The following is a 105,641-nucleotide window of genomic DNA, read 5'->3' on the forward strand; positions in this document are numbered from 1 at the left end:
CTCCGGGGGTTCCTCTCGACAGAGGGGCGCCACGCGCGGGATAGGCGAACGGGAAACAACGCAGGTCGGGAACACCGGCTCCGCGAGGATATAGCTATGTGATCAATAAGGGAGATAGCGAGAAAGGAAGAAAGATGACTACTATCTTCAAGAAAGCGCTGGTGCTGTTCGCGCTGGTAGCCGTGGCGCTCGTGGGCGCTGTGGCGGTAGCCCCGGCGGAGGCTCAGGCCGCGACGGGCTCGTTCACGATCCAGAGCAAGAATGCCGAGTTCGCGGGCAAGACAGTGACGGCGTACCAGATGTTCACGGTCGAGAACCCAGTCGTTGAGAACGGCAAGGTCACGAGTGCGACCTACACGCTGAACACCGTGTGGGAGGGTTTCTTCCAGGTTAAGCTCAGCACCTCTGATACGGGCGCTGCGCTGTCTGAAAAGGCGTACAGCTATGTAAAGGACCTTGTCGATGGCAACAAGGGCGCCACGCTCGTGACGTTCGCCAAGGAAGCGGCTGATTACGCGAAGACCTCCAGCGGCATCACGGCTGCCGGTACCGCCAATGCCTCGACGACGGCTGACAACGGCTACTATAAGGCCACCTTCACCGGCCTTGAGTACGGCTACTACATCTTCGCCCCGCAGGGCGGCTCCACGTCCGCTATGCGCGGCAACGACGCCATGCTCTACAACGTGGTCTCGGCTACGTCCGACCCGGTCGAGCTCAAGAGCGTGTACCCCGGTGTTACCAAGACCGTTGAGAACGGCGACAAGAACGACAACCACTCGAGCGCCCAGGTGGGCGACAAGGTGAGCTTCACCCTCAGGTCCGCGGTGCCCGATACCTCCGAGTACAACACCTACACGTTCGTCATCCACGATACCCTGTCCACCGGCCTCACCTTCAATAACGACGTTAAGGTGACTGTTGGCGGCAAGGATTACACCATCTTCGTGAAGAAGTACGATGAGGCAACGCGCTCTCTCTCGCTTGATTTCTCGAACGACATCAAGAACCTCACCGCCGGCGATGCCATCGTCGTGACCTACTCCGCCACCCTCAACGAGAACGCGGTCGTGGGCAAGGACAACCTCAACACCGCCCACGTCGAGTACAGCAACAATCCCGGTGGCACTGGCACCGGTACCTCCGAGCCGAGCAAGACCCACACTTATGACTTCGGCTTCGACCTCAAGAAGATCGGCGACAACGACGCCGTCCTCTCCGGCGCCGAGTTCCAGCTTCTTGGCACCGACGGCACCGCCATCACCCTCATCTCCGACGGCAACGACGGCTACCGCCCGATCAAGACCGGCGAAACCGGTGGCAACACGAACGTGACCACCCCCGAGAACGGCATCATCAAGTTCACCGGCCTGAAGGAGGGCGTCTACAAGCTCTCTGAGGTGAAGGCCCCGAGTGGCTACAACAAGCTCGCCGCCCCGGTCAAGGTCACCATCGCCGCGACCTACAACGCCGACGGCACGCTCATCAACCACACCGTGACGGCCGACGGCGCGACGGGCACGACCGTCACCGTCAAGAACAACAAAGGCACCCTCCTGCCCTCCACTGGCGGCATGGGCACCGTGATCTTCACCGTCGCGGGTGCTGCGATCGTCATCGCCGGCGTGGCGTGGACCATCGCCCGTCGTCGCGCGCAGAACTAGCGCACGCTATCTGAGCTGGGCTGACACACTTTGAAGCGCCTGCGCGACATATTTCCGCTGCTTGTGGTTCTGGTGGGGCTCGCCATCATGGCGTACCCCACCATCTCGAACTTCCTCGTCGAGCGCAACGCGTCGCGCGTAGTCTCCGCTTACCAGGAGGCCGTCGACGCGCTGTCCGACGAGGACGCCCAGGCGATGCTCGATGCCGCGTGGGCCTACAACGCCCGGCTCGCGGGGCTTGCCGGCATCTCCGCTGCCGATGGTGGCGCGGATGCCGGCACCGTCTCGTCCACGCAGCTGCGCGAGCAATACAACCAGCTGCTCAACCTCAACGGCGACGGCGTGATGGGCTACATTACCATCCCGCGTCTGGATGAGACGCTGCCCATCTACCACGGCACCGACGAGGCCACGCTCCAGGTGGGCGTGGGCCACATCGACACGTCGTCGCTGCCCGTGGGCGGGGCCAGCACGCACGCGGCGCTGTCCGGCCATCGCGGGCTGCCGTCCGCCAAGCTGTTCACGGACCTGGACCGGATGAAAAAGGGCGACATCTTCTTCGTCCGCGTGCTAAAGAGCACGTTCGCCTACCAGGTCGACCAGATCGAGACCGTCCTGCCCGACCAGACGGAATCGCTCAACATCACCGCCGGGGACGACTGCCTGACCCTCGTCACCTGTACACCGTACGGCATAAATTCTCATCGTCTGCTGGTGAGAGGGCATGCCATACCGTATACGGCTGACATGGATTCGCAGGTGGGCGTGTCCGGCAATCCAATCAACATTCCCTTGCCGTACCTTGCGCTGATGATCGCGTTGGCGGTGCTTGCTGTACTGCTCGCGTCGTTGCTAATCGGGCGTGCGATCGGGGCGCGGCGCGACGCCGCCCATGCAGCGGCGGGTTCGCGCGTGGCCGGTGCACGGCAGGCGGGGAGCTCGTGCGACGCGGCTGGTACAGGGGAGACGCGCATGGTGGCACTGCCTGGCGACTCGGGCCGCGGGCACGGCGCTGGCTCGGCCGGGACGCACGATTCGACAAGGAAGGGCGGTTATGATGGCAAGCATATGCGATAACGATACGTGGGCTTCGCGCCGTTTTGGTGGCGGCGCCTTTGCGGTCACCTGGTTTCGAGCGGTTCGGCGCACGTGCCTCGCCTTGGTGCTCGCCGTTTTCGCGTGTGCCGGGATGCTTACCGCCGCCGTGGTCGCGCCTCAGGTGGCGGCTGCCGCTCCGAGGGGGTCTGTTTCCCTGTCCGTTGTCGCTGAGGACGCCCGCGGCTCTCATCGGCTCGTGGGGGATACGTTCACCCTGGTACGGGTCGCAACGGCGCAGGTATACGACGGCGGCAACGGGCAGTCTGCGGGCGTGGCGTACACCATGGCAGCGGGTTTCGCGCGTTACGACCGCGATTGGGCGTCGCTGGCCGCGTCTGACGTCGCTGCCGCGGCGCGTGAACTGGCGCAGGCCGCGCGCGATGCGGGGTCGCTTGATGCCGGCGTGTCGCAGAGGGTGTCGGAGGGTGCGCGAAGGCTGACGTTTTCCGGTCTCGATAGCGGCCTGTACCTAGTGGTACGAACCGGTGTGGCCGATGCCAACAAGGGCCTGACCTGCGATCCCGTACTGGTCTCCGTGCCGCAGTTAGAGGACGGCGCGTTTGCCTATGACGTGGACGTCGATCCTAAGTTCGAGTGGGCGGATGTCGACCATCCCGGTGGCAACGGTGGTGGCGCTGAGCCCGATCGCGGCACGCCTGGCTGGTTGCCCACGACCGGCGACTACGTTATCGGCGTGGTGTGCCTGCTGGTGGCAGGCGGTTCCATCGCCGTCCTCATCGGCCGCCGCCTGCGCGAAAAGCGCGCCTGAGTGGGGCAAAGGCGCCCCGTCCCATCCACAACAAAAGCCCGCCAGCAGCTTGTGATGAACTGCCGGCGGGCTTTCTTGTGCGGTGGGAATGCGCAGCGTTATACGCGCGTCGCATCCTTGGGGCTCATGGTCATGCTCTGGAAGCGGTTTTCCATGTACTCGTTATCGAAGTGCTCTCCGTAGAACTGTGCGACGGGAATGTCCGGCTCCGTGCCGTTAACGCGCTGGTACCAGTAGTCGAGCGACTGCAGCGTCATGACGCCGTCGACCAGCATGATAACGGTAAAGATGACGGTGGCCGAGTAGCGGCTCTTCCAGGGGATCTTGTTGATAAGCTTAAGCAGCCTCGGCAGCAGCAGCTTGATCCAGATGAGGCCGCCCAGGCCCCACAGGCAGGCGAAGCCCGTGCAGGTGCGTCCGCCCGTGAGGACCACGAGCGGATCGGGCAAACCGAACAGCGTTATGTGCGAGTAGCTCCACGAGACCACGCCAAACGCGGTCTGCATAAACCAGCCCACGAACACCTCAAAGCTGGCGCCGAGCAGGGCGCTCACCAGGAAAATGATGATGGGGTTCTTTTTGTAGAAGCGGTTAAGCACCATGGTCATGAGCACGGCGCCAAATCCGTAGATGGGACTGAAGGGACCAAACAGCATGCCGGCGCGGTTCTGGTAGACGCCCGGGTCGTCGACCGTCATGTGCCAGATGTCCTCGGCGATCAGGCCGAGCACGCAGCAGACAAAGAACACCCAGAACAGGTTGAAGTAGTTGAGCTTGATGTAGCCTTCGCCGGTTTCATCGCGCCCGAGCATGCCCTCGGCGGCGGCGTCGCGGTCGAGCATCTCCTGCAGGCGGCGCTGCAGTTCGCGCTCCTGACGAAGCGTGGGGTCGACGGTTGCCGAAAGTGCAACGAGGATGCCGAGCTGGATCGCGGGACGCAGCAGGAAGGGCCCGATGCCCTGGAGCATCACGTCGACCAAAAGCTCGACGACGGTGAATGCAATAAGGATGTAGGACAGGCGGGCGGCGTTGCGGCGCTGGTTCTTGATAAGGTCCAGGCCAAAGATGATTAGGATGACGGCACTTGCCGCAGAGAGCATGATGCCGGCGACGATAAGGCCGACTGCGACGAGCGTGTTGTCGCCGAGCTTTTCGGTGGCGTTGCCGTTAACAAGTGCCGTGATGACCTGCCACATAAAGGCAGCGACCGACGGGAGCGTGCCCACGCCGGAAAGGATGCACAGGACAGCGTACACCTTAATGATGAGGGGGATCTTCTTGACCTCCGTGGCGCTGGGGACGCTGGGGTCGAGTTCGTTTCGATCCATACAGAACCTTTCTCGCTTTGTTGTAGGTTATAAGGATACGCCGCCGACCTGCCAAAAGACAGGACGAACGTCCCAATTGCAACAATGTAAGCCCTAACGGCGGGCGAGACGCGCCGCAACGGAAGCATGCGGGATCGTCGGTCCCGAGGCGATTGCCCAATAAAATGTTTGGCTGCAAAACGGATTATAAGCTCGGTGGGCTTTTAAAAAGCGCTGCTCATGCGCTGAGGAGCACGTCGCGCCGTGCGTATAATAAGGCGGGTAACGCCAAAAAAACGAGGCTCTGAGGGGATACCATGTCTCAAGAAACCATCCGCGCGGCCGAGCGTGCCGCGGGACAGGTGAACACCATGTCGACGTATGATCCGGACTCCGACCAGCTGCATGAGGAATGTGGCATTTTCGGCGTATGGGCGCCCGATCGCGACGTGGCTCGACTGACGTACTTTGGCCTGCGTGCACTGCAGCACCGTGGCCAGGAATCGGCGGGAATCGCCGTGGGTGACGGCGGCACGGTTATGGTCCGCAAGGATCTGGGCCTGCTCGACCGCGTGTTCTCCAATGCCGACCTGTCGACGCTCTCCGGCCAGCTGGCCGTGGGTCATGTGCGCTACGGCACCGCCGGCGCCAAGAGCTGGGAAGCCTCTCAGCCGCACCTCTCTACCATCAACAGCGTCATTATCGCGCTCGCGCACAACGGCACCCTCGTCAACACCGACGAGCTGCGCCGCCAGCTGATCGAGCTGGGCGTGCCATTCCTCTCCAATTCGGATTCCGAGGTCGCGACCAAACTCATCGGCTACTTTACCCAGCGTACGGGCCATCTGCGCGAGGGCATTCGCAAGACCATGGAGCTCGTGCGCGGCGGCTACGCCATGACGCTCATCAACGAGCAGGCGCTCTATGCATTCCGCGATCCGCACGGCATTCGCCCGCTCGTGCTGGGCAAGCTGGTGGACGAGGGTCTGGATCAGGCCGACGCCGCAGCCGTTTCGCAGCTGCCGTCGCAGGACGGCGCCGCGACGGTCGACTCCGCCGTTCGTGTCACGCGCGCCGGCGGCTGGGTCGTTGCTTCCGAGACCTGCGCACTCGACATCGTGGGTGCCGAGTACGTCCGTGACGTCCGTCCCGGCGAGATCTTGCGCATCAGCGCCGAGGGCCTGGTATCCGAGCAGGGCGTGCCTGCAGCCGAAGAGCCCGCAAACTGCATCTTTGAGCAGGTCTACTTTGCCCGCCCCGACTCCATCATGAACGGCAAGAGCGTCTATGCCTGCCGTTACGACATGGGTCGCCAGCTGGCACATGAGGAGCCCGTCGAGGCCGACCTGGTCATCGGCGTGCCCGACTCCGGCCTGCCGCCCGCGGAGGGGTATTCGCACGAGAGCGGTATTCCCTTTGGCGAGGGCCTTATCAAGAACCGCTACGTGGGCCGTACGTTTATCGAGCCTACGCAGGAGTTGCGCGCCATGGGCGTGCGTATGAAACTCAACCCGCTGCGCGACAACATCGAGGGCAAGCGCCTGGTCGTCATCGACGACTCCATCGTGCGAGGCACCACCATGGTGCAGCTTGTCAAGATGCTGCGCAACGCCGGCGCCAAGGAGATTCACATCCGCATCAACTCGCCAGAGGTCATTTGGCCGTGCTTCTACGGTATCGATACCGACGTGCAGTCGCAGCTCATCAGCGCCAACAAGACGGTCGACGAGATTTGCGAGTATATCGGCGCCGATTCGTTGGCCTTCCTTTCGGTCGAGGGCCTGCTGAAGGTCATGCCCAAGGGCGGTTACTGCGATGCGTGCTTTACCGGCCGCTACCCCGTGGCGATTCCCGAGAGCTTTGGCCGCGACAAGTTTATGGAGGGCTTTAAGCCCCGCAACCTGGACAAGCCGCTGTACTTTGACGACGACGCCGTGGTCGAGAAATACGACGACCGCAGCTGGGAAGAGGAGCACGGCGAGGCCTAAAACCTGCCATATGGGGACAGGTATATTTTGGTAGGTTTTACCTGCTGTTTTGTTGATATGACGGCGGGTGCTGTTATGGCACACGCCGAAATGAACGCAATTATGAGCACCGTTTGGCGCCCGCGCGGCGCGACGGTAGTGGGAGAGGAAGGCTCAGATGAGCGACAGCAAGCATGTGACGTACGAGGACGCCGGCGTCGATACCGCCGAGGGCGGTCGCGCCGTCGACGCGATTAAGCAGATGGTCAAGGACACCAATCGTCCCGAAGTTATCGGCGGCATCGGCGGCTTCGGTGGCCTGTTCTCGGCCGCCGCGCTTAAGGATATGGAAGACCCGATCCTGATCAGCGGTACCGACGGCGTGGGCACCAAGCTCGTGCTCGCCCAGATCATGGACCGTCACGAGACGGTGGGCCAGGATCTGGTCGCTATGTGCGTCAACGACATTTTGGCTTCGGGCGCGGAGCCGCTGTTCTTCCTGGACTACGTCGCCATCGGTCACATCGAGGCCGAGCACATGGCAAAGATCATCAAGGGTGTGGCCGACGGCTGCAAGCTCGCGGGCTGCGCGCTCGTGGGCGGCGAGATGGCCGAGCACCCGGGCGTTATGGCTCCGGCCGACTACGACCTCGCCGGCTTTACCGTGGGCGTCGTCGATCGTCCCAAGATGCTCGACCCCGCGAACGTTCGCCCGGGCGATGTGATCCTGGGCCTGCCTTCCACCGGCGTGCACTCCAACGGCTACTCGCTCGTGCGCAAGGTTATTGGCGTCGACGGCATTAAGCCGGGCACGCCCGAGGCCGCCGCTAAGGCCGAGGAGCTGAGCCGTCCGCTCGAGGAGCTCGGCGGTGCTTCGCTGGCCGACGCTCTGCTGGCTCCCACGCGCATCTACGTCAAGCCGGTTCTTGAGCTGCTCCGCGGCGGCGCTCCGGTGCATGCCATCGCCCACATCACTGGCGGCGGTATTACCGAGAACCTCAACCGCGCGCTCGCCGACGACGTCGACGCCGTGGTCACCCGCAACGGCGCCGAGATGGGTTGGGACGTTCCGCCCGTCATCACCTACGTGTCGCGCCAGGCCGAGCTTGCGCCTAACGAGGCATGCAAGACCTTCAACATGGGCATTGGCCTGTGCCTGATCGTCGCCCCCGAGGACGAGGCTGCCGTGACCGAGGCCCTGGTCGCGCTGGGCGAGAAACCGTTCCGCGTGGGCGAGTGCGTCGAGGGTTCCGGTAAGGTCGTGTACTCCGATGAGCGCTAACGATCAGATGGCTGCTAGTGAGGGCCTGGGCTTTGTGCCCTACACCCGTCCGACCGGCACCGATACGGCCGAGCCGCTCAAGATCGGTGTGCTCATCAGCGGTTCGGGTACCAACCTGCAGGCGCTGATCGATCTGATCGCCGCCGGCAAGCTCAACGCTTCGATTGAGCTTGTGGTGTCGAGCCGTCCTTCGGCCAAGGGCCTGCAGCGCGCTGAGCGCGCGGGCGTCCAGACGCTCACGCTGTCCAAGGATGTCTACGCCGATCCTATTGCCGCCGATGAGATCATCGCGCACGAGCTTCTCGAGCGCGGCTGCGAGTATGTGGTCATGGCCGGCTACATGCGCATGGTGCACACGCCTCTGTTGGCGGCGTTTCCCAACCGCGTGGTCAACTTGCATCCGGCGCTGCTGCCGAGTTTTACCGGTGCGCATGCGATTGACGATGCCTTTGCGCGCGGCGTCAAGGTAACTGGCGTGACCGTGCATTTTGCCAACGAGGTCTACGACAACGGTCCCATCATCGCCCAGCGTGCGCTGGCTGTCGAGGAGGGCTGGGATGTCGACACGCTCGAGGAGCACATCCACGCGATTGAGCACGTGCTGTATCCCGAGGTCGTGCAAATGCTCGCCGACGGCCGCGTCCACGTGGTGGAGAGCGGCAAGGTCGCAATTGATCCGGCACGCTAGTCGTGTGTAAGAGGGCTCATTGAGCGTTCTTTGGGACGTAAGCGATCTAGAAAATCTGATAGGGCCCTGTCCGTGCGCGGGCGGGGCCCTTTTGTGTGGTCTACTCTGTTTGCTATACTGCTAGCAAGTAGAGAGGGGCCGCTATGGGTACAGCAACGGTGCAGCTCAACACACGAATCGACCCTATGCTCAAGGCCGGTGGCGATGCGGTCCTGACTCGTAATGGGCTGGGGCCGAGTGACGCCATTCGTGCGCTTTGGACCTATCTTGCCGAGCATCAAACGTTGCCGGGATTTATGGTGACGGATAAGTGCGAGACGCCCCGTGCGAAGAGTCTTGCCGAACAGGGGTGTGGTCTGGCTTTTTCCTCATTGGGGTTGAGCTTCTCAGATTTTGCGCCAGGCGAATCATCGGCGGACAACTGGGATGCCGTACGCGATGATATGTATGACGCGATGATTGCCGACATAGAGGCGAATTGCCGATGATTGAGGCAAAGCGGCTCTTGGTGGACACGAATGTTTGGCTTGATTACTACCTGCAAGAGGGCGCATTCGACAACGTGAGAAGATTGGTTGAACTGGCCGAAGCGGGAAAGATCGACCTTCTGTACGCGCCAACGACGGCAAAGGACGTGTTCTATATCTTGCCTCGGCGTCTAGCTCGACGGAATGTGAATGGGATTAACGCTTCGTTCGGTCCGGCTGCATGGGCATGCGTCGAGCATATGATGCAGGTGGCAACGGCTTCCCCGCTTTCGATGGCGGAGTGCGAGATGGCGCGCATGCTTGGCAAGCGCATGCCGGACCTCGAGGACAATCTCATTATTGCCTCGGGCGATACGGCGGATGTTGACTACGTAGTCACGAGCGACCGACGCATGTTGGAGACGATGCCCGAGGTATGCTTGACGCCCGCGCGCGCACTCGAGCTCATCGGGATCCTCGGCTAACCTTGCATACCCCGTTTCGCTATCATATTGAGCATTGTGGCCCTCATGCAACTTTGGAGGACGGTATGGCGGATAACGAAGCACTGTTTACGCCTGAGCTGGTGTTTTTTGATTGGGAGTGCGCGACGCCCGCCGAGGTGTTTGCGCGACTCGAAGGCGAACTTGCCCCACGCGGCTACATCTGCACCGGTTGGCTCGACGCCGTCCGCACGCGCGAGGATGCCTATCCCACGGGCCTTGCCATGCCGGCGGCCAACATCGCCATCCCACACACCGACCCGGGGTTTGTGGCCAAGCCCTATATCGCGGTGGTAAAGCCCGCCACGTCCGTGACATTTAACGCTATGGCTGGCATGGGTGCTCCGGTGCCGGCGCAGATCGTCATCAATCTGGGCATCGCCGAGCCGGGCGGCCAGGTCGAGGCCCTGCAAGCGCTCATGAATATCTTTATGGACGCGGACGTCGCAGCCGATGTGCTCGGCCAGACCACGCCCCAAGGCATGGTCGACGCCATCCGCCGCCACTTTTAAAGCCGGCACTTGGGGACTGTCCCTAACTGCCGGCAGAAAAGGAACGTCCCCAAGTGCCAGGGTTGCCCCTTTGTCGCGGGGGCTGCGTTGTGACACAATGGCGTTTGTTCGATTCGTTATGCGAAAGGCCAACTATGGCAAATAAGAAAAAGAACCCCGCACCCGAGCCGACGCCCGAGCAGCAGGCTCGCGCCGCCTCCAGCTCTCGCAAGAAGCAGCGCAAGACCCGCGTGTCCAAGACCGTCAAGATCGTCCTGGTGGTTATTGGCGTGCTAGCAATGCTGCTTTCTGTCTCGGCCATGGCGTGCTCTGGCCTTATGTCGCAGGCCGAGGACACCTCGGGCTACAAGCTGACCGGCGGTGTTGCTGCTACTATCAACGGCACCAACCTCACCGAGGACACCGTGACCAAGCAGATCATGAGCATGCGCACGTCCTACGGCTACACCAAGGACAAGGACTGGGCGCAGTATCTGGTCGACAACGACCTCACGCCCAAGAAGTATCGCAAGCAACTCATCGACTCCTACACGCAGCAGATTCTGCTTCAACAGGCACAGAAAGAGAACGGCGTGACGGTGTCGGACGAGGAGGTCGAGAAGGCTTGGAAGGACGCGTGCAAGAGCGCGGGCGGTGCCAAGGCCTTTAAGAAGACCCTTAAGACTTACGGCTACACCGAGGACACCTATAAGAGCTCGCTCAAGGAGAGCCTGGCGCAGCAAAAGCTTAAGGATGCTGTGGCGCCCACCAGCAAGCCCAAGGACAGCGAGATTGTCGATTACATCAACGAGAACCTGTCCAACTACAACGATGCCCGTCGCTCGTCGAACATCCTGATCAAGGTTGATTCCGACGCTTCCGACGAGGACAAGGCTGCCGCCAAGGCCAAGGCGCAGGAGTGCCTGGACAAGATCAACTCCGGTGAGCTGAGCTTTGAGGACGCCGTTGAACAGTACTCCGAGGACACCGGTTCCAAGGAGAAGAAGGGCGATGTGGGCTGGGATAAGCTCACCACCTTTGTCGACAGCTACCAGACGGCGCTCGAGGGGCTCAACAAGGGCGATGTGAGCGAAGTCGTCGAGTCGACGTATGGTTACCACATCGTCAAGTGCACCGACTACTTCCATGTCGATAATCAGGTTGATGACATCAACCAGGTGCCCAAGGCCATCAAAAAGTACGTCTCCAATGTGGTGAAGACGCAAGCGGCCAGCACTGCGTACAGCGAGTGGCTGGAGCAGTACAAGAAGGATGCCGACATCACCGTCAACCCCATGCCCAAGGACGTACCCTATAACGTGAGTCTGAAGGGCGTCACCAAGAGCTCGACCGACGATTCGTCGACGACTGAGTAATCATGGGGCGGTGCTCGCGCGAGTACCGCCCACGCTATTAGAGAGGATTAGCAGATGACCAACGAAGAGCTGCAGAAAGAAATGATCGCGGCCATGAAGGCCAAGGACAAGGTTCGCCTGTCCATCATTCGCCAGGTTAAGGCCGAGGTGAAGAATATCGAGGTCAACGAGCGCCGCGATGTGACCGAGGAAGACGTCAACAGCATGATCAAGCGTCTGATCAAGCAGACGAGCGAGACGCTGGAGATGTCCATCAAGGCCGGCACCGACCAAGAGCGTACCGACAACCTGACCGAGCAGGTCAAGATTCTGGAGAGCCTGCTGCCCGCGCAGGTTTCGGGCGAGGAGCTCGAGGCTCTGATCGAGCAGGTCATCGCCGAGCTGGGCGCCACGTCCAAGAAGCAGATGGGCCAGGTCATGGGCGCTCTGGGTAAGGCCACTGGCGGCAACTTCGACAAGCCTGCCGCGGCCAAGATCGTTGGCGCGAAATTGGCGTAAGTGCCGGCCGACACATAGTTGATGTTGAGGGGGGCGTGACCATTGCGGTCGCGCCCCTTTTTTGATGGCAGCTGAAGGGCACTCATTGGGGACAGACTTAAATGAGTACCCAATGAGTAGGTGATCATTTAAGGGTACTCATTTAAGGGTACTCATTTAAGTCTGTCCCCAATGAGTGCCCGAGTGCCCAATGAGTGGGCGGAAGATTGCGGGTTCCCAATGAGTGCCCGAGTGCCCAATGAGTGGGTGGAAGGTTGCGGGTTCTTTACGGGGATGCAGCGTTGGCTGCGGAAACGTGGTTCTTTCCGTACAATAGTGCAATTCGTATTAACGCAGGGAAGGGACATTCATGGCAGACATGATCGAGATCAAGCATCTCAACAAGTACTTTGGCGACCTGCATGTGCTCAAAGATATCAACCTCACCGTCAAGCGCGGCGAGAAGCTCGTAATGATCGGGCCTTCCGGCTCGGGCAAGTCGACGCTCATCCGCTGTGTCGATTATCTGGAGGAGCCCACGTCGGGCGAGGTCATCATCGACGGCACACCGCTCACCAAAAAGAATCACCTGGAGATGGCTCGCAAGTATAGCTCCATGGTGTTTCAGCAGTTCAACCTGTACCCCAACATGACGGTGCTCGGCAACCTGACGCTCGCGCCCATCAAGCTGCAAAAGAGGAGCAAGGAGGAGGCGACCGAGATCGCCGTCGCCGCGCTCAGGCGCGTCGGTATGGCACATAAGGCTGGCGAGTATCCGCAGAACCTCTCGGGCGGTCAGCAGCAGCGTATCGCCATCGCCCGCGCCCTGTGCACCAAGCAACCCATCATCCTGTTTGACGAGCCTACCTCGGCACTCGACCCCGAGATGGTCCAGGAGGTTCTGGACGTTATGATTGAGCTCGCGCAGGAGGACATCACCATGATCTGCGTGACGCACGAGATGGGCTTTGCGCGCCAGGTGGCCGACCGCGTCATCTTTATGGAGGACGGCCGCATCCTTGAGGAGGGCACGCCCGAGCACTTCTTCGATAACCCCGAGAACCCGCGCTGCCGCGAGTTCCTGTCCAAGATTCTGCACTAGGCGCGGTGATGGACATGACGGATATGACGAGGGCGGCTGTATCGCGCCGTCACTTTTTGCAGCTGGCTGGCGCCGGCATGCTTGCGCTGACGGGGACCGCGCTCACCGGTTGCGGCAACTCCACCAGCGGCGAGGGTTCCGACAAGGGATCCAAGCTTGCGGCCATCAAGTCGCGCGGCCATCTGAATGCCGGCGTTAAGAAAGACGTTCCCGGCTACGGCTATTACGACACCGCCAAGGGTCGCTTTGAGGGCATGGAAGTCGATTTGTGCTACCAGATCGCCGCTGCCGTCTTTGGCGTGAGCTACAAAGAGGCCCGCGCCCAGGAGCTTGTCGAGTTTACCGACGTAACGCCCAAGACGCGCGGCCCGCTGATCGATAACGGCCAACTCGACGTGGTCGCGGCGACCTACACCATCACCGACGAGCGCAAGAAGAGCTGGGATTTCTCGACGCCGTACCGCACCGACTACGTTGGACTCATGGTCAAGAAGCGTTCGGGCTTTACCTCGATTGAGGACCTGGACGGCAAGGTCATCGGCGTGAGCCAGGGTGCCACCACGCAGGGCCTGATCGAGCAGATGATCAAGGACAACGGCTTTAGCTGCAAGCCCGAGTTTAGGGCCTTTAGCGGCTACCCCATCATCAAGAGCTCGCTCGACGCCGGCAATATCGACGTCTTTGCCATGGACCGCTCCACGCTGGCCGGTTACATGAACGAGACCGTTGAGCTGCTGCAGCCCGAGGTCAAGTTTGGCGAGCAGGGCTACGGCGTGGCGACCAAGAAGGGCTGCGACCTTTCGGCCGTGGTCGATCAGGTGATTTGCGATCGTCTGGCCGACGGCTGGCTCGACCAAGAGGTCAAGACCTGGGGTCTTGTATAGGCGCATCGTCCAAGGAAGGAATCAAATGCTCGAAGGATTATTTGACGCCGACCGTTGGTCGACGACATTTCAAAACATGGGGCCCTTCTGGGAGGGCTTTGGCGTGACGCTACAGGTGGTCGTTGCCGGTCTGCTGCTGTCGCTGGTGCTGGGCACGCTGCTGGGTGTGTTCTCTACCACCCGTTCGCGCGTGCTGCGCGCCATAAGCCGCGTGTACGTGGAGTTTTACCAGAACACCCCGTTGCCCGTGCAGGTGCTCTTTATGTACATGGCTGGTCCGCAGTTTCTGCAGGCCATAACCGGTGCCGACCAGCCGGTGCGCATCGCGCCGTTCGTGCTGGGCTTCTTGGGCGTGGGTCTGTATCACGCGGCCTACATTTCGGAGGTCATCCGCACTGGTATCGAGGCGGTTCCGCGCGGTCAGATGGAGGCGGCCCAGAGCCAGGGCTTCACCCGTGCGCAGGCGTACTGGTACATCGTGCTGCCCCAGACATTCAAGATCATTCTGCCGCCGCTGTGTAACCAGGCGCTCAACCTGGTCAAAAATACGTCGGTGCTGGCGCTTGTGGCCGGCGGCGACCTTATGTACCGTTCCGACAACTTTGTGAGTCTGTACGGTTACCTGCAGGGGTACATCGTCTGCTGCCTTATGTACTTCATTATCTGCTTTCCGCTCGCCATGCTGGTGCAGTGGCTCGAGCGCCGCTCCAAGGAGCGTCCGCGCGGTGTGAGCCTGGCCGAGCTGGGGCTCGACAACGTAGAGGAGGCCTAGCGCATGGAAATCTTCAACGCGACCAACCTGCTCTACATTTGGGGCGGCTTTGTTAAGACCATAGAGATCTCGGCGCTGTCGATCTTTTTCTCGCTCATCTTTGGCACGGTGCTGGCGCTCGTTAAAAGCTATGCGCCCCGCCCATTCCGTATTCTGGTGAGCGCCTATATCGAGCTGTTCCGCTGCACGCCGAACCTGCTGTGGATCCTGTTTATCTACTTTACGGTGCAGGGTTTGGACATTGTGATTTCGACCATCGCCTTTACGCTGTTTACCAGCGCCGTTATGGCCGAGATTGTGCGCGGCGGTCTCAACTCGATTCCGCGCGGCCAGTTTGAGGCAGCGCAGAGCCAGGGCTTTGGCTTCTTTGCCACCATGCGCTACATCATTCTGCCGCAGACGTTTAAGACGATCATTCCGGCGCTGTTTAGCCAGTGCACGACCGTCATCAAGGACAGCTCGTATCTTTCGGGGATTAACGTGGCCGAGCTCATGTACACGGCAAACGTCGTGATGGCCCATGCGATCGACCTGTCGCAGGTGCTTATGCTCTACGGCCTGGTGTTTGCGATGTACTTTGTGCTCAACTTTGGTATCTCGCTGCTGGTGAGGGCATATCAACGCCGCATCGTGGCCGCATAGTCCTGCTTCCCCAAGCACGGCACCTTGCCCCTCAATCGTCGCTTGCGTACATTTAGTACGCGGCGCTCCTCTTTCGGGGCAATCTGCCGCACTTGGGAAACCAGGACGGTCGTAAGTGACAAAATGGGAATCAGGAATTGCCTTTTCTCATTTGTTAGAAAGGAATCGCGATGAGCGATCTGGAGAATAAGAAGAATCCTGTGGTCATTACCATCGCGCGCGACTTTGGTGCCGAGGGCCACGAGATCGGACGCATCCTCGCCAACGAGTTGGGGATTCCTCTGTACGACAACGAGCTACTGGTGCGCGCGTCGCTGCGCGCGGGCGAGTCGCTCGACAAGATGGCCGCCTACGACGAGCGTCTGGCCGTGGAGAACATGGCGTTTCTGCCCGACCGCTACGATGCGCGTTCGTACTCGGACAAGTTGTTCCAAAAGATGAGCCAGGTGATTTTGGACCTGGGCGAGACCGAGAGCTGCATTATCGAAGGCCGTCTGTCCGATTACCTGCTGCGTAACAACCCCAACCATATTGCCGTGTTGGTGACCGCCCCCTTTGAGGACCGCGTCGAGATTGTCCGCAAGAAGCGTGGCCTTAACAAAAAGAAGGGCGCCAAGCTGGTCAAGCAGCAGCAGAAGGCACGCGAGGCGTTCTATAAGCGCTATAGCGCCGGAAAGTGGAAGATGACGAGCGGTAAGGACATCGTCGTCAACCGCGCCAAGCTGGGCCGCGAGGGCTGCAAAGACGTTATCGCCGCTGCCTACCGCTACAAAGTAGCGCAGCTCGAAGACTAACCGACCAAACCACCACAAGGGGGACACAGGCACCTTTGTGGGGGTTTTGTTTTAGGCCGAGGGAAAGGCCTTGGCGGCAGTGCCTATCCTCGGCTTTTGCAAAATCTCGATCTGTAACACCAAGCCAGCGAAAATGGCTCTAACTGTTACAGATTTAGATGAACCGTTCGGCCGTCAGCCCAACGTCTTGATCTGTAACACCAGGCGGCATATTTGGTCTCTAACTGTTACAGATTGAGATGCGGCGTGGGCGGCCGGCACAATATCTCGATCTGTAACAACTGCAGGGCTCAACGGACTCCAGCTGTTACAGATTGAGACAAAACGACCGGGCAAGTCCCCAACCACCACAAAGGTGCCTGCCCCATCGTGGTGGTTGGGGCGGCCGGCATAGAAAAAAGTCCCCGCCGGGCGTGTGCTCGACGGGGACTTTGCCGTTTGATGGCTAGTGCTGCAGGTGATTACTCGCCCAGCAGGCTCTTGGTGATCGAAGCGGCGGCCTTCTTGCCGGCGCCCATCGCCAGAATGACCGTAGCGGCACCGGTGACGATGTCGCCGCCGGCCCAGATGCGGGGATCGGTGGTCTGGCCGGTCTCCTCGTCGGCGACGATGTAGCCCCACTTGTTGAGCTCCATCTTGCCGCCGATCTTGGCAGCGAAGGGGTTGGCGTTGGTGCCGATAGCCGAGATCGCGACGTCGCAGGGGATCTCCTCGATGGCGCCCTCGATGGGCACCGGGCGACGACGGCCGGACTCGTCGGGCTCGCCGAGCTCCATCTTCTGGACCTTGACGGCGCACACGGAGCCGTCCTCGCCAGCGACAAACTCGAGCGGGGAGACGAGCGGCAGGACCTCGACGCCCTCGGCCTTAGCATGGTGCAGCTCGGCGCGACGGCAGGGCATCTCGTCCTCGGTACGACGGTAGGCGATGATGGCGTGCTCGGCGCCCAGGCGCTTGGCGGTACGGACGGCGTCCATAGCCACGTTGCCGCCACCAAAGACGACGACGTTCTTGCCGTGCTTGGTGGGGGTGTCGTACTCGGGGAACTTGTTGGCCTTCATCAGGTTCACGCGGGTGAGGTACTCGTTCGCGAAGAAGACGTTGGGCAGGTTCTCGCCGGGGACGTTGAGGAACTTGGGCAGGCCAGCGCCGGTCGCCACATAGATGGCGTCGAAGCCCTGCTCGAACAGCTCCTCGGCCGTGGCCATGTTGCCCACGACGGAGTTGTACTCAAACTTGACGCCCATGTCCTCCAGGCCGTCAATCTCGCGCTTGACGACCGCCTTGGGCAGACGGAACTCGGGGATGCCGTAGACCAGCACGCCGCCGCCGGTAAAGAAGGCCTCAAAGACGGTGACGTCAAAGCCGTTGCGGGCGAGCTCGCCGGCGCAGGTGATGCCGGACGGGCCAGAGCCGACGACGGCGACCTTCTTGCCGTTCTTGGGAGCCATCTTGGGCGTGGAAGCGAGCTCGGGGCGGTCACCCAGGAAGCGCTCGAGCTGGCCGATGGCCACGGGCTCGGACTTCTTACCACGGATGCACTTGCCCTCGCACTGGTTCTCCTGCGGGCAGACGCGGCCGCAGATAGCGGGAAGCATGGAGTCCTCGCGGATGGTATCGAGGGCGCCGCCAAAGTCCTTCTCGCGGATCTGCTCGATAAAGCGGGGAATGTTGATGTTGACGGGGCAGCCCTCGACACAGAACGGCTTCTTGCAGTTGAGGCAGCGCTCGGCCTCGGCCAGCGCCATCTCCTCGGTGAAGCCCTTGTCGACGGGGCGGAAGTCGCAGGCGCGCTCGGCAGCCGGCTCCTCGTTATCGGGGGTGCGGGGCGACTTCATATCGGCAACGAAACGACCGTTAACTAGTGGCATGCGCAGCTCTTTTCCTCATAGGCCTTGAGGGACGCGCCCTCTTCGGAACGGTAAGCGGCTTGGCGGGCACGAAGGTCATCCCAGTCGACCAAGGTGGCATCGAAGTCGGGGCCGTCGACGCAAGCGAACTTGGTCACGCCGCCCACCTCGACGCGGCAGCAGCCGCACATACCGGTGCCGTCAACCATGATGGGGTTGAGCGACGCGGTGATGGGGGTGTCGTACTTCTGGGCGGTGAGGGTCGAGAACTTCATCATCGGAACGGGGCCGACGCAGAAGACCTGGCTCACGGCCTTGTCCTGCAGCAGGCGCTCCAGCGGAGCGGTGACAACGCCCTGCTCGCCGTAGGAGCCGTCGTCAGTGGTGATGTGGATGTGGTCCTCGTCGAGGAGCTCGCGGAACTGGTCCTCCATGAGCAGGAGGTCCTTGGTGCGGGCGCCCATGATGGCGTGCACCTCGTGGCCGGTCTCGACCAGGTGCTTGGCGACCGGGAAGGCAATTGCCAGGCCGACGCCGCCGCCAATGACGGCGCAGGGGCCCTCGGCCATCTCAGTGGGAACTCCCAGCGGGCCCACGACGTCGCGCAGCGACTCGCCGGCCTCGTAGGTGGAAAGCATCTCGGTGGTCTTGCCGATCACCATGAAGATGAACTCGACCCAGCCCTCGTCACCGTTCCAGCCGGCCAGGGTAAACGGGACGCGCTCGCCCGTCTCGTTGGCGCGGACCATGAGGAACTGTCCAGCGTGCGCATGCTTGGCGATTGCGGGCGCCTCGATGCGGAACTTGAACACCTTCTCCGAGAACTGCGTCTTCTCCAGGATCTTATACATAGAACCCCTCTCTTGTTAGGGCCGCCGAACCGTGCCTCCACGGAAATGGACGGTAGCCCGAGTAAAACCGTACGCGCACAGGCGTTGTGCAGACATACGGTGCAAATTATACCCTCATGGACATGTCACTTACGTGTGTCTTCGGCGGTTGGGAGCAGGGTTTATCCACTTTGGCCTACCAAAGGGGGAGAGGTTTATTTTGGTCGGTTTTATCAGGTAAAACGGCAAAGGGGGCCGGCCTCGGGTTGTGATGAGGCCGGCCCCCTTGGGGCGCTATGTGTGTATGGCAGTACGGGGTTTATTGCGATGCAGCCACCACGGCATTTCCGTAGATAAAACCTGCCAAAATTAACATCCCTAAATAGTAGGTTTTAGTGCTTGCCGTTGGCGGAAGCGGCGCCGTTTACGTGATCGCGGGCGTAGATTACGCCGTGGACGATGGCCAGACCGGCGGCATCTGCGGCGCGGGCGCAGGTGTTCTGGAAGTCCTCGGCCTCGCGGGCGCGCAGCTGCTTGAGCACGTAATCTGCCACGGCCATCTTGCCGGGAGGGTTGCCGATACCGGTGCGGATGCGACTAAAGTCGCGGCTGCCCATTTTGTCGATGATGGAGCGCAGGCCGTTGTGGCCGGCGTGGCCGCCACCCACCTTAACACGTACGTCGCCGGCGGGAATGTCGAGCTCGTCGTGAATCACGAGTAGCTCCTCGGCCTTGATCTTGTACTCGCGGCAGAGCTTGGAGATGGGGCCACCCGAGGTATTCATATACGACTGCGGCTTGACCAGCACGATCCGGCGCTTGCCGTTCTCTTCCTCGGCATCGTTGATATTAATGAGCGCGACCTCGGCGCCTGCCTGGTTTTTCCAGTACGTGACGCCGGCCTGACGGGCCAGCTCGTCGATCGCCTTAAAGCCGGCGTTGTGGCGGGTCTCGGCATATTCCTCGCCCGGGTTGCCAAGTCCGGCAACCATGCGAATCTTAAGCGGCTGTGCAGCTGCCATGTTCATCCTTTCGTTACACATAAAAGTTCAGTCAACGACAAAGGCTACCACGCCCGCCGAAGGCGAGGAAAGGTTGCAGCAAAGTCATTTCAGAAAACAGCTGCCCCGAGACAGCAGGAAGCCCCGGACACGCCGGGAGGGGTTATCAAAGCGAACATCCCGCAGCCGCAAAGCGGCGAGGACGTTCGCTTTGATAACCCCGCAGGCGTGTCCGGGGCTTCCGGAGGGATGCGAGGGTCGAGCGACTACAGTGCGAAGTCGCCGCCGACGAGCGTGGAGACGGGCTCCTCGTGGTAAACGGCGGAGATGGCCTGAGCGAACTCCTCGGCGACCGAGATGGTCTTAATCTTGCCGCCGACCTCGACGGGAATGGCATCGGTGACGACGCACTCGACGATGGGGGCGTCGTTCAGACGCTCGATGGCCGGACCGGAGAAGATGCCGTGGGTGGCGCAGACGTAGATGTCGCCAGCGCCCATAGCCTTGAGCTCCTTGACGTTGGCGCACAGGGTGCCAGCGGTGTCGATCATGTCGTCGTTGATGATGCAGGTCTTGCCCTTGATGTCACCGATGATGCCCATGACCTCGGCGGCGTTGTGGCGCGGACGGCCCTTGTGGGCGATGGCCAGGTCGCAGCCGAGCATGTCGGACAGCTTCTTGGCGGCCTTGGCGCGGCCCACGTCGGGGGAGACGACAACCAGGTTGTCGGTGTCGAAGTGCATGTCGTTGTAGTACTGGCCAAACAGCGGCAGTGCGGACAGGTGGTTAACCGGGATATCAAAGAAGCCCTGGATCTGACCCTGGTGCAAATCGAGGGTGATGATGCGGTCGACGCCGGCGCGCTCGAGCAGGTTGGCGACGAGGCGGGCGGTGATGGGCTCGCGCGGGCCGGCCTTGCGGTCCTGGCGGGCATAGCCGTAGTGGGTGATAACGGCGGTGATGGAGCGGGCGGATGCGCGCTTGGCAGCGTCGGTGGCGATGAGCAGCTCCATGAGCATGTCGTTGACGTTGCCGCCGGCCACGGACTGAATCAGGAAGACGTCGGCGCCGCGGACGGTCTCGTCGTAGCGGGCGTAAATCTCACCATTGGCGAACTGCTTTAGCGTAAGGCCCGAAAGCTCGACCCCAAGGTACTCAGCAATCTTCTGAGCGAGGGGACGGTTGGAGGAACCGGAATACACGCGGATGGACTTGCGCATATTCTCCGACTTCTCGGGATCATTAATCGGCATTACCCTTCTCCTTTATACATCGAATGCCATATAGATGCCTTGTTGCATTGTAACCGCGCGGCGGGGTTTATCGGGTCCTGATAACGTCTTTACCGCCAACGGACACGAACCGACCACTCATCCGGTTGCGCAGGTCACGATAGAAAAAGGAGCCGCCCCCCATGGAACAGCTCCTTAGATGCTTGGTAAAACGTTATACCTCGTCGTCCTCGTGCAGACGGCGGCGATAATCGGCGGCCCAGCCCTCAATGTTTACCTGACGGGCGCGGCCCAGGCCGAGCGCGTCTGCCGGGACCGGCTCGGTGATGACGGAGCCGGCGGCCACGAGTGCACCGTCGCCGATCTGGGCGGGCGCGACCATCATGGTGTCGGAGCCAATGAAGGCATCCTTGCCGATGACGGTCTTGTGCTTGTGGACGCCGTCGTAGTTGCAGGTGATGGAGCCCGCGCCCACGTTGACGCCGGAGCCCATGGTGGTGTCGCCGATGTAGGACAGGTGCGGCACCTTGGAGCCCTCGCCGATCGTGGACTTCTTGATCTCCACGTGCGTGCCGGCCTTGGAGCCGTCGAGCATGTGGGTGCCCGGGCGCAGGTAGGCGCGCGGGCCGCAGTCGACGCCGTTCTCGATGACGGCCTCGATGGCGATGGTCTCATCGATGGTGCAGCCGCTGCCGACGGTGGTGTCGGTGAGGCGGCTGTTGGGGCCGAGCTGGCACTCCTCGCCCACGGTGACGTGGCCGATCAGGTGCGTCTGCGGCCAGACGACGGTGTCGCGGCCGATGGTGGCATCAGGGCCGATCCAGGCCTGCGTGGGGTCGATGAAGGTAACGCCCTCGGCCATCCAGTGCTCGTTGATGCGGTCGCGCGCGATGGCGGTAAGCTGTGCGAGCTGGATGCGGCTGTTGACGCCCAGGCCGTCGCGGTAGTCGTCGCAGTGGAAGATGGAGACTGCCTGGCCGTGGCCCTTGAGGATCTCGAGCATGTCGGGCAGATAGTACTCGGACTGCGCGTTGTCGTTGCCGATCTCGTTAATGTGGGCGGCGAGCTGCGCGCCGTCGAAGGCGTAGCAGCCGGCGTTGCACTCCAGCAGTGTGGCGGCCTGCTCGGGCGTGCAGTCCTTCTGCTCGATGATGCGCTCGATCTGACCATCGGCGCCCAGCTTGATGCGGCCGTATCCGAAAGGATCGGGCGGGGTCATGGTCATGACGGTGCAGGCGAGCTCGCCGGTGGCGACGGTTTGCGCGAACTTGGCGACGGTGTCGGCGGTGATGAGCGGCAGGTCGCCGTTGAGCACGACGACGGGGCCTTGCGTGATGCCACAGGCCTCGAGCGCGACCTTCACGGCATGACCGGTGCCCAGGCGCTCGGTCTGCTCAACGCACTCGACCTTGGTGGCACTGGTGGCGTAGGCGCCGTCGATGAGGGCGCGCATCTCGTCGGCGTGGCTGCCGATGACGACCACGACGCGGCTGCAGCCGGCCTTGATGGTAGCGTCGACGATCCACTGGACCATGGGCTTGCCCAGGATCTTGTGCGAAACCTTGCAGTGGTTCGACTTCATGCGGGTGCCCTCGCCGGCGGCGAGGATAATTGCGGTTGCGTCCATGTGATCTCCTGTTACGTTATAGAGACGTGTGTTTGGAAACGATACACGGCGCAATATGATACCGCAGGCATATGTTGAGCGCGTAGCGATTGGTTTGCGGCGGTTGAGGTTTGCGCCGCCGGCGTGGCGTTTGCGCTGCTTGCGTGCGGCGTTGGCGGTGCTGCGGAGCTGTCGTTTGAGCGAGGGGACGGGGGTGCCCGTGGACAACATACAAGAGGAGTTTGGCGGCGAGCCCGTCGCGGCATTCTCGATGTCGCATCCGGCTGTGCCGGCCCTCTACATGGTGCTGACGCTGGGGCTCACCATGTTCTCGATGCAACCGGTGCTGATCGCGCTGTCGCTTGCGGGCGGGCTGGCGTATGGATTTGCGACGCGTGGGGCTGCCCGCACGCTGGGCGCACTCCGCTGGCAGCTGCCGGTGGTTTTGATCGTTGCGGTGCTCAATCCGCTGTTTAGCGCCTCGGGCTCGACGGAGCTGTTCCGTATTGGCATGCGCGCGGTGTATCTGGAGAGCATGGTATACGGCCTGTGCATGGGCGGGCTGTTCGTGGCGAGCGTGTTGTGGTTTGAGGCTGCGGCATCGATGCTCGAATACGACAAGGTGCTCGCGCTGCTGGGCAATGCCGCACCGGTGATTGCGCTCATGATCTCGATGTGCATGCGGCTTATCCCGCAGTTTTTGCGCCGCGGTCGTACGGTGTTGGCGGTGCAGGATGCGATTGATGTGCCGGGCCGCGCGCCGGCCGACCCCGTGCGCTCGCGCCTGCGGGCGTCGAGCGTGTTGATGGGCTGGGGCATGGAAGATTCGCTTGAGCGCGCGGATGCCATGCGCTCGCGCGGGTGGGGTGCTGCGTCGCGCCGTACGACGTATGCGCGGTATCGGCTGGCGCGCGGCGATGCTGCCGCGCTGGTTGGACTTGCGGTGTTTGGTGCCGCCGCGGTGGCGGTGGCATGGACCGCGACGACGCAGTATTCGTTTTATCCGCAGCTCTCGGTGCCGGCGCCGTGGCTGGGCTATGTCGTGTACGCTGCATGGATGGTGCTGCCCTGCGTGTTGCATGTGATCGATGAGAAGAGGTTTGGCTGATGGCTCGGTTGGATAGGGGCCCGGTGTCGGGTGCGGCGTGCGGCCCGGATATGCCGGCGATTGAGGCGCGGAGCCTGAGCTTTGCCTACCCCGGGGCTGATGCTGCGGTGCTCGAGGGGCTCGACTGGTCTGTTCCCCAAGGTGCATTTGCGCTGCTTGTTGGCGGTACCGGATCGGGTAAGTCGACGCTGCTGTCGCTGCTCAAGCCCGAGATCGCTCCGGCGGGCGAGCGCACTGGCGATGCGCGCGTGCTGGGCGAGAACGTTGCCGACATGGACGTGCGCGCGTCTGCGGAGTGCGTGGGCTACGTGTTCCAGGATCCCGAGAACCAGATTGTGTGCGAGACCGTGTGGCACGAGATGGCGTTTGGCCTAGAGAATCTGGGGGTGTCGCGCGACGAGATGCGCCGCCGTGTTGCCGAAACCAGCTATTTCTTTGGTCTGGAGGACTGGCTTCATCGCGATACCGATACGCTTTCGGGTGGCCGCAAGCAGCTGCTGTCGCTTGCCGCCGTCCTGGCGCTGCGTCCGCGTGTGCTGCTACTCGACGAGCCCACGTCTCAGCTCGATCCCGTTGCCGAGAAGAATTTTCTGCACGCGCTGTTTCGTGTGAATCGCGAGCTGGGCTGCACGGTTGTTGTGGCTACGCATCAACCGCGCCCAATGCTCGAGTATGCGACGTGCGCGTACCGGATTGAGGACGGTCGCGTGCGCGAGGTGGCGGATATGGCTTCTTTGGGACGCCGAGAATCGCTGTTTTCCGATGACATGTTGGGGTGGGGTGCCATCCGATGTGCAAAAAACGGAGTATTCAGCAGGCGTGAGGACAATTTGGGCTCTCTGGAGCCGCCCGGGGACGTATCGAGTGCGAAAAAAAGTTCGGAATTGGACAAATCGTCCGAATTTGTGGCGCAAACGTCGCTCGAGAACGGCTCGGAAGCCTTCCCGCGCACGGATGGGAGCAGAATACTCCAAAAAATGCACGGCGGGTCGGCTACCACCCTGGCAGGGAGCTGGTTTCGCTACGATCGCGCGGGCGGTTGGGTGCTGCGCGGGCTCGACGTGGCGTTTTCGGCCGGTGCGGTGCATGCGATCGTGGGCGGCAACGGATGCGGTAAGTCGACGATGCTCTCGGTGCTGGCGAAGACCGCCAAGCTGCAGCGCGGCCGCATGGTGCGCGGGGCGGCCTCGGCAGCGCTGCTGCCCCAGAATCCCAAGGCGTTGTTGGTTGCCGAGACGGTGCGCGACGAGCTGATGGAATGGGCTTCGGCCTGCGGGTACGACGAGGCTATGGCGCGGGAGCGCGCGGCGAGTCTGGGGCTCGCGGACTTGGGGGAGCGCCACCCCTATGACCTTTCGGGCGGGCAGCGTCAACTGCTTGCATTGGCAAAACTGCTGCTAATCGGCCCCGAACTGCTATTGCTCGATGAGCCCACCAAGGGTCTAGACCTGGCAAGTCGCCGCATCATCGCCCGCGCCCTGCGTGACCATGCGAAGGTTGGTGGCACCGTCATCATGGCCACGCACGATCTGGATTTTGCCGAGCAGGTTGCCGATGACGTTGCCATGATGTTTGACGGTGAGATTGCCTGCATGGAGCCGCCGGCCGACTTCTTTGCCGACAACGTGTTTTATAGGGCGTGATGGGATGACGGATTATCGCGTCGCGCGCCTGCTCGCAAAACTGGAGATCCCGCTGCTGCTGGCGGTGCCAGCCGTGATGGCTGCGGCGTTGCTGGCGGGCGTTGAACAGGCGGCACTTGCCATGCTTGTCGTGGTGGCGCTGGTGCTCGCGCTGTTCTTTGCGGGCTACGAGGCGTCGCGCCCGGGCTTACGCCAGATTATGCCAACGCTGGTTCTGGCGGCGTTGGCTGCGGCGGGGCGCATTCTGTTTGGCCCCATTCCCGACTTTAAACCGGTGAGCGCCATCGCCATTATCGCGGGGGCGACGCTTGGCCGCCGCAATGGTTTTATGGTTGGCGCGCTGGCGGCGCTGACCAGCAATTTCTTTTTTGGACAGGGCATGTGGACGCCGTGGCAGATGTATGCCTGGGGGCTCGTGGGATACGTTGGCGGTGCGCTGGCGTATGCGGGTGCTTTTGATCGCGCCGATGGCACCGTGCGTATGCCGGCGCTGCTGACCTACGGCTTTGCTTCGGGTTTGCTGTACGGCGTTGTGATCAACGCCTACGACATTATCGGTTTTGTTCAACCGCTCACGTGGGCGGGTGCCATGGCGCGTCTTGCCACCGCCGTACCGTTCGATATCACGCACGGCCTTGCGACCTGCGTGTTTTTGGTCGCCCTGTACAAGCCTTGGTGTCGCCGCATCAACCGAGTCGTCGTGAAATACGGGCTGTAGGGTTGGTTACGCCGGGGCGGGAATCAATACTGCCGAAGCGCCATTTCAAAACTATGCCGGTTTACGGGGCCAGATTGGCACAAGCAGACCATGCCGGCTATTTTTGAAATAGGGCACACCGTCTACCTGCGGTTTTATTATCTCAGAATTGCATATGGTTGGGGGTTCGCGATTCAGCCCCGTAAACCGGCATAGTTTTGAAATAGCCGGCTGATACGACGGGCATCGTGGCCCTCGGAGAGCCAAATTGATCCGTTTTCTTTCGCCTCCAGACGTTCCCAGGGAATCAGCTGAACCCGCCCGCCACGAAATCGGTCTATCTACTACGTTTGGCCCGACACCCCCAACCACAACCGTGTTTTATGAAAAACCGTAGGCTTTCTACCTGCGGTTTTCTTTTTGCGTTGTTCGCTGTGGTTGAGGGTAGTGGCTTAAACGTAGTAGATGGGCCAGTTTCGTGACAAGCGGGCCGCGTGGATGCCCTCGCGAGGTGAAAATGATCCCTTTTCCTCCGTCCCCAGGGGATTAGTTGGGGCTAGAGCTCTAGGGTGAGGGTGACGGGGCAGTGGTCACTGCCAAAGATGTCGCCGCGGATGCCGGCGTCGCGCACATTGCCGGCGATTGCATCGCTCACCAGGAAGTAGTCGATGCGCCAGCCGGCGTTGTTCTTGCGGGCATTAAAGCGATAGCTCCACCAGCTGTAGACGCCCTCGACGTCGGGATTTGCCGCGCGCCAGGTATCGGTAAAACCGGCGTCGAGGAGCTCGGTAAACTTACCGCGCTCCTCGTCCGAAAAGCCGGCGTTGCCGCGGTTGGACTTGGGGTTCTTAAGGTCGATCTCTTCGTGCGCCACGTTAAAGTCGCCGCAGGTTACGACGGGCTTGCCGGCCTCGCGCTCAAGCGCGCTCAAAAAGCCGCGGTAGGCATCGTCCCAGGCCATGCGCACATCGATGCGCGCGAGCTCGTTTTGGGCGTTGGGCGTATAGACGTCGACAAACCAAAACTTGTCGAACTCGAGCGCGCAGACGCGGCCCTCGGTCGCGGCCTGCGCCACGAGCTCTGCCGCCTCACCCTCGCCGGCGTAGGGTAGCAGCGCGTCGGCGTGCAGCACGCGCAGCGGTTCCTGGCGGCTAAAGACCGCAGTGCCCGAATAGCCTTTACGCTCGGCGTAGCTCCAGGTTTGGTGATAGCCGGGCAGGTCAATATCGACCTGGCCTTCTTGCAACTTGGTCTCTTGCAGCGCCAGGATATCGACGTCGAGTTCTTGCGCGATCTGGATAAAGCTCGGGTCCTTTTTGAGCACGGCGCGCAGGCCGTTGACGTTCCACGAGGCGAAAGTGTAAGTCTGAGGCATGGTGTCCTTTCGACGGGGTTGGCAGGCTTAAGATTAGCGCAACAGGGGCGGGGTGGGCTCCGCGCATGCTGACTTAAAGGTCGCATGCTGGGACATCGCCCGACGCCGCCCGATCAACAAGGACGGAGGGCTCATATGACGCAGGCAATATCGGACCCCAGGCAGGCGTCCGCCGCGCTGGCGGATCTGTTTGACACCCACAAGCGCGTGGTCTTCTTTGGCGGCGCTGGTGTTTCCACGGCAAGTGGCATCCCCGATTTCCGCAGCGTGGACGGCCTGTATCACCAGCAGTTTGCCTACCCGCCCGAGACTATGCTCTCGCATAGCTTTTATGAGACACATCCGGCCGAGTTCTTCGACTTTTACCGCACCAAGATGATCGCGCTTAACGCTAAGCCCAACCGCTGTCACACCAAGCTGGCCGAGCTGGAGCGCGCCGGCAAGCTTGATGCCGTGGTGACGCAAAACATCGACGGCTTGCATCAGATGGCGGGCTCGCAGCGCGTGTTCGAGCTGCACGGATCGGTCCATCGCAACATTTGCCAGTCGTGCGGCGCGGTCTATAGCGCCGAGTGGATTTGCTCGCGCGAGCACGAGGACGCCGCGGGCGTGCCCGTGTGCCCCGCGTGCGGTGGTCGCATCAAGCCCGATGTGGTGCTCTACGAAGAGCCGCTCGACGAGCATGTGTTGACCGGTGCCGTTGCCGCCATTGCCGCGGCCGATGCCCTCATTGTGGGTGGGACCTCGCTCGTGGTGTATCCGGCGGCAGGCCTTACGCGTTACTTTACTGGCGATACGCTGGCCATTTGCAATTTGGCGCCTACCGATCAGGATGCAAATGCCGACCTGCTGATTTCTTGCGACATCGCGGCCGCGTTTGCGTTCTAGCCCGTGTGCGCGGATACAATAGAAAGACTAAGTGCAAAGCGACCCCGCCGCCAGCTCCCCAAGCTCGGCGGCGTGGGCATTTTAGGAGGATGTTCATGGCGAACGACAGCAAGACATGGCGGTGCGGAAAGTATGAGCTCAGCTTTGACCGTCCGCGCATCATGGGCGTCCTCAACGTGACGCCCGATTCGTTTAGCGATGGCGGGGAGCACTTCGACCCGGATGCCGCCATCGAGTACGGCCTGGCGATGCTTGACGCCGGCGCCGACATCATCGACGTGGGCGGTGAGTCCACGCGCCCCGGCTTTACCCCGGTTAATCCCGACGAGGAGGCTCGCCGCGTGCTGCCCGTGGTGCGCGCGCTGGCCAAAGAGGGCGCCATCGTCTCGATCGACACGCGCCACGTGGCGGTTGCCAAGGCGGCCGTGCGCTGCGGCGCCTCGATCGTCAACGACGTGACGGGCTTCACCGACCCCAAGATGGTCGAGTTTGTTAAGACGAGCACCTGCGGCGTCATCGTGATGCATGCCGGCGAGGTCGCCGCGCCTACACGCACGCACGCAACGGTGCAGCTCGATACCTCGGCTGCGGCGTTTGTTGCCGAGAAGGCGCGCGAGGCGGCTGCCGAGGCCGCGCGTGAGGCTGAGAAGCCGGCTCGCCGCCGTCGCGGCAAGTTGCTGGGCGAGCCTAAGCCGGAGGCCAAGCTTCCGGGCGGCGTGGTGCAGCCCTCGTTGCCGTTTGGCGATCCGGAGCCCGCGACCGAGCCTGCAAGCGAGCAGGAGACGCCGGCCGCCGAGCAGGCTGCTGCCGCCGAGACCGTCGCGCCCGCGCCCGAGGCCACCGAGGCCGCATCGGAGCCCAATGACCGCCTGGCCGCCATGATGCGCCGCAGCGCCCGCCGCGAGGAAGCCTACGTGCCCACCTCGCAGCTCCGCCGCTTCACCCTGCCCGATTCGGCGCCCATCATGCGCCGCGTCATGGGCTTTCTGTCCGACCAGGCCCGCGCGCTCATCCACGCCGGCGTGTCGCGCGACCGCATCTGCATTGATCCCGGTCCGGGCTTTGGCAAGACGGCCAACGAGGACATCGTCATCCAGCGCGAGACTGCCAAGATGGCGTCACTGGGTTATCCGCTCATGTGCGCCGTATCGCGCAAGCGCTTTGTGGGCGCCGTCTCGGGCGTGACCGAGGCCGCCGAGCGCGATGCCGCTACGTTTGGCGTGTGCCTGGGCGCCATCCAGGCCGGTGCCAACATTGTGCGCGTGCACGACGCCGCGGGCTTTGCGCAGTTCCTGAACGGCTACTGGGCGGTTGCCAAGCCGCAGCCGCGCCGCGCGTTTGTGGCCGTGGGCTCCAACCTGGGGCATCGCTGTGACAACATCCGCGCCGCACGCGACATGATCGCCGAGATTCCACTCACCTGCGTGTCCAACTCCTCCAAGATCTACGAGAGCGAGCCGGCCTACGAGACGCGCCAGGACGCGTTTGCCAACGCCGTCATCGAGATTAAGACCGAGCTGGCTCCGCTGGTGCTGCTTGACGAGCTCATGAAGATCGAGGCCGAGCTGGGCCGCGACCGTTCCAAGAAGGCCAAGGCCAACGGCCCGCGCACCATCGACTTGGACCTGCTGTGGATGGACGGCGAGACCCACGGCGGCAAGAAGCTGCGCCTGCCGCATCCGCTGATCGGCGAGCGTGACTTTGTGCTGGTGCCGCTCGAGGACCTGATGCACGACCCGGCTCGGTTCTTCCGCTACAACGGCGTCGAGGTCAAGGAGCCCGAGGATCGCGTGGGCCATATCGTGGGCGAATTGGGGCGTATGTAGATGATCGAGATGAATGCTGTTGCCGCTGGCACCGAGCTCGACGCGGCGCGTGACGCGGGCCGCGAGGGCGTGTCCGCGGGCTGGTGCGCGTGGAGCGTGGGCGATGCTTCGCTGACGTTTTCGCTGGTTGTGCGCCCCGATGTGAACATGCACGCCTTCCACGGCCTGCCGTTTGTGGCCGCGATGGGCATGATGGACGCGCTCGTGGGCACGGCTTCGACGCCGGGGTTGGGCCTTGCCGGCAAGGTGGGCATTGAGTGGCCGAGCAATATCGTGTGCGGTGCGCCTGCGTTTGAGACGTCGCTCGCGCGTGTTGCCGTGAACGGCGGTGCCGGTGCTGCGGCCATGTTTGCCGCGGTGACGGTTGATATTGAACGTGCGGCGCTGGGCGAGCTTGGCGTGGATATGGCCGACGAGGTGCTGGTCGAGGCATTGGCCACCGCCGTGCTGACCCGCGTGGACACCTGGGCGGTTGCCGCCAACACACCACAGGGCGCTGCCGGCCCGCTGGCTCCGGTGCTGGGTGAGTACTTCGATATGGTGCCGCTGCTGGGTCGTCAGGTTGCGGCGGTGTCGCCCAACGGTTTGCCGCTTGCGGTCGGTGTGTTTGCGGGCCTGGACATCTGGGGCCGCGCGACCATCAAGACCGATGCCGGCGAGCAGGAGTTTCCGCCCGAGGCCGTACGGATTCGCGGGCTGTAACGCGGGGCGTTCGCGCCCAAAGATAGACATGACAACAAGACCCTCCTCGGCCTGTGCCGGGGAGGGTTTCGCCTATCTGGGGAATGGGTTGCCAGCGCCCTATTCCTCAAAACTGAAAAATTTTCGTTTTTGAGGAATAGGATTAAGGTGGCTCGGTCTTTCGCGAGGTATATTCGCTATAGAGCCTATTCCTCAAAACTGAAAATTTTTCAGTTTTGAGGAATAGCGATAAAAGACCGCGAGGAGGCCCCGATGAAACTCATCAATAGAACGTCATATATGGACACGTTGACGAGTCTTATTGGCGTGCCGGACATCAAGGTCATCACGGGCATCCGTCGTAGCGGTAAATCAAAATTGCTCGAGGCCCTCCGCGATTACGTGGAGGCACATCTGTCCAATTCGAATGTCATCCATATCAACTACAACCTCGATGAGTTCGAGAACCTGCTCGAGTATCACGCGCTGCTCGCCTATGTAAAAGAGCATCGAGTGTCCGGCAAACAAAACTTTCTGCTTATCGATGAAGTTCAGATGTGCGACGGTTTTGAGCGTGCGATCAATAGCCTTCACGCATCCGAGCAGTACGACATATTCATTACCGGATCGAATGCCTTTTTGCTGTCGAGCGATCTGTCGACGCTCTTTACGGGGCGTACGTTCGAGATCGAGGTTTTCCCATTCTCGTTTGAGGAGTATCGTCTCTATGGCGACGAGGGCGAGGTCGACCGCGACTTCGATGAGTACGCGAGAACCGGCGGTATGTCCGGCTCTTACCCTTATCCACTGCAGGAGCAGCGCTATCAATATCTCTCCAACGTCTTCAAGACGCTCATTGTGAGAGATATCGTGCAGCGGCATAACGTGAGAAACGAATCGGCGCTGCTGCGCATTGCCGATTACATGATGGACAACGTTTCCAACATTACGTCGGCACGCAACATTACTGATGCATTAAATGCGGATGGGTTAAAGATTACGAACAAGACGGTCGGCACGTACATGGGGTACCTGTGCGATGCGTTTGCCTTCTATAAAGTTCGTCGGTACGACATTCGCGGCAAAAAATACCTTAAGAGCGGCGAGAAGTACTATCTGGCGGACCATGCGTTTAAATATGCGCTTCTTGGTACACGTGATATGGATTGGGGACGCGTATACGAGAACATGGTGGCAATCGAGCTGCTGCGTCGCGGATACGAGGTATACGTCGGCGTGCTCTATAAAAAGGAAATAGACTTTGTAGCAATCAAGCGGAGCGAGAAACTCTACATTCAGGTGAGCGACGACATCAGCTCGGATAAGACATTTGAACGCGAGATTTCGCCACTGCTGAGCATTGGCGATGCGTATCCCAAGATGATTCTCGCCCGCACGCATCACGAGGCCACGGATCGCGACGGAGTGCAGATCGTGGACCTGGCGAGGTGGTTGTGCGGCGAGGCGTAGCAGAAAGCCTATTCCTCAAAACTGAAAAAATTTCGTTTTTGAGGAATAGGACCGATGCATTGCTTAGTCCGCCGCTCGCGCCCGTGCTCGACTTAAGCCCCTGCCTTACCCCAGCTCCTGCATGCGGCGGTAGATTTCGCAGATGCCCTTGATGGTGAGCTGTCCGTCGACCACGTCGAAGGCATCGGTCGAATCGGCGACGATGCCGGCGAGACCGCCCGTGGCGATAACGGTGGCATCCTCGCGGCCCAGCTCGCGCTTCATGCGCTCGACCAGGCCCTCGGCCATGGCAGCAGCGCCCACCACGGCGCCGACCTTGATGCACTCCTCGGTATCGCGGCCGATGGCATGCTCGGGCGCCTCGAGCGGCACGCTGGCGAGCTTGGCGGCACGGGCGGCAAGCGCGTCCATGGAGATGCGGATGCCCGGCGCGATCGCTCCGCCAATGTAATAACCGTCCTCATCGATGACGTCGATATTGGTCGCGGTGCCAAAGTCCACCACGATTGCCGGCGCGCCGTAGAAAGTTTCGGCCGCAACGGCGTTAGCGACGCGATCGGCGCCTACGGCTTGGGGACGCGCCGCGCGCAGCTTGGTCACGGCGGCCGTCTGCGGCCCGATGACGATGGCGTCTGCGGCAATGCGGTCGGCCACGGCGTGCCACTCGCGCGAGAGCTGCGGCACCACGCCCGCAAAGGCGATCGCGTCAACCGCATCGAGCGAGAGGCCGTACATCTTAAAGAAACCCATCAGGCGCACGTGGATCTCGTCGGCGGTATAGGAGCGGTCGGTGGGCATGCGCCACGACTGCACCAGCTCGTCTCCGTCGAACAGGCCCATGGCCGTCTGCGTGTTTCCCATATCGATAGCGAGCAGCATGTCTACTCCCAGTGTTGGCATAAAAGGACGCGCACCATTGTATACGCGCCGTCGACGGCGCTCGGCCGCGATTCGTTTACGGTGATAGGGGCTGAGGGGTTTAAATATGAAGGAATTATGCTCTACGAGATTTTCCTTGCCGTTTACCGAACTCCCGCGTAATATTCTTTCTTGCGCACATGAGGCGCCCAGACATTGCGGGGTGGAGCAGTCTGGTAGCTCGCCGGGCTCATAACCCGGAGGTCGTAGGTTCAAATCCTGCCCCCGCGACCAAGAACTTGCAGCTCGTCGGCCTAGCCGGCGAGCTTTTTTGTTATTCCGGGACCGTGTTTTCGGTCCAATTCTCGGCCTCCCAAACAAAATCTCAATCTGTAACATCTAGACCCGATTTGGACGGCTAGCTGTTTCAGATCGAGATGTTTCGATAGGACGGTCTTCGTTTGTCTAAATCTGTAACACTAGGGACGGATTTTGCCGAGTTACTGTTACAGATTTAGATCTTTCGGCAGGCTAGATTGGTTTGTCTCGATCTGTAACAGTAAGGGGGCAAAAGTGGGTCCAGATGTTACAGATTGAGATGTTTGTCCGGACCGAATTTGTTTGTCTCGATCTGTACCTTCTAGGGTCGTTTTTGGCCTGTAATTGTTACAGATCGAGACAAACCCGCGGCCAGGCCCACCCCATCCACCTGCCGCCACCTGATATTCGCCGATTTCCGTTGTGCCGCTGTGCCCCCATGCCATATCCTCTAGACAACTACGCGGCATCATCGCCGCCGCGCCTACAAGAGAGGAATGTCCATGACCGCACCTGCATCCAAGCTGCTCCAGCCCATTACGGTTGGCCCCCTTGAGCTCAAGAACCGCATTATGTTCCCGCCGCTTACCACCGGCTACGAGGAGCGCGACGGTTCCATTGGCGAGCGCAGCCTGGCTTTTTACGAGCGCCTGGCCCGTGGCGGCGTGAGCTACATCGTCATCGGCGACGTCGCTCCCGTTATGACCGCAAGCCCCACGCCCAAGCTGGCGACTGACGCCCAGATCCCCACGTTTAAGGCGCTGGCTGACGCCGTCCATAAGCACGGCGCCAAGGTCGCGCTGCAGCTGTTCCACCCCGAGTACGACGTGCCCGGCGTCGGCCGCATGGTCATGGGCTCCATGGCCGCCGCCAAGGCCGCGCAGGAGGCCAAGGCCGCCGGCGACGAGGAGACCTTCGCCGCCAAGATGGCCGAGTCCAACGAGATTCGCAAGCAGGCCTACGCCAAGCTGCACCACGACATGCAGCACTTTGTGAACGAGGCCACCGTGGAGCAACTCACCCAGATCAAGGAGGCCATCGCCGCCTCGGCCGCCCGCGCACAGCAGGCTGGGATCGATGCCATCGAGGTCCACGGCGACCGCCTGGTGGGTTCGCTGTGCTCTGCCATCCTCAACCAGCGCACCGATGAGTACGGTTGCTCGTTCGAGAACCGCGTTCGCTACGCGCTGGAGGTCGTCGCTGCCATTAAGGAAGCCGCTCCGCAGCTGATGGTGGAGTACAAGCTCCCCGTGATCATGGAGAACCCCGACGGCACGCCGCGCGGCAAGGGCGGTCTGCAGCCCGACGAGGCCTGCGAGTTTGCCAAGCTGCTCGAGGGCGCCGGCATCGACATGATTCAGGTGGCGCAGGCAAACCACACCGGCAACATGGGCGACACCATTCCGCCCATGGGCGCCATGCCCTACAACTGGACGCTGCCCGTGGCAGAGCGCGTCAAGGCCCTGGTCTCCGTGCCGGTGGCAACCGTCGGCCGCGTTGTCTCGGTCGAGGCGGGCGAGAAGATCCTGGAAGACGGTTCGGCCGACATCGTCGCGTACGGCCGCTCGCTCATGTGCGACCCCGACATTGCGCTCAAGGCCGCCACGGGTGAGCCCATCCGCGAGTGCCTCAACTGCAACAAGGGCTGCGTCGACGCGATTCAAAACCGCCAGTACATCTCGTGCGTGCTCAATGCCGAGAACGGCGACGAGGCTACTATCGCCATTAAGCCGGGCGAGGGCGACAAGAAGATCGCCGTGGTGGGCGGCGGTATTGCCGGCCTGGAGGCCGCGCGCGTGGCGGCCAAGCGCGGCTACGACGTGACCGTCTACGAGGCGAGCGATCACCTGGGCGGCCAGATTGTGCTGGCGGCTGCGCCCCCGCGCAAGGACGAGATCATGCGTTCGGTCGAGTATTACGAGAAGATTCTGCCCGGCCTGGGCGTGAAGGTTGAGCTCAACCACGCCGCTAGCCCCGCAGACCTCAACGCCGCCGACGCCGCGATTGTGGCTGTGGGTGCGCACGACGTGGTCATCCCCGTTCCGGGCGCTGACTCGGAGAAGGTCGTCTCGAGCTGGGACGTGCTGGCCGGCAAGGCGGAGCTTACGGGCCGCGTCGCCGTTATCGGCGGCGGCCTGGTGGGCACCGAGACTGCCGAGTACCTGCTGCAGCACGGCTGCGAGGTGGCGATCGTGGAGATGCTCGACAAGATTGCCGCGGGCGAGTCCGAGACCATTCTGCCGCTGATCATGAGCGACTTCGCAGAGCACAACGTGGAGCAGCACGTGAAGACCCGCCTGACCGCCATTACCGACGAGGGCGTGGAGGCCATTCGCACCACCGAGGACGGCGCCGAGGAGCCGGTGAAGATCGCCTGCGATTACGTGGTGATGGCCGTGGGCTCCAAGGCCAACGCGTTTGACCTGGACGGCGTGACGGTGCCCGTGACCTGCGTGGGCGACTGCTCGGGCGAGCGTACCGCCGATATTGCGAGCGCCATTCGCACGGCGTATCACGCGGCCAACGAGCTCTAAGCAAGAAAGCTATCGCGTATTGAGTGGGCGGGGAGTGCCGTATCGGTGCTTCCCGCCTTTTTGCCAATAGAGTGTCCCTGATCAGCGGGTTCAGAAAATCCGAATCTTGAGCACCCGAAAATCCGAATCCTTAGAACATGAAAATCCGAACTATATGAACACGAAAATCCGAATCGCAACTACCCGAAAATCCGAATTTGCTACAGTGGAATAGAAGAATCAGAAAGCAGGACCTGGAAATCTGCGGGGGCGGCTCATGGCAGGCGAGAGGCTACATCGGGACGGATACATCCCACGTATCGTGGATGCGCAAATCGAGCGCTACCTTCGTGTCTTTGGCGCGGTCGAGATTGCGGGCACCAAGTGGTGCGGCAAGACGTGGGCCGCGCTTGAGCACGGGGCGTCCGCCTCGTATGTCGACGAGAATCTCGACCTCGCGCGTGCCGACCCGGCGATGATGTTGCTGGGAGACCGTCCGCATATTATCGATGAGTGGCAGCGCGTTCCCCAAATTTGGGACTACGTTAGACACGAGGTTGACCGCACCCGGGGCACGCGCGGCGCCTATATCCTCACGGGTTCCGCCACGCCTGCGTTTGGCTCAAAGGCGGAGGCGCCCGCGCATAGTGGAGCCGGCCGCATCGGTCGCGTCCGCATGCACCCCATGACACTTGCCGAGACAGGTGAGTCCAACGGCAAGGTGAGCCTGGCGGGCTTGTTTGAGCATCGTTTTGAGCCCTGCCGGTGCAATGGCGATACACCGGGGCTTGTCGAAGCCGCTTGCCGCGGCGGCTGGCCCGAGGCGATCGATATGGTTTCGGCTGACGCTCAGCTCATCGCCCGAGAATATCTCAACACCACGTTTTCGAGCAGCTTTCCGGCGGTCGGTCTCGACCCCGATATTGCTCGTCGAGTCTCCGCATCGATCGCGCGCAATCTGGGACAGGCAACCACGTATAAAACGATTCTTATGGATATGTTCGGTGCCGAGGAGGAGCCCGCAGCGTTTGCCGATGAGACCAAGGTGCGCAGGTACCTGGATGCCCTCAAAGGCATGTTCATTCTCGAGGAGGTCCCCGGTTGGGTTCCCGCCGCGCGCGACAAACGGCGCTTTACCGTCAAGCCCAAGCGCTATCTGGCAGATCCGAGCCTTGCTTGCGCCTTGCTAGGTATGTCCTTGCAGGCGCTGCTTGCCGACTGGCAGACATTTGGTCTGGTGTTTGAGAATTTGGTCATACGCGACCTTTCGGTCTACGCACGTTCGCTCGACCTGCTGGATAGCACGCCCGTGCGCTATTATCGCGACGATTCGGGCCTTGAGTGCGATGCTATCGTGCAGCTAGCCGACGGACGGTGGGCCGCCTTTGAGATTAAGGTGAGTGAAGATAAAGCGAGCGCCGGCGTCGAGAGCCTCAAGCGCGTTCGCAAGAAGGTCTGTGGAAATCCTCGTTCACGCACACGCGAACCGGAGTTTATGGCCGTGATTGTGGGGGTGGGTGAGTACGCTCGCGAGGTCGAGGACGGTATCTACGTGATACCCGTGCGCGCGTTGGGGTGTTAAGGGGCGGCACGCCGTGTGCCCGCTGCCCGGTGCTGCGGATTGGTGCAAGTGGTCAGGTTTGTTTGCACCATGTCCTTGGCATATGGAAGAAGCTGCTATTCGTAATCTTTAAGACATCATTAAGGCTTGCGCTGTGGAGCAAACCGCAGGTCAATGCTATTCTTTTACCTTATCGTATGGTGTTGTATTCTGCCTGAATTCTCTACCTGCGAACAACGGATAAACGCGACCGAGCGGAAAGGATGGCACGCCCGCTAGCAGGGCAAACGTAAACGATGAGTGGCATGGACCGACATAGCGAGCTCCAGCAGCACAAGACGGCGGCCGAGTACCGCCAAGCTGCCGACGAGCACGTGCGGACCCTCAAGGATTTCTGGAAGGATTTCCTGGTGAGCGGTCTGTTTGTGCTGGCCGCCATCGTCGCCATCTTTGCATGCCTGGCCTGGTTTGCCGCGAATAACCGAGTGAGTGCCACGGGGAGCACGATCGCGGCGAAGGGCCCGCGGTTTGTGCTCTCGGGAACGCAGGGCGGCACGGCGGGTAAGTACGACACTCAGGACAACTACGCGTCGGACAGTACAAGCCTTGCCGTGAACAATCTTTTCAACCTCAATAACATGAGCACCGATGGCGGTCTCTCTCCGGGGTCGGCCGGCCAGCTCCAGCTCAACGTCAGGCCGCTCTGCAATGACCTGCACGATATCACGGTGGAGATGACCTGGGAAATTTCTGTTCAGACGAGCGTTGCGGGCACGGGCGGCACTGCTGCGGATGCATCGAAAAACGAAGAGATCATCAACTCGCTTAAAGATTTGGTGCGCGGTCATATCCTGGTTTTTCAGGGCAAAGATGCCTCTGGCTTTTACTCGAATCCGCTGGTCCCCACGACCACCACGGTGACCCAGGACGGGGCCAGCGTCACCGTCATTACGCAGAGCTTTACCATCCCAAAGTCGAGCTTTTACGCTGCGGACTCAAATAGCACGACCGAAACCGTCACCAAAACCCTCTACTGGATTTGGCCGGAACAGTTCAAGAGCTATGTTCGCACGGGCAACGCCGGCTACGGTGGCAACCTTTTCGCTAACACAGGCGACGAGGGGGGATACACAACCCTCGTCGGCGACATCAACAATAACCACGCGCGCTATTTCCGCGCCGATAGCACGAGCGTGCCAGGTCAGGTGCCTAGCGCGGTTCCGCCTGTCGGAGCCGGCATGTCCTCTGCGGATGTGGAAACCTGCGCCAGCTACTACAACAACGCCGACGAGATTATCGGCAAGAACGTCAAGTACATTCGCGTGCGCTTCACCGCCAAGGAGGCGGATAAATAAATGGACGAGCAGCTTAATGCCCGCGAGCAGGGCGATATCAAACACAACGAAGGAGCGGCAAACCCCGGCGGCAACGGGTTCGGCTCGCACGGCGAAGCGCGTCCGGCTGGCCGCATCGAGCGCATCAAGGCTTGGGTGAGCGACCACCGTCGCGAATCCCTGGCCATCGTGGGTCTGGTGGCCGTGCTTCTCGTGTTGCTGGGATTGACGCTCGGATGGTTCGTCGATGCCAATCGCGGCTCCACCGTTGGCAAGATCAAGGAGCCGGCGGAGCTCAAAGTGCTGGGCCCCAACGCTACGGCAACAGAGCAGGTCGACCTGAGCTACAACCCCGAATACGGCGATACCAAGACCGGCAACACGGTGACGCTCAAGCGCCCGTTTTGCGTGCAGACGGGCGGCGACGGGTTTGAGCTGCAGCTTGCGAATACGACCAACATTATGGGTCTCACTATCGAGCTGTATAAAGCTGAGGATACGGGCCTAGGTGATGCTCCCGACGTGAGCGGCACTGCGGGCGGCAAGCCCTATAGCTGGAAAATGTATGAAACGGATCTGCTGAAGAGCTTCACGCCCATCGAAGACCCGGGCGAGGGCGCAAGCGACCCTACATTCAAGGACTATCAAAACGTCCAGCGCAACGCGCGCCCGCTCTACCGATACAAGAAATTCGGCAAAAGCGAACTCAACGCCAAGACGCTCGACGGCTCGACTGGCAACGACACGCTCAACTTTATCATCAAGCTTTCGTGGGACGAGAGCGCCAAAGAGACCGACGTGATCTATGTGATCGCGCGCAACACGAGCGGTATGTAGGAGAGGGGGCGCACATGGAGAAGCAAGGGAGGCAGCGGGATGCCGAGCGCGAGCAGCTGGCAAAAAGCAAAAGCCTAGTCAAGAATAAGCTGGTTGTGGCGGCAATCGCACTTGTTTGCGCCGTGGCGCTCGTGACGGGTGGTTACTTTACCTATTCCGCCTACACCGCCAACGGATTTCTAAAGTCCGTCGCCGCAACGGGCACCGCGCAGAGCCTGTTTGCGAGCGATTTGCTCACGGGCTATATGAGTGCGCCTAGCAACGACGACCTCGACCGTGCCCAGCGCTCCGTTACGGTGTATCCCAGCAGCGGACAGTGCAGCTTCACCTTTAGCATCTATAACTATTTGCTGAGCAACAGCAACTTCTGCAACGACAAAAACGTGACGTACACCTTGACGGTCGAGGGGCATGGGCTCGATGGCGCCACGTGGAGCTATGAACCCCAGCCCGGTAGCAGCGTCACGCTTCCGGAGAATCAGCCCACCAAGCACGACTACACCGTGACGTTCCCTGAGGACAAGTTGGGACATACCTACTTTGTGATTAGGGCGACGGTGGTTTCGGGCGATAGCCCCGGCACCGAGCTCACCTGTCTGGCGGCGAAAGTCGTGCCGTCAAAGAAGGCCGAGGTCAAGACCGCCGCGGTTGAGGGTGCGCTGGTTGACGAAACAGATGAAAATACTTTTGCTGATTATGCTGCCTGCAACTACCGCGTAACGGTCACGGGAGCACCGACAAGCGTCACGCTCAAGTGGGGGGAGCACGTGGAGATCGACCCGTTCTTCCCGATCAACCATAGTGCGACGGTGGATACCGCAACTCGCACGGCTACGTTCACCATGGAGCCTGGCTCGATGATCGTCAACTTCTACCGAGTGGACGGCAAAACGCCCGATGACTGGAAAAAGCTGGGTATTAGCGTAACCAAAACCCCCCAAACGCGCACGACGGAGACTCAATAACTCTGGAAACAGAGTTTTTAGGATAAGAGGTACGGAATCGATGAGAACGGCAAAGCGCATACTCGCAGAGTTCATGACGGTGATCATGGTACTCCAGGCATGCTCGCCCACGGTGGCCGCCGTGGCGGCCGGCTGGCAGAACATTTCGAGCGAGATTGCCGCCGCGTCTGCGGAGGCATCGGATGCAGCCGAGAGCGGCGAGACCAACGGCGACGCCGCGAATGGGTCTGGGGCGAGTGATGCTGGTGCAGCAGGTGGCGGTGCCCAGGATGGTGCCGCGAAGGACGACGCCGCAACGGGCGATACTTCCGATAGTGCCACGGGTTCCGATTTCGCGGGCGACCAGACGGAAAGCGATGATACTGCTGGGGATGCCGCCGCTGACGATGCCGAGCAAGACGCAGATGATGCAGCTTCGGAGGATGTCGCAGCTCAGGCGGATGCGACGATCAATACTCTGGACGAGCTTGTTAGGCTGCTCGAGGCTAACGGTGCGGAAAGCATCGAGTGCAAAGACGATAACAGCGGAATCAAAAGCCTCGATGTCAAGTTGTCGGCGGCGTTTACCATCCTGTCCAACGCCGACGCTTCGCTTTACTACGATGCGCAGATCAAGAGCATCATCACGGGCGATGCGAAGCTCACCGAGACGGCCAAGAACGGGGCAAAGAACGATATGTCTTTCCAGGGCTTTGGCAGCGATGAGCATCCGTTTGAAGGCAGAATCTATAGGTCTCTGAATGGCGTTGATAGCCCTGTTGAGCTTACGGCTAACCGGACGGTTTTTAATAACCTCAAGCTGACTGACCAAAACAAGACGGTCAAGATAAAGTGGATAGGCGCAACTACCTATAGCGCGCCGATGGTCGCTACGAAGGTCAGCGGTGCGGAAAACAGCAAAGAGAGCAAGACGCTCAACGCGTCGGTTGACATCGCGGATCCCGTTGATAAGAAGGATGATACGACTTCCGCCTTGACGGCACCCCTCCTGGGTGAGACGACGGGCAACCTTACTGCGAACGTTACCTATCGCCTCGCTGGTCCCCGAAAAAATCTCAAGGCGAATGCGACGGGCAACATTGGCTTGATTGCCAATACGGTCGAGAACGGGACCTTGACGGTTGAGTCCGTCACGTTCCCCAACGATCTGGCCTCGGACGGAACCGTCGAAACGAGCTCTGGCAACGCTGGCCTGCTCGTAGGCGAAGTTAAGGACGGTGCGACCCTGAGCATCGGCACCCTGACCAATGTTCCCACCGCCACCGTCCAGTCCACGAACGGCTCCGCCGGTGGCGTTGTGGGCCTCGTTGGCTCGAGCACGGGTGCCATGGTCAACGTCACGGAAGCTCTCGACCTACACGCGCTCACCGTCAAGGGCACCACTGCCAGCGGCGGTTTTATTGGTAAAGCGACCGTGCTCACACTGGGCGCGGATAATAAGCAGATTGGGTGTCCTCTAAATATTGGCGACGAGAACAGCGCTTGCTCTGGTGGCGTTATCGGCGACGTGAGCTTTGCGCAAGGATTTGCCGTTACGTCCAATATGTTCGACCTGGGCGACCTTGTGACTCTTGGTGCGTCGCAGCGCGCCGGCGCTCTTTTTGGCATGGCCGATATCTCTAATGGAGACATCGTGGTGCAAGGCGGGACGTATAAGAGCAAACTCGCCTTACCAGAAGATGTTAGTGTCAACGGCAGCTACGGCGGCCTTGTCGGCAAGGTGTTCGCGACGAAAACGGACGACGACGGCGCTTTGCGCGCCTTTGTTGTTGAAAAGGATGCAGATAATAAGAATACGTGCTTAATTGAGTTTGACCTTGCGAGCAAGTTGTCCGACGCGGGCGGCGTTGTTGGCTATGTTGGCGATAGCGCAAATCCTAACTCGCAGCCCGTTGCCGTTGTCTTCAACGGCGTGACGGTTGCGTGCAAGGGAGATGCTTCGGCGCGAACGGGTACCGGAAAGTTCGGTGGCGCCGTGGGCGTTGTCGATACGCGCAATGTCCTTGACGTGCGAGATTTCAAACTTACAAGCGACAATCCTATCGGTAAGGCGCAAAGCAACCGTGCCGCGGGAATTGCGGGATCCGCGTGGAATGCTGTAATCAAATTCAGCGGCATCACGGATCTGTCGGGCGCAAGTTTTGGCGAGAACGCCACGACGGGTCAGCTCGTATACGAGAACCACAACGCGCTGATCTTCGCTGCCGGCAATGGCTCTAATGGTGATCTGGGAGACAAGGGCGCTGCGGTCTGGACCTTCAAGCGTAGCAACTCAGCCTCAAAGACGGACGACATCGCGACCTACGGTGAAGTTGTTCGTCTGGGCGACTTCATTAAGCTTGATGCGGACACTCATAAGTTGACCTTGCCGGATTCGCTGACGGCAGCTAACGGTGCCTACGCCCTAACCACAGCTGAGGATTTCGCCAAGCTTGCGATTACCTGGCAAACCAACGGCTACTACTCAATGGTCGAAGGCGTTGCCGAAAACAACCTGAACGGCTTGCAGTCCTCGACCATTACGGTGAACGGCACTATTGATCTCAAAGGCACGGGCCTGACGGGTTTCACGCAGGATCGTGCAGACGGCTCGCAAGTTTTCTCGGGAACGTTGAACGGTGGCGGCACAATCAATCTTGCCGTCGGCGAGGCGTACGGCAAGCGTGGTGAAGACGTGCTCGACGGCAATAACACGAGCAACGGCAACGGCAAAATCTACCGCCACGGCCGCTTGGGCTTGTTCGCGGCCGTCAACGGTGCAACCATCTCCAACGTCACAATCGCTGGCTCCATGAAGTTCGATAACGGTTCGGCTATCGATGCCGGGTCGCTTGCGTGTGCCATCGTCGGCAACCTGTCATTGTCTGGCGTAACGTGCAAAACGAATATCGCGTGCGATGATACGTTTGCCAATGACGTGAACATTGGTGGTATTGCGGGCGGCGTGTTGGCGGCTTCTACGGTTGCGTTTAAGGATAACAGCAAGGCTCAAGCGACCATCGCTGCAACTAAAACGCTTAACGGCAATAGTCGCATTGGCGGCGCCATTGGTTATGCGGGCGATTATGGCTCGTCATTCAATGTTGCGGGCCTCGAAGTCGCCGGATCAATCGAAACTGGCGATTGCGCCGGCGGCAAGATTGCCCAAGTCGGTGGTCTTATCGGCTGCATCGCACAGAGTACCTACAATGCAGGGACAATAGCCAACTCAGCTGATAAGCACGTGAACATTTCGGGCCTTTCGTTCAATTCATTCGAAATGAAAGTCGGCAGGAACGGCGATAAGCTCAATGGCACGGGTGGTTTCTTGGGTTATAGCTGGGGCAACGCGGTCGTAACTATCGGAGATGAGAGCATTAACAAGAATGAAAACTCCTATGCTCTGAAAACGACCAACGCTTCTATAACCGCGACTGCGGATGATTCCAAGGAACTCGGTGGTCTTGTATACGCCGCGAGCGGTCACTGGATCATTAACAACTACGCCATCGATCTCTCGGGCACAACCATTAAAGCGGGCGCCGCTCAGACGCTCGGCGTTCTAGTTTGTCGTGGCTGCAAGGTGGATAATAAGACGACATATGGCGTCGAGAACTACATAGGTCTGTACTTGGAAGACAAGGCTTGTTGGGAGACCGCCTATAGGGTGCCTAGCGGCGAGGGGGCCATCGTTGCACCGGGCGTAACGTCTTTCGATGAATGGGTTGGCAGCGGTGTAAAACCAAGCAAAGGCAGCAAACTCATGGACGCCGGCTGCAACGCGGTCGTTTCGCTGCACACACGGAATGACAAGCTGGACATGGACGGCGATGCCACAAATGGCAACAGCTACCAGAACCGCTCGACTTTCGGCCAAAGTCACAAAACGAACGGCAATACCCGCTACTTCTACAACCTCGACGGAGCCTATGATAGGTGTGAAGGCGGCTTTAGCGGCGGCCAAATCAATACGGCGGACAAGCTGCTCTTATGGTCTGCTTTCTGCTATGCTCCCGCCGGTATTCGTTCGACAATCGTTCCCGATGGTACGACAGGGCTTGATGGTTCCATAACCATAACCGGCACAATCGATTTGGCCGGCTACAGCTACTATCCCACTCAACCGATCGGAGAGGTGACGGTTAATAATGCGGCCATCACCTTCTACTACTCCAAGATCAAGGCCGAGCAGAATGGCAACAAGCTAAATTCCGATGCTACCCAGCACGAGAACATGCACTGCGGTCTTTTTCGAACGGTGGCAAACGGCGATCTCACAGTAAGCAACGTCGCTTTGGGTGGTACCGTTGGGCCCGTTATCAATGACGGAAAGAGCTCTACTGACGCTATTGGCGCGGGCGGAAGCTCATCGGGCGCGCTCGTGTGCCGCTACGTGTGTGGGTCCAGCGACGGCAGTGGCACCAAGATTAGAAAGATCTCAATTGATGATCTTACGCTCAACAATCTGATTGTCGACGGCGCCAACAGCGCCACGGACGCTAACGCCTATATGCCTCTGCTCATCAACGAGATGCAGAAGTACGTGAGCCTGAACGCGAAGAATATCAAGACTACTGGGTACACGAGTGGCACCAAGGCGGCTACGTCGCTGTTCGGAAAGCTTGGTGTAGGCAGTGAGGCCGATCAGGTGACGGCAAAGTTTGAGCGAATCAGCTTGCCCAGCCAAAATAGCAATACGATTTTCACCCATGCAAGCCTGCTGGAGAGTTTTGGCTACAAAAGTACGGGCACGGGCTCTGCGGATTACACCTTTACTAAGGTCGAGGCCAATGCCGGAATGGTGACGTACGGAAGCGAAATCGATGCCGAGAACAAGGAGTACTCGGGCAAGCAGCTTTGGTATTACGACGAAGCGACGTATGGTGCCGTGAGCGGCTATGTGACGGTTGATGGTAAGAAGGACGGTGACGTCAGGCCTTGGTTCGGTGACTACCTTCCTTATGTTTACAAGGGAAAAGCCACCGAGGATGGCGTCCAGTATCACGAAATTAAAGTCAACCAGCGCATTCCAAAGCTGGTAGAGGGATGCGGCACATATGGCGATCCGTATGCCGTTAAGGACGCGGCGGAAATGAACGCCATCGCCAACTATATCAACAACCAAACCGCGCTCGACGGCTGGGAGGTCACCATTGTCGTCGACCAGAGTACGCTCTGCAATCGCCGTAGAAACAACTCAAATGACAATGAGATTACGTACGTCTATAAGCAGGCGAACGACGCCGGGGAGAAGTGGGAGAAGAGGACCGGCGATAACGCCACTGATCATTCGGCCACGCTTTCCGACGATATGATGCACCGCTATATCCAAAGTGCGTACTACAGTATTGAACCTACCGAGGGCAATACGATTACTCTCGACGGCGCATCGTTTGGCGGTTTTGGAAATAGGGCCAACCCGTTTAGGGGCGTCATCGTTGGCAACTTTGGTAGTGATAATAAAAACGCAACCATCAAGATAGAGAATAACAAGGGTTCGCTTCGCGGCCTTATTCCCTATAGCTACGGCAGCGTTGTGCGCAGCCTCAACATCAACTATGTGAACGCGTCGGCGACTATTACTTATTCTGCCAAGGATTCCGACGGCGTTCCGACGGCGTTTTTCGGTGGCGTTATCGGCTGTATTCTTGGCGGCGATAACATTATTGATGGCGTGGTCGTAAACAATCCAAATAACGGCTCGACGACGTACGATTTTACCGTTACCGGTAGCTCGCATCTTGTTCCCATCGGCGGTTACGTCGGCGCCATTGCGGGCGGCGGTGTGATCTTCCGCAACACGGGCGACTCGTGGCGTGGCGGCACAAAGGAAAAGTTCAAACCCGTTGCGGAGGGTGGCGCAAACTACGGCCTGTACGACAACCCCTACGTCGGTCGTGTGATTGACGGCTATGCCTTTAGCGAAGGTTGTGCCCGTACCGTTGATAACGGAGACGCTAACTACAAGATCAACGAGCTCACAAAAAAAGGAACCTCCTGTGTCACCACCACAGGCACCGACAACAAGTACCTTGGCACTAACGCCGAGGCTCCTGTGACCATGGTAGAAAACGCCCAGGGCCTTTTGGTGCTCTCGGCCATTATCAGCTCGGGTGCGGGTGCTGGCGCGGCACATACCAACTACTCCAATAATGGCGTGTTCCGCGGTTCCAAGGCTTACTGGGGCAGCGATTCGCAAGACCCGGCGATATGCGGCTACCTGTTTGGCAACAAGGAATATGGCAAGGTACGGAATGCTAGCTACGCAAATGTGGGCAAGCCTGAGAGTGCTGCCGGCGATTTCGAAATCGCCAAAAACGACGACCAGAAGGCCCCCGGCAAGCAGGGGTGGCACGGCCCGCTTGACCATGATGACGATGTAAATTCGCCCTACCTGGTGGCGTCCTATGCTGCCGACTACCAAACGGGCTATGTGTGCGCGTCGAAATCGATCGGCATGAGCTTGGAGTTCAAGCAGGGCGACACCTACGATATGACCGGCTACGGCACGGGATACGTGGGCCTCAGTGGCCGTTACTATTCCAATGCTTGCAACTCGAACGAGGCGGCCACCGACCGCGACCGCATCACGCCGCACGTGGCCACGATCGACGGCAACGGGGCCACCATTACGGTGGGTACCAAAGGCGCCGCCTACGGCGTCGTCGAATATGCCGATGACGACTATAAGGTCTCGGGCGTGGGCGGCCTTTTCAGTACTGTGATGTTCACCTCAAGCTATGTCGCCCCCAGCGTCACCGCGAACGACGGCGCGCAGGTCAAAGACCTCACCTTTAGCAACTGCAACGTAGCGCTCACCTATATCGACACCAACGGCGAAGCCAAACCAGGAGGGGCGCCGAACGACCTTACCGGTGCCGGCCTTTTGGCGGGTGCAACGGCCAACTACGACGACGGCACGTGCGGCATCTACTGCAACGTGCAGATGAAGAACTGCACCGTGTCGGGCGCAAAGAGCGTAGGAGGGCTTCTTGGCAGCTCGGGCCGCGCCAGACGAACTACGCGCGAAGACAGAACCTATATGGTCGAGTTCAGTGACGGGTGGGGCCCCGCGTATCTCTATGACTGCTCATACACTGGCCTTAACGTCACGGGCGAGAAGAATGTCGGTGGCTATGTGGGTACGGTCGCCTCGGCGTGCGGTGTGTGGACAACCGCAGGCACAGGGGTAAGCGAGAAGACTGTTGCCGCGAACTCGACCATAACCGCCACGGGGACAACGCCCTACGTGGGCGGTGTGCTCGGCTATGCCAAATCAAGCGATATCTCGGTCAACACTAACGTCGGCACCACCGAAGCGGTCTCGTCGAGCAGCACGGCAGTTATCTCTGGGGTAAATGTGCTTGCTACCGGGGAGAACACCGATACGTGCATGGGCGCCGGCGGTGTGCTCGGAAGCGCCTATAGCGGAGTTATTTCTATGAGCAACGTGCGCATTGATGGCGGAGACGGCAGCAAGAATGCCCTCATCGGCGATGAGACCGGAAAGAACACGACCATCCGCAATGCGGGCGGCTTGATTGGCGAGGTTACGACCAGCATCTATAGATCCAACGTGTACTGGTTCGAGGGCTGCAGCGTCGAGAACATCGACGTTGCCGGCACCAACCAATGCTCAGGTGGGCTGATTGGCTACTTCTACAGCAACGATGGTATAACTTGCAACAATATCGCGATTGAGGGTGCTGCGATCAAGGGCAGCTGGAGCGGTGGTCTGCTCGGTGCGATTCACAACGGTTCCGACGTCATCAACGTCACCAACACAAGGGTATCCAACACCACGTTTGGCGGAACCTCCAACGGCGGCATTGCGGGCGACGGACGTGGCCAGTTCCATCTGGTAAACGTGCTTATGGATGGCAACACCTACAAAAAGGACGCTAAGCAGGGCGTGCTCTTGGGCGAGGTTGACACAGGGGATAATCGGTACAGCCTCTCCGCAGCAGGTGTGGACGTAAAGCCTGGCGACGGCAAGACCACGAGCGACCTGCCGCCGATGGTTTACACGACCAATGCGGCTGCGGTTAACAAGAAAACCTACATCGCGTTCGGCGACTATAAGGACACGCTGCGCGCGCCCGACGAGGGCACCACGCTCTACGGTGCGGACGATACCGCTACCACGGCGGCAAGCCCGTACGTGACCACGAGCCCCGTGAGCACGCTGGCGGTGCGTGCCTCCGACAACGACACCACCGACCGCTACCTGTTTGGCGACGGCGCCGCCATCGACACCGCGGCGACCATCCAGAGCGAGGCGGCTGCTGGCGTTGATGGCCGCTACACCTACACCAATATCGGCGGCATTAATGACAACGGCGCCTATCAAAATACCTCGAGCTACGATGCCTCATCCGTGGCGAGTAAGTTCAATTCGAATAATGATACAAGCAGCAACCAGGCCACAACAGATTTCCCCGTTTTGGTGATCTCTGGCAACGACAACACGACGGTCAAGAGCTATCTAAACATCGTCACGAACGGCGGCTTCTCCGACGCTTGCAGATTGAATAACGAGAATGGCACCAATCCGCACGTGACGGCCAAAGCAGAGGTGTTCCAACTCAAGGATGGTGTGTTCGTTAAGGACGATGACGCGTCGAACAATCCCACACTTCGTGTGGTGAACAACGGTAAAAAGAACATGTCGTTTAGCCCAAGCTCCGATTGGGACAATGGCAAAGGTCGCTTTACGCTCCTGACCGTTACCTTTACCGAGGCGGGTCAGAGCTACAACGTTCAGGTGCCGATCATCGTTAAGCGCAAGCTCGAGATCGATTTCACTGCAACGTATGATTACGGCACTCAGTTTAAAGAAAGAGACTACGCTAACCTTGGAAAAGATGCACACGTGCTTACGAGCTTTGGCGAGCCGATGACGGGTCTGCTTACCTGGACATACAATTCTGCTAATGGGAAGGAAGTCGACTTTGGCTGGGACAGCTATATGGCTGCCGGCGGCTCGATGAAGGGGCTCGGCAAGAGCATCCTCTTCAATGGTGCCGACGGAAGGTTGCCCCAGGGCACCCAGCTTACGCTCATCGATGCGAACGTTGATGGCAAGGCCGGTGGCAGAGAGTACCACTATACGGTGGGCGAAGGCGGAGCAACGAGCGTTTCCCTGAGCGGAAATGCGGGCTTTGAGGATTCTGCGGGCAATCCATATCAGGAGCGATGGCTGAGCGAGATTTTGGATGTGTACGCCGAAAAGGATGGCGCCGGCACATGGGCCGAGTGTAATAACGAGGCAGAGGCGACCGCTAAGGCGAAGATCGGAGACAAGTGGACGCTGTTTAAGGTTGCGGGCGCTAACGTTCCCAGCAACAAGCGCTATACGCTAAAGGTACCTAAGGAGAAGGATACCGGCAGAGAGAAGCGTGCATCGGAGAGCGTCTACCTAGTTGTCAACGTGCCCAAGTCGGGCGACGGCGTGACGCAAGCTAGTATCAACGGTTTTACGGCTTCGTCTATTGACTCGAATTCTTCGGGTGGCCGCATATCTTGGAATCTGCATCATGTTTTACGCACCGATGGCAGCGACGATATTCAAAACAGTACGGCATCGACATACAGCATCTTGTCCAATTATGAGCAGAATGTAGTCGACAAAAAAGATGGGGCGTGCATTCCGGTTTCGAAGTCGGAGGACGGTGCCGCCTACGTTCTTTCTCTCGATGTCATGGATACGGTTACGTTTAGCCCGAGCCAATACTATACAGAGAGCGACCATCTGTTCTATCAGCTCGATACATCGCTGTGTCGCTATGGCGCCAACAACAACCTAATGGGAGTAAGCAGTTTCCCGAGCGGAACTTCGGCAATTGCGAAGTTCTATGTTGCCATCGGCAATCAGAACTACAGGTGGAGTGGCAGCGATTGGGAGCCGTATGACGCTTCGACGCCTGCGTTTACACAGATTGTGACGGATACGGGTGATGACTCACTGAGGCTCACGCTCGACCATGACCTCGCCGGAATCCGCAAGATCGCAACGGACGGATCCTTTACCGTGCATACGGTGGTGGAAGAGATTCGCCTTACGCCGGACGGCTGCAACAAGGTTATCTCCCTGTCCAAGCAGTCTGGCGAGGACGCCTGTACCAAGATGTCCTATACTGCCAAGCTTTCGACGCGTAAGGAAGGCCTTAATACCTCGAGCCTGACGCAGACGAAGCCCGGTAACGTCGGGTACTATCGCATGGACACGGGTGATACGACCATTACGCTTTCTGCGCCAGATAAGTCGCAGCTTGGTATTAACGTGGACGACCTACGTCCGATCGCGAATGGCACGATTGGTCTGGGTGCCACGTATGAACTGGGTGGACTTAGCAACGCCGCCGAGGCAATTGCAAATGCCGACTCTGTTGTGTACACGCTCGAGCTGCAGCGCCGCGGAACCGACGGCACGTATGAGAGTGTAACGGATGATATCTCCAACTACGTAACAGTGACGGAGAGTAAGCTTGCCGCGGTCGCTCCCTCCGGTAGCACGATCACCTTCACTGACTCGAAGGAGAATGGCAAGTTCAAAACGCAGAACGGTAATACGACGTTTAGCCTGCCCTTTACCGTTAAGGTCAACACGCAGGTTGAACAGCGTGAGCAGTTCTACGCGAACTATCGCTTGGTGATGACAGCGAGCCTGGTTAAGGGTGACGTGGCGAGCGCAAAGCCTCAATCGCCCGACTATGTGACCTATACGCTCACGAGGGTGAACCTCAACGGCATCGACCACTAGTTCCGAAGCCAACTGGCTTCGCAAAGGGGGCGGCAACCACCCGGTTGCCGCCCCCTTTCTAGTCTGCGCGATCCCAGTCTTGGACTCCGCTGGACAGTTAGTTCAGATACGTATAATTCCAGACCGGAGCAGGCGCATCCGGCGCTCGTTTTGGGGAAGAAAGGGGCTCAAAACTAGGGTTCGGTAGCTATCTGGGCTCGATTTGCGTGCAATGGGTCGCCAAAGAACCCTCTCCGGGGACCATAGCGCAGCTTTATCAGCATAGAAAAATACGTATCTGAACTAACTGTCCAGCCGCCGTTGGAGAAAGGAGTTTTAGCTTTCCCGACCCCTCCACCAAGCTTTCCAACTTTCCACTTAACTTAACACCTAAGGTGGAAAGCTGGGTAGAAAGCTGGAAAGTTAAGTGGAAAGCTGGAAAGTACGCGGAAGACTGGCATGCTAGCTCACAGGCTAGGAGGGGCTAATAATTACGCAAGCTATACCGAGCCAAACAAAAAGATACCAATCTGGTTGGTAAAACACCGTCAATGAGCCGCGAGCCAGCTAGCTGGGTAAATAAAACCTAAAGAACTGTTGCAAATTAATGGCAAATGCCCAGATAGCGAAATTGCGATTTTCAATTAACTGTTACGTGCAAACAGCAAAATGCTACTATCTAACATGCACGTAAGAAAGCAGATTAACGGTTAAGGCTAAGAAGTGGCAGGTATGTCAGAAGCAACTAGGACTCGCACGCATGCGCCCGAGGTCAGGCAGCGCGCCGTCGAGGTCCTCCAAGAGGGGGTCGGTCATCGTGCCCTCGCCGCGGAGCTCGGCATTCCCCAGGCCACGGCTCGTCAGTGGGCCCGCGCATACGCCGTGGGCGGTGCCGACGCCGTGCTTAACGCGGGTTCGCATCACCGCACGTATTCGTACGACGTCAAGCTCGCCGTGGTAAAGGATCGCCTGGAAAACGGCCTGACGGTTCGCGAGGCCATGATCAAGCACAAGATCCCCAGCGAGTCTTCGGTCAAGGCCTGGTGCCGCCAGTATCGCGAGAGCGGTGAGTCCGCGCTGGCCGATAAGCCGCGCGGTCGCAAGCCGCGCGTTAAAAAGGCGAAATAGCGAATGGGATGGTGCGCCCACAGGGGCGCATTTTTCTTGCCGCCCCTCTGCTCCAAAGCGGACGCGTCCTTGCCCCGTACGCTTAAAACTCCCCAGTTGACCGAAAACCTGCCGCCGCTACTCCTCAATTGAGCTATAACGTTAAACAATTGCAGCGTTTTTGCATGGGGGAGTGATGGTATGACGCTACTGTATTTCCTTACCCTGTTTCCGCTGGTACCGGCGCTGGGCATGCTGCTCGCGCACGGTGACCGCACCCGCGACGCGGTGGGGCTCATAGGCGCCGGCATCATTATGGCGGTGACAGTTGTAGTCGCCGTCATGTTTTTTGGTGCGGGTCCGCAGAGCTTTGAGGTTGCCCCCGGCACCTCGCATATGCTCTCGATCATCAGCTCCGCCATCGATGTCATCCTGTGTGCTGTCATCCTGTACAACGCGTACAAATATAGGAACGTGCTCACCACGGTGCTCGGCATAGTCCAGCTGGTGGGCTCGCTCGCCTTCGCTGCCATGACGCTGCCCGCGACCGAAGCCGTCACGGCGACACCGCTCTACCTAGACTACATGAGTGTGATCATGGTCCTCGCCATCGGCATCGTCGGCAGCCTGATCTGCGTGTACGCCTTGGGCTACATGAAGGACTTCCAGGCGCACGACGAGCACGAGGCCGCGCTGCGCGGGCAGACCGCGCCCGACCGTCGCCCGCAATTCCTGGCGCTCATGTTCCTGTTCCTCTCGGCTATGTTCGTCATCGTGATAAGCGACAACCTGGAGTGGCTGTTCTGCGGTTGGGAAATCACCACCGTGTGCTCGTTCCTTATGATTGGCTACACGCGCACGCCCGAGGCCATTAAAAACGCCTTTACCCAGATCATCCTCAACATGCTGGGCGGCATCGCGTTTTTGGCGGGGCTTATGTTCTTGCACGTTAACGGCATGCCGCTGACCATCTCGGGCATGATCGAGCTTTCCGGCACCGGAACCGCGCAGTCCGCGCTGCTGGTGATGCCGGTCATCCTGTTGTCGCTCGCCGCGCTCACCAAGGCCGCACAGATGCCGTTCCACACTTGGCTGTTGGGTGCCATGGTTGCACCCACTCCCACGAGCGCCCTGCTGCACTCGTCAACCATGGTCAAAGCCGGCGTGTTCCTGATGGTCAAGCTGAGCCCACTCTATGCCATCTACCCCGTGACCGGCTTTATGGTCACGAGTGTGGGTGCCATCACGTTTTTGCTCGCTGCACTCATGGCCATCTCGCAGAGCAACGCCAAACGCGTGCTCGCGTACTCCACCATTTCCAACTTGGGCCTCATCAGTGCCTGCTTGGGTGTCGGCGCGCCCGAGGCCGTATGGGCCGCCATCTTCCTGATCCTGTTCCACACGGTGGCCAAGTCGCTGCTGTTCCTGTGCGTGGGCACGGCCGAGCATCATATCGGCAGCCGCAATATCGAGGACATGGACGGCATGTTCAGCCGCATGCCGCACCTGACGCGTCTGATGATGCTGGGCATTATGGGCATGTTTGTGGCGCCGTTTGGCATGCTCGTGTCCAAGTGGGGCGCCCTGGTGGCGTTTGCGCAGACCGGCAACGTGCTCATGATCATGGTGCTTGCCTTTGGCTCGGCCGCGACGTTTTACTTCTGGGGCAAGTGGCTTGCCAAGCTTTCGGGCGTCGACCCCACGGCTCAAAACGTTGAGGTCAATGTCCATAAGACCGAATGGATGGCCCTCAACACCATCGCCGCGCTGCTGATTCTGTGCTGCGTGGCGTTTCCGGTTATCTCGAGCGGTCTGGTGTCGCCTTACTTGGCCATGGTGTTTGGCCGCGTGCCGTACGTTATTGGCAAGGACGCCATGTATCTGATGGTGGTTATCGTGGCTTTTATCGCCGTGGTGCTGCTGACGTCATTCCGCGTGAGCAACAAACCGCACGTCAACGTGTACCTTTCGGGCGTGGGAACCGACAAATATCGCCATTTCCGCGGCTCGATGGGACACGAGGTGAAGGCCGAAAAGCGCAATTGGTACTCGGAGGACGCCCTTGGCGAGAAGCGTATTGGCCCCGCGGGTAGCGTCGTATGCTGCAGCATTATCTTGTTTGCGCTGCTGTGTTGCGCATGGATTGGGCCCGAGCGGCTTGCCATGAGCGCGCCCTCGGTGCTGCGCGGCAAGTATTTCGAAGGTTCGGGCGTTGTGGGCATCTTTATTGGCACCGTGGCGTTTGCCTTGCTGGCGCCGCTTGCGGGCGGCTTGATCGACGGCATCGACCGCAAACTTTCGGCTCGCATGCAGGGCCGCGTGGGCCCGCGCCTGCTGCAGCCCTTCTACGACGTTGCCAAGCTGCTGCGCAAGGCCCCTGCCAGCGTAAACACCATGGACGATACCTATATGGCGTGCGCGCTCATCTTTACCGTCGTGGGCGGCGGCATCTTTGTGTCGGGCTCCAACACGCTGCTGTGCGCTTTTATGGTGACGCTCGCCGCGATCTTTGTGGTGCTGGCGTCCGCCTCGACGCAAAGCCCGTTTGCGCAGGTCGGCGCCGATCGCGAGCTGCTGCAGGTTATGAGCTACGAGCCCGCCGTTCTGCTGATGAGCGTGGGCCTGTATCTCGCCACCGATAGCTTCGATTCCATCGCCGTGACCGGGCAGTCGGCGCCCATCATCGTGTACAGTGCGCCCATTTTCCTGGCGCTGCTTGCGGTGCTCACCATCAAGCTGCGCAAGTCGCCGTTTGACCTTTCGTACTCGCATCACGCGCATCAGGAGATCGTCCAGGGCGTCGCCACCGAGATGAGCGGCGGCACACTGGCCAAGATGACCCTTATGCACTGGTGCGAGACCGTGCTGTTTTTGATGTGGGTGGGCATGTTCTTTGTCTGGGACAACCCGGTGAGCTGGGTGGTTGCCCTGGTCGTGATGGTCGCGACGTATTTTGTCGAGGTACTGATCGATAACACCTTCGCCCGTAGCACCTGGCGCAGCTGCTTTAAGCTCGGCTGGGGCGTGGCGCTGGTGTTTGGCCTGCTCAACCTTATGCCCATCCTCGTCGACGTGTTTATTTAGGAGGCGGCATCCATGGATCATAAAATGTCGCGCTCGCCGTGGGTTATTCATTACGACGGCTCGAGCTGCAACGGATGCGATATCGAGGTGCTGGCCTCGCTCACGCCGCTGTTCGATGCGGAGCGCTTTGGCGTGGTCAACACCGGCAACCCCAAGCATGCGGATATCTTTTTGGTGACGGGCTCGGTCAATGCCCAGAACCTGCCCGTCGTGCGCCAGATCTACAACCAGATGCTCGAGCCCAAGTGCGTGGTGGCCTGCGGTATCTGCGCATGCTCGGGCGGCGTATTCCGCGATGCCTATAACGTGATCGGCGGCGTGGACCGCGCAATTCCCGTGGACGTGTACGCGCCCGGATGCGCCATTCGTCCCGAGACCGTGATCGATGCCATCGTGGAGGCGTGCGGCATCCTGGACCAGAAGGAGGCCGTGATGCGCGCCGGCGGCGACCCGCTCACCGTGGGCGGTGCCGCTACCTGGGACGGTGGCGTTGAGCTGGGCGAGGACGGGTTTGTGGCTGCGGGGGCCGGGGCTGACGGTGCCGGTGACGCGCCTGCCGGGAAGTCCGCCGCGCCCGCCGCTGGCGACGCATCTGCTGAGACGCTCGCCGCTGCAAAGGAGGCCGAGTAATGCAAAAGGCTATCTATACCACCGTCGGGATCGACGAGCTCCTGTCGCATGTCCAGGCGCTCAAGGGCGTCGGCGCGCGCTTTGTGCAGATGCACGCCGAGCGCAACGTCGACGACGGCTCGTATCGCTTGGTCTATACGTTTATCAACGTCCGTGCTGCTCAGGAGCATATTGCGCAGGACGGCAGCTATGCGATCGAGAACCTGGTGGTCGAGGGCATCGACCAGTACCAGGAGATTCCGTCCATCAGCTCGTATTACCCCGCGGTGTTCCCGTTTGAAAATGAGGCCCACGACCTGTTTGGTCTTGCCATCACCGACATGCAGATCGACTTTAAGGGCTTTTTCTACCAGGTCTCGACTGCCGAACCCATGAGCGTCATCACGCCCGAGGTGAAGGCTGCGCGCGAGAAGGCCATGAAAGTCCGCGCGGCCGCCGAGGCCAAGGCGCGCAAGGCCGCGGCCGAGAAGGCCGCCGCGGCTGCGGCTGCTGCGGGGGAGGGTGCCGCGGGTGCCGGCGATGCTGCGGGCACTGCCGCTGCTCAGCCCGCTGCTGCTGCCGGCTCCGATGCCCAGCATGACGATGCCGCTGCGAAGGCCGCGCTCAAGGCCGCCGAGATGGAGGCAAAGCTCGCCGCCATGGATCCCGAGAAAGCGGCCAAGGTCCGTGCGGCGCTTGCCGCCAAGGCCGCCCGCGACAAGCAGAAAAAGGAGGCGTAAGGTCCATGGCTCATCGCTCCGTAATTCCGTTTGGCCCGCAGCACCCGGTGCTGCCCGAGCCGCTTCATCTGGACCTGGTGATCGAGGACGACCGCGTCATCGAGGCAATTCCGCAGATCGGCTTTGTGCACCGCGGACTCGAGAAGCTCACCGAAAAGCGCGACATGCACCAGTTTGGCTACATCGCCGAGCGCATCTGCGGCATTTGCGCCGTGGGCCACAGCTACGGCTATGCCAGCGCCTGCGAGCGCATGCTCGACATCGAGGTGCCCGGCCGCGTGCAGTATATCCGCACTATTTTGCACGAGCTTTCGCGCATCCACTCGCACCTGCTGTGGCTGGGCCTGCTCGCCGATGCCTTTGGCTTCGAGGCGCTGTTCTATCGGTCGTGGACCCTGCGCGAGCAGATTCTCAAGATCTTCGAGAGCACGTGCGGTGGCCGCGTGATCCTTTCGATTAACGAGATCGGCGGCCTAAAGCACGACATTGAGGACTCCGAGCTGGCTGGCATTGTCCAGACGCTCGATGCCATGCGTCCCGACTACGAGGCCCTGGTGCATACGTTTTTGGACGACGTCAGCTGTGGCGAGCGCCTGCATGGCGTGGGCGTGATCAGCAAGAAGGACGCGCTGGATCTGTCGATGGTCGGCCCGTTTGGGCGCGCCTCGGGCGTGGACTACGACGTGCGCATGTTTAGCGACGGTGCCTATGCGGACCTGGCTGCGTTTGAGCCGGTTGTCGCCACCGATGGCGATTGCTATGCCCGCTGCCAGGTGCGCTGTGCCGAGGTCACGCAGGCCATGGACATCATTAAGGAGCTTGTGGGCAAGATTCCGCACGACGGGATCGGCGGGCGCACCAAGCTTACGCCGGCCGACGGCGCACGCGGCGAGGTTGTGATTGAGCAGCCGCGCGGCGAGGCGTATTACTATGTGCGCGGTAACGGCACCAAGAACCTGGACCGCTTCCGCGTGCGCACGCCGACGTCGCAGAACCTGGCGGGTCTGACACATGCGCTGCAGGGCGTGCTCCTTGCCAACGTGCCCATGATTATCCTGACCATCGACCCCTGCATTAGCTGCACGGAAAGGTAGGCGCGGCATGAGTTTGCTGACATTTGCCAAGACGGCCTTGGGCTCTATGGTCAAGCAGCCGGTAACGGTGTGCTATCCGCAGGAGAAGCTCGCGGCACCCGAGCGCTTGCGCGGGCATATCGTCAACGACATGGACGCGTGCATCTGCTGCGGCATGTGTGCGCGTCGCTGTCCGGCGGGCGCGCTCGCAGTCGATCGCAAGGGTGGAACGTGGTCGATCGACCCGTATGCCTGTGTGGTGTGCGGCGAGTGCATCGAGAGCTGCCCCAAGCACTGCCTGACTATGGACACCGCCCGCACCCCAGTCGCAGCGGACAAGACTCCCACAGTAGAAACCAAGCCGGAGTAGCGCAGGAGTAGAACTGGAATAGGGGCCGGCGGGGCAAAAATGCCCCGCCGGCCCCGCGCTTAAACGCGCGGTTGGGCCGCCGCTAACAAAACCATGCCGGATTACGGGGCTGGATGGCGAACCTCCGACCATATAGAAAATCGCAAAAACAAAACCGCAGGTAGATAGCCTGCCGTTTTTCAAAAAATGAAGGTATGGATGAGGGCCCCGACTTTAGCTCCGTAATCCGGCATAGTTTTGAAATGGCACCATATCCGTAACAGCTCTTGATCTCCCATGGACGGAGGAAAGCGGATCATTTTTGCCTTGCGAAGGCTGCTGCGTGATCCGGCCGCCACGAAATCGGCCCATTTACTACGTTTAGGCGGCAGCCCTCGACCACGGCAAGCAATGCGAAATGAAAACCGCAGGTAGAACGCCTGCGGTTTTTCATGAAACGCGGCTATGGTCAGGGGTATCGGGTCAAACGTAGTAGATGGGCCGATTTCGTGGTGGGCGCTGTCAGCCGATCTCCGTGGGCGGAAGAAAACGGATCATTTTGGTCTCGCGAGGTTTGCGGAGGCACTCGTGCAGGGCCGTCGCGAATAAAACTATGTCGGTTTACTACGATGAATTCGGCATTCCCGACCATGACTGCATTTTTCTAAATATTGCAAGCGTTCTACCTGCGGTTTTGGAAGCGCGCAATTTGCCGTGGTCGAAGGTGGTCGATTCATCGTAGTAAACCGGCATAGTTTTGAAATGGCATTAAATCGGTAGCAGCCATTTTGCTATGCCGGGGCGATCGGTCTTCGGGTAATTACCCTCGCAGGTAGGCGATGGCGATCTGCGTGCGGTTGCGTAGGCCCATTTTGGCTAGGATTGAGCTGATGTGGTTGCGTACGGTGCCTTCGCCCATATAAGCTGTGGCGGCAATCTCCTTGTTGTCGAGACCGCGGGCGATGAGCTCGGCGACTTCGAATTCGCGGTCGGTCAGGCCGGCAAAGGCCGCGGGCCGGCGGAGCGTGCCCGACTCGACGCCCGTTCCGTCAAAATCGATGTCCTCGATTGCCTTGCCCTCGAGTACGCGCTTACCGTCCATAACCTGCGCCAACGCCGGTGGAATGGCGGCGACATCGGTTTTAATCAGGTAGCCGCGGGCGCCCAGCTTGAGCGCCGACACAATGTACTCGTCATCCGAGAACGTCGTCAGAAATACCACGCGCGCCGCAGGGTCGCGCTCAAGGATCTCGCGCGCGGCCGAAAGGCCATCGCGTCCCGGCATCTGGATGTCGAGCAGCGCGATGTCGGGCGCGTGCTCGGCGTAGAGCGCGACCGCGTCGTCGCCATTGGCGCCGGTGCCCACTACCTCGATCTGCGGCTGGGCGCCCAGGATAATCTTGAGCGAATCGACCACCAAGCGGTCGTCGTCGACAACAATGAGCCTCATCGGGCCTCATCTCCTTGCGGTTTGGGAACGGTGGCAAACACACGCCAGCCGCCGGCGCCGGCGCGCGGACCGGCGGTAAAGGTGCCGCCAAGCGCCTCGATGCGCTCGCGCATGGAGGCGAGCCCCATGCCCTCGGCGATGCCGCGAGCACCCGTCCGGGTTCCGCCAGTGCCATCGTCGGTGACGATGAGCTGGTAAAACGACGGATGCTCCATGCACCGTACGGCGACGGTCTGGGCGCAAGCGTGGCGCATGGTGTTGGAGAGCGCCTCGCGCAGGACCGCCGCAAAGCAGTTGGCGACGTTGGCGGGCGCATGCTCGGCCATAACTTCAAGCTCAATCTGCGGGCCGCCGTCCGAGCGCGCGCCTGCAACAATGCGTTCGAGCTGCACGGAAAGGTCGACGGCGTTGTCGTTGAGCGCATGGACGCTGGCGCGTACGAGCTGGAGCGCCTCGTCAACGGTGTATTTGACGTCGGCGAAATCGGCGGCAACGCCGGGCTCGTTGGCATGGACCACGCGCAGGGCTTCGGTTTGAAGCGAAGCGCGCGTGAGCTGGTGCCCGACGTTATCATGGATCTCGCGCGCGATGCGGGCGCGCTCGGCGAGTGTCGCAAGCTCGACTTCGTAGTCCTGGCGGTCGGCAAGATCGCGGTTGCGCGCTTCGAGCGCCAGAGCACGTTCTTGCAGCTCGTCGCGGGTGCGGCGCATGCGCTGCTGCTCGCGCTCCAACTGGGCGGTACGTAGCGATAGCAAGGCGGCGGCAACCGAAAGGATGGCGGTCAGCAGGAGCGTTCGGGCGGTGAGCGCATCGACGCGAAGGTCCGCGACGAGCGCAAAGGCAAAGGCGACGCCAATGCCCAGCGCGACCCAAACGTGTTCACGGCGCACGCGCCGCGCGATGTCATAGAGGGCGAGGGGCGCAAACGGCACAAACGGCGGCACGAAGACAGCCGCGATGATGTAAACGTAACTCGCGGCCTCGCTTGTGCGGCGCGTGCGTTCCTCCTGTGCGACCTCGGCCAGCGAGGTGGCGATAACTCCAAGGCAAAACGCCGCAACCAGGCGAGCGTCCACAGCAAGGCCCATGGCGGCCGCAATGCAGCACGCCAGCACGATCGATTTGTCGAAAAGCCTGTTCATACGGGTATTGTACGCGAAGCCGCGCGTGGTGGAGGGGCCGCCTGGCGCAACCGTGACATTCCTCCCGCGCGGCAAAGCGTCGTCGATCGCTCGCGCAAGCGGGGGTTTCGCCTCCGCCCCCTCGCACTCGTGACAAAGCTCACTGGTGCGCGCCGTCCGCTCCTGCGATGATGCAATCGTACCGGGCCGCAAGCAACAGAAGGGCCGCCTCATGACAGACATCGTCCGCGTCGAAAACCTCGTCAAGCGCTATGACGACCTTATTGCGCTCGACCACTTTAACCTGAGCATCGCCCCCGGCGAGATCTTTGGCCTGCTGGGCCCCAACGGCTCGGGCAAGACCACGTCCATCAACTGCATTTTGCAGCTACTTGCCTACGACAAAGGCACCATCGAGCTGTTCGGCGAGCCCATGACGCCCGCCCGCTACGACCTCAAGCGCCGCATCGGCGTGGTGCCGCAGCAGGTGGCGGTGTTTGACGAGCTTACGGTGCGCGAGAACATCGACTATTTCTGCAGTCTTTACGTCAACGACCGCAAGCGCCGCCGTGCGCTCGTGGACGAGGCGATCGACTTTGTCGGTCTGGGCGACTTTGCCAAGTTCCGCCCCGGCAAGCTCTCGGGCGGCCTGGCGCGTCGCCTCAACATTGCCTGCGGCATCGCACACAAGCCCGAGCTCATCTTCTTTGACGAGCCCACGGTGGCGGTCGACCCCCAGAGCCGCAACGCCATCCTGGAGGGCATTTGCCGCCTGCGCGACGAGGGCGCTACGGTGGTGTATACCAGCCATTACATGGAGGAGGTCGAGCAGATCTGCAGCCGCATCATGATCATGGACGGCGGCCGCGTGCTGGCGCAGGGCACCAACGACGAGCTCAAGCGCATGATCCAGATGGGCGAGAAGATTGTAATCGAGGTCGGCGAGGTTCCGAGTGCGGCGCTCGGTGCCGTCGCAAGCCTGCCGCACGTTCTGGACCTTTCGGCAACGGCGGGACAGCTCACGTTTTCGTGCGAAGCGAGCCCGCACAACCTGACGGACATTCTCGATGCGCTGCGCTCGCATGACGTGCCGCTCGGCCGCATCTATTCCGAACCGCCGACCCTCAACGACGTGTTCCTCGAGATCACCGGCCGCGAGCTGCGCGACTAGGGGGCGGCCATGTTCAACACCATCATCACCACGGTCAAGACGCTGCTGCGCCGGCCGAGCACGTGGGTCTGGGGCGCTCTCTTTCCTATCGCGCTTTCCACGATGTTCATGTTTATGTTTGCGAACCTCAGCTCCGACGGCACGGTCGACCCGGTGCCGGTTGCCGTCGTGGCGGACGAGGCCTGGGATGCCTCGACCTTTAAGGATGTGGCAGCTTCGCTTGCCAAGGCAGGCGACGACCAGCTGCTCGATGTGAGCGAGTACGAAGACTTGGCTGCCGCGCGCAAAGCGCTCAAGGCCGGCGAGGTCGCGGGCATCTATACGGTTGATGCCGCGGGCACGCCCAGGCTCACGCTGCTATCGAGTTACGACAGCTCGCGCGCCTCGTCGGTGCTTACCGACCGCAGCATCCTTGAAACGGTGGCAAGCTCGTATACGCAAAATGCCGAGCTCATGTCCCAGATTGCCCAGGACAACCCGGCGGCGCTCGCCGATCCGGCGGCGGTTGCGCGCGCCCTGTCGCTCGAGGGCGGAACCCGCCGCGTGAGCCTGACTCGTGCCACGCCCGATGGCACGGTCATCTACTATTACGCGCTTTTTGGCCTGGTCGCGATGATGTCTGCCGAGTTTGCCGCCTTGAGCGTCGTCGATTTGCAGCCCAATCTGTCCGGCCTCGGCGCGCGCCGCTGCGTGGGCGGTCTTTCCAAGACGGCGTCGCTGGCCGGCATTTTTGTCGGCTCGTGGCTGGTTTCCTTTGCATCGATGGCGGTTGCGATCGGCTACGTGCGCCTGGTCGTGGGCGTCGACTTTGGCGGGCGCGAGGGGTTGTGCCTGCTGGGCGGGGCTGCATCCGCGCTTGCCGCCACGGGCCTGGGGCTTTTTGTGGGCACGCTTCCCGTTAAGGGCGGCAAGGCATCCAAGTCGGGCATCCTCACGGGCTTTGCCACCACGTGCGCCCTGTTCGCCGGCCTCTACGGCGAGCCGGCGATGGCGCTTGCCGACGACGTCGCCCGCGCTTGTCCGGTCGAGTGCTGGCTCAACCCCGTCAAGCTCATCTGCGACATGTTCAATCGCCTGTATTTCTTTGAGGACCTGGGGCCCTTCGCCGTTCGCGTCGGCGCGCTCGTCCTGATGGCCCTGGTGTTTGTCGCCGCCGCTACGCTGATCTTTGGAAGGAGCCGCTATGAGCACCTTTAAGACCGCGCTTCGCATGGCGCTGGCGCACCCGTTCTACCTGCTCATCTATACGGTGTTCATCTCGCTCATGGGCGTATTCATCGCGGCTTCGGTGAGCTGGAACTCGTCGCAGCTTACCGAGTACAAGCCCTACGACACCAACGTGATCGTGGTCGACCGCGACAATAGCGACCTTTCGCGGGCGCTTACCAAGCACCTGGGCTCACGCTTTGACCTGGTCACGGGCATCGGCGACGACGCGTACGACCTTGCCGATGCGCTCTCCAAGAGCAACAGCGCCAAGGGCAGTGCCGATTGCGTGTTCTTTATCCCGGAGGGGTTTGAGGACGATCTTGTTGCAGCCGCCCGTGCGGGGGAGGCCCTGCCCAAGCTCGACGTGACCTACGGTTCCGGCACCATGGCGGCGGCGCTCTCGTCTGCCGAGGCCTCGCGCTGGATCTCGCTCGCGGGCGCCGCGGCGGCGCTTGAACCCGCTGCCTCCAACGGCGACGTCGCAAGGGCCGCCGAGCACGCGGCCGCAAAGCGCGCGGAGGTCCAGATCGAGCAGGTCAAGGTCGACTCGACTGCTGCTACCACGCTCGAGTCGTACTTCAACTTTGGCGCGTACGCGATCATCTCGTCGGTCATCGTGTCGGTGGGACTGGTGTTCTCGGGCATGAACGAGCCCGAGCGCGTGCGCCGCATGCATGCCAGCCCGGTCTCTGAGCGCCAGCGTTCGCTCGCTGTGTTCGCGGCCGCCGCCGTGCTCACCGTCTGCATCTGGCTCGTGTCGAGCATGATGGGCGTCGTGGGCTTTGCCAGCGCGGTTGCCGAGGTCGGCGTGGGTCGCGTGTGCCTGGCGCTGGCGGCAACGTTTGCCCTGGCGTGCACGCCGCTGGCTGTTGGCTTTACGCTGTCGAGCCTGGGCGCGCGCGAGGAGCTGCTCAACGGTGTGGGCAACTTACTCGGCATGCTCATGACGTTTTTGGGTGGCGCCTGGATGCCGCTGTCGCTGATGGGTTCGGCCGTGCAGACGGTGGCGCACTTTGTGCCGACGTATTGGGTGAACGACGCGATCGGCAAGGCGCTTGCCTCGGACCTGACGTCTGCCGTGCTGGGCGACATCGCCTGCGACCTAGGCGTCACGGTGCTCTTCGCCGCCGCCATCGCCGCCGTAGGCCTAGCCCTCGCCCACAACAAATCCCACGCCTAACCACAACCCGTCACTTGGGAACCCGTCACTTGGGAACCCGTCACTTGGGGACGTTCCTTTTCTGCCGGCAGATGGGGACACTCCTTTTCACCTAGTCATTGGGGACGTTCTTAAACGACGACCACTCATTGGGGACAGACTTAAATGAGTGGTTTCAGTCATTTAAGTCTGTCCCCAATGAGTACCCAATGACTGGTTTGGAAAAAATCGCGCCTGTCGCTTAAAAATAGTTCGCCTGGGTTTACTATTACCCTAGAAAAGTAGCAGAAGGCTAACAACGGGGGATAGCATGTCGACAAAGCAAGCCTATGTCCAGGTCAGCGGGCTCAGGAAACACTACGGCGACGGTGATGCGCGCCTGACGGTACTCGATGGCATCGACACGTCCATCAACCGCGGCGAGATCTGCGTCATGCTGGGGCCCTCGGGCTCGGGCAAGTCGACCTTTCTCAACCTGATCGGCGGCCTGGAGGATGCCGACGGTGGCTCCATCATGGTGGACGGCTGCGACCTCACGGTGCTCAAACCTACCGATCTGGGCGAGTATCGCCGCCGTGAGCTGGGTTTTGTCTTCCAGTTCTACAACCTGGTGCCCGATCTCACCATCAAGGAGAACATCGAGGTCACGGCGCACCTGTCCAAAAACCCGCTCAATGTCGACGACCTGCTGCGTTCGCTGGGCCTCTACGAGCACCGCAACAAGTTCCCGCGCCAGGTCTCGGGCGGCCAACAGCAGCGTTGCGCCATCGGCCGCGCACTCGTCAAAAACCCGGGCCTGCTGCTGTGCGACGAGCCCACCGGCGCGCTTGACTACAAGACATCCAAGGAAATCTTGCAGCTCATGGAGGATGTTAACCGCACCTACGGCTGCACCATCATCATCGTCACCCACAACGCCGCCATCGCCCGCATGGCCAACCGCGTGCTGCGCCTGCGCGACGGCCGCATCGTCGAGGATGGGCTCAACGAGTCGCCCGTTGCGGCCGCCGAGCTCGATTGGTAGGCGATGCCATGACACCTCTCGCAAAGCGACTCCCGCGCGAGCTGCGCCGCAATATCGGCAAGTACCTGGGCATCTTTTTGCTTATGTGCGGAAGCATCGCTCTCACCTCGGGCTTTTTGCTCGCGGCGCATTCCATCGGCTGCCTTATCGACGACATGCGCGATGCATACACGATTGAGGACGGCCGCGTGACCACCTCCTTCGAGGCTACCGACGATCAACTCAAGGCCGCTGAGGATGCAGCCGGCGACGTCGGCGGCGTCACGCTCTACAAGAATTTCTCCGTCGACGCCATCATCAAAAAGACCGCCGGCGACGACGGCACCAAGCGCACGCTGCGCACCTATGCGCACCGCACTAAGGTGAACATTGCGTCCTACTGTGAGGGCAAGGAACCCAAGGCAGAAGACGAGGTTGCCATCGACCGCGTTTTTGCCACCAACAACGACCTCGCCGTGGGCGATAAGGTCGAGCTCGAGGGGCGCACCTACACCATCTGCGGCATCATGACGCAGTCCGATAGCCAGGCACTGTTCCTCAACAATTCGGACTTTACGGTGAACACCATCACGTACGGTGTGGCCGAGGTCACCGACGCCGGCTTTGCCGCGCTTGAGGACGCCGGCGGCGCGCCTGCCTACACCTACTCCTTTACCTTTACCGACCGCGATCTCCCCACCGCGGATCGCATCGATGCAGAGCAGGATATGGTCGAGGCGCTGACCGATGCCGATGCGCGCGTCGACGATCTGATCGATGTCGATTCCAACCAGGGCATTGGCTATGCGCGCGACGACGTGGACGGCGACTCCATGATGTGGATGACGTTGCTCGACATCATCATCGTGATCATGGCGTTTGTCTTTGTGGTGCTCACCGACGCCACCATCGAGGAGGAGAGCGCCATTATCGGCACGCTGCTCGCCAGCGGCTATCGCCGTCGCGAGATCGTACTGCACTACCTGGCGCTTCCCGCCATCGTGGGCGTGCTCGCGGCATTTTTGGGCACCGCGCTCGGCGTCGCGTTCTTTACCGAGCCCATGCGCGGCCTCTATTACGGTTCGTACAGCCTGCCTCCCTTCCAGGTGTACTGGAGCTGGGAGATCTTTGTGAAGTGCGCCGTGGTCCCTGCCGCCGCGCTCATCCTCATCACGCTGGTGGGCCTGCTTCGCAAGATGGGCAAGACGCCGTTGCAGTTCCTTCGTCACGAGGCGAGCGGCAAATCGGGCACCAAGCGCGGCCTGCAGCTGCCGGAGCGCATGGGCTTTGTCTCACGCTTTCGCCTGCGCATCTTCCTGCGCAACCTGGGCAACTTCGCCACGCTCTTCGTGGGCATTGCGTTTGCCTCGCTGCTGCTGCTCTTTGGCCTGGCGATTCTGCCCACGATGACGCATTACGCCGACAACCTCGAGACAAGCCTGGTCGCCGAGCACCAGTACACGCTCAAGGCTCCGCTGGAGCTCGAGGGCACTGCCGAGGAGCGTGAGCAGTGGTCGGCGCTCGAGCGCTTGCAGTCGGTTGACGGCGCGCTGCTTTCCGCCGCCCAGGATGCGGATGACGAGCTCGACGACGCGGCCGATGCGGCGCAGACGGCAGCCGATGCCGCGACCGCATCTCCGTCTGCCGAGAGCCTGACTGCGGCGCAGGATGCGCTTGCTAAGGTCAAGGACAAGAAGGATGCGCTCTACGCGCGCCTCGACGACCTGGCCGATGCCCTTGGCTGCGACCGCGACGAGGCCATTGACCTGATCGACAAGGCCTCTAAAATCGACACCGACAACGACGATATCCACCCGGTCAATACGACCGACAACGGCGCGGGCGCAATCGCGCAGGCCGAGAAATACGCTGTCTACCAGCTGCAGTACGACCGCGGCGACGGAAACGGGCAGGAGACGATTTCCGTCTACGGCATCTCGCCCAACTCGCGCTACTGGAAGGGCCTCGACGTCGGCGATGGGCGCGTCGTCTTTGGCGGCGGTCTGCTCGACAAGTTTGGCTGGAGCGAGGGCCAGAAGGTCACACTCGGCGACAAGTACGAGGGCGAGCATTATTCTCTTGAGTACGCGGGTAAGGACTGTGCCTGGGGATCCAAGTCGGACATGAATATCTATATGAGTATCGACGACTTTAACGAGCTATTCGACAACGACGCCGCCTACTTTAACGGCTATGTGAGCGACGAGAAGCTCGACCTCGGCGCGCGCTACTTTGCCAGCGACACCACGCCCGACGACATGCGCGCCGTGGGTGATCAGTTCATCGACATGATGAGCAAAATGATCGGAATGATGATCGGGCTCGCGGTGTTTATCTTCCTGCTGTTTATGTACCTGCTGACCAAGGCCGTGATCGACCACAGCGCCCGTTCGATCAGCTACATGAAAGTCTTTGGCTATCGCGATAGCGAGATCTCGCATCTGTACATCCGCTCGATCACGCTGTGCGTGGCGGTGTCACTCGTGCTGAGCCTGCCCGTGATCATTGGCTCGCTGACCGCGATTTTCCGCTCGATGCTGCTCGCCTACAACGGCAATATCGAGATCTACGTGCCCGCTTGGTCCATGGCTGCATGCGTCGGCATCGGCTTTGCGACCTACCTGGTCGTGGCGCTGCTACACACGCGCTCCATCAAGCGCGTCAGCCTGGCCGAAGCCCTCAAGGTGCAGGAGTAGTCATCGGGGACAGTCTTTGCCGATTCGCCGGCCGGGCGGCAAGCACTCATTTAAGTCTGTCCCCAATGAGTGGCTGTGCTTGACTTCGACCCTACTTTAACGGGTACCATCCTCTATGTCTGTAACGCCATATAGACCGAGGGGATAGATCTATGACCGCAACTGCACCCGCAGCACCCGCTAAGGTGTACTTCACCAACCTGCGCACGCATGCTCGCGAGAGCCAGCTCGACAAGCTCAAGCGCCTCATTCGTCGCGCCGGTATCGAGCAGATCGACTTCGAGAATAAGTTCGTCGCCATCAAGATCCACTTTGGCGAGCTGGGCAACCTGAGCTTTTTGCGCCCCAACTACGCCCGCGCCGTCGCGGACGTGGTGAAGGAGCTGGGCGGCAAGCCCTTCCTCACCGACTGCAACACGCTCTATGTGGGCAGCCGCAAAAACGCGCTCGAGCACATCGACACCGCCTACCAGAACGGCTTTACTCCGTACGCCACGGGCTGCCAGGTCATCATCGCCGACGGCCTCAAGGGTACCGACGAGGCACTCGTCCCGGTCGAGGGCGGCGAATACGTGCACGAGGCCAAGATCGGCCAGGCGCTCATGGACGCCGACATCGTGATCAGCCTCACCCACTTTAAGGGCCATGAGCAGGCCGGCTTTGGCGGCGCCATGAAGAACCTGGGCATGGGAGGCGGCAGCCGTGCCGGCAAGATGGAGCAGCATGCCGCCGGCAAGCCGAGCGTCGATACTACCAACTGCGTAGGTTGCCGTGCCTGCGAGAAGATTTGCGCGCACAGCGCCATCACGTTTGACGGTACGCGTGAGCGCGAGCTTGCCAACGGCAGCACCCGCACGGTTCACGTGGCTACCATCGACCACGATCGCTGCGTGGGCTGCGGACGCTGCATTGCGGCGTGCAACCAGGACTGCATCAAGCCCGACTATGACGCCGCGGCCGACGTACTCAACTACAAGATCGCCGAGTACACCAAAGCCGTCGTCGACGGCCGCCCGAGCTTCCACATCTCGCTTGCCATGGATATCAGCCCCAACTGCGACTGCCATCCCGAAAACGACACGCCTATCGTCAACGATATCGGCATGTTCGCGAGCTTCGACCCGGTCGCCATCGATCAGGCCTGTGCCGATGCCGTCCTGGCATCCGAGCCGCTGCCTAACACCGAGCTTACCGACAGCGCGGCCAAGATGGAGCATAATCACGAGCATCTGGAGGGCGAGCAGGCCAAGGATCCCTTCTGCATCACGCATCCCGACACCGACTGGCGCGCGTGCATCGCGCATGCCGAGAAGATCGGCCTGGGCACGAGCAAGTACGAGCTCATCGAGGTCAAATAGCACCTAGTTATTGGACATATCAAGCGCATTCGTGGCTTAATTCAAGCAAAATCCGCCCGCGAGCACAGCGCTCGCGGGCGGATTTTCGGAAGTGCTAGGGGTCAGATAGACCAGTAAACCGTACTATTTGCCTAAAAATACTCGTCGAGGAAGTCGTCGACCGTGTTCCAGTAGAGCTCGGGGTTAACTTGCGCACTCTTGGCGTGGGTGGCGCCATGGATGGTGAGCTTTTGCTTGACCTTGCTGGCGCACGCGTCGTAGTTTTGGTCGAGCATGTCGTACGGCACAAAGGTGTCCTGGTCGCCGTGGATAAACAGCATGGGAACCGTCGCGTGTTTGAGTTGCTCCACACTGCTCGCCTTATGAAAGTCGTAGCCCGCGCGCACGTTGCACACCAAGTTTGCTACATCGAGCAAGGGAAAGCTGGGCAGCCCGAACACGTCCTTGAGCTGCAGAGAAAACTCGTCCCAAACACTCGTATAACCACAGTCCTCGATAACGCATTTCACGTTTGCGGGCAGAGATTCCCCCGCGACGTCCATGGCGGTTGCCGCACCCATCGACTCGCCAAAGACCAGGATGCGCGCCTCGGGGTCAGCCTGAACGATCCGCCCAATCCATGCAACGACATCGAGCCGCTCGGGCCAACCCATGCCGATATAGTCGCCGCCGGAGCGCTCGTGGGCGCGGGCGGCGGGTGCGAGTACGTTCATGCCGCGGTCGTGGAATCGTTTGACGTATCGGGCCATGCCGATGGGCTCATCGGTGTATCCGTGTAGGCAGATAGCGTAATTGTGCGTGCTCTCTGGGGCGGCAAAATACCAAGCGGCAAGTTCGGTTCCGTCATCTGCGGTGAGGCTGCTGCTCTCGCGGTTCTCTTTAAACCATGCCCGCGCCTCGGTTCCCTCGGCATCCGGCTGCTCACTTTCTTTGTCGTCCTTGCCGTCCTGCATCATCTTCATGGTGTATGGCGCGCGGGGATTCAGCGCGAAGTCAAACAGAAAGTTGCCGGCAAATCCGAGCAGCGCAATGACAACCACCAGTGCAACGATGCCGGCTATCTTGAGCTTTCGATGGGAATGTGCGTTTTGAGCCATGCGGTATTCTCCTATAAGATGTTAATGCATCAATATTTAATGCAAGCGCATTATGGACGTTCGCCGTTGATGCGTCAACAGGCAAAGAATGGGTAAACAAAGGGTCACGTATGGTGCAAATTTCGCACGCACCCAGACGCTTTGATATAGTGTTGAGAACTCTTTACGTTGGAGGATGTAACCGGCATGTCCGATTCGAGCGACAGTTCCAAGCCGCGACCCAAGGCCGCGGCCGTTCCGCACTACACGGTGGGCGAGGAGATCATGAACTCCGTCACCCATGGTGTCGGCTGTCTGCTGGGTATCGCGGGCCTGGTGCTCCTGATCGTATTCGCTGCCCTGCGCGGCGGTGGCCCGGCCCACATGGCCGCGGCAATTGTCTATGGCGTCAGCATCATCCTCGAGTACCTAGCCTCCACGCTCTACCATGCGATTCAACCCGCGCGCGCCAAGCGCGTGTTCCGCATCATCGACCACAGCTGCATCTACCTGCTCATAGCCGGCAGCTATACGCCGTTTTGCCTCATCACGCTCGCAAACGACGGCGGCGCTGCGCTGTTCTTCGCCGTATGGGCCATCGCCATTATCGGCATTGCCCTCGAGTGCTTTATGCGCGAGCGCCAGCCGCACTGGGTAAGCGGCCTGGTCTATCTGCTGATGGGCTGGCTCGTTGTCTTTAAACTGCCCGAGCTCGTGTCGCTGCTCAACCCCGTGGCGCTTGCCCTGCTCGCCGTCGGCGGCGTGTGCTACACCGTGGGCGTGCCGTTCTATATCGCCAAAAACGTGCGCTATCTGCACAGTGTTTTCCACTTGTGGGTGCTCGCCGGCAGCATCTTCCAGTTCATGGCGGTGATTCTCTTCGTAATCTAGCGACCGCGCCTGCGCGCCCGCGTCCTCGTTTGGGCGCCGGTGCAATTGCCGTATCCGTCATCAACGTTTTGACCTGACGTCCCGAATCTTGGAGGTTCGAGAAACTCCCGATGGACATAACCATCTCCCTTATCACTACCCTCGTTTTGACCCTCATCAACGGCTACTTCTCTATGTCCGAGATGGCGCTCACCACGGCCAAGCGCGCCGTGCTGGAGCATGAGGCCGAGGAAGGCGACAAGCGCGCCGAGCGTGCCATTAAGCTGGCCGCCGACTCCGACCAGCTGCTCGCCACCATCCAGGTCGCCATCACGCTCGTGGGCTTCGCCTCGTCCGCCGTCGCCTCGACGAGCCTGTCCGACCCGCTCGCCACGTGGCTCATGAGCTTTGGCATCGCGCCGCTTTCCGCCATCGCACGCGGCCTGGCGCCGGTCATCATCACCGTCGCCGTCGCCTTTGTGTCCATCGTGATCGGCGAGCTCGTCCCCAAGCGCATCGGCCTGGCCAATGCCGAGGGCGTGTCCAAGCAGGTCGTGGGACCGTTGTCGTTTTTCCAAAAGATCGCCCGCCCGCTCGTGTGGCTGACCGGTGCCTGCTCCGATGGTTTGGCCCGCATCCTGCGCATCAAGAGCGCCGATGATCGCCAGAACGTCTCGGAGGAAGAGATCAAGTACATGGTCTCGGAGCAGGACGACCTGCTCGACGAGGAAAAGCGCATGATCCACGAGATCTTTGACCTGGGCGACACCGTTGCCCGCGAGGTCATGGTGCCGCGTGTGGACACCACCATGTGCGAGGACGACGAGACGGTCGCCGACGTGCTGTCCACCATGCGCCAGACCGGCTTTAGCCGCATCCCCGTCTATCACGAGGATCCCGACAACGTCGCCGGCATCGCGCACATCAAGGACCTGATCCAGCCCTCGCTCGACGGCAAGGGCGACCAGCCTATCGCCGACTTTTTGCGCGACGCCACCTTTGTGCCCGACACCAAGGACATCCTGCCGCTGCTGTCCGAGATGCAGACCTCGCACGACCAGATCGTAGTGGTCGTGGACGAGTACGGCGGTACGGCCGGCATCATCACCATCGAGGATATCGTCGAGGAGATCGTGGGCGAGATTGAGGACGAGTTCGACCCCGACAACAAGTACCTCACGCGCCTCTCACGCCGCGAGTGGCTCGTCGATGGGCGTTTTTCGTGCGATGACGCGATTGAGCTTGGTTGGCCGCTCGAGGAAAGCGATGATTATGAGACCATCGCCGGCTGGATTTTGGAGCTTTGTGACTCGGTGCCCGACATCGGAGAGGTGTTTGAGGTCGCGGGGTACAAGTTTAAAGTGCAGTCGATGCGTGGCCAGCGCATCTCGCTCATTCGCGTGATCGCTCCGGCCGAAACCGATAAGAAGGATTCCGAGTCTTCGGTAAACGAGCCGACGACGTCGGGTGCGGGTTCCGCGAATCCGCACGACGGCGACGAGTAGGGCAAGGAAGAGTAGGGGAGAGTTATGGCAGGCCTGTTCAACATCCTTAAGGTCACCGTCAGCGAGGACAAGATCTGCGCGCATGTGCTGGTGAACCCCGGCATGCCGCTCATGACCTCGGAGGACATCGAGGCCACGGCGCGCGTGTACTACCTGGTGCCGGCGATTGCCAAGCACCTGTGCCTGGGCGATTCCGGCCGCGAGTTCCAGGACTGCATGGGTCAGACCGAGCTCTGCCACCTGCTGGAGCACGTGACGGTCGAGCTCATGAACGAGACCGGTCTTGCCGGTAGCATCTCGTGCGGCCGCACGCGCGTAAGCGAGCATGACGAGCGTGTCTTTGAGGTCGAGCTTTCGTGTCCCGACGACGCACTGGCCATCGGTGCGCTGTCGTCGGCCACCTTTATGATGGACTGGGCGTACCTGCACGCCGACCAGCCTGCCCCCGACGTGGAAGGCACGGTCGCGGGCCTGCGCAGCCTGGTGCTGGGCATGCGCGCCGAGGCCGAGGGCAAGGATCCTCACGAGGCCGTCGCCGCCGCGAACGGCGAAGATGCTGCCGAGGACGAGGGCGCTGACGAGGGCGATGTGCCGGTCGACGCCGAGCCCGTTGCCGATGCGACCGCCGAGCCCGTTCCCACCGAGCCCCAGGGCGTCCCCAACTTTGACGACGAGCCCCAGGTGGCGATTGATACCGAGGGCGCGGTTGCCGAGAACCACGAGGCCTCCGCTGCCGTCTTTGGCGGTGCGGCGACGGTTCCGGCAGGACCTGCGCATGAGGGCGGCCTGCCGCTCGTGGACGGCGCCGGCGAGGACCCGGGTGCCACGGTGGCCATGCCGGCTATGCCCCAGGAGTAGGCCTACGCGTTTATCACCATCACGTACCTGCGCCTTTGCCGTACGCAGATGAGCGGAGCGGCAAGTGATGCGCTGCGGGTATAATGGACAGCATTCAAACGGTGGGCACCGACGTGCCCGCAGGAGAGGAATGATCATGGGTAAGACTTTCAGCTTTGTCTCCGGCGCACTTTTTGGTGCTGCTGCCGGCGCTATTATCGGTGTTGCTCTGGCTCCGCGCTCGGGCGCCGAGACCCGCGCCATGGCTGCCGATATCGCCAACGACGCCTGGGACAATATGCGCGACACCTACGAGCACAGCGCCGAGGAGGCCCGTGCTGCGGTGAATGACTTTGGCCCGATGGTCGACGCCAAGACCGACGACCTGCGCGCCAAGGTCGACCTGGCCCGCGAGCGCATGGACCAGCTGCGCGAGCAGCTCAACGACGCCATTTCGGGTGGCAACGTGACGCCTGCCGCCGACGTCGTGGTCGAGAACGCCGTCGAGGCTGATACCGAGGCTGCGGAGCCCTCGACCGAGGCATAATGCGCGCCGGGGATTTTGTCGGCGCCAAGATTTATCGCAAGCCTACCGAGGACAAGCGCACCAAAAAGGACGGCACGCCGCGTAGCCCTAAAAAGCTCGGAAAGATTCACTTTCCGGTCTTTACCCCGGGCGGTACGCGCGTGGTCGGCTTTATGGTCCGCCAGTCCGATATCGCGGGCATGATCGAGCGCCCCGACCGATTCGTAGCGCTCGACGCCATTGGTGTCTACGAGGGCGCCATTGCGGTCGATGACGTCAAGGACACGTACGATGCCGCCGCCGCCAAGCGCCTCGACATCAACCTGGACGATTGCATCATCTGGGTCGGTATGGACGTGCGCACGGAATCGGGCGACGTCGTGGGCTATTGCTCGGACGTTGAGTTTAAGCCACGCTCGGGCATCGTGCAGGCATTCTATGTGACCGCCGGTGCTGCTTCGAGTGTTTTGGTTGGTGACACGCAGGTGCCACCGACGATGCTGCGCGGCTACGAGAACGGCGCGATGGTCGTCTCGGACGAGGTCAAGTCGCTCGGGTATTCGGGCGGTGCGGCTGCCAAGGCCGCCGAGGCCAGCGTCGTGGTGGGCGACAAGGTCAAAAAGGGCGCCAAGGTGCTCGACGACAAGGGATCGGTTGCCGTGGACAAGGGCAGTCGCGCACTGGGCAAGCAGCTCGGCAAGACGCGCGGCATGTTCAAGGCCTTTAAGGACGAATACCAAAAGGCGAGCGGAGGCTCGTCAAAAGCTACAAAATAGCGACGTACCAAATGATGGGAGGCAAGCCGGAGACCTGTTGCTCCGGCTTGCTGTGTTTATGGGGGAGGGCATATGCGCCAAAACGGATCCAACTTAAACGGGCGTTCGGGTACGCGTCCGACGGCGCGCCGCGATCTGGGGCAGCTGCCCAGCGGTCAGCGCAAGCGTCACCGTAAGCCCGGCGCGATGTACCTCAACCATAGCCGCGGCTTTAGCGATCGCAGCGCGCGCATCGGCAACAGCCGTACGCCCCGTCGTTCGTCTCGCCTGCCCTATGCGCTCATCGCCGTGGGTTGCGCACTCGTGTTGTTTATCGCTGCCGTCGTGGGCTACGTCAACCGCAGCGTGGACGTGGAACTCAACGGGCAAAAGACCGCGGTGCGCGTCGGCTCTACGCTGCAGAATCTCATCGACGACCAGGAGTTGACTGACGCCTACGACGCAGGCGACCTGCTGGCCGTCGATGACAGCGTGCTCAAGCGCCATGGCGGCGAAAAGCTGTCGGTGAAGGTCGACGGCAAGCGCGTGAAGCAGGGCAAATGGGATAGCCGCGAACTTGAGGGCGGCGAGAAGGTGACGGTCAAGGATGGCCGTAACACCTACGAGAAGCACGAGATTCAGGCTACGGTTATCGAGCCCAAGCTCAAGGTCGAGGGCACGGGCGCCATAGAGTATGTGCAGACGTGGGGTGTCCAGGGCCGCTCCGAGGTGTGGGTTGGTGAGCAGTCGGGCAAGACGCAGGACCGCGGCGAGGTTGTGCCCGTCACCGATTGCGTCGTTGCGTGCGCCAGCGTGGCGCCCAAGGGCAACAAAAAGTACGTGGCGCTGACGTTTGACGAGGGTCCGAGCGGCGCGACCAAGCAGATTTTGCAGGTACTCAAGGAAAAGGGCGTCACCGCGACGTTCTTCCTGTCGGGCGATGCGGCCGAGGCCTCGCCTGCTACGGCCAAGGCGATTGTCGATGCCGGGTGCGAAATCGGATCCAACAGCTACAGCGACGATTCGCTCAAGGGTCAGGACCGTGAGGCGGTACGCGAGCAGATCACGAAAGGCACCGATGCGATTAAGTCGGCGACCGGCGTGAAGACGATGCTGCTGCGTGCTCCCTACGCTGCCTTTGACGAGCAAAACTGGATTGATGCGATGGACCTGGTCTCCGCCGTGGTCTCGTGGAATATCGACTCGGGCGACTGGCTGCTCAACGGTGCCGACGAACAGGTCTCGACGGTGCTCGATTCGGTGACGCCGGGCAATATCGTGCTGCTCACCGATAGAGACGAATGCGCCGAGCAGACGCTCGAGGCGCTGCCGCAGATTATCGACGGTCTTGTCGCCGACGGCTACAAGATCGTGACGCTCAGCGACCTGGTCAAGACGGACACATCGCTCAGCAAAAAGCTCACCTCGCTGACGAAGGTCACCATGCCCAAGGACGCCGTGTTCCCCCAACTTGCCGAGGACGATGACACTACAGAGTAGTCATTGGGTAGTCGTTTAAGAACGTCCCCAATGGCTATGTCACGGATACGTCAGCGTTTGGTATGCCTGCAATGTGCAGCGCATAAATTCGATGCCGCAGGGCGATGCTGATGCTATAGTTACTGCGGTTAATGAGGGTCAAGAGAAAGGTTACAGGTGAAATCCAAACCTCGACCATACAGTCGATGACCCCATGCAGGTGCTTTTTGCGCATGCACGGGGTGTAAGCGTCGAGCGGCGTGCCGCCCGCGCATGCGTATACATATCCAGAAGCCCCCGGACGCCGCACGCGCGGCCGCGTCCGGAGGAATAATGATGGGGAGCACCATTGAATTATCTGAGTGAGATGCTCAAATTGCCAGTCTTGGACGTCGACGGCGAAAAGCTCGGCGTGGTCAACGATTTTGGCATTGCAACTGGCGAAGTTTTTCCGCACGTGACGTCGCTCGCGTTCCGTGGTCCCGGCAAGACGCCGTTCATGATCAGCTGGCGCAAATGGGTCGACCGCATCGACGAGACGGGTGTACACCTTAAGACGTCGGCCACCGAAATCCGTTTTTCGTACCTGCAGCCGACCGAACTCTTGCTTGCCCGCGACGTGCTCAACAAGCAGATTGTCGACACGCAGGGCATGAAGGTCGTGCGCGTAAACGACATCAAGTTTTCCATGTCGGGCGAAAACCAGCTGCGCCTGCTGGGCGCCGAGGTCGGTGCCCGCGGTCTGCTACGCGCCATCAGCCCCGCGCTCGAGCATATCGTTGAAGGCTTTATGAAGCACCTGGGCAAGCCGCTCAGTGAGGATATCATCGCTTGGTCCTACATGGACCTGCTCGACCGCTCGACCAAGAACATTCAACTCTCGGTGTCGCACAAGACGCTCGGCGAGCTGCACCCTGCCGACATCGCCGACATTATCGAGCAGCTCGACCCGCGTCTACGTGCGCAGGTGTTTGCGCAGCTCGATACTGCCCAGGCCGCCGAGGCCATCTCGGAGTTCGATGACGACGAGCTTATGACCGAGATGCTCGAGGGCCTGTCCGATACGGACGCATCGTCGATGCTGGCCATGATGGACCCGGACGATGCGGCCGACCTGATCGACGAGCTCGATTACGAGAAGGCCGAGAAGCTCCTGCGCCTGATGGGCGTCAAGGAGGAGAAGGCGATTCGTAATCTGCTGGGGTATGAGGACAACACCGCCGGCCGCATCATGACCTCGGAGTTTGTCTCCCTGCCCGCCGCGGCAACGGTCGGTGACGCCATCGAGGCGATTCGCGAGCTCGACGAGGACTTCGAGAGCGTCTACTACGTCTATACCGAGGATCCGAGCGGCATGCTGACCGGCGTGCTTTCGCTGCGCACGCTGATCGTAGCCGACCGCGACGCTACGCTGGGTCAGCTGGCCTATCGCGACCTGGTCTATGTGTCGCCCGACGAGGACCAGGAAGACGTGACGGACGAGATGACCAAGTACGACCTGGTTGCCATCCCTGTCTGCGACGAGAACCGTCATATCCTGGGTATCGTGACCTTCGACGATGCCATGGACGTTATCGCCGAGGAGCATCAGGAGGACCTGCAGATCGCCGGTGTCGGCTCGGGCGATAGCGCGTCGGACGACTCGACGAACGTGCTCAGCTGGTTCGTGCATCGCCAGTACTGGGTTGTTGTATGGGGCATCGCGTCGTGCATCATGGCGACCGTGCTGGGAACGGCGCTCGGCTCCGCGCATCTGGTGGTGTTCCCCATGTGCGCCATGCCGCTCGTGCTGCTGGCGGCCTCGCGCATGGTGTCGTTCGTCAAGAACTACTTCCTGGAGTATGACGGTCACGACGATGAGCCCAAGCCGTATCTGGGGTTCTTCTTCCAGAGCACGGGCATGGGCCTGATTCTGTCACTCGTGACCTACCTGTGCGCCCAGCTGGTGCGCACCGCTGCGTTCCCCGATGCGTCCATGTTTGAGGAGCAACTCTTTACCGGGTGCTTTAACATCGCGGCCATCGTCTGTCTGATTGGCAACATGAGCGCCGTGATTTACCTGATGGTGCTGTTCTGGCGTGACGAGCATGACCTCAACACGTCGGGCACCGCCATGAACGTTATTGCCGTCATGATCTCGTGCGTAGCGTACTGCGTCGCTGCGGTGCTGCTCACCATGTCGGTCATGGGTTAGGTGGTCGCGTGCAAAATACCAAGCAAAAGTCGGGCACCAAGCAAAAGTTGACCATCGCGGCCATCTTTGGCGCTATGGGTCCCGGTCTGCTGGCGGCGCTTTCGGGCAATGACGCCGGCGGCATTGCAACGTATTCCAGCGCGGGCGCCAGCTATGGCTATAAGATGCTCTGGATGCTTCCCGTCATGACTGTGCTGCTCATCGTGACGCAGGAGACCGCGGCGCGCTGCGGCTGCGTCACGGGCAAGGGCCTGGCATCGCTCATTCGCGAGCGCTTTGGCGTGCGCAAGAGTGTACTTGCTATGGCGGCGCTGTTGATCGCCAACACGGCTGTGACCATTTCGGAGTTTGCGGGCATCGCCAGCGGCCTTGCTCTCTTTGGCGTGCCGGCGAGCATCTCGGTGCCGTTGGTGGCGCTGCTGGTGTGGATGCTTACCATGTCGGGTAGTTTCCAGCGCATCGAGAAGATTCTGCTGTTGGTAAGCTGCGTCTTCGTGACCTATATTGTCGCCGCGTTTATGGCTGGCCCCAACTGGGGTGAGGTCGCGGTCGACCTGGTCGTGCCTAACATTCAAAATGACCCCAGCTACGTGTCGCTCGTGGTCGCAACGATCGGTACCACCATCGCGCCGTGGATGATTTTCTTGGCGCAGAACAACGTGGTCGATAAGAACGCGGGCGAGGACGACATCGTGCTGCAGCGCATTGATACCGTGAGCGGCTCGATCGCTGCTGATATCATTGCGGGCTTTATTATCATCACGACCGGTACGGTGCTGTTCCCGGCGGGTATTCAGATTAGCGATGCTGCCGATGCCGCCCGCGCGCTGGAGCCCATCGCGGGTCAGTGGTCCACGGTGCTGTTTGCCTCGGGCCTGGTCGCAGCGAGCTTTTTGGCTGCCTGCGTGCTGCCGGGCGTTACGTCGAGTGCCATCTGCGAGGCATTTGGTTGGGAGCGCGGCGCCGATCGCAGCTGGGATGAGGCCCCGGTTTACCGCGGCATCATTACGGCCATCATCGGTATTTCTGCCGTGTTGGTGCTCATGCCCGGTGTCGATCTGTTCCAGATTATGATGACCTCGCAGGTCATCAATGGCGTGCTACTGCCCGTGGTTCTGGTGTTCCAGGTGGTTATCGCCGCCGACCGTCACATTATGGGCACTAACCGCAACGGTCGCGTGTGGAACGTGCTCACTTGGGCGACTATCGGTGTGATTACGGTGCTCACGGTCGTTATGTTTGTTCTGCAGGCGATGGGTTACAGCGCTTAGCGCCTCCTTTGGACTCCAAACAGGCCGCTGCCATGGGTTGCGGCCTGTATTTTGCCTGTTATAGGGGGTTAGTAATATGCGTGTGGACAAAAAATGCCAAACATGAGTACTGTTGCCTGGATGATAGTATTTACGACCAAGAAAATAATGAACATATCTAAAAATCTGTTCATTAAAAGCGAAGCTCCAAGTCTTAAGCCGGCCATTCTGGTCAACTGGAAGGGTCGCGCGCTACCGCTTGGGCGCCATTTTGGGTGGTTTTGCCTGCTACTAAAATGGTAACAGTACTCATATTTGCCCCTTTTTGTCCACGACCTCTTGGAGCCGGCTCGAAAAGAGTGATTTTGGGTTGTTTGCTGCAGGTGTGGGGCTTGGAAACAACGCTCGGGGTGGCGAGGCGTCCAGAATTCGGTCGCAAGGAGGGCGTTCCTCGGCTGTGTCAGGAGTGTCCCTAGGTGCCAGCACATAAGGAACGTCCCTAACTGCCGGAGGGGGTGTCTGCCGTGGCAGACACCCCCTCCGGATGTGGGAAGTTTGCGCTGCAGGTTACTTGTCGGTGCCCAGCTTGTGCGGCTTGAGAGCGAGCGCATTGACGAGCGCGTCGGTGGCAGACTTGACGGCCGCCGGCTGCGGATCGTTGACGTGATCCTCGGGATGCACGGGCAGGTCCTTCTTGACTGCATCGTGGATCAAGTTGAGGTACTCGGTCACGCCAGTGGTCGACAGGTGCGTGCCATCGCCATCGAACAGGTCGTTGCGATTGGCACTGTATCCGTACCAGTCGATAACGCGCACGTTCTTGTAGCGCGTGGCGGCGTTGGCGATGGCCTGGTTGGTAGAGCCAACCCACGGCTGCGGGCTGCGCGTGTTCACAAACACCACAATACGCTTATCTCCTGCATCGGCCATGATGGCGTCGATCTGGTCGTCGGTTACCAAGCCATTGGTTCCCAGCGCAAAGACCACGATCTTGCCGGCAAGGTTCTGCTGGATATAGCCCTCAAATGTCGCGCGGCCCGCATCAAACTGGCGTCCCTTTTCGGCATCGATATGGCTGTGCGGGAACACGCCCTCAAAGGAATCAACGGCGCGCAGCGACACGGAGTCGCCGATCATCAACAGGTCGTAGGAGCCATCGGGGAAGCCGTCGTTGTCCTTGTCGGTGTCGTCGGCCGCCTGCTGGTCGGTGGGCGCGGTGTTTTTGGCTTCCTTGTTCAGAACTTCGGCGCCCTCGCCGCTCAGCGCAGACGTCTCGGGCACAAAAATCAGGCCGCCCAGTGCAACGACCAACACGACAGCGCAGGCCGCGCAGACAGGGACGTGCGCGCGAGCCCAGTTGGCGGGCGTGGTGGTGCCATCGCGGAATTCGGCGACGGTGCGGCCGAAGGCGCCCTTCCTAAACGGCGTTTCGATAAAGCGATAGGAGCACTCGGCTACGGCAACCACCAGCAGCACCTGCAAAATGTACTGCCACCAGGGCGTATCGTTGATGTTGGCGACCGGGTTCATGAGCAACAGCAGAGGATAGTGCCACAGGTAGATGCTGTACGAGCGCTTGCCGACCCACACGAGCGGCTCGGCGGACAGCGCGCGGGCAACCATTCCCTGGGGCTGCACGCAGGCCGCGATGACCATGAGCGTGAGGATGGAACATAACAGCGTGCCGCCGCGATACTGGAACGCGGTGTAGCCGTTAGTGAGCGCGACCATGGCGGCAAGGCCAACCAGACCCACGACGCCCAACACATCGATGGATGCGGGCGAGGACCAAAAGCGCACGAGGGCGCTCGGCTGTGCCGGAGCGGTCTCGGCTGCTTCGTCGGCCTTCTCGCCAGACTTGCCCTCGGCGTTCTTGCCGTGCTTGGCGGCGCCAGCCAGGCGATTGAGCCCCAAACGATGTGCGAGACGCACCGGCGCCAGGTCGCGATCGGGGATAAAGGCCATCCAGGCGCCCAGCAGAAGCGAGAACACGCGGGTGTCGGTGCCGTAGTACACGCGGCTGGGGTCGGCGGCGGGGTTGTAAAGCACCATCATGGCGAGGGCAGATACCGCGGCAAGGCCCAGAACCACGCGGCGCGTGTTGGGCTTGCTCACATGCATGGATACCATGGCAAACAGCAGTGGCGGCCAAATCAGGTAGAACTGTTCCTCGATGGCAAGCGACCAAAAGTGCGTAAGCGGCGAGGGATCGCCCAGGGCGTTGAAGTACGAGACGTCCTGCATAATCTGCCACCAGTTGTTAAAGAACAGCAGCGACGGCAGAATGTCGGGACGCATCTTGGTGAGCATCACGTGGTTAAAGATGGTGCACAGCGCGCAGGTCACGAACACTACCGTTACCACGGCGGGGACCAGGCGACGGATGCGGCGAATCCAGAAGCTCTTAAGGTCGATGCGACCGGTCTTAGCGACTTCGTTGAGCAGCAAGCGCGTGATCAGATAGCCCGAAAGCACAAAGAAGATCGTGACGCCAAGCAGGCCGCCCTGAGCCCACGTGAGGTTGAGGTGATAGAGCACCACCGCGACGACGGCAAGCGTGCGCAGGCCGTCAAGGGCAGGGATGTAGCGGGACTTGGGGCGAGCAGGCGTCTGCTCCGCGGCGGGAGTGTTGGCGCGGCCCGCGTTGTTGGCAGAAGCGCGATGGGGGCTCGCGGTGCGTCGCGGCTCGTTGGCACGGCACTCGCCCTTCACGCGTTCGTGCGGCGCCGGCTCGTTGCCCGTGCGGCGTCGACCGCGCGAGCCCGATTGCGAGAATTGTTCCATAATACATCATCCAATGACGAGAATAATCAGCACGTATTCATTGTAGCTGCCTACCCCTGTGAATGCTTGCTGCTGGCGCAAGCTCAAGCGCGCGTCCACATCAAAGTGGACTAAAGTTATAGGGGGTGCGAGAGTGCACAATCGTTGGTCGACGGTGGGCGCAAAGCCTGAAGACGAGGAGGTTTCCATGGCGGATCACAGCATCGTTGCGGTGTTCGGCAGCATGAACATGGACCTTTCGGTGGCGTGCGAGCGCATGCCGCGCGCGGGCGAGACCGTCGGTGGCAGCGGTTTTATCACCAACGCCGGCGGTAAGGGAGCCAATCAGGCCGTTGCCGCTGCGCGCATGGGTGCGCGCACGTGCATGATTGGCGCTGTTGGGCGCGATACCTTTGGCGATGCGCTTGTGGCAGGGCTCCAGGATGCCGGCGTGGGCGTTGAGTTTGTGGCGCGTCGCGATGACGTGGAGACCGGTACCGCGACTATCATTCGCTGTGAGAGCGACAACCGCATCGTGCTGTCGCCGGGCGCCAACCATGCGCTTGCGGGCGAGGACGTTGCCCGCGCACTTAGGCGCTTGGTGGCCGACGAGCTCGACGGCGATGCCAGCGAGATTGCCCCGGCTGCCGGAAGCGTCTTTATTGCCCAGGGCGAATGTGACCTTGCAGCAACGGCCGCGGCGCTTTCTTGCGCTCACGAGCTGGGGTTCTATACGATCTTTAACCCGGCGCCCGCCTGCGACCTGCCGGCAGGAGCGTGGCCTGCGGTCGACCTGGTCTGCCCCAACGAGACCGAGTGCCAGGTGCTGACGGGCATTCTGCCCACAGATGATGCGAGCTGCGTCGCCGCGCTCAATGCGCTGCTCGACAAGGGCGCCGGCGCCGCGGTCATCACGCTGGGCGGCGCCGGCTCGGTTACGCTCGGCGATGGCGGTGAGCCGCTGCGCATGCCGGCGCTTTCGAGCGTGGTGGTCGATACGACGGCCGCGGGCGATACATTTATTGGCGCGCTTGCTGCAGCTCGTCTGGAGGGCCTGCCGCTCTTTGAGTGCATGGCGGCGGGCGCTCGCGCCTCGGCGGTGACGGTGTCGCGCTTGGGCGCTCAGCAATCAATTCCCACGCGTGCGGAAGTCGAGCACAAGTTTGGTTTAGACGGTTTGGATGTAGACGGAGAAGCGGAGTAGAACAATGGCAACCAAGAAGCTGATCCTTGATCTGGATATGGGTGTGGACGATGCGATGGCGCTCGCCTATGCCATCGCGAGCCCCGAGGTGGAGCTCGTTGGCATCACCACGTGCTTTGGCAACGTGCGCGTCGAGCAGTCGGCGCACAACTGCTTGGCGGTGCTCGACCTGTTGGGTCGTCCCGAGGTGCCGGTGTACCTGGGCGCCGATCGTCCCATGAAGGCGACCGAACCCTACACGCCGCCGGCGTCCACCACGCTTATCCACGGCAAGAACGGTATTGGCGGCGCAAGCGTGCCCGCCTCGCCGTACGAGCCGGTGGGCGCGACGTCGGCCGATGACAATGCGGCGGTCGATTACCTGATTGATGCCGCGCGTACCTATGGTCCCGATCTGGCCTACGTTGCGACCGGCCCGCTCACCAATCTGGCGCTTGCCCTGGAGCGCGATGCGGCGGCGATGATGTCCATCGGCCGCGTGGTCGTGATGGGCGGTGCGCTTACCGTGCCCGGCAACGTGAGCGCGGGCGCCGAGGCCAACATGGCGGGCGACCCCGAGGCTGCCGACGCCGTGTTGCGCTCGGGCCGCAAGCTCACCATGGTGGGCTTGGATGTGACGCACCGCGTGGTGCTCACACGTCGCGACGTTGCCGGCTGGACGGGCTCGGGCACTATGGCTGGCTGCGCGTTTGCGAGCATGGTCGAGCACTATATCGGTTCGTACGAAATGAACGCGCCCTACCTGGGCGGCTGCGCGCTGCACGATCCGCTTGCTGTCGCTGTGGCGATCGACCCCACGCTCGTAGGTGCGCTCGGCTGCAACCTGCGTGTTGATCTGCTGGGTGAATATCGCGGCCGCACCATCTGCGACGAGCACCGTCTGTCCGATCCAGATAAGAGCGCGCTCGTGGCGCTCACCGTGGACGCCCCACGTTTCCTCGCGGAGTTTAAGGCACGCATGGCTCGCATCCTTGGCTAAACGGTTTCTGTGCCCCGATCCAGATTAGCTACCGAGTAAATACGCCCGTTGGGGGAATAGTCGCGTCGCTTCGCTTGACAACAGGCTAAACTAGCTATTAAACATTTACTATTCTGTTTAGATTGAATTTGCGGTCGTTTAGTTGTCGAGTCACGGGGCGGTCAGGCCACGATGCTCGACCGCGACCGTTACTAGGGGGAACAATGGCCAAAGCAAGTGTCCGCGAAATCAGCCGCATCACCGGTTTTTCGCCTGCGACCGTGTCCAACGCGCTCAACCGCAAGCGCAGCGTGAGCGAGGAGACCGCCAAAGTCATCCTGGAGTGCGCGCAGTCGCTCGGCTATCAGCAGTCGACGCAGCTCGAGAGCATCCAGTTTGTGCTCGCGCGCAAGACGGGCGCCATCCTGGACGAGAGCACCTTCCATCCCGCGGTTATTGAGGGCGTGGAGCGCCAGGCGCGTCGCCACGGCATGAGCACGAGCTTTGTCTCGCTCGACTTTAGCGACCTGGACGCCGTGCGTCCGCAGGTCGAGGGCCTGATCGCCGACCCGTCTGCCGCCATCGTGCTGATGGGTACCGAGCTGGGTGAGGAAGATTACGCCCTGTTCGCCAACGCTGCCGCCCACCTGATCGTGCTCGACGGCTGGAGCGACCGCCAGTACTTTGATGCCGTAGTCATTGCCAATACCGATTCGGTGCTGCGCGCCGTGGACTACCTTATCGAGAAGGGTCACAGGCAAATCGGCTATCTGGCAGGCGATCTTCGTATCCGCAACTTTAAGGATCGCGAGCGCGGCTATCGCCAAGCACTTGAGGATGCGGGCCTCGAGGCAAACCCGGCATGGCGCGTCACGCTGGGCACCACGCTCGAAGGTGCCTATCGCGATATGGGTGCATGGCTCGACAGCGTCTCACGTGACGACCTGCCGACGGCTTTCTTTGCCGAGAACGACGTGCTCGCCGTGGGTGCCATGCGCGCGTTCAACGAGCACGGCATTCGCGTGCCCGAGGATGTCTCGATCATCGGCTTTGACGACCTATCTCTGGGCGCCTTCTCCAACCCGCCACTCACCACGGTGCATGTTCCCAAACACGAGGTGGGCGAGATCGCGGTGCGCCGTCTGGTGGGTAACATCCGCAATCCCAAGAGCTATACCTGCAAAACGGCCGTGTCGACCTATTTTGTCGAGCGCCAGAGCGTGCGCGAAATCTAGGCGGAGACGGCATTGCCTGCAGCGTGCCAAAGCTCGCTAGGGCAGTTAACATAGTGCCATTCAGAAGAGGATCCTTCGGGGTCCTCTTTTTGTTTCCCTTATATGTTCAGATTGTTTACATACCGTTTAGGCTGATTTCTCTACCGTCTACGGGTATTTCGCGCTAAACTTCTAAACAGAAGAGTAAAACATTTAGTAAACAGAACAAAACGAAACATGCGTCTGTTTACTGAACATGTGACTAGGGGAGGACGTACATGGATAAGATCAAGCTCGGTTTTGTGCCCACGCGCCGTAGCATCTTTAGCGCGCCGGACGCGATCAAGTATCGCGGCCTTACGGCTGATCGCCTGCGCGAGATCGGCGTCGAGATTGTGGATATCGACGACATCAACGACGAGGGCCTGCTGTTCGACGACAGCCATATCGCGCCTATCGTCGAGAAGTTCCGCGCCGAGGGCGTCGACGGCATCATGCTCTGCCACGCCAACTTTGGTACCGAGTATGTCTGCGCCCGCCTTGCCCGCGAGCTCGGCTTGCCCGTGCTGCTGTGGGGTCCGCGCGACGAGCGCCCCGAGCCCGACGGCACCCGTCTGCGCGATAGCCAGTGCGGCCTGTTCGCCACCGGCAAGGTCCTGCGTCGCTTCCAGGTTCCCTTCACCTACATGACCAACTGCCGTCTGACCGATCCCGAGTTCGAGCGCGGTGTCTGGGACTTTTTGGCCGTGTGCAACGTGGTCAAGACTTTCAAGCACACCCGCATCCTGCAGATGGCCACCCGTCCGTTCGATTTCTGGTCGACCATGTGCAACGAGGGCGAGCTGCTCGAGAAGTTCAACATCCAGCTTTCGCCCATCCCCATGACCGAGCTTGTCCAGGCCGTGCGCGACGCCCAGGCTGACGAGCAGGCCATGGCAACCATGCTCGCCCACATTGGTGACAGCTTTGAGATCTGCATCCCCGAGGACAAGGTTCCTGCGGTCGCAGGACTCGCCATTGCCATGAAGCGCCTGGTCGAGAAGTACGGCTGCAACGCCGGCGCCATCCAGTGCTGGAACGCCCTGCAGGACGAGTTGGGCATTATGCCCTGCGCCGCCAACGCAATCCTCAACGAGATGGGCATCCCCATCGTCTGCGAGACCGACATCCATGGCGCTATCACCGCGCTGATGGTCGAGGCCGCCGACCTGGGCCGTCACCGCGGCATGTTCGCCGACTGGACCGTGCGTCATCCCGATAACGAGAACGGCGAGCTGCTGCAGCACTGCGGCCCCTGGCCCTGCAGCTGCGCGGCCGTCAAGCCCAAGCTCACCTATCCGCTGGCCTTCGATCACCCCGGCGCGCTGACGGCCGAGGCCAAGCACGGCGACCTCACCCTTGCCCGCTTTGACGGCGACAACGGCGAGTACTCGCTGCTGCTGGGCAACGCCCGCGGCATCGACGGCCCGGCCGGCATGGGCACCTACCTGTGGGTCGAGGTCGACAACCTCAAGCGCCTCGAGGCCAAGATCGTCGAGGGTCCCTACATCCACCATTGCGTCGCCATTCACGCCAACGTGGTGCCGGTGCTCTACGAGGCGTGCAAGTACATCGGCATTGTCCCCGACCTGTACGACCCCATCGAAGAAGACGTCAAAGCTTACCTGCGAGGAGAGTAGAAATGGCAACTATCGAAGAGCTTGAGTCCCTGCGTTGGGACCTTCGCCGCGATTGCGTCGATATCATCATGGCTGGCGCCGGCGGCCACATCGGCGGCGACATGTCGGTGATTGACGCCCTCATGACCCTCTATGCCAACCACCTCAACATTTCGCCCGAGACCGTCGACGATCCCAACCGCGATCGCTTCGTTCTCTCCAAGGGCCATGCTATGGAGGCCTACTACGCGGTGCTCTGCCACGAGGGCTATCTTGACCTCGACGACGTCAAGGCCCGCTTCTCCAAGTTCGGCAGCCCCTACATCGGCCATCCCAACAACAAGCTCAAGGGCATCGAGATGAACTCGGGCTCGCTGGGTCACGGTCTGCCCGTGGCCGTGGGCATGGCGCTTGCCGGCAAGATGGACTGCCGCGACTACCGCGTCTACACCATCATGGGCGACGGCGAACTTGCCGAGGGCTCGGTCTGGGAGGGCGCCATGAGCGGCGGCAACTACCAGCTCGATAACCTGTGCGCGCTCGTGGACCGCAATCGCCTGCAGATCAGCGGCAGCACCGAGGACGTTATGAAGCAGGACTCGCAGGAGGAGCGCTGGGCCGCCTTCGGCTGGAACGTGCTCTCCATTCCGGGCAACGACGTCCAGGCCATCGACGCCGCGCTGACGCTGGCCGCCGAGACCAAGGGTAAGCCCACGGTCATCATCCTCAACACGGTGAAGGGCTATGGCTCGCCCGTTATGGAGGACAAGGCCGCCTGGCATCATCACTTGCCCAACGACGAGGAATATGCCCAGATCATCGCCGATTTCGCTGCCCACAAGGAGGCTATCAATGGCTAACAAGATCGCCAACCGCAAGGTTATCTGCGACACGCTGCTCGAGGCCGCCGAGACCGATAAGGACATCGTCGTCCTGTGCTCCGACTCCCGCGGCTCCGCATCGCTCACGCCGTTTTTCGATCAGTATCCCCAGCAGTCCATTGAGGTCGGCATCGCCGAGCAGGACCTGGTGAGCATCGCCGCCGGCATGGCTTCGTGCGGCAAGAAGGCCTGGGCCGCCTCGCCGGCGTCCTTTGTGACCACACGCTCGTATGAGCAGTGCAAGGTCGACGTCTCGTACTCCAACACCAACGTCAAGCTCATCGGTATCTCGGGCGGCGTCTCCTACGGCGCCTTAGGCATGAGCCATCACTCCGCGCAGGATATCGCTGCCATGAGCGCGATTCCCAACATGCGCGTATATCTGCCGAGCGATCGTTTCCAGACTGCCGAGCTCGTGCGCGCCCTGGTTGCCGACAACAAGCCGGCCTATATCCGCGTGGGCCGCAACCCGGTCGAGGACGTGTATACCGAGGACGAGTGCCCGTTCCAGATGGACCGTGCCACCTGGGTACGTCGCGGCACCGATGTGACGATTGTCGCCACCGGCGAGATGGTCCGCCATGCCGTGGACGCCGCCGACCTGCTGGCCGAGCAGGGTATCTCCGCTACCGTGCTCGACATGTACTGCGTCAAGCCGCTCGACGCCGAGGCCGTGATTGAGGCCGCCGGTGCCACGCGCGCCGTCGTGACCGTCGAGGAGCACAGCCCCTTTGGCGGCCTGGGCTCCATGGTCGCTCAGGTCGTGGGCGAGCATTGCCCGCGTCCGGTTAAGTGCCTAAGCCTGCCCGACGCGCCGGTCATCACCGGCACGAGTCCCGAGGTCTTTGCGCACTACGGCCTGACGGGTGCCGGAATCGCAAAGACGGTCGCCGAGTTCCTTGGCAACTAGTAGAAACAGACGCTGCGCGGCCGCCAAGCACCGCACCTTGCCGTTCAAACCGTCGCTTGCGTACACAGAGTACGCGGCGCTCCTCTTTCACGGCAATCTGCGGCACTTGACGGCCGCTCGCTCCTTGTCCGCCAGGTTGTCTTCGATTTGACGGAAGGAATGGGAGAGTACATGAGTAAATACATCATCGGTATCGATCAATCCACGCAGGGCACCAAGGCGCTGCTGGTGGACGAGGGCGGCCATTTGATTCATCGTGCCGATCGCTCGCATCGCCAGATTGTCAACGAGGCCGGTTGGGTGAGCCATGATCCAGCCGAGATCGCCGCTAACGTGCTGGCCGTGGCGCGTGCTGTGGTGGAGGAGACCGGGGTCGATCCGGCCGACGTCGCCGGCATCGGTATCTCCAACCAGCGCGAGACCACCGTTGCATGGAACCGCACGACGGGCGAGCCGCTGTGCGACGCCGTGGTGTGGCAGTGCGCCCGCGCCCGCGGGCTGTGCGACAGGCTGGCCGCGCGCGAGGGTGTGGCCGATCTGGTGCGCGACACGACGGGTCTGGTACTCTCGCCCTACTATCCGGCGGGCAAGATGGCCTGGATTCTCGCGAACGTTCCCGCGGCTGCCGAGGCCGCGGCAGCGGGCGAGCTTTGCCTGGGCACCATCGATGCCTGGGTGGCCTGGACGCTCACGGGCGGCGCGGAGTTCCGCTGCGACTGGTCTAACGCCAGCCGCACACAGCTCTTTGACCTGCGCTGTGGCTGCTGGAGCGAGCCGGTGTGCGAGGCCTTTGGCGTCGACGTGGCCTGTCTGCCACAGGTGACCGATTCCGATGGCCTGTTCGGCACGACGGATCTGGGTGGCTTTTTGCCAGCGCCCGTGCCCATTCACGGCGTGCTCGGCGACAGCCACGCGGCCTTGTTCGCGCAGGGCTGCCACAGCCGCGGTATGGCTAAGGCGACCTATGGCACCGGCAGCTCGGTCATGATGAACGTCGGCGACGAGTTCGTCGCCAGCTCGCACGGGCTTTCGAGCTCGCTCGCATGGCGCATGGACGGCGTGACCGAGTACGTGCTCGAGGGCAACGTGAGCTACGCCGGCGCCGTCAAGACGTGGCTGCGCGACGATCTGGAGCTCATCAATAACCCCGAGGAAGTTACCGACCTGTGCTACGCCGCCAATCCGGCGAGCCGCGTCTACTTTGTGCCGGCGTTTACCGGTCTGGGCGCGCCGCACTGGGCGAGTGACGCCGAGGGCTGCGTCTTTGGCATGACGCGCACCACGGGTCGCGCGGAGTTCGTGAAGGCCGCCGACGAGTCGATCGCCTATCAGATCTTTGACGTGATTGATGCGATGGTCGAGGATTCGGGCGCGGCGCTGGCCGAACTTCGTGTTGACGGCGGTCCCACGCGCGATGCGTACCTGATGCAGTTTGAGAGCGACCTGGTCGGCTCGCCCATCCGCATTGCGAGCAACGACGAGATGAGCGGCCTGGGCGCGGCCTGGGCCTGCGGCATTGCGCTGGGCATGTACACGCGCGATGTCGTCGACGTCTACGGCGCCCGCGGCATCGTGGAGCCTGCCATGTCCGCCGACGAACGAGCCAAAAAGATCGCCGGCTGGCGTCACGCCGTCGACGCGACCATTGCCTACACTGCCTAGGCGGCTGCGCGGCGCCCGCAGGCTATTCCCGGGCAGCTCATTTGGGATGGGGCTTTTTTGACTGGTATGATTGGTGCGATCATTCGAACCAGCTAAAAGAGCCCCGTCCCAAATTGACTACCGAGAGGATCTGCCATGGAGCGCATCGCGAGTTTTTCCGTTGACCATCTGCTGCTCGAGCCCGGCGTGTATGTGAGCCGCATCGACCACGATCCGGCGACCGGCGCCGCCGTCACCACCTTTGACCTGCGCCTGACCACGCCCAACAAGGAGCCAGTTATGAACACGGCGGAGTGCCACACCATCGAGCATCTGGGTGCCACGTTCCTCCGCAACCATGCCGAGTGGTCGAGCCGCATTGTCTACTTTGGTCCCATGGGCTGCCGCACGGGCTTTTACCTCGTCGTGTTTGGCGAGGTGACGAGCGAGGAGATCCTGCCGCTCGTGCGTGAGCTGTTCGAGTTTGTCGCCGGCTTTGAGGGCGATGTCCCCGGTGCCGCTCCCGAGGAGTGCGGTAACTATCTGGACCAGAACCTCCCCATGGCAAACTGGCTCGCGCGTCGCTATCTCGACCGCGACCTGGCCGATATCGATGAGAAGCACCTGCATTATCAGCAGGCGTAAGGGCTTTATCGCCCAAAGCGCGCGCATTGGGCGCCTTCGCTTATGCGGGGGCGCCTTTTTGTTGAGTGGTCGGGACGAGCGTTCAAAATCGCTCATGTTTGTTCTAGAATGTTCGTATAGTCACATTTACGAACAGGAGCGAACATGCACATCTATTCTGTCAACGATCCCGAGTTCAAATCCTATGGCAACGTTTGGGATGACGTTCCGTCCGAGCTCACGTCGCTCGTGCTCGAGGCGCTCTCTGCCACGCCCATTCCCGAAGGCAGCAAGTACGTAGCAAGCGCGCCGGAGCTCGAGGGCGTCAAGGATGCCGATAAGCTGGGCTTTCTCATGTACGGCGGCCGCTCCTTCCAGCTCGGCTGGTGCAACGGGCACAACACACGCCTCAACTGCCTGGAGTATCACCGCGCCAGCGAGTTTAACCTGGGCGCCCGCGACTTTATCCTGCTCGTGGCGCATCGCTGGGAGATCGAGGACGGCAAGCTCGACACCGCGTGCGTCAAGGCGTTCCGCGTACCGGCGGGCAAGGTCGTCGAAGTCTTCAACACCACGCTCCACTACACGCCCTGCATGGTCGACGACGGCGGCTTCCAGGTGATGGTGGCGCTGCCGGCGGGCACCAATGGCCCGCGCCCCGAGGCCGCAGCCGACATGCCCGCCGCCGGCGACAGCTACTGCTACTGGAAGGCCGACAAGTGGGTTCTCTGCCACGCCGATAGCCCCAAGGCTGCCGAGGGCGGCTACGTGGGCCTCGTCGGCAAGAACCTCGACATCGCCTGCGACTAGCATCTTCCGTCTCGATTTGTAACATCTAGCGGGCTAAATCGTCTCTACCTGTTACAGATTTAGACAAACTGCGGGGGGCTGCCCGAAAATCTCGATCTGTAACACCAAGCCCGGTTTTGGCTGCCTACCTGTTACAGATCGAGACAAACCGCCCCCAACCACCACAAAGGTGCCTATCCCCTTTGTGGTGGTTTGGGGCGGCGGTATCAGAAAGTGTCAGGCAGGGGCGGCTGCCGGGCCGCCGTGTGCGAAAAGAAGTGTCGGCCTGCGTCGTTGCCGTTGAGTAGCGCGCTGCTTACGGGGATACTGAAGCTACGACAAACAGCGTGTGAAAGGATCGATGTATGGCTTTCCGTAAAGACTTCCTGTGGGGCGGCGCGACGGCTGCCAACCAGTGCGAGGGCGCCTACGACGTGGACGGCCGCGGCCTGGCCAACGTGGATGTGGCCCCGCACGGCCCCGAGCGCTTCGCGGTGGTCTCCGGCCAGCGCAAGATGCTCGACTTTGAGGACGGCTATTACTACCCCGCGCAGACCGGCATCGATTTCTACCACCGCTACAAGGAGGACATCGCCCTCTTTGCCGAGATGGGCTTTAAGACCTTCCGCATGAGCTTGGCCTGGACCCGCATCTTCCCCAATGGCGACGAGACCGAGCCCAACGAGGCCGGCCTGGCCTTCTACGAGGACGTGTTCCGCGAGTGCCAGGCGCACGGCATCGAGCCGCTCGTGACCATCACGCACTTCGACTGCCCCGTCCACCTCATCAAGGAGTACGGTGGCTGGCGCAACCGCAAGCTCATCGACTTCTATAAGAACCTCGCGACCACGATCTTTACCCGCTACAAGGGCCTGGTGAAGTACTGGCTCACCTTCAACGAGATCAACATGATCTTGCACCTGCCGTTTATGGGTGCCGGCCTGGTCTTTGAGGAGGGCGAGAACAAGGAAGCCGTCGAGTACCCGGCCGCCCACAACGAGCTCGTCGCCAGCGCTTGGGCAACCAAGATCGCCCACGAGATCGACCCCGAGGTCAAGATCGGCTGCATGCTCGCCGCGGGCAGCTGCTATCCCTACAGCTGCCGTCCGGGCGATGTGCGCCAGGCGCAGCTCGACAACCAGGACAACTACTTCTTTGTCGACGTCCAGAGCCGCGGCTACTACCCGGCTTATGCCGTCAAGAAGCTCGAGCGTCTGGGCATCGACGTCGGCATGACTGACGAGGACCGCGAGATCCTGGCCGAAAACACCGTCGACTTCATCAGCTTTAGCTATTACAGCACCCGTTGTTCCGCCGGTGCCGATAACCCTGATGTCGAGCGCACCCAGGGCAACGCCTTCGCCGGCGCCAAGAACCCCTACCTGCAGGAGAGCCAGTGGGGCTGGGCCATCGATCCGCTGGGCTTCCGCATCACCCTCAACGACCTGTACGACCGCTATCAGAAGCCGCTGTTTGTGGTCGAGAACGGTCTGGGCGCCAAGGATGTTGTCGAGGAGGATGGCTCCATCAACGACGACTACCGTATCGACTACCTGCGCCAGCACATCGCCGCGATGCGCGATGCAGTGACCGAGGATGGCATTGACCTGCTGGGCTACACCACCTGGGGCCCGATCGACCTGGTGAGCGCCGGCACGGGCGAGATGTCCAAGCGCTACGGCTTTATCTACGTCGACCGCGACGACGCGGGCAACGGCACCCTCAAGCGTTCCAAGAAGAAGAGCTTTGACTGGTACAAGCACGTCATTGAAACGAATGGTGAGGATCTGTCCTAAGGAAGCCGAGACACTCAACTTCAGAGTTTCCTAACCAAAACGCCCGGCGAGCAGTTAATGCCCGCCGGGCGTTTTGTTAAAAGAAGTGAAAGCACTCATTGGGGACGTACTTAAATGACCAGTCAAACAAGAACGTCCCCAACGACTACTCATTTAAGTCTGTCCCCAATGAGTGCCCCAAAGTGAGAGTGGATAATCTGCCGTTTTTGGCCTGTTTGGGGGCTCAAAGTGGGAGATTATCCACTCTCGTCATTTGGCCGGCACTTGGGGGCACTTCTTGTTGAGTGTGAGCGCCGTCGCTGCTACGCGACGGTGATGGCGACCTGGCCGTAGCGGGTGCAGGGGCGCTCGGCGCGCGTCTGCACGGTAAGGGTGAGCACAAGGCGGTCGCCGGGCCGCGCGTCGGCGGGCACGATGAAAGCGGTGTCTACCGTGCATTCTTGCCACAGCGACAGATCCTGGGCGCCTGCATAGCTCGACGGGTCCACGGCGACATCCCAATGCACATCGAAGCCCTTGCCGTCGGGGTCGACGATGGTCGCTGTAAGGTCGACGCGCTCGCCGGCTGTGGCGCTGCGGTCGGCCGTGACCTCGACAACATGTGCCGGATGCGAGCAGGCTGCCGGATCATGGGCACACCATTGTGCGCGGGCGGCAAAGTCTTCCTGATAGGCACGCAGGTAGGGATTGAGATTGTCGTCTGCGGGCGTGCCGATGGAGGCAAAACCGGCGGGCGCGTTCGCATCGGGATGCCCATCAAAAAACATGCGGCCCAGCAGCGTATCGAAGTCGCGGTCGTCGATACCGCGCAGGCCAAACGGAAGCAGCGGAATATAGGTCATGCTGTCGCCTTCGGCCATAAAGTCGCCGCGCTCAAACTGCACCGCGGGCCTGCCTTCTAGGCCCCAATCCAGACGGGCATGCTTGCCAAACTGAAAGCGCTCGGGCTCGTTTTCGTAGACCTTACCATCGCCATAGAGCATATAGCGTGCCATGAGGGGTCCGTTGCCCTGCGTGAGATTCCGCTCAGGCCAAGGAGCCTTAAACAGCGGCAGCGTATCGGGCTGAGCTGTTTTGGCGTCGAAATAGTTGCCATACATATAGGGCGTACGCCAAAAGATGAGCTCGGGAAAGAGCTCGCGTCCATGGTCGAGCCACGAGTTGTCCTGCCCCACGCCATCGGCAACGCCCATCACGCGCACCTTCTGATAGACCCGCTGCCGTACGGCGGGCCACTCGGGCGTGGCGCGATAGCGCTCGGCAATACTCATGAGGGCGCGAACGATCGTATTCATACCACCCCAGCTGAGCAACCATAACGTACGCGGATCATCATCCAGAATCGCCTGCGCAATTACGCGAGACCCCTCAGTTTCCTCAGTCACATCACCCTCAAAGGCAACATTTCCCACAAAGGTGCGCTCGATCATCTGGGCGGGCGTGGGAAACGGCGGCTCACCGGCAGCGGCCGCATTTGCTTGCAACTGCGGCCAAGCCTGGGCATATTCATTACTCCAGAGACTCTCAATCCAATGCTCGGGAAACGGCCGATACTCACGAAGCTCGCCGGCTAGCGGATCGGGCTCATGAGGCACAACAGCCCACTCATAAGAGCGCCGCCCTTTGGTCCGCCAATGCGAATTCACCTCGCCGAGCGTATGAACCCCATCCCCAAGAAAGTGATACTGCGAAGCCGTATACACCACAGCCTGAACATCAAGCAAGTTGAGATACAGAGCCAAATGAACAAGCGAGTTCATATCATCGACTTCCATATCAGTGGTAACAATCACCCGAGTCAACTTCTGGGACATAGGAACAGCTCCAATCAAAATCAATTCAGCCAGTTACGCGCAAGGCAAGACGGGACCCATGCCCCCATCGCCACCGACCCGGCGGCCCGCTAGAAGCGGCCGGCCAGGGTCACAGCAACGTCAACGCAGCGGAGACCGGGGTTTAGTCTTGCAAACATTCCGCAGGGGGCATGGGCAGGCGCAGCGCGAAGCGCAAAGCGCCAGCCCATGCATGCCCGAGGACGTTTGCAAGACTAAACCCCGGTCCCCGCGATGGGAGGGCTTAGCGGTCGACCCTGGCCGACCACTCCCAGCAGCCCACCGGCTCGCCGTCGATGAGTACGTTGCCCCCGTCGAAGTCTTGATAACACAGGTCGTTGAATTGGTGGATCCACACGCCGTGGTTGAACGTCTTCTTGGCCGAGCCGTCGGCCTCGCGATACACGCCGGTCAGGTCCTCGACATGGCTAAAGTAGGTGAGATGCACGTTGGCGCCGGCATCGCGCAGGCGCGCGAACAGCGGCAGCACGGTCTGCTGCGGGCACACGAGCTCGTCGCCCTTGGAGTGCGTAAACCACAGCGGCGTCTTGGCGAGCGCGGCTACGTCCTCGTCCGTGGCGTTGTACCACGGGGCGCAGCAGGGAAGGCCCGCGGCGAAGAAATCGGGGTAGTCGGCGCACAGGCGCAGGGTCATAAAGCCGCCGTTGGAAAGACCGGCGACCACGATGCGGTCGGTGTCGATGCGGTCGGCATGCTCGGCGACAAACTCATCGATAAGTGCCTTGAGCACGGGGGAGTAGATGCTCTGGTTGGAGTGACCAAGCTGCTCGACGCCGTTGTCCATCCAAAACGTGGGCGACTGCGGCACGAGCACCCAGGCAAAGCCGCCAAAGTAGCGCTGGATCTGCGCCTGGCTGATGGCCGTCACGCGGTTGCCGATATAGGCGCGCGTGGCGCCTTCGCCCTGCGTGGCGCCCTTGCCCTCGCCGGCGCCGTGCAGATACACCACGAGCGGTGCCTTTTGGGGCACGGCCGTGGCCTCGGGCGCAAAGGGGTTGAAGCATGCCGAGTCCTCGGCCTTAAAGCTGGGCTCAAAGAAGCCGTATTCGAGCGCGATACCGTCGACGGCGGTCTTTTGCGTGTCGTTGCTCCAGCCTTTGAGCGCAGGGCAGATATCGCCACGGCAGGTGTCGAAGACCAGGCCGCAGGTGGGATCGTCGCCGTCGTTGCCGGGAAGAGCCGCGAGCTGCGTGATGCGCAGCTGGTCATCGAGCATGCGCGAGCCCATGACGCCGCCTTCGATGGTCTTGGTCAGGCGCTGCTCGGCGACCTCGAGCGCCACATGGGTGCCCACGGCGAGCTTACGTCCGTTTTCGTCGCACGGATATGTGGCGAGAACGTCGATGTAACCCACGGAGGGCGCGGCATGGTCGGCGCCGCGCTCCTTGCGCATCAGAACTTCGCCCGAGCGTTCGTGACGCTCTACATATATATGGAAGGTGTTCGCGTCGATGTCGTTGGCGCGCACGGTGCAGGGCAGGTCGAGTACGACCTTGCTGATCCAGGGGCCAAAGTCGCCCAAGGTGGTGACGGTTGCGTAGGTACACAATTTGAGTTCCATGAGCTGCCTCCCTTGCGCCGCTAGTGGGAAACAAAAGCGGCAATACAATCTAAACATGTTTAGTTTAATCCAGAATTGCAGAACAAGCTGATAAACTCGGTAAACGGCAAAATTTAACACGCCATGAACTACTAAACATATGTTTACTAGCTTCTAGCAGGGCTTCTGTTGATGAGTTAACAGGTCATAGAGGTGTTTATCAAAATAAAAGCCCACGTAAAGAGCCATTTATCAATAGACAGTCAAAGAGACTATCTCCCGCCATTGGAATACGTTCACCCCCGATTTCCTACCGTTCGCCGGACTCTGCACGGTAAAATTGCCACAAATGAGGCGCTCCGTGTAAACTAAAGCCCGTAAACGTTCAGTAAACACTTTGTTTACGACAGCGTATCCAAGGGTCCGGCAACCGTAAGGGGTTATAGTCGCCGGGCCAAAGGCGTGCCTAAGCCCAAGGGGGCTGGCACACGAAGATATGGGGAGGGGTCCCATGGCAGTAGATAACAAGCAGATTGCCACCGATGTCCTCGAGCTCGTGGGCGGCGCGGAGAATGTTTCCGTTGCCACCAACTGCATGACGCGCCTGCGTCTGACGCTCAAGGATAACAACAAGGTCGACGTGGAGAAGATCAAGAAGGTCAAGGGTGTTCTGGGTTGCCAGTTCGCCGGCGCCCAGCTCCAGGTCATCATCGGCCAGAACGTGCCCAAGGTGCTCGCCGAGTTCGTCGCCATCTCCGGCGTCAAACAGGGCGAGGCGGTCAACGAGAACCTCGACGCTCCCAAGGAGAAGTTCGAGCTCAAGAACCTGCCTAACATCATCCTCGACTATCTGTCGGGCTCCATGACCCAGCTCATCCCGCTGCTCATGGCCGGTGGTCTGTTCCGTACCATCGCGGCCGTCCTCGGCCCCACCATGCTCGGTGTGCTCTCGGCCGACGACCCGACCTATACGTTCCTCTACACCACGCTGTACGAGGCCACGTTCACCTTTATCCCCATCTACCTGGGTTATGCCGCCGCTAAGAAGCTCGGCGCCAGCCCGGTGCTCGGCATGCTGCTCGGTGGCGCCCTCATGGCTCCTTCCGTGGTGAGCGTCGCCACCCAGGAGGGCGGCGGAATCATCTCCGTCTACGGCATCCAGATCGCCGCTGCCAACTACCAGCAGTCCGTCCTGCCGATCATCCTTTCGGTGCCCGTCCTGTACTTCATCGAGAAGTTCTTTAAGAAGGTTATGCCCGACGTGCTGTCCACGGTCTTCACGCCGTTCTGCACCATGATCGTCACGATCCCCATTGCCTTCATCGTCCTCGCTCCGATCGGCAACGAGATCGGTACGCTGATCGCCAACGCCCTCTTCGGCCTTGCTGACCTTGGCGGCATCGGCATCCTGATCGTCATGGCCATCCTCGGCGCCTTCTGGCAGCTCTTCGTGGTCTGCGGCATGCACATGCCCGTCATCCTGCTCGCCCAGGTTCAGATCATCGCTGCCGGTTACGATCCCTTCGTCTTCGTTTCCACCAACTGCGCTATGGCCGCTGTCTGGGGCTGCGCCTTCGGTGCCTTCCTCAAGATGAAGAACCCCGACGAGAAGTCTCTCGCCATCGGTTACGTCATCTCCGCCATCGCCGGCGGCGTCACCGAGCCCGCGCTCTTCGGCATCCTCATGCGCTTCCGTCGCACCATGTTTGGCATGTTCATCGGCGGTGCTATCGGCGCTGTGTTCTCCGGCCTCATGGGTGTTACCTACTACCTCGCAGGCGGTGCCTCCAACTTCCTGGTCTTCACCAACTACCTGCAGGGTGGCCAGATGAACACCGTCTGGGCTATCGTTGGTATGGCAATCTCCTTTGTCATCGCCGCTGCCGTCGTCTTTGCCTGCGGCTTCTCCAAGGAGGAACTCGCCGAGATGGAGGCCTAAGGCCAAACCATTCGGTTGCATATGACCTCACCTACACGACAGGGCCCCGTCAGGCGCAAGCCCGGCGGGGCCCTTCTTGCAAGGTAGACTGATGGGGGGCGGGTGAGATTCGCCCGCGAGGGTTTGCCAAGCGGCGGGGGCTTTCGCGCGGGGTTACCGCGAAAGTTTCCGGCGGTTCGCAAATCCTTTATCGAACGAAAGGACATGCAGATGAGTTTGGGAACGCTGACCGTCAACGGTCGCCAGGATGGCTTTTTGTGCGAGGGCAAACCGTTCTTTTGGTTTGCCGATACGTGCTGGAGCGCGTTTACGAGCATTGCCGAGGCCGATTGGGACTACTATCTGACCCGTCGCGCCGAGCAGGGCATGAACGTGCTGCAGATCAACACGCTGCCGCAGTGGGATCGCTGCTGCCCCGATCTGGGCATTTGGCCCTATGCCAGCGAGGATGGCGTGCATTTTGATTGGTCCCGACCCAACCAAGCGTACTGGGATCGTGCCGCCGCCATGTGTCGCGCTGCCGTCGAGCACGGCATTCGTCCGGCACTCGTGCTTATGTGGTGCAACTACGTGCCCGGTACCTGGGGCGCCAAGATTGCCGAGCATTGCGGTGCCGAGGTTATGCCGCGCGAGGAGGTCCGTGCCCACGTTGCCCGCGTCGTCGAGAACCTGGGTGAGTTCGACCCCGTTTACGTGGTGACGGGCGATACCGACTTTACCAGCGACGAGGCGATCGCCTATTACGAGGATGCCCTCGACGAAGTCGTCAATCGCGCGCCCGAGGCGTTGCGCACCATGCATATCAACCGCGGCAACCGCACCATCCCGGCACGGTACCTGGACCGCTTGGACTTCTACATGTTCCAGCCCGGCCACAACTACGAGGGCCAGCCCGAGGCTTGGCACTTGCCGCAGGACTTTATCGCCAACTATCCCAAAAAGCCGATGGTCAACTCTGAGCCTTGTTACGAGCAGATGGGTGCGTCGCGCAATGTGTACTGGCGCTTCACCGCGCAGGACTGCCGCGCGAGTGTGTGGTCGTCGATCCTTGCCGGCGCCAGCGCGGGTGTGACCTATGGCGCGCACGGCGTGTGGAACTGGCAAACATCGCGCAGCCAGGGTTCGGTCCTGGGCGAGGGCTTTGACATGCCCTTCCGCTGGCAAGAGTGCCTGCAGTTTGCGGGTGTGTGGGACTTTGGCGCGATCGAGCACGTGCTTGCCGCCCTAGGCGCTACGGCTGCCGACGATGCACTTGCCGTGGTTCCGGCGCAGGAGCTCCTCGACGACGCGCGCGAGTCCATCCGTGTGGCGCGCGTTGGCGATCGCATCGTCGCGTACCTGCCGCGTACCACGGCGCTCAAGTTTAAGCTCGACGGCGCGCGTGGCTGGACGGCGACGGTCCTCGACATGGAGGACAAGCGCATCGCCAAGCTGCCCGTTCGCGACAACGGTGACGGCACCGTGCGCGTGGCTCAGCATCCCTTTGAGCACGACGCCCTGGTGATCCTGACCCCTGGGCGCTAACGGCTCTTCTCCAACATTTACAACCCAGTCCCTTTCATAAGGCTGCGACGGAATGGTTCCTGCATGACGGCTTTAAGCTGTCAAGGGGAGCCATTCCGCCGCACTCATTGGGGACGTGCTTAAATGAGTGGTTTAACTTGAGACGGGACTTTTTGACCGCCTGTTGGGTCGCGCGTCACGATTCGGGTGTCACAGCAGCTCGCCGTGGCGGGCAATGTAGCGGCGCTTTGCCAGCTGGGTGAGCGCGATATAGGCGGAAACGATGCCGATGAGCAGCGCGAAAAAGCTCGCAGGTAGCGTCATGAGGCCGAGTGCATCGGCGATGGGGCTTGCCGGCAGCCAAGTGACGAGCGCCAGGCCCAGCACGGTAAGGACGCACAGCGCGGGCGCGGCGTGGTCGCGCGGGCTCGGCAGGCGCGGGGAGCGTAGCATATGGATCACGAGCGTCTGCGACCACATGGACTCGACAAACCAGCCGCTCTGGAAGAGCGCCGCAAAGGCCGCCATGCCTGCGGCGTTGCCCGTCCCGGCGAGCTCGGACCAGCTTGCGCCTACGGTGGCAGGGCACACCACAAAGAAGAGCACGACGAAGGTCGCGATGTCAAACAGCGAGCTCACGGGGCCCAGCTCGAGCATAAAGTCCCTAATGGACGTGGCATCCCAGGCGCGCGGGCGGGCAGTCCAGGCGTCGTCGACGGTGTCCCACGGCAGCGCGATGCATACGATCTCGTAGACCAGCGACAGCAACACCAGCTGCAGGGCGCTCATGGGCAAAAACGGCAGGAACAGGCTCGCGACGGTCACGGACAGTACGTTGCCAAAGTTGGAGCTCACCGTGGTCTTGAGGTACTTGAGCAGGTTGCCGTAGGTGCGGCGGCCTTCGATGATGCCGCGCTCGAGCACGCCCAGGTCCTTCTGAAGCAAGATGATATCGGCGGATTCCTTGGCGATGTCGACGGCCGAATCGACCGAGATGCCGCAGTCGCTCGCGCGCATGGCGGCGGCGTCGTTGATGCCGTCGCCCATAAAGCCCACGGTGTGACCGAGCAGCTCGCGCATGACGCGCACCAGACGCGCCTTCTGCAGCGGCGAGAGCTTGGCGAAGAGGTGGGTGTGCTCGGCGCGCTCGGCAAGCTCGGCGTCATCGAGCGCATCGATCTCGGAGCCCAGCAAGACATCGCTCGCGTCGATACCGATCTGCTCGCAGACGGTGGCGGCGACGCGATCGTTGTCGCCGGTCAGGACCTTGACCGCCACGCCCTTGGCCTCGAGGGTGGCGACGGCGCCCGCGGCACTCGCCTTGGGCGGATCGAGGAAGGCCAAAAAGCCCATCAGCACCATGTCGCACTCGTCGGCGATGCCAAATTCGCCCACGCAGCGCGGATCGGTCTTCTGCGCCACGGCAATCACGCGCAGGCCCTCGGCGTTCAGCCCGGCGACCTGCTTGCGAATCTGGGCGAGCTTCTCGTCGGTGAGCGGCTGAGCGATGCCATCGACCTCGACAAAGGAGCAGATCTCGAGCATTTCCTCGGCAGCGCCCTTGGTAACCATCTGGGTTTTGCCTTGGGCGTCGGCGACAACTACGCTCAGGCGACGGCGCGAGAAATCGAAGGGAACCTCGTCGACCTTGGTATAGCGGTCGCGCAGACTCTGGCCCAGCATGGAATCGGGCGCGACGGTCGAGGGCGTCACATCGGCACGGTCGATAACGGCCAGGTCGATAAGGTTTTTGAGGCCGGTCTGGAAGAAGCTGTTCAAAAACGCATGGCGCAGCACGCGCGCGTCCTCGTTGCCGTCGGTGTTGAGGTAGCGCTCGAGCACGATGCGGTCTTCGGTGAGGGTGCCGGTCTTGTCGCAGCACAGGACGTCCATCGCGCCGAGGTTTTGGATCGCCGGTAGCTCCTTGACGATAACCTGGCGACGGGCGAGGTCCTTGGCGCCCTGCGACAGGCTCGAGGTCACGATGACGGGGAGCATCTGCGGCGTGATGCCCACGGCCACGCTCGTGGCGAACAGCAGCGCGTCGATGACGTTGCCCTTGGTGGCGACGTTGATGGCAAAGACCGCCGGCGCCATAACGAGCATCAGGCGCACGAGCAACATGGAGACGCTCGAGACACCGCGGTCAAACGCGCTCTTCTCGCCGCGCCCGTTGAGCATCTTGGCGATGCCGCCCAGGTAAGTGTCCGAGCCGGTGGCTACGACAAGTGCCATAGCGGTGCCGTTTTGCACGGAGGTGCCGGTAAAGACGATGTTCTTGCAGGCAGAGAGCGGCAGCGCGGAGCTGTCGGCACCCTCGGCGACGGTGATGGCAGCGGTCTTTTCGACGGCCTCGCTCTCGCCGGTGAGTGCGGACTCGATCACAAACAGGTCGCGCGCGGTGATGATGCGGGCATCGGCCGGCACCATATCGCCGGCAGAGAGACGGATTACATCGCCGGGGACGAGCTCGTCAAAGGGGATCTCGATACGCTCGCCGTCGCGCAGGGCACAGCAGGTGTTGGAGGCCAGGTCCTTGAGGGCCTCGGCCGCATTGCCGCTGCGGGCTTCCTGGATAAACTTCATGCCGCCCGATACCAGCAGCATGATGCCGATGACGATGACCGTGGAGGGGTCGCGCTGGGGCTCGGGCACGGCGAGCACGTCGATGTAGAGCGAGACCAGTGCGAGCGCGGCGAGGATGCCGGCGAAGGGGTCGATGAACGCGTCGGCGATGCGGCGGGCGAGTGTCTTGGTCGGCGCCTCGATGGTGTTGGGGCCGACGGCGTCTAGGCGCTCGGCGGCGTGCTCGGTACCGAGTCCGCCAGCCCTGGCGTCAAGCAGCACGAGGGCGTCCTCGGCGCTATGGGTGGCGGCGAATATGGCGTTCTTGGACAGGCCGGTGTGAGCGGCAGGGCGCGCCGTGCGGCGGCGCTTGGAGATAGCTTCGAGTACCGTAGCGGTTTTGAGCATCAGCATAGGGTCCTCCTTGTTGAAGGGAGTTAGCGTACGTGTCGTATGTGCTTCAAAAAACCTAGATGTCGCTCACGTCATGCTCGCGAGCTACCACAAAGGGGACGGGCACCTTTGTGGTGGTTTTGACGGTCGGCTGTTGGCGCTTATGCGCGTGCGGAATCCTCGCGGCGTGCCGAGGGCGACATGCAGGTTTTTCGACTATGACTGCCTTCCATGGCACACCTCCTTAAGGCCGGGCGCGGCGCGCTTTGGGTATCTCGTACCCGTTACAATCCGCCCGTATTCTTGATGAGGGGGTTTGCCGTGTCAACCCCAATGTTTGGAAAACCATTGCCCCTGACAAAGCCTTTACAGAATGCCGAGGCCCCAAAGCGCGCCCGCAACGCGCCCTGCCTGCGCTAAACTGGAAGGCACGTACGCGATTACGAGAGGAGCCCGCATGGAGGCTTACAAGCAAGAGTTCATCAAGTTCATGGTTGAGTCCGACGTTCTTAAATTCGGCAGCTTTACGCTCAAGAGCGGCCGTCAGTCCCCGTTCTTTATGAACGCCGGCGCCTATGTGACGGGCTATCAGCTCAAGAAGCTGGGCGAGTATTACGCCCAGGCCATCCACGATAACTTTGGCGACGACTTTGACGTGCTGTTTGGACCGGCCTACAAGGGTATTCCGCTGGCCGTCGTGACCGCAATTGCCTACCACGAGCTGTACGGCAAGGAGGTCAAGTACTGCTGCGATCGCAAGGAGGCCAAGGACCACGGCGCCGACAAGGGCAACCTGCTGGGCTACGAGCCCCAGGACGGCGACCGCGTGGTCATGGTCGAGGACGTCACCACCAGCGGTAAGTCCATCGACGAGACCTATCCCAAGGTCAAGGCTGCTGCCGATGTCGAGATCAAGGGCCTCATCGTGTCCCTCAACCGCATGGAGGTCGGCAAGGGTGGCGTGACCACCGCGCAGAAGGAGATCGAGGCCAAGTACGGTTTCCCCGTCGCGAGCATCGTCTCCATGGCCGAGGTCGTCGAGACCCTCTACAACCACGAGATCGACGGCAAAGTCGTCATCGACGACGAGCTCAAGACCGCCATCGACGCCTACTACGAGCAGTACGGCGTCAAGTAGGTTCCGCCTCCGTTAGTTACGCGGTTTTACCAAACCGCGTAACGGCTCGACGCTG

77 protein-coding genes and 1 tRNA gene are annotated in these 105,641 nt (G+C 61.0%); 63 read left to right on the plus strand and 15 right to left on the minus strand.

All coding sequences use genetic code 11. The annotated features are described in order from the left end of the window. The first annotated feature begins 134 nt into the window (after positions 1–134). From DW899_RS03800 to DW899_RS03810, 3 genes are read left to right on the plus strand one after another with little or no spacing between them, the layout of a single operon-like run. The gene (locus DW899_RS03800) at positions 135–1,664 is read left to right on the plus strand and encodes a SpaH/EbpB family LPXTG-anchored major pilin (RefSeq protein WP_117800052.1); all 1,530 of its coding nucleotides are present in this window, start codon (positions 135–137) and stop codon (positions 1,662–1,664) included. A gap of 30 nt (positions 1,665–1,694) precedes the next feature. Further along, positions 1,695–2,741: a class C sortase gene (locus tag DW899_RS03805; RefSeq protein WP_147349721.1), complete on the plus strand. Its 1,047-nt coding sequence runs from the start codon at positions 1,695–1,697 to the stop codon at positions 2,739–2,741. Beyond that, the gene (locus DW899_RS03810) at positions 2,719–3,531 is read left to right on the plus strand and encodes a hypothetical protein (protein WP_117800053.1); all 813 of its coding nucleotides are present in this window, start codon (positions 2,719–2,721) and stop codon (positions 3,529–3,531) included. Before DW899_RS03805 ends, DW899_RS03810 begins: the two co-directional genes overlap by 23 nt. 98 nt (positions 3,532–3,629) lie before the next feature. Here the strand turns inward: DW899_RS03810 and DW899_RS03815 are convergent, their stop codons facing one another. After that, complete coding sequence (locus DW899_RS03815) at positions 3,630–4,859, minus strand: putative ABC transporter permease (protein WP_117776583.1); 1,230 nt, start codon at positions 4,857–4,859, stop codon at positions 3,630–3,632. Between the two features lie 296 nt (positions 4,860–5,155). On the opposite strand from DW899_RS03815, the gene purF reads away from it, so the two are divergent. From purF to DW899_RS03880, 13 genes are all read left to right on the plus strand, one after another. Beyond that, on the plus strand, positions 5,156–6,826 hold the full coding sequence (gene purF, locus DW899_RS03820; RefSeq protein ID WP_055251559.1) for an amidophosphoribosyltransferase: 1,671 nt from the start codon (positions 5,156–5,158) through the stop codon (positions 6,824–6,826). A 157-nt stretch (positions 6,827–6,983) separates the two neighbouring features. Beyond that, on the plus strand, positions 6,984–8,087 hold the full coding sequence (gene purM / locus DW899_RS03825) for a phosphoribosylformylglycinamidine cyclo-ligase (protein WP_117800054.1): 1,104 nt from the start codon (positions 6,984–6,986) through the stop codon (positions 8,085–8,087). Next, positions 8,077–8,775, plus strand: coding sequence for a phosphoribosylglycinamide formyltransferase (purN, locus tag DW899_RS03830; protein ID WP_117800055.1), 699 nt, complete (start codon positions 8,077–8,079; stop codon positions 8,773–8,775). The genes purM and purN overlap by 11 nt, the downstream gene beginning before the upstream one ends. A 143-nt stretch (positions 8,776–8,918) precedes the next feature. Further along, positions 8,919–9,263 carry a type II toxin-antitoxin system RelB/DinJ family antitoxin gene (locus DW899_RS03835; protein WP_117584050.1) on the plus strand — a complete coding sequence of 115 codons (345 nt, stop codon included), beginning with the start codon at positions 8,919–8,921 and terminating at the stop codon, positions 9,261–9,263. Next, complete coding sequence (locus DW899_RS03840) at positions 9,260–9,727, plus strand: PIN domain-containing protein (RefSeq protein WP_199408615.1); 468 nt, start codon at positions 9,260–9,262, stop codon at positions 9,725–9,727. Before DW899_RS03835 ends, DW899_RS03840 begins: the two co-directional genes overlap by 4 nt. Positions 9,728–9,792: 65 nt before the next feature. Then, positions 9,793–10,257, plus strand: a complete 465-nt coding sequence (locus tag DW899_RS03845; protein WP_117584052.1) for a PTS sugar transporter subunit IIA — start codon at positions 9,793–9,795, stop codon at positions 10,255–10,257. A gap of 134 nt (positions 10,258–10,391) precedes the next feature. Then, on the plus strand, positions 10,392–11,612 hold the full coding sequence (locus DW899_RS03850) for a peptidylprolyl isomerase (RefSeq protein ID WP_117800056.1): 1,221 nt from the start codon (positions 10,392–10,394) through the stop codon (positions 11,610–11,612). Positions 11,613–11,666: 54 nt separating this feature from the next. Continuing rightward, positions 11,667–12,110 (plus strand): GatB/YqeY domain-containing protein, encoded by a 444-nt coding sequence (locus DW899_RS03855; RefSeq protein ID WP_006235801.1) that lies wholly within the window; start codon positions 11,667–11,669, stop codon positions 12,108–12,110. A gap of 349 nt (positions 12,111–12,459) precedes the next feature. Beyond that, positions 12,460–13,191, plus strand: a complete 732-nt coding sequence (locus DW899_RS03860; protein WP_117800057.1) for an amino acid ABC transporter ATP-binding protein — start codon at positions 12,460–12,462, stop codon at positions 13,189–13,191. 8 nt (positions 13,192–13,199) lie between these two features. Then, positions 13,200–14,075 carry a transporter substrate-binding domain-containing protein gene (locus DW899_RS03865; RefSeq protein ID WP_082435536.1) on the plus strand — a complete coding sequence of 292 codons (876 nt, stop codon included), beginning with the start codon at positions 13,200–13,202 and terminating at the stop codon, positions 14,073–14,075. Positions 14,076–14,100: 25 nt separating this feature from the next. Then, positions 14,101–14,847, plus strand: a complete 747-nt coding sequence (locus DW899_RS03870) for an amino acid ABC transporter permease (protein WP_035136546.1) — start codon at positions 14,101–14,103, stop codon at positions 14,845–14,847. A 3-nt stretch (positions 14,848–14,850) separates the two neighbouring features. Then, the gene (locus DW899_RS03875; protein WP_055285379.1) at positions 14,851–15,489 is read left to right on the plus strand and encodes an amino acid ABC transporter permease; all 639 of its coding nucleotides are present in this window, start codon (positions 14,851–14,853) and stop codon (positions 15,487–15,489) included. A gap of 170 nt (positions 15,490–15,659) precedes the next feature. Further along, complete coding sequence (locus DW899_RS03880; protein ID WP_117800058.1) at positions 15,660–16,283, plus strand: AAA family ATPase; 624 nt, start codon at positions 15,660–15,662, stop codon at positions 16,281–16,283. 461 nt (positions 16,284–16,744) lie between these two features. Here the strand turns inward: DW899_RS03880 and gltA are convergent, their stop codons facing one another. The 5 genes from gltA to glmU form a co-directional block, all read right to left on the minus strand. Beyond that, entirely contained in the window at positions 16,745–18,154 is a 1,410-nt protein-coding gene (gene gltA, locus DW899_RS03885; RefSeq protein ID WP_117647774.1) for an NADPH-dependent glutamate synthase, read from the minus strand. After that, entirely contained in the window at positions 18,145–18,984 is an 840-nt protein-coding gene (locus tag DW899_RS03890; protein ID WP_117647773.1) for a sulfide/dihydroorotate dehydrogenase-like FAD/NAD-binding protein, read from the minus strand. Before DW899_RS03890 ends, gltA begins: the two co-directional genes overlap by 10 nt. A gap of 371 nt (positions 18,985–19,355) precedes the next feature. Continuing rightward, the gene (pth, locus tag DW899_RS03895) at positions 19,356–19,985 is read right to left on the minus strand and encodes an aminoacyl-tRNA hydrolase (protein WP_199570257.1); all 630 of its coding nucleotides are present in this window, start codon (positions 19,983–19,985) and stop codon (positions 19,356–19,358) included. Positions 19,986–20,230: 245 nt separating this feature from the next. Continuing rightward, complete coding sequence (locus tag DW899_RS03900; RefSeq protein ID WP_117800059.1) at positions 20,231–21,217, minus strand: ribose-phosphate pyrophosphokinase; 987 nt, start codon at positions 21,215–21,217, stop codon at positions 20,231–20,233. 193 nt (positions 21,218–21,410) lie between these two features. After that, positions 21,411–22,823 (minus strand): bifunctional UDP-N-acetylglucosamine diphosphorylase/glucosamine-1-phosphate N-acetyltransferase GlmU, encoded by a 1,413-nt coding sequence (gene glmU, locus DW899_RS03905; RefSeq protein WP_117800060.1) that lies wholly within the window; start codon positions 22,821–22,823, stop codon positions 21,411–21,413. A gap of 199 nt (positions 22,824–23,022) precedes the next feature. Here glmU and DW899_RS03910 point away from each other — a divergent pair, with 199 nt between their 5' ends. From DW899_RS03910 to DW899_RS03920, 3 genes are read left to right on the plus strand one after another with little or no spacing between them, the layout of a single operon-like run. Beyond that, complete coding sequence (locus DW899_RS03910; protein ID WP_233539894.1) at positions 23,023–23,910, plus strand: energy-coupling factor transporter transmembrane component T; 888 nt, start codon at positions 23,023–23,025, stop codon at positions 23,908–23,910. Then, a complete protein-coding gene (locus DW899_RS03915) occupies positions 23,910–25,553 on the plus strand; it encodes an ABC transporter ATP-binding protein (RefSeq protein WP_117800061.1) in 1,644 nt (547 codons plus the stop codon). Before DW899_RS03910 ends, DW899_RS03915 begins: the two co-directional genes overlap by 1 nt. A gap of 4 nt (positions 25,554–25,557) precedes the next feature. Beyond that, a complete protein-coding gene (locus tag DW899_RS03920) occupies positions 25,558–26,271 on the plus strand; it encodes a DUF6580 family putative transport protein (RefSeq protein WP_117800062.1) in 714 nt (237 codons plus the stop codon). 535 nt (positions 26,272–26,806) lie between these two features. Here DW899_RS03920 and DW899_RS03925 read toward each other — a convergent pair. Next, entirely contained in the window at positions 26,807–27,625 is an 819-nt protein-coding gene (locus DW899_RS03925; protein WP_117800063.1) for an exodeoxyribonuclease III, read from the minus strand. A 135-nt stretch (positions 27,626–27,760) separates the two neighbouring features. On the opposite strand from DW899_RS03925, the gene DW899_RS03930 reads away from it, so the two are divergent. From DW899_RS03930 to DW899_RS03945, 4 genes are all read left to right on the plus strand, one after another. After that, positions 27,761–28,513, plus strand: coding sequence for an NAD-dependent protein deacylase (locus tag DW899_RS03930; RefSeq protein ID WP_117776603.1), 753 nt, complete (start codon positions 27,761–27,763; stop codon positions 28,511–28,513). Between the two features lie 95 nt (positions 28,514–28,608). Next, the gene (gene folP / locus DW899_RS03935; RefSeq protein ID WP_117766302.1) at positions 28,609–30,339 is read left to right on the plus strand and encodes a dihydropteroate synthase; all 1,731 of its coding nucleotides are present in this window, start codon (positions 28,609–28,611) and stop codon (positions 30,337–30,339) included. Continuing rightward, positions 30,340–31,041: a hypothetical protein gene (locus DW899_RS03940; protein WP_117800064.1), complete on the plus strand. Its 702-nt coding sequence runs from the start codon at positions 30,340–30,342 to the stop codon at positions 31,039–31,041. Positions 31,042–31,293: 252 nt separating this feature from the next. Beyond that, the gene (locus tag DW899_RS03945; RefSeq protein WP_117743660.1) at positions 31,294–32,490 is read left to right on the plus strand and encodes an ATP-binding protein; all 1,197 of its coding nucleotides are present in this window, start codon (positions 31,294–31,296) and stop codon (positions 32,488–32,490) included. 105 nt (positions 32,491–32,595) lie between these two features. Here the strand turns inward: DW899_RS03945 and DW899_RS03950 are convergent, their stop codons facing one another. Beyond that, a complete protein-coding gene (locus tag DW899_RS03950) occupies positions 32,596–33,369 on the minus strand; it encodes a type III pantothenate kinase (protein ID WP_158565210.1) in 774 nt (257 codons plus the stop codon). A 196-nt stretch (positions 33,370–33,565) separates the two neighbouring features. Between DW899_RS03950 and DW899_RS03955 the strand changes: the two genes are divergently transcribed. The 13 genes from DW899_RS03955 to DW899_RS04015 all read left to right on the plus strand — a co-directional run bounded on the left by DW899_RS03955 (position 33,566) and on the right by DW899_RS04015 (position 58,579). Then, positions 33,566–33,642: transfer RNA gene (locus DW899_RS03955), tRNA-Met, on the plus strand. Between the two features lie 527 nt (positions 33,643–34,169). Continuing rightward, positions 34,170–36,200 (plus strand): bilirubin reductase, long form, encoded by a 2,031-nt coding sequence (gene bilR / locus DW899_RS03960; RefSeq protein WP_233539895.1) that lies wholly within the window; start codon positions 34,170–34,172, stop codon positions 36,198–36,200. A gap of 256 nt (positions 36,201–36,456) precedes the next feature. Then, positions 36,457–37,761, plus strand: a complete 1,305-nt coding sequence (locus DW899_RS03965) for an ATP-binding protein (RefSeq protein ID WP_117800066.1) — start codon at positions 36,457–36,459, stop codon at positions 37,759–37,761. 284 nt (positions 37,762–38,045) lie between these two features. Further along, a complete protein-coding gene (locus DW899_RS03970; RefSeq protein ID WP_128620718.1) occupies positions 38,046–39,095 on the plus strand; it encodes a hypothetical protein in 1,050 nt (349 codons plus the stop codon). Continuing rightward, the gene (locus DW899_RS03975; protein WP_117800068.1) at positions 39,096–39,911 is read left to right on the plus strand and encodes a hypothetical protein; all 816 of its coding nucleotides are present in this window, start codon (positions 39,096–39,098) and stop codon (positions 39,909–39,911) included. It begins immediately after the preceding gene. Positions 39,912–39,925: 14 nt separating this feature from the next. After that, positions 39,926–40,876, plus strand: a complete 951-nt coding sequence (locus DW899_RS03980; protein WP_117800069.1) for a hypothetical protein — start codon at positions 39,926–39,928, stop codon at positions 40,874–40,876. Between the two features lie 40 nt (positions 40,877–40,916). Next, on the plus strand, positions 40,917–51,617 hold the full coding sequence (locus DW899_RS03985) for a hypothetical protein (protein WP_117800070.1): 10,701 nt from the start codon (positions 40,917–40,919) through the stop codon (positions 51,615–51,617). A gap of 711 nt (positions 51,618–52,328) precedes the next feature. Then, the gene (locus DW899_RS03990; RefSeq protein WP_117800071.1) at positions 52,329–52,724 is read left to right on the plus strand and encodes a helix-turn-helix domain-containing protein; all 396 of its coding nucleotides are present in this window, start codon (positions 52,329–52,331) and stop codon (positions 52,722–52,724) included. A gap of 180 nt (positions 52,725–52,904) precedes the next feature. Then, positions 52,905–55,787, plus strand: a complete 2,883-nt coding sequence (locus tag DW899_RS03995; RefSeq protein ID WP_117800072.1) for a proton-conducting transporter membrane subunit — start codon at positions 52,905–52,907, stop codon at positions 55,785–55,787. Between the two features lie 12 nt (positions 55,788–55,799). Continuing rightward, the gene (locus tag DW899_RS04000; protein WP_117800073.1) at positions 55,800–56,417 is read left to right on the plus strand and encodes an NADH-quinone oxidoreductase subunit B family protein; all 618 of its coding nucleotides are present in this window, start codon (positions 55,800–55,802) and stop codon (positions 56,415–56,417) included. Beyond that, positions 56,417–57,136 (plus strand): NADH-quinone oxidoreductase subunit C, encoded by a 720-nt coding sequence (locus DW899_RS10530; RefSeq protein WP_158566567.1) that lies wholly within the window; start codon positions 56,417–56,419, stop codon positions 57,134–57,136. The genes DW899_RS04000 and DW899_RS10530 overlap by 1 nt, the downstream gene beginning before the upstream one ends. 5 nt (positions 57,137–57,141) lie before the next feature. Beyond that, complete coding sequence (locus DW899_RS04010) at positions 57,142–58,230, plus strand: nickel-dependent hydrogenase large subunit (protein WP_117630031.1); 1,089 nt, start codon at positions 57,142–57,144, stop codon at positions 58,228–58,230. Positions 58,231–58,237: 7 nt separating this feature from the next. After that, entirely contained in the window at positions 58,238–58,579 is a 342-nt protein-coding gene (locus DW899_RS04015; protein ID WP_117630030.1) for a 4Fe-4S dicluster domain-containing protein, read from the plus strand. Positions 58,580–59,378: 799 nt separating this feature from the next. On the opposite strand, the gene DW899_RS04020 is transcribed toward DW899_RS04015, so the two are convergent. Together DW899_RS04020 and DW899_RS04025 are read right to left on the minus strand one after the other, a co-directional pair. Continuing rightward, the gene (locus DW899_RS04020) at positions 59,379–60,008 is read right to left on the minus strand and encodes a response regulator transcription factor (RefSeq protein ID WP_117800074.1); all 630 of its coding nucleotides are present in this window, start codon (positions 60,006–60,008) and stop codon (positions 59,379–59,381) included. Continuing rightward, complete coding sequence (locus DW899_RS04025) at positions 60,005–61,150, minus strand: sensor histidine kinase (RefSeq protein WP_158566568.1); 1,146 nt, start codon at positions 61,148–61,150, stop codon at positions 60,005–60,007. Before DW899_RS04025 ends, DW899_RS04020 begins: the two co-directional genes overlap by 4 nt. A gap of 211 nt (positions 61,151–61,361) precedes the next feature. Between DW899_RS04025 and DW899_RS04030 the strand changes: the two genes are divergently transcribed. From DW899_RS04030 to DW899_RS04055, 6 genes are all read left to right on the plus strand, one after another. Further along, positions 61,362–62,300 carry an ABC transporter ATP-binding protein gene (locus DW899_RS04030; protein WP_117800076.1) on the plus strand — a complete coding sequence of 313 codons (939 nt, stop codon included), beginning with the start codon at positions 61,362–61,364 and terminating at the stop codon, positions 62,298–62,300. A gap of 9 nt (positions 62,301–62,309) precedes the next feature. After that, on the plus strand, positions 62,310–63,497 hold the full coding sequence (locus DW899_RS04035) for an ABC transporter permease (protein WP_117800077.1): 1,188 nt from the start codon (positions 62,310–62,312) through the stop codon (positions 63,495–63,497). Continuing rightward, positions 63,484–64,689: an ABC transporter permease gene (locus tag DW899_RS04040; RefSeq protein WP_117800078.1), complete on the plus strand. Its 1,206-nt coding sequence runs from the start codon at positions 63,484–63,486 to the stop codon at positions 64,687–64,689. The genes DW899_RS04035 and DW899_RS04040 overlap by 14 nt, the downstream gene beginning before the upstream one ends. Before the next feature lie 289 nt (positions 64,690–64,978). Continuing rightward, positions 64,979–65,692: an ABC transporter ATP-binding protein gene (locus DW899_RS04045; protein ID WP_117640505.1), complete on the plus strand. Its 714-nt coding sequence runs from the start codon at positions 64,979–64,981 to the stop codon at positions 65,690–65,692. Between the two features lie 8 nt (positions 65,693–65,700). Beyond that, positions 65,701–68,367 carry an ABC transporter permease gene (locus DW899_RS04050; RefSeq protein ID WP_117800079.1) on the plus strand — a complete coding sequence of 889 codons (2,667 nt, stop codon included), beginning with the start codon at positions 65,701–65,703 and terminating at the stop codon, positions 68,365–68,367. A 152-nt stretch (positions 68,368–68,519) separates the two neighbouring features. Beyond that, complete coding sequence (locus tag DW899_RS04055; RefSeq protein ID WP_117800080.1) at positions 68,520–69,725, plus strand: DUF362 domain-containing protein; 1,206 nt, start codon at positions 68,520–68,522, stop codon at positions 69,723–69,725. Positions 69,726–69,856: 131 nt separating this feature from the next. Here the strand turns inward: DW899_RS04055 and DW899_RS04060 are convergent, their stop codons facing one another. Then, positions 69,857–70,822 (minus strand): alpha/beta hydrolase, encoded by a 966-nt coding sequence (locus tag DW899_RS04060; protein WP_117800081.1) that lies wholly within the window; start codon positions 70,820–70,822, stop codon positions 69,857–69,859. 186 nt (positions 70,823–71,008) lie between these two features. On the opposite strand from DW899_RS04060, the gene DW899_RS04065 reads away from it, so the two are divergent. The 8 genes from DW899_RS04065 to DW899_RS04100 all read left to right on the plus strand — a co-directional run bounded on the left by DW899_RS04065 (position 71,009) and on the right by DW899_RS04100 (position 80,238). Beyond that, a complete protein-coding gene (locus DW899_RS04065) occupies positions 71,009–71,692 on the plus strand; it encodes a hemolysin III family protein (protein ID WP_197032173.1) in 684 nt (227 codons plus the stop codon). A gap of 110 nt (positions 71,693–71,802) precedes the next feature. Continuing rightward, positions 71,803–73,176, plus strand: coding sequence for a hemolysin family protein (locus tag DW899_RS04070; protein WP_117800082.1), 1,374 nt, complete (start codon positions 71,803–71,805; stop codon positions 73,174–73,176). A 24-nt stretch (positions 73,177–73,200) separates the two neighbouring features. Further along, positions 73,201–74,034 (plus strand): hypothetical protein, encoded by an 834-nt coding sequence (locus DW899_RS10760; protein ID WP_233539896.1) that lies wholly within the window; start codon positions 73,201–73,203, stop codon positions 74,032–74,034. A gap of 136 nt (positions 74,035–74,170) precedes the next feature. After that, the gene (locus DW899_RS04080) at positions 74,171–74,560 is read left to right on the plus strand and encodes a YtxH domain-containing protein (RefSeq protein WP_099432470.1); all 390 of its coding nucleotides are present in this window, start codon (positions 74,171–74,173) and stop codon (positions 74,558–74,560) included. After that, complete coding sequence (locus DW899_RS04085; protein ID WP_055252569.1) at positions 74,560–75,315, plus strand: hypothetical protein; 756 nt, start codon at positions 74,560–74,562, stop codon at positions 75,313–75,315. Before DW899_RS04080 ends, DW899_RS04085 begins: the two co-directional genes overlap by 1 nt. Before the next feature lie 72 nt (positions 75,316–75,387). After that, positions 75,388–76,794, plus strand: a complete 1,407-nt coding sequence (locus tag DW899_RS04090) for a polysaccharide deacetylase family protein (RefSeq protein WP_233539897.1) — start codon at positions 75,388–75,390, stop codon at positions 76,792–76,794. Positions 76,795–77,140: 346 nt separating this feature from the next. Continuing rightward, on the plus strand, positions 77,141–78,967 hold the full coding sequence (locus tag DW899_RS04095) for a magnesium transporter (RefSeq protein ID WP_233539899.1): 1,827 nt from the start codon (positions 77,141–77,143) through the stop codon (positions 78,965–78,967). Between the two features lie 74 nt (positions 78,968–79,041). After that, positions 79,042–80,238: an Nramp family divalent metal transporter gene (locus DW899_RS04100; RefSeq protein ID WP_117769790.1), complete on the plus strand. Its 1,197-nt coding sequence runs from the start codon at positions 79,042–79,044 to the stop codon at positions 80,236–80,238. A 546-nt stretch (positions 80,239–80,784) separates the two neighbouring features. Here DW899_RS04100 and DW899_RS04105 read toward each other — a convergent pair. After that, the gene (locus tag DW899_RS04105; RefSeq protein WP_117800084.1) at positions 80,785–83,001 is read right to left on the minus strand and encodes an acyltransferase family protein; all 2,217 of its coding nucleotides are present in this window, start codon (positions 82,999–83,001) and stop codon (positions 80,785–80,787) included. 187 nt (positions 83,002–83,188) lie between these two features. Here DW899_RS04105 and DW899_RS04110 point away from each other — a divergent pair, with 187 nt between their 5' ends. From DW899_RS04110 to DW899_RS04155, 10 genes are all read left to right on the plus strand, one after another. Next, entirely contained in the window at positions 83,189–84,184 is a 996-nt protein-coding gene (locus DW899_RS04110) for a ribokinase (protein WP_117773689.1), read from the plus strand. 4 nt (positions 84,185–84,188) lie between these two features. Beyond that, positions 84,189–85,163, plus strand: coding sequence for a nucleoside hydrolase (locus DW899_RS04115; RefSeq protein ID WP_117800085.1), 975 nt, complete (start codon positions 84,189–84,191; stop codon positions 85,161–85,163). Between the two features lie 203 nt (positions 85,164–85,366). Then, entirely contained in the window at positions 85,367–86,377 is a 1,011-nt protein-coding gene (locus DW899_RS04120) for a LacI family DNA-binding transcriptional regulator (RefSeq protein WP_117769779.1), read from the plus strand. A 257-nt stretch (positions 86,378–86,634) separates the two neighbouring features. Next, positions 86,635–88,035, plus strand: a complete 1,401-nt coding sequence (locus DW899_RS04125) for an L-fucose/L-arabinose isomerase family protein (protein WP_117800086.1) — start codon at positions 86,635–86,637, stop codon at positions 88,033–88,035. A gap of 2 nt (positions 88,036–88,037) precedes the next feature. Then, positions 88,038–88,874, plus strand: coding sequence for a transketolase (locus tag DW899_RS04130; RefSeq protein WP_199570259.1), 837 nt, complete (start codon positions 88,038–88,040; stop codon positions 88,872–88,874). After that, positions 88,867–89,805: a transketolase family protein gene (locus DW899_RS04135; protein WP_117800087.1), complete on the plus strand. Its 939-nt coding sequence runs from the start codon at positions 88,867–88,869 to the stop codon at positions 89,803–89,805. Before DW899_RS04130 ends, DW899_RS04135 begins: the two co-directional genes overlap by 8 nt. A gap of 171 nt (positions 89,806–89,976) precedes the next feature. Continuing rightward, positions 89,977–91,467 carry a glycerol kinase GlpK gene (locus tag DW899_RS04140; protein ID WP_117800088.1) on the plus strand — a complete coding sequence of 497 codons (1,491 nt, stop codon included), beginning with the start codon at positions 89,977–89,979 and terminating at the stop codon, positions 91,465–91,467. Between the two features lie 135 nt (positions 91,468–91,602). Beyond that, complete coding sequence (locus DW899_RS04145; RefSeq protein WP_117800089.1) at positions 91,603–92,091, plus strand: S-ribosylhomocysteine lyase; 489 nt, start codon at positions 91,603–91,605, stop codon at positions 92,089–92,091. 144 nt (positions 92,092–92,235) lie between these two features. Further along, positions 92,236–92,880 (plus strand): DUF4867 family protein, encoded by a 645-nt coding sequence (locus DW899_RS04150; RefSeq protein WP_117800090.1) that lies wholly within the window; start codon positions 92,236–92,238, stop codon positions 92,878–92,880. A 344-nt stretch (positions 92,881–93,224) separates the two neighbouring features. Beyond that, positions 93,225–94,655: a 6-phospho-beta-glucosidase gene (locus tag DW899_RS04155; protein ID WP_117800091.1), complete on the plus strand. Its 1,431-nt coding sequence runs from the start codon at positions 93,225–93,227 to the stop codon at positions 94,653–94,655. Between the two features lie 302 nt (positions 94,656–94,957). Here DW899_RS04155 and DW899_RS04160 read toward each other — a convergent pair whose 3' ends face one another. Beyond that, on the minus strand, positions 94,958–96,469 hold the full coding sequence (locus DW899_RS04160) for a nucleoside hydrolase-like domain-containing protein (RefSeq protein ID WP_117800092.1): 1,512 nt from the start codon (positions 96,467–96,469) through the stop codon (positions 94,958–94,960). Between the two features lie 262 nt (positions 96,470–96,731). Continuing rightward, positions 96,732–98,069 (minus strand): prolyl oligopeptidase family serine peptidase, encoded by a 1,338-nt coding sequence (locus tag DW899_RS04165; protein WP_117800093.1) that lies wholly within the window; start codon positions 98,067–98,069, stop codon positions 96,732–96,734. 490 nt (positions 98,070–98,559) lie between these two features. On the opposite strand from DW899_RS04165, the gene DW899_RS04170 reads away from it, so the two are divergent. Both DW899_RS04170 and DW899_RS04175 read left to right on the plus strand, forming a co-directional pair. After that, positions 98,560–99,987, plus strand: a complete 1,428-nt coding sequence (locus DW899_RS04170; RefSeq protein ID WP_117797334.1) for a PTS transporter subunit EIIC — start codon at positions 98,560–98,562, stop codon at positions 99,985–99,987. Positions 99,988–100,197: 210 nt separating this feature from the next. Next, positions 100,198–101,511 carry a DUF4038 domain-containing protein gene (locus DW899_RS04175; protein WP_117800094.1) on the plus strand — a complete coding sequence of 438 codons (1,314 nt, stop codon included), beginning with the start codon at positions 100,198–100,200 and terminating at the stop codon, positions 101,509–101,511. Positions 101,512–101,700: 189 nt separating this feature from the next. Here DW899_RS04175 and mgtA read toward each other — a convergent pair whose 3' ends face one another. Then, positions 101,701–104,469 carry a magnesium-translocating P-type ATPase gene (mgtA, locus tag DW899_RS04180; protein ID WP_117800095.1) on the minus strand — a complete coding sequence of 923 codons (2,769 nt, stop codon included), beginning with the start codon at positions 104,467–104,469 and terminating at the stop codon, positions 101,701–101,703. A 436-nt stretch (positions 104,470–104,905) separates the two neighbouring features. On the opposite strand from mgtA, the gene pyrE reads away from it, so the two are divergent. Further along, a complete protein-coding gene (gene pyrE, locus DW899_RS04185) occupies positions 104,906–105,586 on the plus strand; it encodes an orotate phosphoribosyltransferase (RefSeq protein WP_117800096.1) in 681 nt (226 codons plus the stop codon). Positions 105,587–105,641: the final 55 nt, after the last annotated feature.

This window comes from Collinsella sp. AM41-2BH (genome assembly GCF_003468085.1).
Taxonomy (GTDB): Bacteria; Actinomycetota; Coriobacteriia; order Coriobacteriales; family Coriobacteriaceae; genus Collinsella.

Coding starts and splice junctions, on each gene's coding strand:
- DW899_RS03800 (WP_117800052.1), top strand. CDS start 135: ATGACTACTATCTTCAAGAAAGCGCTGGTGCTGTTCGCGCTGGTAGCC.
- DW899_RS03810 (WP_117800053.1), top strand. CDS start 2,719: ATGATGGCAAGCATATGCGATAACGATACGTGGGCTTCGCGCCGTTTT.
- DW899_RS03815 (WP_117776583.1), bottom strand. CDS start 4,859: ATGGATCGAAACGAACTCGACCCCAGCGTCCCCAGCGCCACGGAGGTC.
- purF (WP_055251559.1), top strand. CDS start 5,156: ATGTCTCAAGAAACCATCCGCGCGGCCGAGCGTGCCGCGGGACAGGTG.
- purM (WP_117800054.1), top strand. CDS start 6,984: ATGAGCGACAGCAAGCATGTGACGTACGAGGACGCCGGCGTCGATACC.
- purN (WP_117800055.1), top strand. CDS start 8,077: ATGAGCGCTAACGATCAGATGGCTGCTAGTGAGGGCCTGGGCTTTGTG.
- DW899_RS03835 (WP_117584050.1), top strand. CDS start 8,919: ATGGGTACAGCAACGGTGCAGCTCAACACACGAATCGACCCTATGCTC.
- DW899_RS03840 (WP_199408615.1), top strand. CDS start 9,260: ATGATTGAGGCAAAGCGGCTCTTGGTGGACACGAATGTTTGGCTTGAT.
- DW899_RS03845 (WP_117584052.1), top strand. CDS start 9,793: ATGGCGGATAACGAAGCACTGTTTACGCCTGAGCTGGTGTTTTTTGAT.
- DW899_RS03850 (WP_117800056.1), top strand. CDS start 10,392: ATGGCAAATAAGAAAAAGAACCCCGCACCCGAGCCGACGCCCGAGCAG.
- DW899_RS03855 (WP_006235801.1), top strand. CDS start 11,667: ATGACCAACGAAGAGCTGCAGAAAGAAATGATCGCGGCCATGAAGGCC.
- DW899_RS03860 (WP_117800057.1), top strand. CDS start 12,460: ATGGCAGACATGATCGAGATCAAGCATCTCAACAAGTACTTTGGCGAC.
- DW899_RS03865 (WP_082435536.1), top strand. CDS start 13,200: ATGGACATGACGGATATGACGAGGGCGGCTGTATCGCGCCGTCACTTT.
- DW899_RS03870 (WP_035136546.1), top strand. CDS start 14,101: ATGCTCGAAGGATTATTTGACGCCGACCGTTGGTCGACGACATTTCAA.
- DW899_RS03875 (WP_055285379.1), top strand. CDS start 14,851: ATGGAAATCTTCAACGCGACCAACCTGCTCTACATTTGGGGCGGCTTT.
- DW899_RS03880 (WP_117800058.1), top strand. CDS start 15,660: ATGAGCGATCTGGAGAATAAGAAGAATCCTGTGGTCATTACCATCGCG.
- gltA (WP_117647774.1), bottom strand. CDS start 18,154: ATGCCACTAGTTAACGGTCGTTTCGTTGCCGATATGAAGTCGCCCCGC.
- DW899_RS03890 (WP_117647773.1), bottom strand. CDS start 18,984: ATGTATAAGATCCTGGAGAAGACGCAGTTCTCGGAGAAGGTGTTCAAG.
- pth (WP_199570257.1), bottom strand. CDS start 19,985: ATGGCAGCTGCACAGCCGCTTAAGATTCGCATGGTTGCCGGACTTGGC.
- DW899_RS03900 (WP_117800059.1), bottom strand. CDS start 21,217: ATGCCGATTAATGATCCCGAGAAGTCGGAGAATATGCGCAAGTCCATC.
- glmU (WP_117800060.1), bottom strand. CDS start 22,823: ATGGACGCAACCGCAATTATCCTCGCCGCCGGCGAGGGCACCCGCATG.
- DW899_RS03915 (WP_117800061.1), top strand. CDS start 23,910: ATGGCTCGGTTGGATAGGGGCCCGGTGTCGGGTGCGGCGTGCGGCCCG.
- DW899_RS03920 (WP_117800062.1), top strand. CDS start 25,558: ATGACGGATTATCGCGTCGCGCGCCTGCTCGCAAAACTGGAGATCCCG.
- DW899_RS03925 (WP_117800063.1), bottom strand. CDS start 27,625: ATGCCTCAGACTTACACTTTCGCCTCGTGGAACGTCAACGGCCTGCGC.
- DW899_RS03930 (WP_117776603.1), top strand. CDS start 27,761: ATGACGCAGGCAATATCGGACCCCAGGCAGGCGTCCGCCGCGCTGGCG.
- folP (WP_117766302.1), top strand. CDS start 28,609: ATGGCGAACGACAGCAAGACATGGCGGTGCGGAAAGTATGAGCTCAGC.
- DW899_RS03940 (WP_117800064.1), top strand. CDS start 30,340: ATGATCGAGATGAATGCTGTTGCCGCTGGCACCGAGCTCGACGCGGCG.
- DW899_RS03945 (WP_117743660.1), top strand. CDS start 31,294: ATGAAACTCATCAATAGAACGTCATATATGGACACGTTGACGAGTCTT.
- DW899_RS03950 (WP_158565210.1), bottom strand. CDS start 33,369: ATGCTGCTCGCTATCGATATGGGAAACACGCAGACGGCCATGGGCCTG.
- bilR (WP_233539895.1), top strand. CDS start 34,170: ATGACCGCACCTGCATCCAAGCTGCTCCAGCCCATTACGGTTGGCCCC.
- DW899_RS03965 (WP_117800066.1), top strand. CDS start 36,457: ATGGCAGGCGAGAGGCTACATCGGGACGGATACATCCCACGTATCGTG.
- DW899_RS03970 (WP_128620718.1), top strand. CDS start 38,046: ATGGACCGACATAGCGAGCTCCAGCAGCACAAGACGGCGGCCGAGTAC.
- DW899_RS03975 (WP_117800068.1), top strand. CDS start 39,096: ATGGACGAGCAGCTTAATGCCCGCGAGCAGGGCGATATCAAACACAAC.
- DW899_RS03980 (WP_117800069.1), top strand. CDS start 39,926: ATGGAGAAGCAAGGGAGGCAGCGGGATGCCGAGCGCGAGCAGCTGGCA.
- DW899_RS03985 (WP_117800070.1), top strand. CDS start 40,917: ATGAGAACGGCAAAGCGCATACTCGCAGAGTTCATGACGGTGATCATG.
- DW899_RS03990 (WP_117800071.1), top strand. CDS start 52,329: ATGTCAGAAGCAACTAGGACTCGCACGCATGCGCCCGAGGTCAGGCAG.
- DW899_RS03995 (WP_117800072.1), top strand. CDS start 52,905: ATGACGCTACTGTATTTCCTTACCCTGTTTCCGCTGGTACCGGCGCTG.
- DW899_RS04000 (WP_117800073.1), top strand. CDS start 55,800: ATGGATCATAAAATGTCGCGCTCGCCGTGGGTTATTCATTACGACGGC.
- DW899_RS10530 (WP_158566567.1), top strand. CDS start 56,417: ATGCAAAAGGCTATCTATACCACCGTCGGGATCGACGAGCTCCTGTCG.
- DW899_RS04010 (WP_117630031.1), top strand. CDS start 57,142: ATGGCTCATCGCTCCGTAATTCCGTTTGGCCCGCAGCACCCGGTGCTG.
- DW899_RS04015 (WP_117630030.1), top strand. CDS start 58,238: ATGAGTTTGCTGACATTTGCCAAGACGGCCTTGGGCTCTATGGTCAAG.
- DW899_RS04020 (WP_117800074.1), bottom strand. CDS start 60,008: ATGAGGCTCATTGTTGTCGACGACGACCGCTTGGTGGTCGATTCGCTC.
- DW899_RS04025 (WP_158566568.1), bottom strand. CDS start 61,150: ATGAACAGGCTTTTCGACAAATCGATCGTGCTGGCGTGCTGCATTGCG.
- DW899_RS04030 (WP_117800076.1), top strand. CDS start 61,362: ATGACAGACATCGTCCGCGTCGAAAACCTCGTCAAGCGCTATGACGAC.
- DW899_RS04035 (WP_117800077.1), top strand. CDS start 62,310: ATGTTCAACACCATCATCACCACGGTCAAGACGCTGCTGCGCCGGCCG.
- DW899_RS04040 (WP_117800078.1), top strand. CDS start 63,484: ATGAGCACCTTTAAGACCGCGCTTCGCATGGCGCTGGCGCACCCGTTC.
- DW899_RS04045 (WP_117640505.1), top strand. CDS start 64,979: ATGTCGACAAAGCAAGCCTATGTCCAGGTCAGCGGGCTCAGGAAACAC.
- DW899_RS04050 (WP_117800079.1), top strand. CDS start 65,701: ATGACACCTCTCGCAAAGCGACTCCCGCGCGAGCTGCGCCGCAATATC.
- DW899_RS04055 (WP_117800080.1), top strand. CDS start 68,520: ATGACCGCAACTGCACCCGCAGCACCCGCTAAGGTGTACTTCACCAAC.
- DW899_RS04060 (WP_117800081.1), bottom strand. CDS start 70,822: ATGGCTCAAAACGCACATTCCCATCGAAAGCTCAAGATAGCCGGCATC.
- DW899_RS04065 (WP_197032173.1), top strand. CDS start 71,009: ATGTCCGATTCGAGCGACAGTTCCAAGCCGCGACCCAAGGCCGCGGCC.
- DW899_RS04070 (WP_117800082.1), top strand. CDS start 71,803: ATGGACATAACCATCTCCCTTATCACTACCCTCGTTTTGACCCTCATC.
- DW899_RS10760 (WP_233539896.1), top strand. CDS start 73,201: ATGGCAGGCCTGTTCAACATCCTTAAGGTCACCGTCAGCGAGGACAAG.
- DW899_RS04080 (WP_099432470.1), top strand. CDS start 74,171: ATGGGTAAGACTTTCAGCTTTGTCTCCGGCGCACTTTTTGGTGCTGCT.
- DW899_RS04085 (WP_055252569.1), top strand. CDS start 74,560: ATGCGCGCCGGGGATTTTGTCGGCGCCAAGATTTATCGCAAGCCTACC.
- DW899_RS04090 (WP_233539897.1), top strand. CDS start 75,388: ATGCGCCAAAACGGATCCAACTTAAACGGGCGTTCGGGTACGCGTCCG.
- DW899_RS04095 (WP_233539899.1), top strand. CDS start 77,141: ATGCTCAAATTGCCAGTCTTGGACGTCGACGGCGAAAAGCTCGGCGTG.
- DW899_RS04100 (WP_117769790.1), top strand. CDS start 79,042: ATGGGTCCCGGTCTGCTGGCGGCGCTTTCGGGCAATGACGCCGGCGGC.
- DW899_RS04105 (WP_117800084.1), bottom strand. CDS start 83,001: ATGGAACAATTCTCGCAATCGGGCTCGCGCGGTCGACGCCGCACGGGC.
- DW899_RS04110 (WP_117773689.1), top strand. CDS start 83,189: ATGGCGGATCACAGCATCGTTGCGGTGTTCGGCAGCATGAACATGGAC.
- DW899_RS04115 (WP_117800085.1), top strand. CDS start 84,189: ATGGCAACCAAGAAGCTGATCCTTGATCTGGATATGGGTGTGGACGAT.
- DW899_RS04120 (WP_117769779.1), top strand. CDS start 85,367: ATGGCCAAAGCAAGTGTCCGCGAAATCAGCCGCATCACCGGTTTTTCG.
- DW899_RS04125 (WP_117800086.1), top strand. CDS start 86,635: ATGGATAAGATCAAGCTCGGTTTTGTGCCCACGCGCCGTAGCATCTTT.
- DW899_RS04130 (WP_199570259.1), top strand. CDS start 88,038: ATGGCAACTATCGAAGAGCTTGAGTCCCTGCGTTGGGACCTTCGCCGC.
- DW899_RS04135 (WP_117800087.1), top strand. CDS start 88,867: ATGGCTAACAAGATCGCCAACCGCAAGGTTATCTGCGACACGCTGCTC.
- DW899_RS04140 (WP_117800088.1), top strand. CDS start 89,977: ATGAGTAAATACATCATCGGTATCGATCAATCCACGCAGGGCACCAAG.
- DW899_RS04145 (WP_117800089.1), top strand. CDS start 91,603: ATGGAGCGCATCGCGAGTTTTTCCGTTGACCATCTGCTGCTCGAGCCC.
- DW899_RS04150 (WP_117800090.1), top strand. CDS start 92,236: ATGCACATCTATTCTGTCAACGATCCCGAGTTCAAATCCTATGGCAAC.
- DW899_RS04155 (WP_117800091.1), top strand. CDS start 93,225: ATGGCTTTCCGTAAAGACTTCCTGTGGGGCGGCGCGACGGCTGCCAAC.
- DW899_RS04160 (WP_117800092.1), bottom strand. CDS start 96,469: ATGTCCCAGAAGTTGACTCGGGTGATTGTTACCACTGATATGGAAGTC.
- DW899_RS04165 (WP_117800093.1), bottom strand. CDS start 98,069: ATGGAACTCAAATTGTGTACCTACGCAACCGTCACCACCTTGGGCGAC.
- DW899_RS04170 (WP_117797334.1), top strand. CDS start 98,560: ATGGCAGTAGATAACAAGCAGATTGCCACCGATGTCCTCGAGCTCGTG.
- DW899_RS04175 (WP_117800094.1), top strand. CDS start 100,198: ATGAGTTTGGGAACGCTGACCGTCAACGGTCGCCAGGATGGCTTTTTG.
- mgtA (WP_117800095.1), bottom strand. CDS start 104,469: ATGCTGATGCTCAAAACCGCTACGGTACTCGAAGCTATCTCCAAGCGC.
- pyrE (WP_117800096.1), top strand. CDS start 104,906: ATGGAGGCTTACAAGCAAGAGTTCATCAAGTTCATGGTTGAGTCCGAC.